Below are 111,741 nucleotides of genomic sequence, written 5' to 3'. Positions count from 1 at the left end.
TCCAGAACCGGGTCGCGGTAACGGAATTCGCTGGCGAGCTCCGCCTCGACCGGCAGCCTCGTCCAGTGCTCGATCGCGTACTTGGCCAGCAGCCCGGAGTGATAGGCGGTGCCGCAGGCGACCACGAAAACCTTGTCGACCTCCCGGAGCTCTTGATCGGACAACCGCTGCTCGTCGAGCACGATGCGGTTGTCGACGAAGTGGCCCAGCAGCGTGTCGGAGACCGCGGCCGGCTGCTCGGCGATCTCCTTGAGCATGAAGTACTCGTAACCGCCCTTTTCGGCCGCCGACATGTCCCAGTCGATATGGAACGACCGCGCGCTCGCGCCGTCGTCCACGCCGTCGAAGTCGGTGATGCGGTACCCGTCGGCCGTCACGACCACCGCCTGGTCCTGGCCGAGCTCCACCGCGTCGCGGGTGTGCTCGATGAACGCGGCCACGTCCGAACCGACGAACATCTCGCCGTCACCGACGCCGACCACCAGGGGCGTGGAGCGCCGCGCCGCGACGATCGTGCCCGGGTCGTCGGCGTTTGCGAACACCAGCGTGAAGTGCCCTTCGAGGCGCCGCAGCACCGCGAGCACGGACGCGGGGAAATCTCCCGCGGTCGGTCCGTGGTGGAACTGCCAGGAGACCAGGTGCACCGCGACCTCGGTATCGGTGTCGCTGGCGAACTCCACGCCGGTCTTCTCCAGTTCGGCCCGCAACGCGGCGTAGTTCTCGATGATCCCGTTGTGGACGACGGCGATCTTGCCCGCGGCGTCGCGGTGCGGATGGGCGTTGCGGTCGGTGGGCCTGCCGTGGGTCGCCCATCGGGTGTGTCCCAGCCCGGTATTACCCGCGAGGCTCGACGCGTCGGTGTCGGCCAGCGCGGCTTCCAGATTGGCCAACCGCCCGGCCCGGCGGCGGACGGTGAGCCCGCCGTGTCCGTCGAGCAGAGCGACGCCCGACGAGTCGTAGCCTCGGTACTCCATCCGGCGCAGCGCGTCGACGACGATGTCGCAGGCAGGACGCTGCCCGACGTAGCCGACGATTCCGCACATAGGCATTCAGGGTAGTGCAAGAACCGCCTGCAACCCCGTGGGCTACCGTCGTCTGGTGGCCAGCACGAAGAAGCTGTTCAAGGCCCTGACCCGCCGCGGCCCCCACCGCGTTCTGCGAGGTGACCTGGCCTTCGCCGGCCTCCCCGGTGTCGTGTTCACGCCCGACTCCGGCTTCAGCCTGCCCGGGGTGGCGTTCGGCCACGACTGGCTTGCCGCTGCGGACCGCTATTCCGGCACGCTCGAACATCTGGCGTCCTGGGGCATCGTCGCGGCGGCACCGGCGACCGAAACGGGATTGGCTCCATCGACGCTCAACTTCGCCTTTGACCTGGGCACGACGCTCGACATCATCACCGGGGTCCGGCTGGGCCCGGGAGAGATCAGCGTTCACCGCAACAAGCTCGGCGTCATCGGCCACGGGTTCGGCGGGTCCGCTGCGGTGTTCGCCGCGGCGGGGATGCCCGTCAAGGCGAAATCCGTCGTTGCGATTTTCCCCACAGTCACCGCGCCGCCCGCCGAGGAGGCCGCGGCGACGCTGCAGGCACCCGGTCTGGTGCTCAGCGGGCCGGGCGACCCGATGACGCTGCGATCCAACGCGGTCGAATTGGCCCGGGTATGGAAGACGGCCACGCTGCGCACGGTGAACAGGGCCAAGCCGGGCGGTCTGATCGAGGGCCGTCGGCTGGCCCGCGTCGTCGGCCTGCCGGGCGCCGACCGCAGCACGCAGAAGGTGGTACGGGCGCTGATCACCGGCTACCTGCTGCACACGCTGACCGGTGACAAGACCTACCGTGACTTCGCCGACCCCGACCTCCCCCTGCCCAAGGCCCCGAACGTCGACCCGTTCGCCGATGACCCGGTGGCCTTGGAGAACAAGGTGGTCGCGCTGCTGAAGCCCTGAGGATGCCCAACCAACCGGTTGGGTGTATAACTCGATGATGCGCACCGGGATCTTCCTCAACTACACCGACGGTTTTCTCGAGGCTGTCGATCAGGTCGTCGAGCTCGAGAAGGTCGGCGTCGATCTCGCCCTGGTCGCCGAGGCGTACTCCTACGACGCGATCAGCCAACTCGGCTTCCTGGCGGCCAGGACGACGCGCATGGAGCTCGGGACGGGCGTCGTGCCCATCTACATCCGCACGCCGACGTTGCTGGGGATGACGGCCGCGGGGCTCGACTACGTCTCCGGTGGTCGCTTCCGGCTCGGCATCGGTACGTCCGGCCCTCAGGTGATGGAGGGATTCCACGGCGTGCCGTTCGACGCGCCGCTGGGACGCACCCGGGAAGTGGTCGAGATCTGCAGGCAGGTGTGGCGCCGCGAGCGCGTGCAGTTCGACGGCAAGCACTATCGGATTCCGCTGCCCGCCGATCGGGGCACGGGACTGGGTAAGGCGTTGCAGTTGATCAATCACCCTGTGCGCGAACGTATTCCGATCACGATTGCGGCTCTGGGACCGAAAAACGTCCAACTCACCGCGGAGATCGCCGAGGGTTGGCAGCCGGTGTTCTTCTATCCGGAGCAGGCCGACGCCGTGTGGGGTGAGGCGCTGCGTGCCGGGTTCGCCAAACGCGACCCCTCGTTGGGCCCACTCGATGTCCTGGTCAGCGCCCCCCTGGCGATCGGCGAGGACGTCGACGACCGGTTGTCGTGGGTGAAGCCGCAGTTGGCGTTGTACATCGGCGGAATGGGCGCGCGCGGCCGCAACTTCTACCACGACCTGGCCACCCGCTACGGGTACGGCGAGGTCGCGAACACGATCCAGGACCTCTACCTTGCGGGCAAGAAGACCGAGGCGATCGCGGCGGTGCCGGATGAACTGGTGCGCAGTGTGTCGCTGGTCGGACCGCGCGGATTTGTCGAGGAGCGAGTGGCCGCGTTCGCCGAAGCCGGTGCGACGACACTTCTGCTGCAGCCACTTTCCGTCGACCGCCGTGAAATCGTCGCATTCGTCGAGGAACTGCACGGCTTGCTGCCCTAGCCGATTACGCCGAACCGCGATGCCCCTGTACTGTGGGGACAGCGGCATCTTCTGTTCTGCCTTTTGCCGCATCGCCGAAGGGCGATAATCGACCCAGTTCGATCGTCACACCGAGCGCCGCGGATCATCCGCGCCGGGCAGGACGACCACCCTGAACTTCGGAGCTTTACTTGTCTGTGCAATCCCCTTGTGGCACAAACGTGCCCACCTTCGCCGACCTCGGCCTGCCGAAGGCTGTCGTCGCCACTCTCGCCGCCGACGGCGTCGAGTCACCCTTTCCGATCCAGGCGGCCACGCTGCCCGACTCGCTGGCCGGCCGCGATGTCCTCGGCCGCGGTCGCACCGGGTCCGGAAAGACATACGCGTTCCTGCTGCCCGTGGTGACGAGACTCACTGCGAGCCCGACGAAACGCACTCCCGGCCGCCCGCGTGCGCTCATCCTCGCGCCGACGCGCGAGCTGGCCGCCCAGATCAGCGCGTCGCTCGCACCGCTGGTGGCGGCCACCGATTTGCGCAGCGTGACGATCATCGGCGGGGTCGGGCCCAACCCCCAGATCCAGGCGCTGCGTCGAGGCGTCGACATCGTCATCGCCTGCCCGGGCAGGCTCGAAGACCACGTCAAGTCGCGCCATGCCGACCTGTCGGGCGTCGAGATCACCGTGCTGGACGAAGCCGACCACATGGCCGACCTCGGTTTCCTGCCCCCGGTGAAACGCTTGCTGGACAAGACCCCCCGCAACGGGCAACGGATGCTGTTCTCCGCCACCCTCGACGGCGGCGTCGACGTGCTCGTGAAGCGGTACCTGACCGATCCGGTTGTGCACAGCGTCGATTCGGAGCAGTCGCCGGTGACCGCGATGGAGCATCACGTGCTGCACGTCGACAAGGCGTCCCGCCTCGGCGTGTTGACGGATCTGGCAGCATCCCCTGGCCGGACCATCGTCTTCGCGCGCACCAAGCACGGCGCCAAGAACCTTGCCCGACAGCTGAACTCGCGTGGTGTGTCGGCAGTGGAATTGCACGGCAACCTGTCCCAGAACGCGCGCACCCGCAACCTCGCCGCGTTCTCCGATGGCTCAGCGACCGTGCTGGTCGCCACCGACATCGCCGCGCGGGGCATCCACGTCGACGACGTGAACCTCGTGGTGCACGCGGACCCGCCCGTCGAGCACAAGGCGTATCTGCACCGGTCGGGCCGGACGGCACGCGCGGGGGCCGACGGCACGGTGGTGACGCTGATGCTCGACGAGCAGGTGTCCGATGTCCGACATCTGGCCCGTAAGGCCGGAGTGAAGCCGACGATCACCCGCTTCAGCGGATCGTCGCACCCTGTGCTCAACGAAATCGCGCCTGGCGAGCGGACTTTCGGGAACCCGATCGTCGCCAGCAGACCCGAACCCACCCGGCCGCGGCAGCCGTCGTCGCCGAGGGGTGGCCACCAACGGCGACGTCGCCCGGCGCGGTCACGGCGTCCGGCGAACGCCTGACGCGGCGAGTTGGTGGCTGCGCTAGGTCCACCGAGTCGGTTGATCACCGCGGAATGTCTCCTGCCGCTGGTGAACGGGCCCGACCGGCCGGACTACAGTTGCTAGCCGTCGCTCATCGCCCTACTTGCGGTAGTTCATCGGCGGCGATCTCGCACGGCGTCCCGGCATCCGCCGGCTTCGGCGGCGGAACAGGGGCCTGTGGATCCGGTGACACCGCCAGCGGTTCGGGCGTCGCCACCGGCGGCTCGGGAGGCACCGTCGCGGCCGGCTCTTCGGGCGGAGCGGCATCGGAATCCGGTGGCGGCTCGGGTTCGCACATCGGCTCGGCGGCGGCGGGGTCGACGGTGTCGTCGGGCTCGGCCGCGGCGTCCTCGCCGTCCTCGCCGTCCTCGGCTGCGTCGGTCACGTCGTCCTCGCCGTCCTCTGTCGTGTCACTGTCGTCGTCCTCGCCGTCCTCTGTCATGTCACTGTCGTCGAACTCGTCGGTATCAGGTTCGGTCAGACCGTCCAGCTCGCCATCGTCGATCGCGGCGTCGGCGGCACCATCGCCCAGCAGGCCGCCGAGCATGTCGCCCAATTGCTGACCGAAGCTCGATAGGCCGCCTCCGAGGTCAGGCAGTCCTCCGCCAAGCGAGGGCGACGACGACGCTGCGGCCGGCTGCGGAACCGGAGCTTCGGTCGGGAGCGGCGGCGCCACCGCGGGCGGCGCCGGAGTGGCGACCGGTGCCGCCGGCGCGGCGAGGGGCCCGGCAGCGGGAAACGGCGAAAGGGGCGGCGAGGCCGCGGATGCACCCCATCCGGCCGGCATGACCGGAGCCGGTGTCGCGCCTGCCGCCGGAGTTGCCGCGACGCTCGGAGCCGCCGATGGCGTCCACGAGGGCCCGAGCTCGCCGGGAATGTCGAACGTCGCTCCCGCCTCGGATGCGAGCTCCGCTGCCGCGGCCTCGTAAGCCGCGTTGATCGCGTCGGTGGCTTCTCGCATGGCCGAAAGCCACTCGCCGGCGATCACGGTGTCCACGAAGGGTTTCACCTCATGGTCCACCAGCTCGCTGGCGACGGCTCGATCTCCGGCGCCCGTGGTGACGGTGTTCGCCGCCGCCAACCAGTCCGCACGCCTGGCCTGCACGCCGTCGCCGATGGCCAGCACCTTGGTGACTTTGTCGTCCACCGCCCGCCACAGTCGCTCGCGCAGATCGGCCAGCGCCGATGCGGCTGTCCGGACGGCCGTCGCAGCGACGGCCGCCGCTTCGCCATGGCGGCGCAGGAATTCCCGAGAGGCGTTCGCGCCCGCTCCCTCCCACGCGGTCGTCAGCGCGCCCAGCTGAGCTTCTTGGCGCGCGAGAGCGTCCTCGGCGGCCGTCGCAGCCGCTTGCAGCGCAGCACAGTCGGCCTCCAGAGCACTCAGGTCCACACCGCTCTCAGCGGTGTACCAGTCGTGTACCTGCCCGGGGTGGGTGGTCAGGTCCGGATGTCGGTAGCCCAGGCTCTGACACGCCTGGACGTACTGCGCGGCATCTCCGACGGCCGCCAGTCCATCGGCCAATCGGGCTGCGGCATCGAAGGTTTGGGCCATGTCAGCCCATTCTCTCGGCAGCGCGTGCGTCGGCTTCGGCGTACCGGTCGACGGAGGCCCGAAGCGCGCCGGCGATCTCCGCCGACGCGCGGGACCATTCCCGCAACTGATTGACCATGTCATCGACTGCCGACCGCACCGCGTCACCACCTGCTACATACGCGCGGCCCGCACCGGCCCCGTCGAACGCCAAGCCGCTCAGATGCGTTCGCACGGCGGCGTCGACGGTGTCGGCCACGGCCTGATACTGCCGCGCGACGCTCGACAATGCGGCGGCGTCGACACGTGATGTGTCCATATGTGAGTTGGACGCGCTGCGACAGCGACCGGTTCCACGGTCAGCGTTGCGCGCTGACCTGCTCGGCGACTCGCACGGCCAATTGCCGCGCGGTGTCTTCGTCGGCCGCCTCCACCATCACACGCACGACTTGCTCGGTTCCCGAGGGGCGCAGCAGTATTCGGCCCGTGTCGCCGAGTTCGGCTTCCACTTCGGCGACCGCGGTGCGGACCGACGGCGCGTCGGCGACGGTCGCTTTGTCCGCGACCTCGACGTTGATCAGGACCTGAGGCAGCGTCCGCATCGGCTCGGCGAGCGCAGCGAGCGGGGTGCGGGTTTGCGCCATACGCGACATCAACCGCAACCCGGTGACGATGCCGTCGCCTGTGGTACCGAACGCCGGCATGACGATGTGCCCGGACTGCTCACCGCCGAGCGAGTAGCCCCCGGCTCGCAGTTCCTCGAGGACGTAACGATCACCCACGCTCGTCGTGCAGACGTTCACCCCGGCCGCTCGCATGGCCAGATGCAGGCCGAGGTTGCTCATCACGGTCGTCACCAAGGTGTTCGACGCCAATTCGCCACTTTCCTGCATGGCGAGGGCGAGAATCACCATGATCGCGTCGCCGTCGATCACGCGCCCGCGCGCGTCGACGGCGAGGCATCGGTCCGCATCGCCGTCGTGTGCGAGGCCCAGGTCGGCGCCGTAGGAGACGACCGCGGACCGCAAGGTCTCCATGTGCGTCGAGCCGCAGCGATCGTTGATGTTCAATCCATCGGGCTGGGCATTGATCGTGATGACGTTGGCGCCGGCCGCGCGGTACGCTCGCGGCGCCGCGGCCCAGGCGGCGCCATTGGCGCAGTCGACGACGACGGTGAGTTGATCCAACCTGGTCGTGACGGCCTTGCTGACATGCCGCAGATACCGGTCAAGGGCGTCCCCGGCGTCCACCACCCGACCGATCTGGGCGCCGGTGGGCCGGTTTCCGGGACCTTGGGTGACCAGTTCTTCGATCCGGTCCTCGGCGGCGTCGTTGAGTTTGTGGCCGCCGGGGCCGAAGATCTTGATGCCGTTGTCGGGCATCGGGTTGTGCGAGGCGCTGATCATCACGCCGAAGTCCGCGTCGTAGGCGCTGGTCAGGTACGCCACGGCCGGGGTCGGCAGTATCCCCACGCCGAGCGCGTCGACGCCTTCGCTGGTCAAGCCGGCGATGACCGCTGCCTCGAGCATTTCACCGCTGGCCCGGGGGTCGCGGCCGACGACGGCCACCCGCCTGGCGTGCCCACCGGCAGTCGCCAACCGGCGCGCTGCCGCCGAACCGAGCGCCAACGCCAGTTCGGCGGTCAGATCCTGGTTGGCGACGCCGCGCACTCCGTCGGTGCCGAACAGTCGAGGCATGCCGACAAATTTCTCACAATCGGGGCTCGATCACCTAAGCGACGAGGTCATCAATGATCGCGCGGCCGAACTGGTACCCGATCGAGACACAGACGACGGCACCGCCCGCACGCGAGTGCGCACGGGCGGTGTCGTCGTTGTCAGTTAGCTACTCGCGAACTCGGAGGTCAACCAAGAGCCCCGAGGATTTGAGTGAGCAAGTTGATGATCTGCTGCAGCCCCGTGGGTAGGGGTGGCGGCTGCGGTCCGCCAGCGACACCGCACAACAGGTCGCCGAGGAGGCCACCGCCCGGAATCGCCGTGATCCTGAGCACCACCTGATTGAGCTGGACCCTCAAGCCCAGCAGGTTCAGATCCAGGGGCCCCAGCGTCAGGTTCAGGACGTTGCACACCGCCTGCTGCAGGCTCTCTCCGGCGCCACCGGTTGTTGGCGCCCCTTCGGTAAAGGTCGCGGCGGCAGGCATCTCCACCTGCTGGTCCACGGCCTTGTCGCCTCGTCCGCGACCTTGGGGATTGCCGGGCTGACCCGTAAGCGTGCCGGTGAGCTGACCGGTTATGAGCAAAGGTAGCTCTGAATTGCCCGGGTTCTCTTTGACGGGCCCGGTCATCGTGAACGTACCCTCGAATACCTGTTGCCCGGTGTTAAGGTCCTTCCCGGTTATCGGGACGGTCTTGCTGGGCGGGGCGGGTTGAGCCGACGCGATTGTGGCCGTGCCGACCGCGCCGACGAGCGCCATTGAAGCGACGCTCACCACGATGGCAAACAGTCGCAACAGGTGACTTCTCATGAATCACTCCTCTTCACTTTCAGGAAGCAGCGACCCGGCCCCCCGACTGCTCTTGACGTCGCGCCGGTGGCGGTATTGGACCGCCCTGCGCGCAGCATCCGTGCTCCCACGACGGTGGTTCCTCCTGGGTAGGGAGCTAAACGGCATTTCAAGAAAAATTTTCGCGCCCGTAAGTAAATGGAATCGGCCTAATTAGCTGTGCAGTCACCATTGCTGCGTCGTCGGTGAACATGCGCAGTTAGGTGATCACACAAAGGTTGACCGGCAAACCAAAAAAATTTCGTGCCCGGATCGCTCCGGATCACGACGGACCGCTTGACGAAACCGGAAGGCCGCGAATCGAGTTAGACCTCAGCTCTGCTTGAATGCAAAACCGCCGGACGTGCGGTGCACATCCGGCGGTTCTGCGGATCGATCAGCGCTTGCTGTACTGAGGCGCCTTACGGGCCTTCTTCAGCCCGTACTTCTTGCGCTCGATGGCCCGCGGATCGCGGGTCAGGAAGCCGGCCTTCTTCAGCGCGGGCCGGTCCTCGGGCTGTACCAGGATCAGGGCACGGGCGATCGCCAGACGCAGCGCGCCCGCCTGACCCGACGGGCCGCCACCGTCGAGATGGGCGTAGATGTCGAAGCTCTCCAGCCGGTCGACGGTGACCAACGGAGCCTTGATGAGCTGCTGGTGGACCTTGTTCGGGAAGTAGTCCTCGAGGCTACGGCCGTCGAGGTGGAACTGGCCCGTTCCAGGAACCAGACGGACCCGGACGACGGCCTCTTTACGGCGGCCGACGGTCTGGATGGGGCGGTCGATGAAGACCGGCTCACGGGGGGTCGCCTCGGCGGCTGCCTCGGTCACGGCATCGGAAGTGTCAACGGTCTCGGTCCCAGTCGCCTCTGTCATTGCGCCACCTGCTTGATCTCGTAGGGAATCGGCTGCTGGGCGGTGTGCGGATGATCCGGCCCGACGTATACGCGCAGCTTCTTCTTTACCTGACGGCCCAGTTTGGTGTGCGGAATCATGCCGAGGATCGCCCTCTCGACGACCCGGTCGGCGTGCTTCTCCATCTCCTCAGCCAGCGAGCGCTTGCGCAGACCACCGGGGTAACCCGAGTGGCGGTAGAAGAATGTGCGTTCCGCCTTGTTACCGGCGATCGAGATCTTCTCGGCGTTGATGACGATGACGAAATCGCCACCGTCGACATTCGGCGTGTATGTCGGCTTGTGCTTGCCGCGCAGCAGATTGGCTGCTGCCACGGCGAGCCGGCCGAGCACCACGTCGGTGGCGTCGATGACGTACCACGAACGTGTGGTGTCACCCGCCTTCGGCGTGTACGTAGGCACAGCGCTACCTCTCCTTTATCGGGTTCGATTCCCGGTGGCCCGGTGCCGGTCAGGCGCATCCGGTGGGGTTGATCTCGGCGACCGACGTTGACCCGAGGACCCGTGCTTACCGCACGCCAACGAGGCAGCTTACCTGGGCGCGTCGCCGCAGGTCAAAACGCTACATCGCCCCCGCGTCGCGGGGTGCCGTCCAAAGCATAGGGAAATCCCGGATTCGTTTTCGGTCCCGTCCCCTTAGCGTCGTCGCGGGGTGGCGGCAAACCGGCCATCTCGCATCCGCAAGTCCAAGATTCCAATGGAGTGAGAATGATTCGTGGCTTGATCGTTGCCGCATTCGTCGTCGCGGCAACCGCCGCCGGGGCCGCCACCGCATCCGCGGACACCTACTACAAGAACTGCTCCGCTGCCCGCGAGGCCGGCGTCACGCCGATCATGCAGGGAGAGGACGGCTACTCGCCGCACCTGGACCGCGACAACGACGGCATCGCCTGCGAGTAGTCGACGGTGATGCGCCACCGTGGCCGCTGTCGTCGGCCACGGTGGCGCGTACCGTGCGGCCCCTTTGGCTCCCCTCCAGTTGGGACCGCACAAGCCTCTTCCCGGTCAGGCACCCCATGCGCCTGCGGCGCTGCGATCGGTCGCGGCCACGTCGTCGGCACCGTCGCGAACCGCGTTGCCGAGGCTGAACAGGATCTCGTTGAGGGCGCCGGCCGCCTGTTCCCACCGCGCCTGCTCGAGCCGGTACGCCTCGGCCGCCTGGCGGGTCCACACCTCCTGCAGCGGCGCGATCTGCGCCCGCAGCTCGTCGAGGGCGCCGTTCAGCCGGGCCGAGGTGGCGTGGATCTCCTGCCGGACGGTGTATTCGATCTCGTCGAAGTTGTACGACAACACGTGGTCCATCGCTGCTCCTCTACAGGTGGTTGGCCACCGCGCCGATGCGGTGTGAGTGGCTTTCGTTGGCTTCCCGAAGGGTCTGCTGGTTGAGCCGGATGGTTTCGGCGATCCGCTGCAATGACGCGTGCAGCTTCAGGGACTCCGCATTCCACCGGTCGACGACGTCGCGGAAGCGGGTCGCCGCGGTGCCTCCCCAGACCGACGGTGGCACGGCGCTCATCCGTCCGATGAAGGACTGCAGCATTGCGCGAATCTCCTCGTTACGCGCGTCGGTCTGGCCGGCGACCGCGGTCATCAGGTCGAAATCGGTGTTGAGCGAACCGCCTTGCGGTGTCGTCATGGGCATCCTCTCTGTTCCTCGCTTCGGTTCTGATTGGTACGACGCATCGGGTATCAATCCGGTTCCACCCGATTCAGGAAATCGCGTGCGCCGATCTGATCGCCTGATCGCAGACCTCGCGCACGGTGGACTCGCGACCCGGCGCGCTCTGGCAGCCGATGGCGATGCGGACACCGTCATCGACGAGCACGGTCCAAGCGACGTGATGGTCCGGGCGCAGTTCCCGATACGTGACGCCGGCCCTCCCCGCCGGTGTGTCGGCTGCGTTGAAGTCGACGAAGACATCACCCGGCTCACCGGCCAGTGCGCTCTGCAACGAGGCCGCAGTCTGGGCGAGGTCCGTGTGTGGCGGGCCCACCGACTGGGTGAGGTGAAGCGCGACGTCGTCGTCTGACGGGGAGGTGATCTGCGCGCGGGCCGAGCCCGGCCCGGACGTGATGTGCTGCACCGGCCACGCCGCAGGCACCGTGACCTGAACTCGTCCCTCCACCAACAGGTTTGACGCAGAGCTCGGCTGCCCCTCACCACCGCCACCCAGGATGAACCCGCCGCACACCACCACGATCGTCGCGGCGACGGCCGCCAGCACAGCCGCTCGTCGCGGCTGGTTCGCGTCGCAGCCGACGATCACGGGCCCAGACGCAGGAGGTCCGGCTCCTGGGCGACGAACGGCGCCCTCATCCGCGAAGCGGACCTCGACCCCGTTGGCACGCAAACGGTTTGCGATCTCCCCGGCCAGCGATCCGCCGATACCGGGCGCATCGATCAGTACCGGCCCCGAGCCGACCGCTGCAACCACTCTGTTCGCCACTTCGTCGTCGACGTTCGCTACGACGACGGCGCGGGCACCCACACGCGTGACCAGGACCATCTCCACGGCGACCTCGACGACGGTCGCGCGTATCTGCCGTTGAAGCGCCGCCGTACGCCCGATCACCTCGACGGTCGCGGCCGCCGTCGCTTCGCGGACGCGGTCGATCCGAGCGCTCGGCCACCACGTCGGGCACACGAGGACGACATCTTCGGCACCGCCCACCGCCGCTCCCATCAGCTCAGACCAGAGTCCGGACACGGACACCGCATCCTCGTCGATGAGCACGAGGTCGTCGTCGATGGCTTCCAGCGCCAATGAGACCAGTTCAGCGTCAACCGGATTGACTCCATGTATCCCGGCGGGTCCTACCTCGACGACGACATGCGTCATGGCGGCTCCACCCACCCGACCTGGATGAGGCGCTCGCCCTCGCCACGAGCGATCAGCACGGCGCGTCCCGCCGGCAGCGACGAGGGACGCACCGAGCCCATCAGCACACCGTCGTCCGCACTTGCACTCATCATCACGCCGAGGCAGCCGATCTCCCGCATTCTGGCCAGAAGCGGGTCGAACATCGCCCGCGCGGCGCCTCCCGATCGGCGGGCGACGATGACATGCAGGCCCAGGTCGGCGGCGTGGGGCAGAAAGTCGGCAAGCGGCGTCAACGGATTACCCGTCGATCCGGCCACCAGGTCGTAATCGTCGACCACGACAAAGATCTCGGGCCCGGACCACCACGATCGGTCGCGTAACTGCTGCTGGGTCACGTCCTCGCCCGGCATGCGCGCTTCGAGCATCGCGAGGAGTTTGGGAATCCGCGCGGTCAGAGCCACCGGTGATGCGGCATATCCGGCCAAGTGCTCGGATTCCACGACGCCGAGCAGTGAGCGCCGGAAATCCACGATCTCCATGCGAACGTGCTCGACGCTGTGGGTCCGGACGATCTCCTGACACACCACGCGCAGCAGAGATGTCTTGCCGCAGCCGCTCTCCCCGAGCACCAACATGTGCGCCTGATCGGCGAAAGCCACAGTTACAGCCCGCAACTCGTGTTCGTCGAGACCGAGCACAATACGCTGCTCGGCTGATTCCACGCCGCGCTCGAACAGCTCGGAATGTCGCACCAGTGTCGGAAGGAGTTCGATGCGTGGGGCGCTGCGGCCACTCCACCGTTGCCTATGCCGCTCGACGGTTGCCGCCAACGCCTCGCCGAGCCCCTCGGTGCTGGTCACGCCGTCCCAGCGCGGCAGCGCGATCACCAGCTCACGGCCGTCGGCGGTGATGCCCCGTCCCGGCGGACCGTCGATCAGCGAGCGGGCTCGGCGGCGGTCCATCTCCGACTCCGCGGGGTCGCCGAGTCGCAGCTCTATGCGCGTCGCGAGCTGATCCTTCAGCCCCGGCCGCAGCTCGGGCCACCGCGAGGCGGTGATCACCACGTGCACGCCGAACGCGAGTCCCTGCGCGGCGATGGCCGTGATCGGCGTCTCCAACTGGTCGAGCTCACGGCGCAGGTGAGACCAGCCGTCGACGACGAGGAACACGTCGCCGTGAGGATCGTCGGCCGCGCCGGGGTCCTGCGCGGCACGGCGGGCGCGGTATTCGGCCATCGATCCGATTCCCATTGTGCGGAACAGGTTTTCCCTCGACCGGATCAGTGCTTCTATCACGGCGACCGTGCGACGGCACAGGTCCGTATCGGCTCGACCGGACACGGCGCCGACGTGGGGGAGTTCGGCTAAGCGGGTGAGCGCACCGCCGCCGAAATCCAGTACGTAAAACGAGATATCGGCCGGGCTGCATGTCTGCGCGAGGGCCAGCATCAGCGTTTGAACTGCCGTCGACTTGCCCGACTGAGGACCACCGACGACGGCGACGTTGCTCGCGGCGACCTGCGCCATGAGTCGATCACGACGTTGTTCGAACGGAACGTCCACCAGACCCATCGGAACACTGAGCGGATCTCGGTCCCCCGTCGGCATGATCTGGTCGAGCGTCGGAGGCGCGGTGAGCGGAGGTAACCAAACGGGGTGTGCGGCCGTCCCGTGACCTTCGATTCGATCCAACACCGCTTCCAGAACACTGGGCGCATGTGCCGTGTGTTCGTCATCGCGGACGGGCGGCGGTGTTGCGGTGAAGATCGTCGGCGCACAGACTTCGTCCCCGTCTTCGGGGTCCGGTTGAGGACAGGGGCCCGAGACGAACGCCGTCTGGAACCGAATCAGGTCGCCGGCGGCGGTTTTCAGCAGGGCCGCGCCCGGGGTGCCGGGCAGCGTGTGTGCGTCGGACACACCCAGTACGGCCCGGGATTCTCCGGCGGAGAACGTCTTGAGGCAGATCCGGTACGACAGGTGGGTGTCCAGACCTCGGAGCCTGCCCTCGTCGAGCCGTTGACTGGCCAACAGCAGATGGATGCCCAGCGACCGGCCCAGCCTGCCGATCGCGACGAACAGCTCAGCGAAGTCGGGATGCTGGGTGAGCAACTCGGAGAACTCGTCGACAACGATGAACAACGCGGGCAGCGGCGGCAGCAGAACGCCGCGCGACCGGGCGCTGGCGTAGTCCGCGACGTTGACGAAATTGCCTGCAGCCCGCAGTAACTCCTGCCTGCGGTGGACCTCTCCGGCCAGCGCGTCGCTCATCCTGGCGACGAGGTGGGCTTCGTCTGCCAGGTTGGTGATCACCGCCGCCACGTGCCGTGACCGCTCCAAACCGAGGAACGTCGCTCCGCCCTTGAAGTCGACGAGGACCAAGTTGAAGACGTCCGGCGGATGGCTCGCGATCATGCCCAGCACCAATGTGCGCAGAAGTTCGGACTTTCCGGAACCCGTAGCGCCGACGCACAGACCATGCGGACCGATGCCGTTGCGTGCAGCCTCGTTGATGTCGATCCAGACCGGGGTGCCGTCGTCACCGACGCCGATGGGCACCGGACGAACCTGTCGGCAAGGCGTCCATAACTTTTCGGGCGTCAACAGGCTCGGTTGTTCGATGCTCATCAGGTCGAGCCAGCCGCGCATCGTCGCCATGCGGTGTCTTTCACCGGGGGCTGCGACTTCGAAGCCGTGAGCCGCCAACTGCCGCGCACACATCGTCGCCTGCGGCAGGGTCAGCGAGTCCGGCTCGCAAGCCGCCTCGGGACGGTCACCGGTGTGCACGGCCAGGTGCTCGCCGTCAAGACGCAGATACGACACGGGCTCGGCCCAGTCGGCTCCGATCGTGACGACCGTGACACCGTTCGTCACTGTCAGTGCCTCGGCACCGACCGGACTTCCCTCCGCGACCACCACGAGGTGCCGGTGAGTGGAACCGCTGTTGGTGTGGGGTGAATGTTGGTAGTGGGGCAGCCATTTGAGCCAATCCCACTCGTGACCGGTCTTCCGGTCGGTGACCGCCGCGATCGCAACCAGTTCGGGCCGGTGATGAGCCGCCAGCTGGCACACCATCGCACGGACCAGCCCGCGCGCACGCTCGCCATCGCCGTGCACCGCGATGACGGAGTGCTGCCGGAGCGCCAGCGTGACCGGCGATCGCCGCACGACCGACCGCTGCCGGATCAGCGCGCGCAGCGCAGATACGGTCACCGGGTCCCGATCGTCGACCGTGCCGAGGTCGGGCTCCATCAAGGGCGTGTCCAGCGGCTGCTCACCGACGCCCACCCGAACGCAACAGAAGTCGTCGTCGTCAGGACCCGGTCGAATCAGTCGCCGGCTACTCACTGACCTCCACAGCGACTCGGGTGCCGGATGGCGCGAATTCTGTTGACGGCGTTGACTGGCCGCCGCCGCCACGACCTCGTCGTCGAGACCGTCGAGATAACGCAGATAACTTCGCCGGTTGCGATCGATCTCGGCGGATCGGTCCGCGCCACCGCGGGCTCCGTACAGCATCGTGCCGAGCGCCGACATGACCATCATCGCCGGAAAGAAGGCGAACATCGGTGTGCGGTTCTCGCCGGCGCCTGAGGTGAAGTACACCGCCATCATGCCGACCGCCGCGACGAGCATGGCCAGCGGCATCAGGCGCGCGAGCGGATTACTCGAGGCTGCTTTCGGCAGCGCCGGCGGCGATTTCACCACAACGCCGCGTGCTGTCGGGGACGACTCCATCGAGAGATGGGACGCGGCAGGGATCGGTTCGGTTCCATCCACAGCCGACCCAACAAGTGCCGGGAACCCGTCGCGGGCGGCGTTACGGTGACCACACGGCGTCAAAGGGGGGATGAGATGCCTGCTTCGGGCTGCCGAGTCACCATCCACGTCGACGGCACACATGCGACCCCGGCTGTAGATCTGGCGCTCCCGCGCCGGGCTTACCTGGCGGACATGCTCCCGTCGATCGTCGAGCTTGTTCATCCGGATCATCGCGGGCGTGACGCCGGGGCGCGGTGGCGGCTTCACCGGATCGACGGATCGTCGCTCGATGAGTCGCTCACATTGCCGGACAACCAGGTTCGCGATGGAGACGTGCTGTGGCTCAGCGCCGACGACGTTCCCGAGCCCGTCTTCACCGACCGGGACAGCAGCCGCACAGTGGCCAGGCTGCGTTCCTCGCCAGGCGGCCTGCCGCGCATGCTGTGCGTCTGCGGCAGCGTGGCCGCGGCCGGACTCGGCGGTACCGCGATCCTGTGGTCTTCGACCGGTTCTACCGGCCGCACGGTTCCGGTGGTCACCGGCGCCGCCTTGACCTGCGCCGCGGCCGTCGCCGCGATCGTCAGTCGACGCGCGGATTCAGAACCGTTGCTCTGCGTCACCGTCAGTGTGATCGCGGTGGTGATGGCGGCGGTGACGGGAGCCGTCGCGGTGCCAGGCGGCCCGCTTGCTGCGCACCTTTTGCTCGCCTCGTCGGCCGCCTTGGCCGCCGCGGTGATTTCCTTGCGCCTCACCGGCCGCGGACTTCGACCGCTGGCAGCGATCGCCACCACATCACTGCTGTGTACCGCGACCTCGACAGCATCGGTCACATGGCAATTCGACGGAATCACGTCGGGCACATTGCTCGCGGTCGTGGCGTTGACGGCGCTGAGTTCGGCTCCGAGGCTGGCTATTGCGCTCACCCGCATCGGCCCCACACCGCCGGTGGGCGACGACACGAGCCGTCCTCCCGATCGCGTCGCGGACAGCGAGGCGACGCGCGCCCACCACCTGTTGACCGCGATGATCACCGGCGCAACGATCGCTGTGGCCATCGCGGCGGTGTTCGTTGCCTGCGGTTCGGTGGCCACGCGCGAGTCCTCCATACCGGCTGCGGCGTTCGACGGCGTCGTCGGTGTTGCACTGTTGCTCCGCACCCGTACTCATGTGTGCACGGCTCGCCGCGCCGCGTTGGCGGTGAGCGGCTTCGTGGCGCTCGCAGCGGCATTCGCAATCCTGGTCGTGGCCCTACGCCAGCACGCCCACTGGCTCGGTGCTTTTGCCGCCGTCGCGGGCGCGGGGCTTCTGGTCCCGCTGCTGTGCATCACACCCGGGCTGGGCGTACGCCGCGCTGCTGAGCTGGTCGAGTACGCGGCATTGGCGGCGGTCATACCCTTGGGATGCTGGATCGCCGGATTGTTCGGCCTCGTCCGGGATCTGGCGCTGACGTGACGCGCTTGCTTCGCGTCATCCTCACCGTCGTTTTCGCAGGGGCGCCGTTGACCGTTTCTCCCGTGGCCTCCGCGATATCGCCTCCGAGGGTGGACGATTCGCTACTCCCCCACCCGCACTCACCGGCGCCGCCGCAACCCACCGAGCAGACCGGCCCGTGCGTAGCCGCTCAGAAGGTCTCACCCGGCGGGGACATCGGCGGCCAACTCCGCGACGTGGATCTGCGGTCGGTGTGGGCGCTCACCCGCGGAGCCGGTCAGACGGTCGCGGTGATCGACACCGGCGTGTCGCGCCATCGCCTGCTGCCTCGACTGGTTCCCGGGGGCGACTACGTGTCGAGCGGTGACGGCACCGAGGATTGTGATGGTCACGGCACGATTGTCGCGGGCATCGTGGGCGCCACACCGGATCCGGACGCCCCGGGTGCGTTCAGCGGTATCGCACCCGACGCCACGACCATCGGTATCCGGCAGTCGAGCATGAGGTTCAGCGCCGAAGACGCCGGCGGCGGATCGGGTTTCGGAGACGTCGACACCCTCGCCCGCGCGGTACGCACCGCGGCGGACATGGGCGCAACCGTGATCAACATCTCCACCGTCGCGTGCGTTTCCGCCGCCACGGAACTGGACGACGGACCTCTGGGCGCAGCATTGGCGTATGCGGTCGACGTGAAGAACGTCGTCGTGGTGGCCGCAGCGGGTAACGCCGGTGCGCCGGGACAGTGTGAGCATCAGAATTCCGCAAGGCCGGGACGACCGGATTGGAACGACGTCGAGGTGGTGGTGAGCCCGGCCTGGTATGACGACTATGTCTTGACGGTCGGGTCGATCGGAACGAATGGAGCGCCTTCGGAGTTCACGCTGGCAGGACCCTGGGTCGACGTCGCCGCCCCGGGCGAGCAGGTGGTGTCGCTGGATCGTGACGGCGACGGGTTCGTCGCCGCGGTGCCCACACCCGCCGGTGAGAAGCCGCTCGCGGGAACCAGTTACGCCGCGCCCGTCGTCACGGGTATCGTCGCGCTGCTGCGGTCTCGCTCGCCGCAACTGACCGCCCGGGAGGTCATGCGTCGCATCGAGGACACGGCGCGACACCCGGCCGGCGGCTGGAATCCGCTTGTCGGTCACGGTGTTGTCGACGTCATGGCCGCGGTGAGCGGTGGCGCCACATCCGCCGCCGATTCCGTCCGTCCGACGACGGTGGCCCTGTCGCGACAGCAACCGACCGACGGAAACGCAACCCGTATCGCCACCCGCGGAGCGGCCGTCTGCTTGGCAATGGCCGGCGGCGTCATCGCAATGACGTTGTCGGTCAGGCGGTTACGTCGTCCCCATTCCGTCCCGCGCAACTGACGCGGCCTCCACACTCAGCTCCGGCCCGTGCGGCAGTCGCGCCAACAGCGGCCACGGTGCGGGCAGCGGATCGCCGGTCAGCCCGAGGCGCTTGGCCGTTTCCTGATCCCGGATGCCGAAGATCACCCCGGCGTCACTCACCAAGAACAGTGTTCCGTTCCGTGCGCCGTCACCAGTCACACCCGCCGCTCGCACGTACGCGGTGCGACCCCCGCTCATCCCGAAGGCGTCGATTCTGCCGCCCGCGGCGTCGGCTTGCGCCAGCCGCACCGGTCGCGATTCACCGAGGATCGCGTCGCCGGTGACCGTTTCCGTGACAACCGACTCGGAGCCCGGCGACCACCGCCACTGTGCGCACACCACCGGATCTGTTGTCGCACGGACATGTTCGGGGAAGTCCCCGACGGGTAGCTCGTCGACCACTGGGACGGCACCGATCGCCCCGGGCTCGACTGTGACGATCTCACGTGCGCCCTGCGGCTGGGTGAATCGGATGAGATCGGCCGCCACCACGCCGATCCGCTGCACTCCCGTCCTCAGCACCACGTAGTGCTGCGGCGACTCGGTGTGCGGCACGCGGATCACGGTTCCAACGCGCAATCCGTGCAACGGCGCTGGTGCGGGTGCACCGGCATCACGAATGGTGGGTGCGGCAATCTCGGGCACCTCCGGGACGGTGCCGAGCAAGGTGTGGGTAACGGTCCTCGGCGCCACGCCGTCGAGCGCGAGCGCACGAACCACGGCCGGGTTGCGCAAGTCAACCTTCGCGCGCCGCCCGTGAAAGAGGAGATACGTCGTCGCCGCGCCTTCACCCGCCGCGCTGACCAGCACGCTGCCCGTCGCGGCACGCTTCTCGCCGACTGGCCCGACCAGCGCTGTGGATACCGAATCATCCTCGCACACAGACCATTCCGACTCGTTCGGTGCGATCGGCGGACCGATCGCGTCAGGTGCGCCCGGAATGCCGAGCGTCACGCCCCGGGCAGCCCGGTCGACGGCCGATGAGCTGACGAGCCGAGGTTGGGCCGCCGAAGCGGTGATCAGCCGGGCCGATGCGAGATTCAAGACCGGGTGCAGGTTCTGGTCGATCCGGACATAGAGGGCACCGGTGTCACGCACCATCACGATCGGGGCGTCGCCGAGTGCCCCTCGCGGCTGGAGAAACGCCAGGACCGCGGCCACCCCGAGCCCGATGACCGCCAGCACCGATCCGGCCGACAACGAAAGTCCCTGCGCGCGCATCGGATCGTCGAGCATCTGCACATCGCCGCGGACGAGGGCATGTTGCATGCGCCGCCGTAAGAAGCGGTGTCCGCTGATCTGTAGTTTGGTGGTCGATCGCCCCGTCATCACTCCCCCGCCGAAAGCCTACGGCCTGTGCGGAGGTACGACCGTCACCGCTTTCGACCGTGGCCCATGGCTCGACGCTCGCGGTACGCCGCCACGTGCTGGCGGTTGCCGCAGTTACCGGTGTCGCAGAACTTCCCCGACCGGTTGCGGGACAGGTCGACCAAGACCGCCTCACAGTCCGGCGCCGCGCACGTTTTGAGGCGGCGCAGCTCCCCGACGCGGATCAGATCGGCCAGTGCCATTGCCATTTCCGCCCCCATCCGTTGCCACAGCGGGTCGTCCACCGACGCAAGGTGCAGGTGCCACTCCGGCATCTCCGGGTGCCGTGTCAGCCACGGCGAGGCGTGCGTGTCGCTGAGCAACGCATTGACCTGAGCGACCGTGCGTTCCTCATCGTCGGCGACCGCCCAGATTCGGCCCAGCCGGTCGCGGAGCCGATGCACGGACGCGAGTTCCTCGGCGTCGAAGTCCCGCCGACCCGTCCATCCGAAGCTGCCGAGGTACGCGTTCAGCGCCGCCATGTCGCCCAGCCGCTCGCCGTCGACGCGGGCGCTGTTGATGAGTTCACACGCGGCTCGCAAAGTGAGCTCGGTGTCATGACTGAAAAGCATTTGACCCATGACGCCTTTCGTCGCTAGTGTCAGCACCGTAGCTTATTTTACTCCTTACATCTCTCGGAGGTGCAGCCATGGCCGTGACGGCGTCCCGCGCGCGGCCCGCTGCCGACCACTTCCGGCTCGGACTGATGCTGGCGATCGGCTCGGCGGTCGCGTTCGGCTCTTCGGGTCCGTTCGCGAAGTCGTTGATGACAGCGGGCTGGAGCCCGACGGCCGCCGTTGTCGCCCGGCTGGCCAGCGGCGCGTTGGTGATGGCGATCTTCGCCACCGTCGTCAGGCGCGGTTGGGTCCACGAGGCGCTGCGCCACCCCGCGACCGTGCTGGCCTACGGGGTGGTCCCGATCGCCGGTGCGCAGTTGTTCTACTACAACGCCGTCGCGCACCTCTCGGTCGGCGTCGCGCTGCTGCTGGAGTACACCGCACCGATCATCGTCGTCGCCTGGGTGTGGGCAACCACACGGCGGCGTCCGACCACGCTGACCCTGGCCGGTGTCGGGCTGGCGATCGCCGGAATCATGCTGGTGCTCGACGTCTTCTCCGGGGCGCACATCAACCTGGTCGGCGTCGGCTGGGGGCTGGCGGCCGCCCTCTGTGCCGCCGGGTATTTCCTGATGTCGGCCAACGCCGGATTCACGGCCGACGACGACGGAATCAGCCCGGTCACGCTCGCCGCGGCGGGGCTGATCGTCGGTTCGGGTGCGGTCACGCTCCTCGGCCTGACCGGGGTCATGCCGTTGAGATTCTCCGCTGCCGACACGGTCGTCGCCGGCCACACCACCTCGTGGGTGGTGCCGGTCGTGGCCCTGGGCGTCGTCGCCACTGCGGTGGCCTACACGCTGGGCATCATGGGCATCGCCTGCCTGCGGCCGCGCTTCGCGTCCCTCGTCGGACTGTCGGAGGTGATGTTCGCGGTGCTGGCGGCCTGGATCCTGCTGGGCGAATCGATCACCCCGATGCAGGCGCTCGGGGGAGCCATCGTCCTGGCTGGCCTGGCGCTGGCGCGTGCGGGTGACCGTTCGGAAGCGGTTGCCGAGGCGACGTGGCCCGACGGCCCGCCCGAGGAGTCGAAGGCGGGCGATCTGTTAGCCCCCAGAGCCCGTGGTATGTGAGTATGTCCGCGTGACGTTGCTGCGCGAGACGGCCCGACTGACGGCCGCGGTCGCCGCGGTCGCCGCACTCGTCGGCGGCGCGGTTCCGCTGGCGGCCGCCCAACCGGGCCCACCACCCGGCCCCGTCGGCCCCGGATACGGATCCGGTCCCACGCCCGGATCGGCGGCGACCAGCCCCGGATACGGCGTGACCAGCCCCGGATATGGCGCGACCTCGTCATCGTGCAGCGACATCGAGGTGATCTTCGCCCGCGGCACCGACGACACCCCGGGCCTCGGCACACCGGGCACCGCGTTCGTCAACGCGCTGCGGAGCCTGAAGAGCGGACGGACGATCAGCACGTACGCGGTCAACTACCCCGCCTCCTACGACTTTCTGGCCGCCGCCGACGGCGCGGCCGACGCCACCAACCGCATCGCGATGCTGTCTCAGCAGTGCCCGAGCACCCGCGTCGTGCTCGGGGGGTACTCGCAGGGGGCCGCGGTGATGGACATGCTGGCGGGGGTGCCGCCGCTCGGCGACAAGATCGGCTCGATCGGGTCGGCTCCGCCGTTGCCCGGAAGCCTAGTGCCCAACATCGCCGCCGTCGCGGTGTTCGGCAACCCGGCGACGAAGTTCAGCAACCCGATCACCAAATCGGTGTTCGCGGGCCGGGCGATCGACCTGTGCAAGGACGGCGACCCGATCTGCTCCAAAGGGCGTAACCCGTTCGCGCACAACGACTATGTGAGCGCCGGACTGGTCCAGGAGGCCGCGAACTTCGTCGCTGGTCTGGTCTGATTCCACGCGGCGATCATCGCGTCCCGGGGTTCGGCTGCGAATCTCGTGGCGCGCCTGGTCTGACGTCACCGCAACCGCCGTGAATAACCTTCGTCGGCGTTGATTAGTTCCTATAGGATCGGCCGAGTGCAAAACGATCTTGTTCGCTGCTGGGGACGCCGGGGGATGCTGCTCATCGGGGCGGTCGTACTCGCCGTGGCGGGCCTTATCGCGCCCGTTCCGCAGGGCACCCCGGGCCTGTTGTCTGTCGCCACCGCGCAGTCGTGCCCGCAAGCGGAGCTCATCTTCGCCCGGGGTCGCACCGAGTCGCCCGGTGCCGGCGTGATCGGCAACGCGCTCATCAGCGCGCTCCGCAGCAAGACCGGGAAAGACATCGACCTCTACACCGTGAACTACCCGGCCGATTACGAAATCGACATCGGTGCCAACGACATGAGTTCACGGATCCAGGACATGGCGGCACGGTGCCCCGACACCCGGCTGGTGCTGGGCGGATACTCGCTGGGCGCCGCGGTGACCGACGTGGTGCTCGCCGCCCCCATCGCCGCGTTCGGCTTCGACAAGCCGCTGCCTCCGGGAATGGACCGCCACATCGCGGCCGTCGCGCTGTTCGGCAACGGCATCGCGTGGGCCGGGCCGATCACGAACTTCAGCCCGCTCTACAGTGAGCGCACCATCGAGTTGTGCCACGGCGCCGATCCGATCTGCAACCCCGCCGAGCCCAAGACCTGGGAGGGCAACTGGCCCGACCATGCAGCGCGTGCGTATGTGAATGCGGGGATGGTCAACCAGGCGGCCGACTTCGTCGCGCCGCGCATCTGACCTGTGATCTCGGTGCACTACGCATCGCCGAGCGATCGGTAGCGCACCGAATCACCGTCGCAGGTCGCGGGTGACCTGGGTCCGTGCTTGGAGTTGATCGTCGGGCGGATAGTCGACGCCGACGAGGGTCAGCCCCTGCGGCGGTGCCGCCGCGAACTCGCTGGACCTTCGATCCGCCGCCAACAGCTCTGCGCACCAATCCGGTTCGCGACGATGCTCGCCGACCGCGAGCAGCGCTCCGACCAGTGACCGGACCATCGACCAGCAGAAGGCGTCGGCGCTGACATGTGCGGTGACCCGCGTGCCCTCCCTCGACCAGTCCAGGCGCTGCAGGTCGCGGATGGTGGTCGCGCCCTCCCGGTGCCGGCAGAAGGCGGCGAAGTCGTGCAGTCCCAACAACTTCCGTGAGGCGTCGGCCATCGCGGCCACGTCGAGCGAGCGGGGCCAGGCGGTCACATAGCGCGCCTCGTGCGGTTCGACACCATAGGGCGCCGTCGACAGTCGATAGACGTAGTGGCGGCGCAGCGCGGAGAATCGGGCGTCGAAACCCGCAGCGGCACGTTCGGCGTTGAGCACGCGGACATCCGAAGGCAGGAAGCGGCCGAGCCGTCGCACCAGCGGCAGGAACTCGCTGTCGCCGGGGCGCACCCGGCGCGGATAGGCATGTGGCAGCGCATCGTCCGGCACGTCGACATGGGCGACCTGACCGGTGGCGTGCACACCGGTATCGGTGCGGCCCGCAGCCCGCAACACCACCGCGGTGCGGAACACCGTCGACAGCGCGTCTTCGAGGACACCGGCCACGGTGCGCTGTCCCATCTGGACCGCCCAGCCCGCGAATTCGGTTCCGTCGTAGGCGATGTCGAGCCGAAGACGAACGAGCCCGCCACCGGATTCGATGGCGGGCTCGATCATTTCGTCCTCAGGACTTGTCGTCATCCTTATCGGCTTCGGCGTCGGCCGGCTTGGCGCGCGGCGCCTCGACGGCCGTGGTGTCCTCGGCCTCGGGGAGCTCGTCGTCCGGGGTCTCGACCGCTTCCTCCTCCGTGGGCCCCTCGGCGGCCTCGGGCACGACCGCGGCCTGCGGCGCCGCCGCGGCAGCGACCGGCTGCTCGGTCTTCGAGCCCGCGGCCCTACGAGCGCGGTTGGCCTCCGAGGTGACCGTCTTCTCCCGCACCAGCTCGATCACGGCCATCGGGGCGTTGTCGCCCTTGCGGTTCTCGACCTTGATGATGCGGGTGTAACCGCCCTCGCGGTCGGCGTAGAACGGGCCGATCTCGGCGAACAGCGTGTGCACGATGTCCTTGTCGCGGATCTTCTTCATCACCTCACGCCGGTTGTGCAGCGTGCCCTTCTTGGCGTGGGTGATGAGCTTCTCCGCATAGGGCCGCAACGCCCGAGCCTTCGGCTCGGTGGTCTTGATGCGGCCGTGCTCGAAGAGCGACGTGGCCAGGTTGGCCAGAAGCGCCTTCTGGTGCGAGGACGACCCGCCGAGGCGAGGGCCCTTGGTGGGCTTAGGCATTTGAAACCTCGGGCATTGCGACTATCTCCTATGTGGGGCCGACCCCCGTATCAGGTAGGGCCGGGACGGACGGGCTTTCTAGAGCTGTTCGGTTTCGGCGTAGTCCTGGTTGTCGTCCAGGTCGTAGCCCGCGTCGCTGTTCCAGGTGCCAGTGGCGACGTCGTAGCCGGCGACCTCGGAAGGATCGAACGAGGCCGGGCTGTCCTTGAGCGACAGACCCAGCTGATGCAGCTTGATCTTCACCTCGTCGATGGACTTCTGGCCGAAGTTGCGGATGTCCAGCAGGTCGGACTCCGTGCGGGCGACCAATTCGCCCACCGTGTGCACACCCTCGCGCTTGAGGCAGTTGTACGACCGCACCGTCAGATCCAGATCGTCGATCGGCAGCGCGAAGCTGGCGATGTGATCGGCCTCGGCCGGGGACGGCCCGATCTCGATGCCTTCGGCTTCGACATTGAGTTCCCGTGCCAGACCGAACAATTCGACCAGCGTCTTGCCCGCTGATGCGAGGGCGTCACGCGGCGTGATCGAGTTCTTGGTCTCGACGTCGAGGATCAGCTTGTCGAAGTCGGTGCGCTGCTCGACGCGGGTGGCCTCCACCTTGTACGTCACCTTGAGCACCGGCGAGTAGATCGAATCGACCGGGATGCGGCCGATTTCGGCGCCCGAGGCCTTGTTCTGGACGGCGGGGACGTACCCGCGACCGCGCTCGACGACGAGCTCGACCTCGAGCTTGCCCTTGTCGTTGAGGGTGGCGATGTGCATCTCGGGGTTGTGCACCGTCACGCCGGCGGGCGGAACGATGTCGCCCGCGGTGACCTCACCAGGACCCTGCTTGCGCAGGTACATGGTGACCGGCTCGTCCTCTTCCGACGAGACGACCAGCCCCTTGAGGTTCAAGATGATGTCGGTGACGTCTTCCTTGACCCCGGGCACCGTGGTGAACTCGTGCAGCACGCCGTCGATGCGGATGCTGGTGACCGCTGCGCCCGGGATGGACGACAGCAGCGTGCGCCGAAGCGAATTGCCAAGGGTGTAACCGAATCCGGGCTCCAATGGCTCGATGACGAACTCGGAGCGGTTCTCGGCCTTGACCTCTTCGGACAGTGTGGGTCGCTGAGAGATCAGCATGTATTTCTTTCCTCCTCTACGGCACCCGCTATTTGATGCCGCATTCCTTCCCCCGCTGAGCGGGGAATTCCACACCGCCATCCGGGCGGCGGGAAGCCTTACTTCGAGTAGAGCTCGACGATCAGCTGCTCGGTGAGCGGGACGTCGATTTGTGCGCGCTCGGGCAACTGGTGCACCAGGATTCGCTGCCGCTCACCGACGACCTGAAGCCAGGACGGAATCGGCCGCTCGCCTGCGGTCTCCCGGGCGATCACGAACGGATCGGTGTTCAGCGACTTTTCCTTCACGTCGATGATGTCGTACTGCGACACCCGGTAGCTGGGAATGTCGACCTTGACACCGTTGACCAGAAAGTGACCGTGGCTGACCAGCTGCCGCGCCATCCGGCGGGTGCGGGCCAGGCCTGCGCGGTAGACGACGTTGTCCAGCCGGCTCTCCAGGATGCGCAGCAGGTTGTCACCGGTCTTGCCCGGCAGCCGGTTGGCCTCCTCGTAGTAGCGACGGAACTGCTTTTCCATCACGCCGTACGAGAAGCGGGCCTTCTGCTTCTCCTGCAGCTGCAGGCGGTATTCGCTTTCCTTGATCCGCGCGCGGCCGTGCTGACCGGGCGGGTAGGGGCGCTTCTCGAACGACTGATCGCCGCCGACCAGGTCGACGCCCAGGCGGCGTGACTTGCGGGTCGCGGGTCCGGTGTAACGAGCCATCTGTTGTTCCTCCTAGACCCTGCGTCGCTTCGGCGGACGGCAGCCGTTGTGCGGCTGTGGCGTGACATCGGCGATCGCGCCGACCTCGAGGCCGGCGGCCTGCAACGACCGGATCGCGGTCTCGCGGCCCGAACCCGGGCCCTTGACGAACACGTCGACCTTCTTCACGCCGTGCTCCTGCGCCTTGCGGGCGGCGTTCTCGGCGGCCAGCTGCGCGGCGAACGGCGTGGACTTACGCGAGCCCTTGAAGCCCACATGTCCCGACGACGCCCAGGCGATGACGTTGCCCTGCGGGTCGGTGATGGTCACGATCGTGTTGTTGAACGTGCTCTTGATGTGCGCGGCACCGTGCGGGACGTTCTTCTTTTCCCGACGACGGGTCTTCTGCCCCTTCTTGGGGCCGGCCGCTGTCTTTTTTGCGGGTGGCATCGTCGATTACCTGGCCTTCTTCTTGCCGGCGATGGTGCGCTTGGGACCCTTGCGGGTACGTGCGTTGGTCTTGGTCCGCTGGCCGCGCACCGGCAGCCCGCGGCGGTGCCGCAGACCCTGGTAACAGCCGATCTCGATCTTGCGGCGGATGTCGGCCTGCACCTCGCGACGCAGATCGCCCTCCACCTTGAGGTTGGCTTCTATGTAGTCGCGCAACTGGGTCACCTGATCGTCGGTCAGGTCCTTCGTGCGCAGGTCCCGGCTGATGCCGGTGGCGTCCAGGATCTCCTGGGAGCGGGTACGGCCGACGCCGTAGATGTAGGTCAGGGCGACCTCCATGCGCTTATCGCGCGGAAGATCAACGCCCACGAGACGTGCCATTGCAGCAGTGTTCCTTCTTCTATACGGAGGTCTTGTCCCAGTCCGTTCCCTGTGCGGGGTCCGGCCTCCGTGCCGGACGTTGGTGAGCGGCGCATCCGCTCAGTGGTACTGGGATTTCGTCATTGAGTTGTGTCGGCAGCTTGCGGGTTCTAGCCCTGCCGCTGCTTGTGGCGTGGATCAGAGCAGATCACCATGACCCGCCCATGCCGGCGGATCACCCTGCATTTATCGCAAATGGGCTTGACGCTCGGGTTCACCTTCACGGCTCGTTCGATCCTGTTCTTCTGGGGTGTCTGTCTTTACTTGTACCGGTAAACGATGCGGCCCCGGGACAGGTCGTAGGGAGACAGCTCCACCACGACGCGGTCCTCGGGCAGGATGCGGATGTAGTGCTGCCGCATCTTGCCGCTGATGTGGGCAAGGACCTTGTGTCCGTTCTCCAGCTCAATGCGGAACATCGCATTGGGCAGGGGCTCGACCACGCGGCCCTCGACCTCTATGGCACCGTCTTTCTTGGCCATTAGCTCTCGGAGATCCTCCGTGTCCGTTGAATCGTTGGCGCCTGCCGGCACGGCAAACGCCTCCGACTACAAACGTGAGCCAGTAGCCAGAAATTCCAGACAGGGCACGCAAGAGCCGGCGCGATCGACGCACCGTTGGTCAATGATACTCGGCCACCGGCGGGGCCCAAAATCGCCACAGAACTGCTCGGTCAACCTGTCACTGTCTCGGGCCAACCCGGTTCCGCGTCGATCCCGCGGACGAGACCCGACTGCACCAGCGCGGCCGTCACGAACCGGTGCACCGGCCGGGACCGGAAGAAGCCGGCGTGGCCGCCGCGGTACCACTCGATCTCGGGGCGCCCCCAGTGTTCCCACAGCCGGTCGATCTGCTCGCGAGGATGGACCACCTGGTCGGCGATGCCCGCGTAGATGAAGCGGCCGGCCCCCGGCACCCGCGGCGACAACGACAGCGGCGAGATCATCCGGCCGAGCGGCGCCGCGAGCCTGATCGTCTCCATCCGCGGATCCTCACTGCCCATGCCGGAGTGCCGTGCCAGCAGGCCGACCAGGTCAGCCACCGGCACTCCCAGCACCGCACACTCCAGGGCGTCGTCGAGGCTGGCCACCAACGCCGCGATGAAGCCGCCCAACGACAGGCCGTACACGCCGATCGGCGCTTCGGGCTGCTCGCGGCGGATCCACGCCAGCAGGCTGCGGACATCCCATACCGCCTGCGCGGTGGCGTGGATGTCGTCGAGGACGTCTTCACCGGGGAAGACCGCCCCCTTCGGGAGCCCCTTCGCCCGTGGGCCGTGCATCGGCAGCACCGGCATCACGACGTTGAGACCCAACTCGTCATGCAGGTACCAGGCCCGGAAGATCGCCAGATCGATCGCCGCGCGGCCCATCTCGGTCCCGTGCACGCACACCAGCCACGGCCGCGGTTCGGGATGACGCAGCAGCAGACCGTAGCCGCGGGACACGGCGTCGTAGCCCTGCCAACGGTCGGCGCCCGGTTCGGCGGCATCCGGGCGGTACCCGCTGGTCCAGCGCAGCCGGTGATAGGAGCGGTTGCGGCGGCGCACCGGCGAGACGACCAGGTCGGCCGGCGGCCCCGGCGCGGTGAAGAACGCCGCCGGATCGTCGAGGTAGCCGCGCTGTCCGTAGAAGTCCAGCGCCGCCACCACTTCACCGTGGATCCGGTCGAACGCCCGGGGATCGCTGAGCGGCCGCCGCGCCCGCAGTCCGAGCAGCACCACCTCGTCGCGGAACGCCTCGGCGGCCAACGCGACCGTCGGCCGCACGGTCGGCGTCTGATCGCGGTCGTCGTAGAGGTAGTCACGCCACGACCGCGCGTAGTAGCCGCCGGTTCTCGTCAGCGGTTGCACCGCATTGCGCAGGGGAGCCGGCGCCGGTATCCGCGGCACGGGAGAGCGGTGCGGTGTCCGTGCGCCGCCGTCGGCGCCGACACCGATGTCGTCTGTTCCCACGCCTCCGACAGTAGCCACGCAGCCGTCGCCCCAGCAGGGCCATAGGTCATCTTCGGTCAACCAACGCCGGGCCAGGTCTGCGCCGCCGCGACCGCCACGGGCGATATCCGCTGGACGATGGGCGCATACTTGTAGCCGATGACCGGCCCCTCCGCCACGCCCCGTAAACCCGTCATTCTGAGCGTCGATGACGATCCGGCCGTCTCGCGCGCCGTCGCACGCGACCTGCGCCGCCACTACGGCGAAGCCTTCCGCATCGTGCGTGCCGAGTCCGGACCCGACGCGTTGGAGACGCTCAACGAGTTGAAGCTGCGCGGCGAAACCGTCGCGGTGTTCGTCGCCGACTACCGGATGCCGCAGATGAGCGGCATCGATTTCCTCGAAGAGGCGATGGACATCTATCCGATGGCCCGCCGGGTGCTGCTCACCGCGTACGCGGACACCCACGCCGCGATCGACGCCATCAACGTCGTCGATCTGGACCACTATCTGCTCAAGCCCTGGGATCCGCCGGAGGAGAAGCTCTACCCGGTGCTCGACGCGCTGATCGAAGCGTGGCGGGAGACGGGCGACCGCGCGATCCCGCACACCAAGGTGATCGGTCACCGCTGGAATGAGCGATCGTGGCAGGTGCGCCAGTTCCTGGCGCGCAATCAGCACTCATTCCGCTCGTTCATGGCCGACGAGCCGAAGGGCAAGCAGCTTCTTGACGCCGCCGGACTGGACGAATTCCAGTTGCCCGTGGTTATCTCCGAGCAGGGCCAGACGCTCGTCGAGCCCACCGATGCCGAGCTCGCCGCGATGCTCGGGCTGTCGACCAACCCAGCCCTCGAGCTGTACGACCTGGCCGTCATCGGTGGCGGACCGGCGGGGCTTGCCGCTGCGGTGTACGGCGCCTCGGAAGGTTTGAAGACCGTTCTGATCGAGGAGACGACGACGGGTGGACAGGCCGGGCGCAGCTCCCGGATCGAGAACTACCTCGGGTTCCCGACGGGCGTCTCGGGTGCCGAGCTGACCACGTCGGCACGCCGGCAGGCCGAGCGATTCGGCGCCGAGGTCATCACGACGCGCAAGGCGGTCCGGTTGCACGCCGACGACAGCGGCTCGGCGCGCACCATCGAATTCGCCGACGGCGGAACCATCGCGGCCCGGGCCGTCATCCTCGCCACCGGCGTCGCCTACCGTCAGTTGCGCGATGTCCCGGGCTGTTGGGACGACCCCGACGAGAGCGGGTGTAACTACATCGGCCGCGGCGTCTACTACGGCGCATCGGTGTCGGACTCCGCCGAATGCGCGGGTGAGGACGTCTACATCGTCGGCGGGGCCAACTCGGCCGGCCAGGCCGCCATCTTCATGTCGCAGAAGGCCAAGTCGGTCACGCTGCTCGTGCGCGGACCGTCGCTGGCGGCGTCGATGTCGCACTATCTGATCGAGCGCATCGAGAAGAATCCGACGATTTCGGTGCGCACATGCACCGAGGTCGTCGACACGATCGGCGAGGACGACCACCTCGTGGGCCTGGTCCTGCTCGACAAGCGGGCGGGCACCAAGGAACGGGTCCACTGCGATCGGATGTGCTGCTTCATCGGCGCCGAACCCCGGACCGACTGGCTCGACCTCGTCGCCAAGGACGACCACGGATTCATCCTGTCCGGCCCGGATGTGACGAAGGTCGCCGGCTGGACGCTGGACCGTCCCCCGCACCACCTGGAAACAAGCGTGCCCGGTGTGTTCGTTGCAGGAGATGTGCGTTCGGAATCCGCCAAACGGGTGGCGGCCGCCGTCGGTGAAGGGTCGATGGCGGTGATGTTGGTGCACCGGTACCTGGCGGAGGCGTGATGGGCGACGAAGAAAGCCGGTGCCTACCCGACGAACTACGGACGTTGTTTTTGTTCGAGGCGCTCGACGAGCGGCAACTCCAGGTCTTGTGCGACAACGGCCACATCACCACGTTCGAACCCGGACCGGTGTGCACCGAAGGCGACCCGGCGACCTGTTTTTATGTACTGCTCGACGGTGAACTGGTGATGTCGAAGCGCTCGGGCGGCGTGGACATCCAGACCAATCGCACGTCCCAGCGCGGGGTGTACTGCGGCGCGTGGTCGGCCTATGTTCCCGGCGAGGAACACCTCTATGAAGCCTCGGTCCGCGTGACGCGCCCGTCTCGCTTCTTCGTGCTCGACGCGCAGGCCTTCGCGAAATTCATGCAGGCGGAGTTCCCGATGGCCGTGCACCTGCTCGAGGGACACCGTGTCGGTGGCCGGCGGCAGAGCCAGATTCTCGGCCAGCGCGAGAAACTGCTGGCACTCGGCACGATCACCGCGGGGCTGACTCATCAGCTCAACAACCCCGCGGCGGCCGCTGCCCGCGCGGTCGCCGACCTGCGCGAGGGCGTAGGGAAGATGCGACACAAGCTGGCGATGCTGGCCGACGGCAAGTTCACCCCCGAAGCGCTGCGGGTGCTGGTACGAATCCAGGACGAAGTGGCCGAGCAGGTTGCCAAGTCCAAGGCTCAAGAGCTCACCGCGCTCGAGCTGTCCGACCGAGAAGAGCAGATCGGCGACTGGCTCGAGAGCCGCGGCATCGCCGGCGCCTGGGACTACGCATCGACGTTCGTGGAGGCAGGCCTGGACCTCGACTGGCTCGAACGCGTGCAGGCCTCGATCGACGATGTCGACTGCTCGGCCACGCTGCAGAGCGCACTGGGTTGGCTCAAGTACACGATCGACGCCGAACTGCGGATGAACGAGATCGCCGACGCCAGCAAGCGGATCTCGGCGCTGCTGGCCGGCGCCAAGCAGTACTCCCAGATGGACCGCAGCGAGTACCAGGCCGCCAACGTCCACGAGCTGATTCACAGCACGATCAAGACGATCTTCGGCGACAAGGTAGGCAAGGACAAACCCGTGCGGCTGGTGTGGGAGAAGGACACCACGCTGCCTCAATTGTTGTGCTACCCAGGCGATTTGAACGAAGTCTGGACCAACATCATCGACAACGCGATCCAGGCGATGAACTGTGAGGGCACGTTGACGATCCGCACCCGGCGAAAGAACGACGAGACGATCCGCGTGGAGATCTGCGACGACGGCCAAGGCATCGCCGAGGAGAACATCGACCGCATCTTCACGCCGTTCTTCACCACCAAGCCGTTCGGCGAGGGCACCGGCCTCGGCCTGGACCTCGCCCGGCGCATCGTCGTCGAAAAGCACCACGGCGACATCCGCGTCAAGTCCTCGCCCGGCGATACCCGGTTCATCGTCGACCTGCCGTTGGTGGCGCCGGCCCCCGAGGCGCCGGCCGCGACGGACCTTCCCGTCACGGCCCGATAACAGGAATAGCCCTTCGGCACCGAGAGGTTGAAGCGACCATGACGAAACCCGATCTCGGTAGGTACGGCGCGTTCGGCCACTACTCGCAGTGGCAGAAACTGAGCCGCCAACAGCTTCGCGACATCGAAGACCTCGGCTACGGTGCGATCTGGGCCGGCGGCTCACCCGCAGCGGAATTGTCTTGGGCCGAAACGATTCTCGAGCCGACCACCAACCTCAAGCTGGCGACCGGCATCGTCAACATCTGGACCGCCGAAGCGGAGCCCGTCAGCGAGTCGTTCCACCGCATCGAAAAGGCCTATCCCGGACGTTTCCTGCTGGGCATCGGCGTCGGCCACCCGGAAGCACACACCGAATACCAGAAACCCTATGACGCGCTCGTCGCATACCTGGACAAGCTCGACGACTACGGGGTGCCCAAGGATCGGCGTGTGGTCGCGGCGCTGGGACCGCGGGTGCTCAAGCTGTCCGCGGAGCGCTCAGCGGGCGCGCATCCGTATCTGACGACGTCGGAACACACCGCCGAGGCGCGCAAGCTGATCGGGTCCGAGGCGTTCCTCGCTCCAGAACACAAGGTCGTGCCGACGACGGATGTCGAGAAGGCCCGCGCGGTCGGCCGCAAGGCGCTGCGCATCTATCTCGATCTGACGAACTATCTGAACAACTGGAAACGGCTCGGCTTCACCGACGACGAGGTCGCGAAGCCGGGTAGCGACCGGCTTGTCGACGCCGTGGTGGCGTATGGCACCGTCGACGCCATAGCCGCACGGCTCAACGAGCATCTGGAAGCGGGCGCCGACCACGTGCCCGTGCAGGTGCTCACCGGACCGGACAAGCTGGTGGACGCGTTGGCCAGTCTGGCGGGTCCGCTCGGCCTGAAGTGACGTCACCACCGAAGGGATCCGCATGACTGAGCTCAAGCCCGACCTCGGCCGTTACGGCGTATGGACGTTCGGCGTTCCTAAGCCCGACCAGGCCGTCGAGATCGAGAAACTCGGCTACGGCGCGGTGTGGATCGGCGGATCGCCTGCCGGCAACCTCGAGTACGTCGAACCCATCCTCGAGCGCACCGAGAATCTTCAGGTCGCGACCGGCATCATCAACGTGTGGACGGCGTCGGCCGACGAGGTGGCCCAGGCGTATCACCGGGTCGAGGACGCGTATCCCGGCCGGTTCCTGCTCGGCATCGGTATCGGTCATCCCGAGCACACCGAGGAGTACCGCAAACCGTACGACGTGCTCGTCGAGTACCTCGACGCGCTGGATGCCAAGAAGGTGCCGACGAGCCGGCGGGTGATCGCCGCGCTGGGTCCTAAAGTGCTCAAGCTGTCCGCGCAACGCAGCGCCGGGGCGCACCCGTACCTGACGACCCCGCAGCACACCGGAGAGGCGCGAAACCTCCTCGGGCCCACGGTGTTCATCGCCCCCGAGCACAAGGTCGTCTTGGCAAGGGACGCCGAGGCGTCGCGCGAGATCGGTAGGCAGACAGTCGATTTCTACCTCAACCTGTCGAACTATCTGAACAACTGGAAGCGGCTGGGCTTCACCGAGGACGACGTTGCCAAGCCCGGAAGCGACCGACTGATCGACGCGCTGGTCGCGCACGGCACACCCGAAGCGATCGCCGCGCGCCTTGACGAGCACCTGGCCGCCGGGGCGGACCACGTCGCGATCCAGGTGCTCGGCGGATGGGACGTCCTGATTCCGACGCTGACCGAGTTGGCCGGCCCGCTCGGTCTGAAGGGCTGACGAAACCGGCTCCGCGACACCCTTGCATCACCCGCCACCGCATTACTAGGATATCCAACTATCTAAGTAAGTGAGGGGCACGCTCATGACCACCCAGGTTCCGCATTTCATCGACGGTAAGCGCACCAACGGCCAGTCAGGCCGCACCGCCGACGTCTTCAATCCCAGCACGGGCCAGGTGCAGGCGCAGGTCGTGATGGCGTCGGCCGCCGATGTCGACGCGGCGGTCACCGGTGCGGCCGAGGCGCAGAAGTCATGGGCGGCATGGAACCCGCAGCGTCGGGCCCGCGTGCTGATGAAGTTCATCGAGCTGGTCAACCAGAACGCCGACGAGCTCGCCCAACTGCTGTCTCTCGAGCACGGCAAGACCCACGCCGACTCACTCGGCGACATCCAGCGCGGCCTCGAGGTCATCGAGTTCAGCGTCGGCATCCCGCATCTGCTCAAGGGTGAGTACACCGAGGGCGCGGGTCCGGGTATCGACGTGTACTCACTGCGTCAGCCGCTCGGTGTCGTTGCGGGCATCACCCCGTTCAACTTCCCGGCGATGATCCCGCTGTGGAAAGCCGGCCCCGCATTGGCGTGCGGCAACGCGTTCGTCCTCAAGCCGTCCGAACGAGACCCGTCGGTGCCGGTCCGGCTGGCCGAACTGTTCCTGGAGGCCGGCCTGCCCCCCGGCGTCTTCCAGGTCGTGCAGGGTGACAAGGAAGCCGTCGACGCCATCCTCGAACACCCGGTGATCCAGGCGGTGGGCTTTGTCGGCAGCTCCGACATCGCGCAGTACATCTACGCGGGCGCGACGGCAAACGGTAAGCGCGCACAGTGCTTCGGCGGCGCGAAGAACCACATGATCGTGATGCCCGATGCCGACCTCGACCAGGCCGTCGACGCGCTCATCGGCGCCGGCTACGGCAGTGCGGGTGAGCGCTGCATGGCGATCAGCGTCGCGGTACCGGTTGGCGACGAGACCGCAGATCGCCTGCGCGCCAGGCTCGTCGAGCGGATCAACAACCTGCGGGTGGGCCACAGCCTGGACCCCAAGGCCGATTACGGGCCGCTGGTGACCGAGGCGGCGCTTCAGCGCGTGCGCGGCTACATCGACGCCGGCGTCGAGGCGGGCGCCGAGATCGTCGTCGACGGCCGCGAACGCGCCAGTGACGAACTGCAATTCGGTGACGACAGCCTGGAGAACGGCTGGTTCATCGGCCCCACCCTGTTCGACCACGTCACCACCGACATGTCGATCTACACCGACGAGATCTTCGGGCCGGTGCTGTGCATCGTGCGCGCGAAAGACTACGACGAGGCACTGGCGCTGCCCTCCGAGCACGAGTACGGCAACGGTGTGGCGATCTTCACCCGCGACGGCGACGCGGCCCGCGACTTCGTGTCACGCGTGCAGGTCGGGATGGTCGGCGTCAACGTGCCGATCCCGGTTCCGGTGGCCTACCACACCTTCGGCGGCTGGAAGCGGTCCGGTTTCGGGGACCTCAACCAGCACGGTCCGCATTCGATCCTGTTCTACACCAGGACGAAGACCGTCACGCAGCGGTGGCCCTCCGGAATCAAGGACGGCGCGGAGTTCGTGCTGCCGACCATGAAGTAGCGCACGAGAACACCGGCAGCATGGACTATTTCGGCCTCGACGACGACGAGCGGGTGATCGCCGACACGGCGGCCGCGTTCGCCGAGAAGCGGCTCGCGCCGTTCGCTTTGGAGTGGGACAAGACGCACCACTTCCCCACCGACGTGCTGCGCGAGGCCGCCGAACTCGGAATGGCCGCGGTGTACTGCAACGAGGACGTCGGTGGCAGCGGGTTGCGCCGGCTCGACGGCGTGCGGATCTTCGAGCAACTCGCGACGGCGGATCCGACGGTCGCGGCGTTCCTGTCCATCCACAACATGTGCACGTGGATGGTCGACACCTACGGCACGCCCGAACAACGCAAGAGCCTGGTGCCGCGGCTGGCGTCGATGGAGCTGATCGCCAGCTACTGCCTGACCGAACCCGGCGCCGGATCCGACGCGAGCGCGTTGCGCACCAAGGCCGTTCGGGAGGGCGACCACTACGTTCTCGACGGGGTCAAGCAGTTCATCTCCGGCGCCGGATCCTCCGACGTGTACGTGGTGATGGCCCGCACCGGCGGCGAGGGGCCACGAGGCATTTCGACCTTCCTTGTCGAAAAGGACGCTCCCGGGCTGACTTTCGGGGCCGACGAAGAGAAGATGGGCTGGCACGCGCAGCCCACCGCCCAGGTGATCTTCGAAGGCGTCCGGGTACCCGCCGACGCGATGCTGGGTGGCGCCGACGGCGAGGGCACCGGCTTCGGGATCGCGATGAACGGACTCAACGGCGGACGCATCAACATCGCGGCGTGTTCGCTCGGCGGTGCGCAGGCCGCCTACGACAAGGCCGCCGCCTACGTCCGTGACCGCGAGGCGTTCGGCGGCCCACTTCTGGACGAGCCCACCATCCGGTTCACCCTGGCCGAGATGGCCACCGCGTTGGAGACGTCACGAAACCTGTTGTGGCGTGCGGCGTCTGCGCTGGACGATAACCACCCGGACAAGGTGGAGCTGTGCGCGATGGCCAAGCTCTACGTCACCGATGCCTGCTACACGGTCGCCGACCAGGCACTGCAGCTACACGGCGGCTACGGCTACCTCAACGAGTACGGGTTGGAGAAGATCGTCCGCGACCTCCGCGTACACCGGATCCTCGAGGGCACCAACGAGATCATGCGCGTGGTCATCGGGCGGTCGCAGGCCGCCAAGGTCCGGGCAACCGCGTAGAAGGGGTCACCAATGACGACGATCGCGTTCTTGGGGCTGGGCAACATGGGTGGCCCGATGGCGGCGAACCTGGTGGCCGCCGGTCAGACGGTGCACGGGTTCGACCCCCAACCCGCGCTGAAATCGGCGGCCGCCGGCAAGGGTGTGTCGGTATTCGACAGCGGCGCTGAGGCGGTCGCCGACGCCGAGGTCGTGATCACCTCGCTGCCCAACGGCGACATCGTGAAAGCGTGTTACGCCGAGGTACTTCCGGCCGCCAAGGACAATGCGCTGTTCATCGACACCTCCACCATCTCCGTCGACGACGCGCGCACCGTCCACCAGCAGGCGCTCCAGCGCGGATTCGCGCAACTCGACGCTCCGGTGTCGGGCGGGGTGAAAGGGGCGACCGCGGGCACTCTGGCGTTCATGGTCGGCGGCGAGGACGCCGCGGTCGAACGCGCCCGGCCCGTGCTGGAGCCGTTGGCCGGCAAGATCATTCACTGCGGCGCCTCCGGTACCGGCCAGGCGGCCAAACTGTGCAACAACATGGTGCTCGCCGTAGAACAGATCGCGATCGGCGAGGCATTCGTGCTCGCCGAGAAACTGGGCCTCTCGGCGCAGGCGTTGTTCGACGTGATCACCGGCGCCACCGGCAACTGCTGGTCCGTGCACACCAATTGCCCTGTGCCGGGGCCGGTTCCGACGTCACCAGCCAACAACGACTTCAAACCCGGCTTTGCCACCGCGTTGATGAACAAGGACCTCGGCCTGGCCATGGCCGCGGTCGAGTCGACCGGTGCGAACGCCCCGCTGGGCAGCCACGCCGCGGAGATCTACAAGAAGTTCGCCGCCGACCACGCCGACAAGGACTTCAGCGCGGTGATCGAGTTGCTGCGGGGCAACTGACGAGGCGTCATCGATCGTCGGCGTCGACCCAGGCGCGCTCGCCGTACTTGTCGAGGTGGGCCACCTGCCCGACCGGCTTGCGGGTCGTCGGCCCGTACCGGCCACGCGGCCAGCCCATGGGCACGACGCAAACGGGTGTCACCGTCAGCGGCAGGCCCAGGGTTCGCCGGGCGGATGTCACGCTCCACAGCGGCAGGGTGATCAGGGACGCACCGAGCCCCATCGCCCGGGCAGCGAGCAGCAGGTTCTGCACGCTGGGGTAGATCGACCCGAAAAACGACGACTCACCCACGAACGGCGACGGCATGTACGGCAACCGCGCACCGCCGCGCAGGCACGGCACGACGAGGACTGGAATTTCACTGAAATGGTCGACCTGCCACTGCACGGCCCGCAAAATCTTCTGCATCGATTCGTCACCGGCGGCGAGACGCCGGCCGATCCCGCCGTAGAGCGACCAGGCCTGCCGATACCGCTTGCCGAGCTGATCTTTGACGGCCTGGTCCTTCACCACGATGAACTCCCAGTTCTGCCCGTTCGACCCGGTGGGAGCCCGCAGCGCCAACTCGATGCACTTCAGCACGACGGCGTCGTCGACAGGGTCGGGAAGGACGCGGCGGACCGCACGTTGGGTCATCATCGCCTCGACCAGCGGCATGTCGAGGCGGGCGAGCGCTTCTTCGGTGGTGGGGATGTCGGCCATCCGTCGAAACTACCGCTGACGCGGACGTCCGGCGGCGGCGAGTCGGCTACGCGGCCGTCTGCTTACGGCTACGCGACCAGTTGGAGTGCAGGCGCTGGCAATCGGCGAGGCGCAGCGGGCTCGCGCCACCGTAGTCGGGCCGCACCGCGACCGCGGCCGGGATGTCGGGGGTGCCCTCCCCCGTGATCACCAGCGTGGGCATTCCAGCGGCGTTGGCCGCCCGCAGTCCGGAGGCCGAACCGGTGATGGCGAACGCGTCCTCGGCGGCCAGGCCGAGCTCCCACAACGCGTGCCGGTGCGCCTCCGGGTCGGGCATCGGCTTGACGACGTCCTCGGCGGCGACCACGACCTCGACCAGGCCCTCACCGGCGAGTTGACGCACCAGCGGCTCGGCCCACCCACGCTGACCGTTCACCACGACGGCGACCTGTACGCCGGCACCGACGGCATCCATCACGAAGTCGACCAGCCCCGGGCGCGGAGACAGGTCGCGTTCGAGGATCAACTCGTCGAACAGCATGGTCTTGGTGGTGTAGATCTCGTCGGCGAGCAGCTTGGTGAGCACGTCGGCCTCGGTGGCCACGCACCGCTTACGAAGCTCGGCGGCGACGCGCTGCCGCTCGTCGGTGAGCGCGAGCAACTGTCGGTAGCGCGGTACCGACCACTGGAAATCCAGCCCGTGCGTCGTGAAGGCCGCGTTGTAGGCGACCCGATGGCCGTCACATTCGATGTCGGTCAGCGCGTCGAGGTCGAACACCAGACCACGCACGGCACCGGAACCCCGCGCGGAATTGGGCGGGGCACTGTCCCACCAGAACCGGCCCGCGCGCCATGTCGTCTCCTGCGTTGTCGGCATACGTAGAGCGTGGTCGCCATCACTCGGGAATTCCTCCCCCAATCGGGGGATCGGCGGTGGCGATTAGCTCCGCCGGGGGCCGCCATCGTCCCTTACCTGGGAAATGGCACCTCTAAGGTAGGTGCATGCCGAGCAGCCCTCCGGTGCGTCTTGTGCTGGTCGACGACCACGAAATGGTCATCGAGGGCCTCAAGGCCATGCTGGCGGCGTTCGCCGACCGGGTGCAGGTCGTCGGGCAAGCCGTCGGCGCCGAGCGCGCGGTCGCCGTCATCGACGATCTCGATCCCGACATCGTGCTGTGCGACGTGCGGATGCAGGGTGCCAGCGGCCTGGACCTGTGCGCCGAACTGCGTGAACGCAACGCCGCCCGCAAGATCGTCATGCTGTCGGTCTACGACGACGAGCAGTACCTGTTCCAGGCCCTCCGCGTCGGGGCGTCCGGATATCTGCTCAAGAGCATCAGCAGCGACGAACTGGTGCGGCAGCTGGAGTTCGTCCATCGCGGCGAGACCGCGATCGACCCCGGCATGGCGGCCAGGGCCGTTGACACCGCGGCGCGCTTGCAGCGTGACGAATTCTGGCCGGGCGCGCGCCAAGGGCTGACCCAGCGCGAGAGCGAGATCTTGTCTCTCGTCGTCAACGGGCTGTCGAACCGGGCGATCGCCGCCAAACTGGTGATCGGCGACGAGACCGTGAAAACACACCTCAGTTCGATCTACCGCAAGCTCGGCGTCAGCGACCGAACGGGCGCTGTCGCCACGGCCCTGCGCGAGGGAATCTTCAAGTGACGACGGGTTCGGGCCCGTCGGACGCGGTGCGTGATCTGAGCCAGTACGCGCTGGCCGCCGACCGCGAATTGGGACTGCTGCGCGAGCTGATCCAGGCGGCCTCCAAGGGTCCCGGCGTCGAACCGCTTGCGGCCGCGGCGGCGCGGATGATCACCGCGGCCACCGCCAGCGACGTGTGCTTCGTACACGTCCTCGACGACAGCGACCGGTCGCTCACGCTGGCGGGCGCCACACCGCCCTTCGACGCCGAGATCGGCAAGATCAGACTGCCACTGGGACAAGGTATCTCGGGTTGGGTGGCGAGCCACCGGGAGCCCGTGGTGATCACGCAGGACAAGGAGTCCGATCCGCGTTACATGCCGTTCCAGTCGCTGCGCGGCTCGGATTTCACGTCGATGGTGTCGGTGCCGATGGAGACGGACCCCGGCGGGCTGGTCGGTGTGCTGAATGTGCACACCGTCGAGCGTCGCGAGTTCACCGAGCGCGACGTCGAACTGCTCGTGGTGATCGGCAGGCTCATCGCAGGCGCGATGCATCAGGCCCGCCTGCACCGACAGCTGGTCGCCCGTGAACGGGCGCACGAGAACTTCGTCGAGCAGGTGATCGAGGCTCAAGAACTCGAACGGCGAAGGCTCGCAGGCGATATCCACGACGGCATCTCCCAGCGGCTGGTGACGTTGTCCTACCGGCTGGACGCCGCGACCCGATCCGACGACCCCACGATCGTCGCCGAACAGCTCGGCAAGGCACGCGAACTCGTCGACCTGACACTGCAGGAGGCCCGCGCGGCGATCAGCGGGCTGCGCCCGCCGGTTCTCGATGACCTCGGCCTGGCAGGGGGGCTGGCCAGCCTCGCCCGGTCGATCCCGCAGATCGGCATCGAGGTCGAGGTGGCCGAGCGCCGCCTGCCCGACCACATCGAGCTCGCGCTGTACCGCATCGCGCAGGAATGCCTGCAGAACGTCGTCAAACACGCCAGGGCCAGCTCGGCTCGGCTGTTGTTCGCCGTCGACCCCGGCGACAGCGGCGATGTCGCTCGTCTCGAGATCGTCGATGACGGAGTCGGTTTCGACACCTTCGAGCACCCGCTGGGCGGTGACGACATGGGCGGCTACGGTCTGCTCTCGATGGCCGAGCGCGCCGAGATCGTCGGCGGTCGGCTCAACATCCGGTCACGCCCCGGCGCGGGGACCGCGGTGACGGCGACCATCCCGCTACCGTCGGTACCGCAGTAGCGTCCGTCGCCGCGGCGAGTGTGTGATTTCATACGCCAAAGCGGCGCGCCGTGTATGAATCCGCACGATCGGCACAGTCTAGAAGTCCCCGGAGTTGCGGCGCAGCGTCTGGATCGACTCCGCCAGCGCTCGTGACTCGGCGGCCGACATTCCGATGTCGGCGAAGACATCTTTGTTCAGTGTGACCGTGGCGTCCTCGACGGTCGAGCGGCCGAGGTCGGTGATCTGCACCAGCGTTGTGCGGCCGTCGGTCGGATGGGGAATCCGCTCGACCAGACCATCGGCCTCCAGTCGCCGGATCGCGTGCGTGACGCTGGTGACGTGCACCTGCAGCCGGTCGGAGGCCTTCGTGATCGGGAGCTCGCCGTTGCGGCTGAACGCCAGCAGCCTCAGCAACTCGAACCGCGAGAAGCTCAGGTCGTAGGGCCGCAGGGCACTTTCCACGCGGGCCAACAGGATCTGGTGGGCCCGCATCACCGACGTGACCGCGACCATGCCGTCGGCCACATCACCCCACCCGCTGCGCTCCCAGTTGGCCCGCGCGAGCGCGATCGGGTCACGGTCGTCGTCCGGCCGCGGCGATTGGAAGGCCACGCCTCTTCATACCGCATCGGCCGACGCGGCCAGCAGATTTCAGCGCATGGCCTCGGCTACCGCCGCCACCACGGCGCGGGTGGATCTGCGGTCACCCACGGTGATGCGCACACCGCCGTCGGCGTACTTACGGACGCGCACTCCGCTCGCCTCGAACACCTGCCCCCAGGCCCGCCCGCAGTCCGGCACGTAAACGAAGTTGGCGTGGCTCTCGGTGCTGTACACCCCCATCGACCGCAACCGCATGCGCAGGTATCGGCGCTCGCTGGTGATCATCCGGATGCGTTGGTAAAGCTCGGCTTCGGCGTCGAAGGACGCCGCCACGGCGACGAGCGCGGTGATCGCGATGCCGAACGGCAATTGCATGGTCCACAGTCGGCGGGCCAGCCGGGGAGCGCAGAATCCGTATCCGATGCGGAGTCCGGCCAGGCCGTACGCTTTCGAAAACGTCCGCACTACCACCACATTGGGGTATCGCGCGACCAGTTCCACGGCGTCGATCCGGCACTCCGGCGCCAAGAACTCGGCGTAGGCCTCGTCGAGAAGGACGACGGTCTGAGGCGACAGACGCCGAATGAACCGCTCGAGCCCGGCGGCGGACTCGATGGTGCCGGTCGGGTTGTGCGGACGGCATACCACCACGACCTTGGCACCGTCTGCGGCCGTCACCATCGCATCGAAATCGTGGTGACCATGTGCGTCCAGTGCGACGGTGACGGTTTCCAGCCGGGCCATCTGCGCGAAGATCGGATATCCGTCGAACGTCGGCGAGGCCATGACGATCCTGTCGCCAGGATCGGTCACCGCCTGCAGGACCTGCATGATCACACCCGTGGCGCCGGCTCCGACGACGACCTGCTCGTCGCACAGACCCTTGTGTGCAGCGATCAACGAGCGCAGCCGCTCGGGCAGATACTCCGGATACCGGTTGGCCGCCTCGATCGCCGCGCCCAGCGCCGAGCGCACCGACGGTAAAGGCGGAAAGGGATTCTCGTTGAGCGACAGCGCTATTGGGTTCATCGCGGGGGGCAACGTACCGAGCGCTTCGACTCCGCTGCGACTCGGTTCCGCCATCAGCCGCGACCGCCCCACCGCACCGCGGCCGCCCCGGCGAAATCACCCGCATGGGCGAACGCCGCCATCAACACAACCTCACCCGGCCTGAGTCGGCCGCTGTCGATCGCGCGATCCAGGTTGACCGGAATGCCCGCGGCGAACAGGTTGCCGCACTCGTCGAAGGTGTCGACGTGACGCTCGGCCGGCAGTTCCAGCGCTTCACGCCAGTTACGCAGGAAAACCCGGTTCGGCTGATTGGTGACGAGCAGGTTCAGATCGGAGGGCTTGACCCCGATGCGGTCGCACACCGCGTACGACACCTCGGGAACCTGCCGGTTACCCCGCGCCAGCACCTTGGTGATCTTGCTTTCGGTGAAGCCGATGTAGCCTTCCCCGGGACCCGGCTGCCACCACTTTCGCGGTGGGTCGGAGGTGACCGTCATGTCGCCGGCGAACTCGCCGTAGGTACGACACTCCACGTCGAGGATCGGCGACTGCTCGGACACCGCCACGAGTCCGACGGCTGCACCGTCGCCGGGCACCGCCGCCTGCGCCTTGCGCCGCACACCCGGTTGGTCGAACGCCTGCCCGGCGGCGTTCTGCGCGACGGCGATCAGCGCTGTGCGGCCCGCGCCGGACGACAACAGTTGCCGGGCCACCTGGAGACCGAACACGAACGCCGCACAGCCGCCGTTGTGCAGATCGAGCACCCAGGTCGGCTTCATGCCGAGTCGGTGCGCCATGGCGCCGCCGCCGCCGTAGAACGGCACGTCGGGCATCTGGGTGTGGGTGATCAGGACGTCCGCGCCGGCGACAGCGTCCTGGCCGTGACGCTCGATCAGGCCGGCGGCGGCACGCTCGACCATGTCGACGGCCGTCTCGTCGGGTGCGACATGATGGCGGAACCGGGGGGCGCGAAACATCAGGTTGTCCCGCAGATCGTCGGATTCGGCGAACTGCGCGTAGTATTCGGCGCCGATCGGTTCACCCGGCAGGTACGTCGAGACATCCACAAGGCTGACGGACATCGGAGCTCACCTCATCCAATCGGGCGTCACGGGAAGGCCGTTGCGGTGCCGGTACTCGGCGATGGCCTTGAGATTGCGCAACTCGAGCAGATGGCCCGGTCCGAACATGTCCCAGAAGTCGCCCACCCATACCGGCCGCTCCGGCGGGGCGGACTCCGGATAGGGGTTGCGGTCGTAGAACGGGTGATGACAGTTGGTCCAAAGCACCACCGAACCGGGCTTGTCGAACACGACCTGTGCGTCGACGACGCGCATCAGGTAGATCATCCACAGGTGTCTGCCCTGATCCCACGCGCAGTGGTAATCCACCGTCATGGCCGCCTCGTTGGCCACCGTGCGGGTGAAGATCTGCGTCTGTGAACCCAGTCGGTCGTAGGCCACCCACAGCCCTTGTTCCTCGGTCGGGGTGAAACCGCGCAGGCTGTAAGTCCATTCCTCCAGACACCTTGTGTCGGACAGGTATTCGAACAACTCGGCGGGCGGACAGTCGATGTAGTCGTTGACCGTGCAGTACTGGCCGTAGACGAAGTCGTGCGGATAGACCGACCGCATCATCTCCATGATGATCGGGGTGGCCTTCTCACGCGGCGACGTCTCGATGCGAATGAGGCCGTCCAACGGGTCGACGGTGCCGCGATGAGCGGTGATGTCGTCAAGGGCGGGCAAGGGCATGGGTCCGGATCTCCTCTGCGGCAGACGGTTTGACGTTGGCTCCGTCGAGAAACGCCGCAAAGGGCGGTACCTCGTCGGCAGAACATTCGACGCCGACGACCGCGGGGCCGTCGGTCTCGAGCGCGGTCGTGAGCGCGGCGGGCAGCGACGCGATGTCCTCGATGTCGGTCGTGGGCAGCCCGGGAAACATCGCACCCAGCCCGGCCCCCAACCGGCTCGGCCCGAACCGGTTGTAGCTGTAGCGGTCGCCGTAGAAGAGTTGCTCGCGAGTGAGGCACATCGCATGCGCGTGGTTGTCGAACAGAAGGAACGTCACCGGCAGGCCGTACTGGCGCGCGGTGTGAATCTCCATGCCGTGCATGTAGAAACTGCCGTCGCCGGCGATCACCAGCGTCCGCCTACCCCGGCCGAAAGCCATTCCGATTCCCGCCCCGAAGCTGTAACCCATGCCCCCCATGCCGAGCGCGACGACGAACCGGCCGTCCCGCCGCACCGGCAGGTGGTGAATCGCCGCCGCGCCGATGTTGCCGGCGTCGACCACGATGTCCACTCCGTCCGGCAACATCGCGTCCAGTACGGCCATCGCGTCGCGGTACCGGACGCCGGGTCCGTGATGGGGCGGCGGCTGCAACACCGAACGTGCCACCGTGTCGGGCACCCGCAGGCGTGCCGGCCTGCCCGCACCCGTCAGGGCGTCGCCGAGCGCCCTCAGCGAGGCGCGAAGATCGTCGGTGTGCACATGAGTGCAGGAGAGATACGGTGGCGCAGAACCGATCGAATACACCGGCACCGCAGCCAGGGCGTCGTCAAGGCCGGCCCGCGCCGTCACCGTCATCCTCGTGCCCACCAGCAGGCACAACGCGCTGTCGGCGATCGCCGAGGCGACGTTCGGATGACCCATCACACCGCTCACGCCCAGCGCGGACGACGAGCCCCGACCCGGCGTGCCCGCCACGTCCTTCGCGTCGGGCACGGTGACCACGCGGGCGCGCAGCAGCCCGCGCAGCGCCTCGAGTTCGGCGCGCGCGTCGTCCCGCGCAACCTGTTCTCCCGCAACGATGGTGACGGGACCTTCCGCACGGCGAAGCGCCCGTGCGATCGCTTGTGGGGAAACCGGCGGCACACCGGCGCGCTCGCCGACCACCACGCCGCCGTTGACCGGTATCTCGGCCTGCTGAATGTCCTTGGGCAACAGCAGGACCGAAGGTCCCCGCCGGGTCCGCGCAGCCTCGATCGCGGCGGGAAGCGCAGTCCGTATGTCGGTGGGCGTGAGGACCCGCTGGCAGTACACCGACACCGCCGAGAACAGCGCGTGTGCGTCGAGGGCGCCGTTGCGGCCGCTGGTGTCCTGGAACGCCCCTCGACCGTCGAGTGCGCTCGGCGACTGCCCGATCAGCGCCAGCACCGGTACCCGGCTGGCGAGGGCCTCACCCAGTGCGGGAACGGTGTTCAGAGCGCCGCCACCGGATGTGGCGGCCACCACGCCGATGCCGCAGCCGCTGCGGCTGTATCCGTCGGCCATGGTGGCCGCGGAGAACTCGTGTTTGGCGAGTACGGCGTCGATGTCGGAACGGCGGTATGCCGCGTCGTAGAGATCTTCGATGTTGGCGCCGTCGACACCGAAGACGAACCGCACGCCGATCACCGCAAGATAGTCGATGATGTGGTCGACGACTCGATGGCCCATCTCTCACCTACTTTCGTGGCTCGATGAGGGACACGGTGGCCGGGCATCTGAAGTTCATCGGTTCAGCACATTCACAGCGAACGTTCGAGGAGCACTTGACCGGAGTCGGGGGAAACCAGTTGTACGGCGGCGATTTCGGTCATCTGCATCGGCGTGGTGGCGCTCGGCAGTGCGGTGGCGCCCGACAGCCCCAGCCACGTCGCCACCTGGTTGCGGCTGCCGTCACGGCCGACGACAACCATCCCCAGGTTCTGCGGCGGCGCATCGCGTCGGCCCCAGTCGCCATAGGTGCATGCCATGTCGATCCGGGTGCCCCAGCCGTACCCTGTCATCGAGATGGTCGCATTGATCGGTGTCTCGGAAACCTTGGTCATCTCCAGTTGCTGACCCGACGCCTGGGGCGGCGTACCGGTCTGCAACCCGAACGTCTCTGGACGGACCAGGATCGCGATGCCGACCGCCAGTACCGCGGCGGCCAAGCCGATGGCGGCCGAGGCCATCCACCGCGACCGCCTGCGTCGGGCACGCACCGTGTGCAACAGCCCGTCCAACAGTTCCGCGGGCGGCTCGGCCTGCACCGGCGCGAGACCGTCGAACTCGGCGGGCTCGACCGTGCTCAGCAGGTCGGGGATGTCGCGCAGTTCGGCCACGGCGGCCGTGCAGCGCGCACACTTGCCGAGATGCGCCTCGTACTCGCGGCGTTCCTGTTCCGACAGCGCACCCAGAACGTAGGCGGCGTCCCATGTCGCGTACCGATCGTCGTCCACTCGGCCGAGGATCGGCTCGAATGCCGTCACCGTGTCACCCCCATCTCCTCCAACCGGAGCTTGAGCGCTCGCACCCCGTAGTGCAGCCGCGATTTCACGGTGCCTTCCGCGATGTGAAGGTCGGCTGCGATCTGGGCGGTGGTCCAGCCCTGGTAGTACGCACGGCTGATGACCGCGCGGTGATCCTCGGACAGTTCACCGATGGCTTCGCCGAGCATGATCCGGTTCAACGCTGCCTCCACCTCGTCGGGCCCGGCCCGATCCGCGGTCGTCTCCATGTCGGCAGTGCCGGACTCGCTGCGGAAGCGGGCGCTGCGCGTCTCGTCGATGATGAGGTTGCGAGCCACGGTGAACAGCCACGCCCGTGCCGACCTCGAGCCGTCGGCCGTCACCTCGGGGTGTCGCCACGCCCGCAGTAGCGTCTCCTGCACGACATCCTCCGCCCGGGCCGTATCGCCCGTCAGCCGAACCGCATAACGCCAGATCGCGCCGGCGTGCTCGGCATAGAGCACCCGCATGACGGTCGCTTCCGGGTCGTCCAATATCAACCTCCGCTCTAGACACGAGGTTGGCGGTCGTCCGGTTCAGTATTCGCGCTGTGTCCTCACAGCGGGACGGAGTTGCGCCGGGCGCCGGCTTGACTGTCGGCGAACCGCTCATGCAGAGTGCGCAGCACCGCCGCGCACGCCGCACGCTCGGCCGGATCGATGTGGTCCAGCACCCGGGCGAGTTCGCGGCGACGACGAGCGGTCACCTGTCGCACCAGTTTGCGCCCCTGGGCCGTCAGTTCCAGGGTGACGACGCTGCGGTTGGACGGATCCGAACCGCGCACCAGGTGACCCGACGCATGGAGTCGGTCGGCCAACCGCGTCACCGTCGACCCGACCACGCCGAGCGCCTTGGCGCATTCCGTCGACGTCGACCGACCATGCTGCTGCAACACCGCCAGCAACCGGAACTGCGGCAGCGAGACGTCGACCTCTTCGACGCTGCGCAGCGCCAGGCCCACGAGGTCCCTGGCCGCGACCTCGAACGCCGTCAGCTCTTCTTTCGGCGTCTTGGTCACATCGGTAGTCCGCGCGTGTGCATGCCGGAAGTATCGCACGCAGCCGCGTCCTATCAGCACAGCTGGCGTCCAGGTATTGCGTTTTACAAGTCTTGCATAATGCAAGTGTTTGGGGCACACTGGATTCTTGACTGGTTCAAGTATCCGGAGGGCCGTATGTCCGTGACTCGCTGGCACGAGGAGCTGCGGGCCGCGGGGCTGCGCGTCACCAAACCGCGACTCGCGGTGCTCGCCGAGGTGCAGAAGCGTCCGCACGCCGACGTCGAAGAGATCGCCGACGGAGCACGCCGGCGCATCGGATCCCTGTCGACACAAGCGGTTTACGACGTGCTCTACGCCCTCACCGGCGCGGGCCTGTTACGCCGCGTCGAGCCGGCCGGCTCACGCGCCCGCTTCGAACTGCAGACCGGCGACAACCATCACCACGTGGTCTGTCGATCCTGCGGCGCCATCGACGACATCGACTGCGCCACCGGGCAAGCCCCGTGCCTACATGCCGACGGCGCCACCGGCTACGTGATCGACGAGGCCGAAGTGACCTTTTGGGGCCTGTGCCCCGACTGCAAAAGCAGCACACAACCACCTGAATGGAGATTCCCATGACCGCTTCGAAATTCGGTTCTACGACCGGCACCGGCGCACCGGCCCCCAGTGACCGCAACACGCTCAGCGTCGGCTCCAACGGACCACTCGTCCTGCACGACGTGCATTTCCTGGAGCAGATGGCGCATTTCAACCGCGAACGGGTGCCCGAACGCAGCCCGCACGCCAAGGGGTCGGGCGCCTTCGGCGTTTTCATGGCCACCGAGGACGTCTCGCAGTTCACGAAGGCCGCGCTGTTCCAGAAGGGCGCGAAAACCGACCTGCTGATCCGGTTTTCGACCGTGGCCGGCGAGCAGGGCAGCCCGGACACGTGGCGCGACGTACGCGGCTACTCGCTGAAGTTCTACACCTCTGAAGGCAACTACGACCTGGTCGGCAACAACACACCGATCTTCTTCGTGCGCGACCCGATGAAGTTTCCCCACTTCATCCGTAGCCAGAAGCGGCTGCCGGACTCCGGTCTGCGGTCGTCGCAGATGCAGTGGGACTTCTGGAGTTTGAACCCCGAGTCCGCCCACCAGGTGACCTACCTGATGGGTGAGCGCGGCCTGCCGCGGACCTGGCGCCACATGAACGGCTACGGCTCGCACACCTACATGTGGGTCAACGCCTCCGGCGAGAAGTTCTGGGTGAAGTACCACTTCCACACCGACCAGGGTCTGGAGTTTCTCACCAACGCCGAGGCCGCTGCCCTGGCCGGTGAGGACAGCGACTTTCACCGCCGGGACCTCTTCGATGCGATCAACCGCGGCGAGCACCCGAGCTGGCGGCTCTCTGTACAGGTGATGCCCTACGCAGAGGCGGCCGACTACCGGTTCAACCCGTTCGACCTGACCAAGGTGTGGCCGCACGCCGACTACCCGCTGATCCCGGTCGGCACCTTCACGCTCAACCGCAACCCGGAGAACTTCTTCGCCCAGATCGAACAGGCGGCGTTCTCCCCGGGCAATACGGTGCCCGGTATCGGGCTGTCGCCGGACAAGATGCTGCTCGGTCGCGCGTTCGCGTACAGCGACGCACAGCGCAACCGCATCGGCACCAACTTCCACCAGTTGCCGGTGAACCAGCCGCGCGACGGCGTTCCGATGAACTCCTACATGTTCGACGGCCAGATGGCCTACCACCACTCGGGCGCGGCACCGGTGTATGCGCCCAACAGCGGTGGCCGGCCGTGGTCGGACACCACCGGCCCGGCCGAGGACGGCTGGGAGGCAGACGCCGAACTGGTGCGCTCGGCCTACTCGTTGCACGCCGAAGACGACGACTTCGGGCAAGCCGGCACGATGGTGCGCAAGGTGTGGAACGACGCGCAACGCACCGCGGCGGTCGAAACCATCGCGGGCAGCCTCGAGGGGGTCACCGGCGAGGTGCTCGACCGGTCGCTAGATTACTGGCGCAATGTCGACGACGACCTCGGGGCCCGCATCGAGAAGGCCGTGCGGGCCGACGCCGTGAGCCAGCCGGTCCAGGGCATGGGTGAGGGGTGAGACTCGGCGGGCGGCTTACTGCGTGAGGATGCGTGGCCCGTCCTCGGTGACGGCCACGGTGTGCTCCCAGTGCGCCGCCCGCGAGCCGTCCGCGGTGACGACGGTCCACTCGTCGTCGAGGACCACCGTTTTGGTGGTGCCCAGCGTCAGCATCGGCTCGATGGCCAACACCGAGCCGACCGCCAGATAGGGTCCGCGGCCAGGAGCGCCCTCGTTGGGCAGGAACGGGTCCATGTGCATCTGCCGTCCGATGCCGTGGCCGCCGTAGCCGTCCACGATGCCGAACTTGCGGTCGTACCGCTTCTCGGCGGCGCGCGTCGCCGTCTCGATGGCGTGGGAAACGTCGGTGAGCCGGTTACCGGGCACCATCGCCGCGGCGCCCGCCTCCATGGCCTCCCTGGTGGCCTGCGATAACGCCTCGTCTACGGAGATGAGCGTCCCGACACCGAACGTGATCGCCGAGTCGCCGTGCCAGCCGTCGACGATCGCGCCGCAGTCGATGGACACCAGGTCGCCGGGCGCGAGCGTCTCTTGTGCGGACGGAATGCCATGCACCACACGGTCATTGACCGAGGAGCAGATGCTCGCCGGATACCCGTGATACCCGAGGAAGGACGGCACACCGCCGCCGTCGCGGATCACCGACTCGGCAACCTCGTCGAGCGCCAGTGTGGAGACACCGGGGGCAGCGGCTCGACGCACCGCGGCCAGTGCCGACGCCACCAGGGCTCCGGCGACCGCCATCGCGTCGAGTTCACCGGGGGTGCGCTGCGGTACGACCTTGCGGCCGCGCAGGCCCATCAGGCCCATATCGGCTTACTTACCGAGGGCCTGCAGCGCCCGCGCGAAGACCTCGTCGAGAGCACCGACCGCGTCGACCTGCTGCAGGTTGTTGCTGCGGTAGTACTCGAGCAGCGGGTAGGTCTCGTCGCGGTAGACCTGCATGCGGTTGCGGATCACGTCTTCGGTGTCGTCGTCGCGGCCGCGGGCCTTGAGCCGCTTGAACAGCTCGTCTTCGGAGACCTTGAATTCCAGCACCGCGTCGAGCTTGGTGTCGTGGCGCGTGAGCATGTCGTCCAGCGCCTTGGCCTGCTCCACCGAACGGGGATAGCCGTCGAGGATGAAACCGTCGGCCGCGTCCGGTTGTTCGATGCGGTCCTCGACCAGTTTGTTCGTCAGCTCCGAGGGCACCAGGTCGCCGGCGTCGAGGTAGCTCTTGGCTTCCAGGCCGAGCGGCGTGCCGTCGCCGATGTTCTGACGGAAGAGGTCCCCCGTCGAGATCTGCGGGATTCCGAGCTTCTCGGAGAGCTTCTGGGCCTGTGTCCCCTTGCCGGCGCCGGGCGGTCCGAGCAGAACGACTCTCACTTCAGGAACCCTTCGTAATTGCGCTGCATCAGCTGGCTCTCGATCTGTTTGACGGTATCCAAGCCGACCCCGACGAGGATCAGTACGCCCACACCACCGAACGGCAGGTTCTGCACCGGGCCAGAGCTCCCGACGGAGAGGAACAGGTTAGGCAGCACGGCGATCAGACCGAGGTAGATGGATCCGGGAAGGGTGATTCGGCTCAGCACGTAGCGCAGGTAGTCGGCGGTGGGCTTGCCGGGCCGGATGCCCGGGATGAAGCCGCCGAACTTCTTCATCTCGTCGGCGCGTTCGTCCGGGTTGAACGTGATCGAGACGTAGAAGTAGGTGAAGAACACGATCAACCCGAAGTAGATCGCGATGTACGCGGGACTACTCGGATCGGTGAGGTAGCTCGCGACGAACCTGTTCCACCAGTTGGTGCTGTTCGGATTGGAGCTGCCGCTCTGGATCAACTGGGTGATGAGCTGGGGGATGTAGATCAGCGACGAGGCGAAGATCACCGGGATGACGCCGGCCTGGTTCACCTTCAACGGCAAATAGGTCGAGGTGCCGCCGTACATCTTGCGGCCGACCATTCGCTTGGCGTACTGAACCGGGATCCGGCGCTGGCCCTGCTCGACGAACACCACGCCGATGATGATGGCCAGCGCTCCGGCGCAGACCAGGGCGAACACCAGGCCGCCGCGGCTCTCGAGGATGGTCTGGCCCTCGCCCGGAATCGCCGAGGCGATGCTCGCGAAGATGATCAGCGACATGCCGTTGCCGATCCCGCGCTCGGTGACCAGCTCGCCCATCCACATCACCAGCGCCGCGCCGGCGGTCATCACCAGCACCATCACGACCAGGGTGAAGATGTTCAGCCCCTCGCTCTGACCCTGGATGATGTCCAGCGAGCAGCCCTGGAGCAGGCCGCCGTTGGCCGCCAGCGCCACGATGCTCGTGCTCTGCAGGATGGCCAGCGCAACGGCCAGATAGCGCGTGTACTGCGTCATCTTGGCCTGGCCGGACTGGCCTTCTTTCCGCAGTTGCTCGAACCGCGGGATCACCACGGTCAACAGCTGCACGATGATGCTCGCGGTGATGTAGGGCATCACACCGACGGCGAACACCGACAGCTGGAGCAGCGCGCCACCGGAGAACAGGTTGATCAGCGAGTAGATCTGTCCGGACTCGCCGCCGGTGACCTCGGCGATGCACTGCTGCACGTTCGGGTAGTTCACCCCGGGAGACGGGATCGACGCCCCGACCCGATAAAGGATCACGATGCCCAAGGTGAACAGGATCTTTCGCCTCAGGTCGACCGTCCTGAGTGAAGAGATGAAAGCCGAAAGCACTCTTCCTCCTGCGCAGCCGGCCTGTTGATAGCGGCGTGCGGATGGGGCTGGATTCGACCAGCGTCTTGGTTAAGTCGTGTGCGGACCCCCGTCAAGCGCGCAGCCTGCAGAGTTACCCGTCAAACAGTCTACGAGAGTAACAGTTGGGGCCCGGTTGGCCCGCATCCCGCTGATGGTCCCGCCCTCACAGCGACTTCTCAGGGCGAGAACATACCGTGGAACCATTCTCGTTAAATCCACTAATCAATGGCGTCAGGAGTCGGAGATGGCACATACGGGCCCACGGTACGAGGGAGACACCTGGGACCTCGCATCGAGCGTCGGCGCGACGGCGACGATGGTCGCGGCCGCGCGGGCGATCGCCAGCACCGGCGAGGACGCGCTGATATCCGATCCGTACGCCGAGCCGTTGGTGCGGGCCGTGGGCGTGGACTTCTTCACTCGCCTCGTCAGCGGCGAACTCAAGCTCGAGGACCTCGACGCGGACGCCTCGGATTCGGGGGCGGCGGTCGGAATGGCGCGGATGACCGACAACATGGCCGTGCGGACGAAGTTCTTCGACGAGTTCTTCGTCGCCGCCACCGGAGGTGGCGATTCAACGGGAGCCGCCGAAAGTGGTGTCCGGCAGGCGGTGATCCTGGCATCGGGACTCGACGCGCGCGCATACCGGTTGGCCTGGCCGGCCGGGACGACGGTCTTCGAGATCGACCAGCCCGACGTCATCGCGTTCAAGAGTCAGGCAATGACCGATCTCGGGGCCGAACCGACCGCCCAGCGCAGGGCCGTGGCGATCGACCTCCGATTCGACTGGCCGGCGGCGCTCGCGGCGGCTGGCTTCGACCCGGCCCTGCCGACCGCATGGAGCGCCGAGGGCCTACTCGGGTATCTACCTCCCCAGGCACAGGACACGTTGCTCGACACGATCACCGCGTTGAGCGCTCCCGGTAGCCGGGTGGCGGTCGAGAGCGGCCCCTCCAGCAGCGACCCCGCCGACCGGGAGAAGATGCTGGCCCGGATGCAGGAATCAGCGCAGCGGTGGCGCCGACACGGCTTCGAACTCGACTTCGCCGAACTCGTCTACATCGGCGACCGCAACGAAGCGGGCGCCTACCTCGAGGAGCGGGGCTGGCGCTTGACCCGCCGCACAATCGGCGATCTGCTGGCCGACAACGGTCTGCCGCCGCTGCCCGAGGACGACGGAGCCGGCAGGTTCGATGAGATGCAGTACATCAGCGGGATACTCGAGAGGTGAGCCGCACCGATTCGGACAGCTGGGACCTCGCATCGAGCGTGGGCACCACGGCCACGATGGTCGCGGCTGCGCGGGCGATCGCCAGCCGCGAGGACGATCCGCTCTTCGACGATCCATACGCCGCACCGCTGGTGCGTGCGGTCGGCATCGACTTCTTCACCAGCCTGGTCGACGGCGGCACCCTAGGCAACGACATCGACGGCGCCGGGGCCGAGTTCATGGCGAGGATGATCGCGGTGCGCACGAGATTCTTCGACGACTTCTTCATCGACGCGACGACCGCAGGCGTTCGGCAGGCGGTGATCGTGGCGTCGGGACTGGACTCGCGGTCCTACCGGCTGCCGTGGCCCGACGGGACCGTCGTCTACGAGATCGATCAGCCGCAGGTGATCGAATTCAAGACCGCGACGATGTCCTCGCTGGGGGTTTCCCCGTCGGCCGAGCTGCGCACCGTCGGTGTCGACCTGCGCGAAGACTGGCCGAAGGCATTGCAGGACAGCGGATTCGATGCCACTCGGCCGACCGCGTGGAGCGCGGAGGGACTGCTCGTCTACCTGCCGCCCGAAGCACAGGACAAGCTGTTCGACGATATCGGCACGCTGAGTCCGCCGGGCAGCAAGCTCGCCACCGAATACCATCCCGACGCCGCAGCGACGATCGGCGAACGCAGCAGGGCGATCAGCAAGCAGTGGGGTGATAACGGCGTCCACCTCGACATCTCGCACCTCTTCTACGAGGGCGAGCGCCGCCACGTCGTCGAATATCTGACCGAACACGGGTGGCAGGTGTCCACCAAGAGCCGGCCCGAGGTGTTCGCCGAATACGGCCGAGAATTCCCCGATACGGAATTGCTTGCGCCGATGCGTGATTCGCTCGCGATCGTCGCGACCCGCAACTGAGGAGCACGAATGGCCCGCACCGACAACGACACCTGGGATCTGGCATCGAGCGTCGGCTCGACGGCGACGATGGTCGCCGCACAGCGCGTATTGAGCCACCGCGAGGGCCTGATCGATGATCCGTACGCCGAACCTCTGGTGCGCGCGGTCGGCCTGGACTTCTTCATCCGGGCGCTCGACGGCGAGATATCGCTGGACGCCATCGACCCTCGCTTCAACACGCGCCGCGCCGCCGAGGGAATGGCCGTGCGCACCCGCCATTTCGATCGGTTGTTCACCGACGCCGCGGCAGCAGGTGTCCGCCAGGCAGTGATTCTGGCGGCGGGGCTCGACGCCCGTGCCTACCGTATGCGGTGGCCGACGGACACCACCGTCTTCGAACTCGACCAGCCGGAGGTGATCGCCTTCAAGAGCGACACCCTGGCGGCACTGAGGGTCGAACCGACCGCCGACCGGCGCGTGGCGGCGATCGATCTACGCGATGACTGGCCAAAAGCGCTGCTGGACAACGGTTTCGATCCGACGAAGCCGACCGCGTGGATCGCCGAGGGTTTGCTGATCTACCTGCCGCCCGAGGCTCAGGACCTCCTGTTCGACCGGATCGACGAGTTCAGCGCGCCGGGTAGCCGGGTGGCGACCGAGCACATCCCCGACGTCAGCATGTTCTCCGACGAGCGCTCCCGCGAGATCGCCGAGAGGCTCCGGGCGTACGGGCAGAACATCGAGATGGGCGAGCTCATATTCCACGGTGAGCGCAATGACGTCGTCGACTATCTGACCGAGCGCGGCTGGGACGTCACGACGCAGAAGATGCCGGAAGCTTACGCCGCCAACGGTTTCACGTTCGACGAGGACAGCACGATCGGCTTGTTCAGCGACATGAGCTACCTGTCGGCGATCAAGCGCTGACTCTCTCGCTAGAACCGGTAATCGCCGAACAACAAGGCGCTAACGCCACTGAGCGACCGCTCCGTCTGGTCGGCCAACTGCGCCACGGACCGCCCGAGCAGGCCGACGACCACGTCCGGCAGCGATGCCGCCGGCTGCGAAGACGGCTTGGGCCGCAGCCGGTCCAGCAGCGAAGAACCGGGATACGAGACGATGCGCACCTCGGCGTCAGCGTCTATCCCTGCCAGAACCTTCGCCCTCGTGATCGCGTCGCGCAGGCCGCCGAGATCGTCGATCAAGCCGCGCTCGTGCGCGTCCGCGCCGGTCCACACCCGACCCCGCGCGACGGCGTCGACGGCCTCGACGTTCATCTTGCGGCCCACGGCGACCCGCTCGATGAAATCCGTGTAGACCAGGTCAGCCTCGGCTTCCACATGCGCGCGTTGTTCGTCGGTGAACGGCTCGTTGAGCGACCACGCGTCGGCATTGCGGTTGGTGCGGACCGTCCCCGAGCCGACACCGAGACGCCCCATGAGCTCGCGGGCCACCATCTTCCCCGCCATCACACCGATCGACCCCGTGATGGTGCCGGGATTGGCGACGATCTCGTCGGCGATCATCGACACGTAATAGCCGCCCGATGCCGCAACCGCACCCATCGACGCGACCACCGGCTTGCCCTTGTCACGAGCCCGCTGTACTTCACGCCAAATGGTCTCCGATCCCGATACTGAACCGCCGGGGCTGTCCACCCGGAGCACGATCGCCGACACTTCATCTGCCGACGCGGCTTCACGAAGCGCCGCGGCGATCGTGTCTCCGCCCACGCTCGAACTGCCCAGCGGCACCGGCTGCGTGCCGCTCCGACCACTGACGATTAGCCCGTGCAGTGTCACCACCGCGATGGTTGCCTTCTTGCGGCCGGGGATGGGTGGTCTGGGCAGGCCCGCGCGATGCGCCGTCGCCCGCGCATACCGCGGCAGGAACAGTCGCGGCGGTGCGTCGTCGGAGTCCGCGTCCGCCCCGGGTGTGAAGTCCGGTGCGCCAACCAGTTCGGCGATGCGCGCGTACGCCTCGTCGCGGAAACCAACTCGGTCGATCAGCCTGCCGGCCAGGGCGTCGTCGCGCAGCAACGGCGCCTTGTCGGCGAGCGCGTCTACTTCTTCGGGCTCGATGTGACGCGACTCCGCGACCGCCTCGACCACCTGGGCGTGCAGGCTCTGAATCAGATGCTCGTCGGCCTCGCGATGGGCCTCGGTGTAACCGTCCTCGGTGAAACGGTTTACGGCGGACTTGTATTCACCCCGTGCGATGTACTGCGGCTCGAGTCCGATCTTGTCGAGGGCCCCGCGCAGGAACAGTGCGTTCGTCGCGAACCCCACCAACCCCACCGTGCCCGCCGGCTGCATCCATACCTCGCGGAACGCCGACGCGAGATAGTACGACAGGGTGCCCGGATAGGTCTCGGCCCATGCCAGTGACGGCTTCACATCGCTGAACGCCGCGATGGCCGAACGCAATTCCTGCACCGGGCCCGGCGATGCAGCCGGCAGCTGCACCCGAGCGATCAAGCCGGCCACCCGGTCGTCCTCGGCTGCCCGGTGGATCGCCGCGACGGCCTCCCCCAGTAGCAACGGGCGCCCGGATCCGGAGATCAACGCGAGCGGGTCGAACCCACCGGTCTCGCTCGGCACCGACGTCAGATCCAGTTCGAGCACGCAACCGTTCGGGACGCCGTTGTGGCGGGCGGTGTCGATGCGCCGAGCCAGCGCACGTGCGTCGTCGAGCCCGGGAAGACCGGAGATGCCGGGCAGAAAAGCGAACATGGTTCGAGCGTACCGACGCCACGGCGCGCCTCGCCCCAGCCGAGGGAACTCGCGACTACCTGAACCGAACACGAAAGCCCCTACCTTCACGGCAGGGGCTCCCGGTCGACGGTGGGGTTACAGCTCGGTCGCCGAACCGCCCGCCGAGGTGATCTTCTCGCGGGCGCTGCCGCTGAACTTGTGCGCGGTGACGTTCACCTTCACGGTGAGCTTGCCGTCGCCGAGCACCTTCACCAGCGTGTTCTTGCGCACCGCGCCCGCGGCCACCAACTCGTTCACTCCGACGTCGCCGCCCTTGGGGAACAGCTTGTCGATGTCGCCGACGTTGACGACCTCGTATTCGGTGCGGAAGCGGTTGCGGAAGCCCTTGAGCTTCGGCAGCCGCATGTGGATCGGCATCTGACCGCCTTCGAACGTCGCCGGAACGTTCTTGCGCGCCTTGGTTCCCTTGGTGCCGCGACCCGCGGTCTTACCCTTCGAACCCTCGCCGCGACCCACACGCGTCTTGGCGGTTTTCGAACCGGGCGCCGGCTTCAGGTCATGCAGTTTGATAGGTGTCATTATGAGGCCTCTACTGCTTCAACTTTGACGAGGTGATGCACGGTCTTGATCAGGCCGCGCGTCTGCGCGTTGTCCTCACGCACGACCGACTGGCGAATCTTGCGCAGCCCCAACGACCGCAGGCTCTCCCGCTGTCTCCAACGCGCACCTATGGTGCTGCGTACCTGGGTGATCCTCAGCTCTGCCATGGTTATGACGACCCTTCACGCGCAGCCGACGCGGCGAGCGCCTCGGCCTCTCGGCGCGCCCGCAGCATGCCCGCAGGCGCCACGTCTTCGATCGGGAGGCCGCGGCGGGCCGCGACCTCTTCGGGACGTTGCAGCAGCTTCAGCGCGGCAACCGTGGCATGCACCACGTTGATCGCGTTGTCGCTACCCAGCGACTTGGCCAGGATGTCGTGCACGCCGGCGCATTCCAGCACCGCGCGGGCCGCACCGCCGGCGATCACGCCGGTACCGGGGCTGGCCGGACGCAGCATCACCACACCGGCGGCGGCCTCCCCCTGCACCGGGTGGGTGATGGTGCCGCCGATCAGCGGAACCCGGAAGAAGTTCTTGCGTGCCTCTTCGACGCCCTTGGCGATGGCCGCCGGAACTTCCTTGGCCTTGCCGTATCCGACGCCGACCATGCCCTTGCCGTCACCGACGATCACCAGCGCGGTGAAGCTGAATCGTCGACCACCCTTGACCACCTTGGAGACGCGGTTGATCGAGACGACGCGCTCGAGGTAGTTGCTCTTGTCACCGCCGTCGCGGCCACGACCGCCACGGTCGTCGCGGCGGCCACGACCGTCGCGGTCGCCCCGCGACCCTCGGCCGTCCTGGGGGCCGCCGGCTGTTGCCTGTTCGGCCATCATGCAGTCCTTCCCATTGTGTTGACCTCAGTCATCAGAATTCCAGCCCGCCTTCGCGTGCCGCATCGGCCAGCGCCGCAATCCGTCCGCCGTAGGTGTAACCACCGCGGTCGAACACGACCTTGTTGATCCCAGCGGCCTTCGCGCGCTCGGCGATCAGCTGACCGACCCGCACGCTGTGGGCTTTCTTGTCGCCGTCGACGGCCCGCACGTCGGCCTCGATGGAGGATGCCGCCGCCAGTGTCGTCCCTTCCAGGTCGTTCACCAGCTGCACGTGGATGTGCCGCGACGAACGGTTGACCACCAGCCGCGGCACCTCGGCCGTACCGGAGATCTTCTTGCGCAACCGCGCATGCCGACGCAGTCGCGCGACCCGCCGGGTCTGCGAGATGTTCTGGCCCACGGGCTTGCGCGTCGGTGCTGCCGATGCCGGATCCTTTGTGGTTGAAGCCATTTCTACTTACCTGTCTTTCCGACCTTGCGGCGGATCTGCTCGCCCTCGTAGCGAATGCCCTTGCCCTTGTAGGGATCGCTCTTGCGCAGGCGGCGGATGTTCGCCGCGACCTGGCCGACCTTCTGCTTGTCGATGCCGGAGATCGAGAACTTCGTCGGTGTCTCCACCGCGAACGTCACACCCTCGGGGGCGGTGATCGTCACCGGGTGGCTGTAGCCCAACGCGAATTCGAGGTTGGAGCCCTTGAGCTGCACGCGGTAACCGACACCGAAGATCTCCATCTTGGTGGTGTAACCCTCGGTGACACCGGTGATCAGGTTCGCCACCAGTGTGCGCGACAGACCGTGCAGGGAACGGCTGCGCCGCTCGTCGTCGGGGCGCGTCACCACGATGGCGCCGTCGTCGTCACGGGCGACCCGGATCGGGTCGGCCACCGCCAGTTCGAGAGTGCCCTTGGGCCCCTTGACCGACACGTTCTGCCCGTCGATCGACACGTCGACCCCGCTGGGCACCGGCACCGGCTGCTTTCCAATACGCGACATTTGAGCTCTACTCCTTCTCGCCTACCACACGTACGCGAGGACTTCGCCGCCCACGCCCTCTTGGGCTGCCTGGCGGTCGGTCCGGAGCCCCGACGACGTGGAGATGATCGCCACGCCGAGGCCGCCGAGAACCCGCGGCAGGTTGGTGGATTTCGCGTACACCCGCAGTCCGGGCTTGGACACGCGGCGCAGACCGGCGATGCTTCGCTCCCGGCTGGGGCCGTACTTCAGTTGCACGACAAGCGACTTGCCGACCCGCGCATCCTCGGTGCGGTAGTCGGCGATGTAGCCCTCTTTCTTCAAGATCTCGGCGATGTTGGCCTTGATCTTGGAGTGGGGCAAGGTCACCTCGTCGTGGTACGCCGAATTGGCGTTGCGCAGACGTGTCAAGAAGTCTGCGATCGGGTCCGTCATAGTCATCGTGCGCTGCTCCTCCTCGTCGCTGCGTCCCCCTCGCAGCTCCGCTGCGGGGGGCGCCCCCACCGCATCGTCGTCATCGCGGTCATGACAGCCGGTTCACCTTTCTCGCGGTGGTTCCCGGGTATTCGGGCCTGCCGCAACCTGTTTGGTTGGACTGGTCGAGCTGGGTTACCAGCTGCTCTTCTGCACGCCGGGCAGTTCGCCGGCGTGTGCCATCTCGCGCAGGCAGATCCGGCACAGGCCGAACTTGCGGAAGACGGCGTGCGGACGCCCGCAGCGCTGGCAGCGGGTGTAGGCGCGCACCTTGAACTTCGGCTTCTTGTTGGCCTTGTTGACCAATGCCTTCTTTGCCATAACTCAGTTCTCCTTGAACGGAAAGCCCAGCGCCCGCAGCAACGCTCGTCCTTCGTCGTCGGTCGTCGCCGAGGTGACGACGGTGATGTCCATGCCACGGGGGCGGTCGATGGAGTCCACATCGATCTCGTGGAACACCGACTGCTCGGTGAGCCCGAAGGTGTAGTTGCCGGTGCCGTCGAACTGCTTGGGCGACAGCCCGCGGAAGTCGCGGATACGCGGCAGTGCGATCGAGATCAACCGGTCGAGGAACTCCCACATCCGGTCGCCGCGCAGCGTGACGCGAGCACCGATCGGCATGCCCTCGCGGAGCTTGAACTGGGCGATGGACTTACGCGCGCGGCGGATCTCCGGCTTTTGGCCGGTGATCAGCGCGAGATCGTTGACCGCGCCGTTGATCAGCTTCGCGTCACGGGCGGCGTCCCCGACGCCCATGTTGACGACGACCTTGACCACGCCGGGGATCTGCATGACGTTCGCGTAGCCGAACTCCTTGGACAGCGCGTCGCGGATCTCTTCGCGGTAACGCTGCTTGAGGCGCGGGAGGGTCTTTGCGGTGTTTTCGACGGTGGTCATGTCAGTTGATGTCCTTGCCGTTGGTCTTGGCGATGCGGACCTTCTTGCCGGTCTCCTCGTCAACCCGGTACGCGATGCGGGTGGGCTTGCCGTCGGAGTCCACGACCATCACGTTGGAGACGTGGATCGGCGCCTCCTGGGTGACGATGCCGCCGGACTGGGCGCCTCGCTCGTTGCTCGACACCGCCGTGTGCTTCTTGATCCGGTTGACGCCCTCGACGAGGACCTTGTTGCGGGCCGGGTAGGCGACCAGCACCTTGCCCTTGGCGCCCTTGTCCTTACCGGAGATGACCAGGACCGTGTCGCCCTTGTGGACCTTCATCTACAACACCTCCGGAGCAAGCGAGACGATCTTCATGAAGCGCTTCTCGCGCAGTTCTCGGCCGACGGGGCCGAAGATGCGGGTGCCGCGCGGGTCGTTGTCGGCCTTGATGATGACCGCGGCGTTCTCGTCGAACTTGATGTAGCTGCCGTCGGCGCGTCGGCGTTCCTTGACGGTCCGCACGACGACGGCCTTCACGATTTCGCCCCGCTTGATGTTGCCGCCGGGAATGGCCTCCTTGACGGTCGCGACGATGACATCGCCGATGCCGGCATAGCGCCGGGACGAGCCGCCGAGCACGCGGATGCACAGGATCTCCCTGGCACCCGTGTTGTCGGCGACCTTCAGCCGCGATTCCTGCTGAATCACTCGATCTCCTCAACCTAGCCCCCGGTCGCTGGCGCTCCTGCCCCACCGGGCGACCTGGTTTGTATGCACGCCAGATACCGACCTGACGTGCGCGGTCTTGCTGTCACCGAAGGGCACGCGGGGTTTTCTCGAAGAGAACCGAGGTCTGCCCAAGGCAACCGCTTGATTCTATGGGAGGACCTGCAGGAAGCCAAATCGCCGCTGATCACGCCCATCCCCAGCACCGCGAGCGAGCGCGTTTGTCGCCGACACGCCGCGGATCTTCGACACTTCATGCACGCTCGCTCGCCCCGAGCGTGCCCATATCCAGAAAGCTCCCACGGGGTCTTCCACATCAGCGCGAACGCAGGCCCGGCGGGGTCCTTCATGAGTCCTCAGTCTTTCGCGAAGGCGCGCGCGAACTCCCTCTCCAGATCCAGGTACGGCTTACCCGAGACGTCGATGTTCACCTGAGCGATGGTGCCCCCTGTGAACGCGAACGGCGGTTTGTACGACCGCGAAACCGGGGATCCGGCGTTCCTGCCGATGCTCAGGCTGGCACCGGCAAGACCGAACGTTCCCGGGTGCACCCGCATCCCGGTGAACGTCGCGACCTGCTGCTCGTCGACATACAAAGCAGCGTCTCCGAGGGGCGTATGACTCCCCTCCGCAGTTCCAGTACGCACGTAGGCGACCCCGAATGTGTGCCGCCCCGAGGGAATCGCATCCGGTGAGGCCATATGTTGCTCCTGTTCACCCAGGAAGTTGTAGACGTAGTGGAGCCGCCCGTCCTGGACGAACATCACGTGACCGCCGTGAGCGCCGCCGTGCTTGAAGATCACGCCTTCCGCGCCTGCCGTGTCGATCGTCATCTCGGCCATGGCCGCGAACGACCGCCCCGATATCTCGACCGCAGCGCCGGTACCGACGTCGGCCGTGCCCGGGTAGTAACGGTACGAGCCACGCTGGCCGGCCAGGCTCGGCCGCCACCGGGATATCGTGTCGAAGATGTTCAGATCGCCAAGCGGCAGCCCGTTGTACCTGTCGGCCTCGGAGAACCACAGCTCCTTGAGTTCTTCGAGCTTGTCCGGGTTTTCGGCGGCCAGATCGTGACATTGGCTGCGGTCGGCTTCGATGTGGAACAACTCCCAGCGGTCGCTGTCGAAATGTGACCAGCCCGCCGGGGACGCGGCGTGAACGGTGTTGGCGAACCAGCCGTCGTGCCAGATCCCCCGAGTTCCGAGCATCGTGTAGAACTGTGTGTGCTTGTCCGTCGTCGCCGACGAATCCCTCAGCACCGCTTCGAAACTCAGGCCGTCCAGCGGCTTCTGCGCCACTCCCCTGACCGTTTCCGGCGGGGTGATACCCAGAAGGTCATAGATCGTCGGCGTGACGTCGCAGACATTGATGTAGCTGTCTCGTACCTCGCCGTGTGCGGCGATCCCTTTGGGCCAGGAGATGATCGCGGGGTCGGCGATGCCTCCTTCGTGTGAGGCGTACCGCTTGAAGAGTTTGTACGGTGCGTTGAAGGCCATCGCCCAACCGGTCGGATAGTGGTTGTAGGTCTCTGGCCCGCCGAGGTTGTCGAGAAGACGCAAACCGTCCTCGACTGTGTCGATGTACCCGTTGAAGAACTTGATTTCGTTGACCGAGCCGTTCGGGCCGCCTTCGCCGCTCGCACCGTTGTCGGAGATGACGACGATGATCGTGTTGTCGAGCTGACCGGACTCCTCCAGGTAATCGAGGATGCGACCGATTTGCGCGTCGGTGTAGGACAGGAATCCGGCGAACACTTCGGCCATGCGCGCAAACAAGCGCTTCTCGTCGTCGCCGAGCTCATCCCACGGCCGCACCGTGTCCTGCGTCGGCCACGGTTCACCGTTGGGTCCCTTGACGTCTTCGTACGGATTCATCGGTGATAGTTCGGTGTCGGCGGGAACGATGCCGAGCTTCTTCTGGTTTTCCAGCACGATCTCGCGGTATCGCTCGTAACCCATGTCGAACTTGCCCGCGTACCGGTCGGCCCACTCCTTGAAGACGTGGTGGGGAGCGTGCCCCGCCCCGGGGCACACATAGGAGAACCACGGCTTGTCGGGGGCGATGACCTTCGCATCGCGGATGAACTCGATGCTCTTGTCCGCCAAGTCCTTTGACAGGTGGTAACCCTCCTCCGGCGCCGCCGGTGGCGCGATCGGATGGTTGTCGTAGACCAGATCCGGATACCACTGGTCGGTCTCGCCGCCCATGAACCCGTAGAACCGCTCGAAGCCGCGCGATAGAGGCCAATGTCGTTTGGTCGATGCGAGATTGGATTCCTCGAGCGGCGTCAGATGCCATTTACCCACGCAGTACGTGTTGTATCCATGTTCGGCCAGCACCTCGGACAGCAGCGCGGTATCGAGAGGGATCCGCCCGTTGCAGCCGGGGAAGCCGTCGGTGAACTCCTCGATGGTCGCCATGCCGACCGTGGTCGGATTGCGGCCGGTCAACAGGGAAGCCCTGGTCGGCGAGCAGAGCGCGGTGGTGTGGAACTGCGAGAGTCGAACGCCGCGTTCGGCGATACGGCTCATGGTGGGCATCTCGACGAGGCCGCCGAAGCAGTCCCATGTGGCGATACCGATGTCATCCCAGACGAGGTAGAGCACGTTTGGGGCGCCTTCGGGAGCCGACGGTGCGGCGTACGGGCCCCAGTCCGGTTCCGAGTCTCGGATGTCGAGTTCGATCTTGCCCTTGAATTCGGTCGCCATGCCCGCCTCGTCCGGTGTCGCGTCGCAGTTGGCCCGGAGATTACACGGGGGACGTGTCGGTTAGCTGACGATTCGACGACGACGCCATCGCCGGTCGCTTGGTCAGCCAGCACCGCGTGATCCCGAGACGAACCGTCCAACCCAGCCATGCGCCCATTCCAGCGGCCAACCATTAGAAGTGGTCGGGCATTCCTGCCAAAAGTGCTGTCCTGCAAGGGATGAAATGACACATGGATGACCGGCGTCCAAGTCCGGTTGGTGATGACCGACAGCGCCAGCACTGCGCCGGCAACGTCCCGTTTGACTTCGGATCCGGGTTGAGTCAACTGCTCGACGGCATCGCCAACAGAATCGCCCAGCCGGTGACGGGACCTCTCACCGAAGGTGCGCCGCGTATTTCGAGCAAAGCCGTGGCAGTTGTGGTGATGCGCTCACGTGTTTCTATCTTCGACTCACACGCGAGGACCAGCCAGTTCGTATACCGTTCGCACCTGTGACTAGGTCGTTTCGGCGCTTCGATGAGTGGCTCAACCGCCGGCTCGAAGAGTGCGCGCGCAATGCGGGCACGGACGTGGACACCTACGTCGCACGTGCTGTCGGCGTACAGATGGTCTGCGACCAGATGCGCACCAAGCTCTCGGCGAAGGAACTGCTCACCCACCTGTCCGAAACAGGGGTGCTCGACAGCGATTCCATGCCGGACGTGTCGGCGGTGACCACCGACCCCGACCGACTGAGCTCTCTTCATTCCACCGGACTGCTCGACTCGCCTCCAGAACCGGTCTACGACCGGATCACCCTCGCTGCGGCAGAAGCGTTGGACACCCCGTTCGCCGCGGTGACCCTGGTCGACGCCGACCGTACGTTCTACAAGAGCACCGCCGGGATGGGAAATCTCTCCATCGAGGAACGGGCGATGCCGTTCGACCAATCCATCTGCCAGTACACCGTTGCCGACGGAGCCGCCCTGGTCATCGAAGACGCACGAACCGACCCCGTGTTCATGAACCACCCGATGGTCCGTGGCGGCGCGCTGGCCGCATACCTCGGCATACCGCTGGTCGATCATGCCGGCCACGCCATCGGCACGCTGTGTGTGTCCGATAGCAAGCCAAGGCAGTGGAGCACCGGACACGTCCAGATCTTGAGCGATCTGGCGCAACTCGTGGTGGAGCGGATATTCGCTCCCCATCCCACTTCAAGCGCGTGAGCGCGAATCTTCGGCTAACCCGAAGTCCGCATGACGCGGAGTGCGCATTTCTCGACCGTCGATACGGCTGCGTGGTTTGGCGTCGGGGTGGGTACAGTGCCTCTAGCATAGTTGCCAGTTCCGTCCGAGAGAGTGATAAATGCAGCTAAAGGCGGATGCCTCGGAGCAGGCGCCTAGTAGCCGTCCGACGGTTCCGCGGTTGAAGGTCGTGTCGGCTCCGACCCCAGAGCCGACGCCGCGCTGGGTCGAAGTCCTCCGCGTCGATCCGTGGTATTCGGTGATCACCGTGGCGATCGACGCCATCCTGGCGGCGGCCGCGGTGGCACTGGCCCACTGGTGGATTCCCGACGACATGGAGGATGCCCGTAACATCGCGTTGTTCTCGTGGCTCTTCGTCCCGATGCTGCTGATAGTGATGGCCACCCGGTCGATGTATCGGCAGAAGCTCAACGAGGGTTTCCTGGACCAGTTCGAGCCGGTGGCGACGTCGATCGCAGTGGCAGCTCTCGCGACGTTGACCCTCATGGTGCTCCTGGTGCCTCGTCTCCCGGTCGGAGAGATCCTCACCGAATACGTCCGCCCGAGCGAGGTCGTCCTGAAGATCGGGGTGTGCGCGGCCATTCTCATACCCACGGTCCGCCTGTCCAGGTCATTGGTGAACCGTTGGCTGCGGCGCAAGCTCCGCATCGGCAGGCCGGCGCTTGTGGTCGGGTCTGACCCGGTTGCCCATCAACTCATCTCCCGCATGCGTGAGATCCGCGACTACGGCATGTGGCCGGTCGGTGTGCTGGACGATATGCGGCCGAAAGACGTGGAGATGTTCGACGTCCCGTACCTGGGCGGCACGAACGACCTCGAGACCGCCGCGCGCGCCACGCGGGCTGAGGAACTCATCATCGCTCCGTCGACGTTGCCTGACGAACAGCTGTCTCGCACTGCGCAGCTGGCGCAGGAACTCGGGCTGCGGGTTCGCGTGGTGCCGCGGCTGATGGACGCGGTGGGCACCGGCACCCGGATCGAGCACATGGGCGGCGTACCGCTCATGGTGCTGAACCGGGTCAACCCGAGAGGCTGGCAATTCGCCGTCAAACATGGCGTCGACCGCGTCGCTGCGCTGATCGGGCTGGTGCTCATTTCGCCGTTGCTGCTCGTACTCGCTCTGGCGGTGAAGTTCAGTTCGCCGGGTCCGATCCTGTTCTCTCAACCGCGGATCGGACGCGACGGAAAGGTCTTCGGCTGTTTGAAGTTCCGCACCATGCGCATCCCCGAGTCCCCCAGCGAGGACTTCGAGTTGGACGAGGGCACAGCACCCGGCGGAGTCGAGGGCGACGATCGACGCACTCGGATAGGCCGCATCATGCGCAAGGTATCGCTCGATGAGCTGCCTCAACTCGTCAACGTGCTACGCGGGGAGATGAGCCTGGTCGGCCCCCGTCCGGAAAGGCCGGAGTTCGTCGAACTGTTCGAGATGCACGTGCGTCGATACGGGCAGCGCCACCGGGTGAAGGCCGGCATGACCGGCTGGGCTCAGGTGCACGGATTCCGGGGCCAGACGTCGATCGCCGACCGGGCCGAATGGGACAACTACTACATCGACAACTGGTCGTTGCTACTCGATCTCAAGATCTTGATCCTGACGGTGCTGGCGGTGCTGCGGCCCGCCGAAGACTGAGCTCCCGACAGAAAAACCCCCGGCATATCGTGTGTTCGGGGGTTTCTCTTGTGGAGGAGCCTATTTGGCCTTTTCGAGGATCTCGACGAGCCGCCAGCGCTTGGTCGCCGACAGCGGACGCGTCTCCATCAGCGACACCCGGTCGCCGATGCCCGCGATGTCGTTCTCATCGTGTGCCTTGACCTTCTTGGTGGTGCGGATGATCTTGCCGTATAGCGGGTGGCTCTTACGATCTTCCAACTCGACCACGATGGTCTTCTGCATCTTGTCCGAAACCACGTACCCGATGGCCGTCTTGCGGCGGCCACGCTGCTCTTCGGTGCGCGGGGTGTACTTGGGTCCCTTTGTCTGCTCTTGTTTTCCAGCCATTACGAATCCTCACCCACGGGTCCGGAGGCCAGACCCAACTCACGTTCGCGCAGCACGGTGTACACGCGCGCGATTTCCTGACGCACCGTGCGAAGCCGGCGGTTGTTCGACAACTGACCGGTCGCCATCTGGAAGCGCAGGTTGAACAATTCTTCCTTGGACTCGCGCAGCCGGTCCTTCAATTCGTCGTCGGTCAGCTCGCGCAGTTCGCCCGGCGTCACTCCCACTGCCATCAGAAGTGCTCCTCTCGGGTAACGATGCGTGCCTTGATCGGCAGCTTGTGGATCGCACGGGTCAGCGCGGCCCGAGCGGTCGCCTCGTCGGGATAGCTCAACTCGAAGAGCACGCGACCCGGCTTGACGTTCGCCACCCACCATTCCGGCGAACCCTTACCGGAACCCATACGGGTCTCGGCCGGCTTCTTGGTCAGCGGGCGGTCCGGAAAGATGTTGATCCACACCTTGCCGCCACGCTTGATGTGCCGGTTGATCGCGATACGAGCGGACTCGATCTGCCGGTTGGTGATGTAGGCGTGCTCGAGCGCCTGGATGCCGTAGTCACCGAAGCTCACCGTCGTGCCGCCGCTGGCGATGCCGCGCTGCCTCGGGTGGTGTTGCTTACGGTGCTTGACCTTGCGGGGAATCAACATGATTCAGCTCTCCGTGTTTTCTGTGGGCGTCTCGACCGCCGCTGCGGCCTGCGAAGCCGCGGCGTTGTCTGCCACGCTGCCGGCCGGAGCCGTACCGCTCTCGGAACCGCCGGTGGCGGCACGGCCGGCTTCGCTGCCGGAGGCAGCTCGACCAGCTTCGGTGCTCGTCGCGGTGGTGCCCGACGCACCGCTACGGCGGGGCCGGGTGCCCGTCGGACGCTCGCGACGCGGACGATCCGCACCCGCGGGCACGGCTGCGGCCAGCTCACGCTTGCCGCCGACGATGTCGCCCTTGTAGATCCACACCTTCACGCCGATCCGGCCGAAGGTGGTCTTGGCCTCGTAGAGGCCGTAGTCGATGTCGGCGCGCAGCGTGTGCAGCGGCACGCGGCCTTCGCGGTAGAACTCCGAGCGGCTCATCTCGGCGCCACCGAGGCGACCCGAACACTGCACGCGGATGCCCTTGACGTTCGGCTGGCGCATCGCGGACTGGATCGCCTTGCGCATGGCGCGGCGGAAGGCCACGCGGTTGGACAGCTGCTCGGCGACGCCCTGCGCCACCAACTGCGCCTGCGACTCGGGATTCTTGACCTCGAGGATGTTCAGCTGCACCTGCTTGCCGGTCAGCTTCTCCAGGTCGGCCCGGATACGGTCAGCTTCCGTGCCGCGACGGCCGATCACGATGCCCGGACGGGCCGTGTGAATGTCGACGCGCACGCGGTCACGGGTGCGCTCGATCTCCACGTCGGCGATGCCGGCGCGTTCGAGCCCGGTCGCCAGCAGCCGCCGGATCGCGACGTCTTCCTTGACGTAATCCTTGTACTGCTTGTCGGCGTACCACCGGGACTTCCAGTCGGTCGTGATACCGAGCCGGAAGCCGTGGGGATTGATTTTCTGGCCCACTACTCCGAGCCCTCCTTCGCATCGGACGCTTCCGCAGTCGATTTCTCAGCCTTGGTGCCGGCTTTCGCCTCGGCCGACTTGTTGGGGGCCGACTTGTTGGGGGCCGACTTCTTGGGCGCCGACTTCTTGGGCGCCGCCTTCTCGGGGGCCTTGTTGGCGGGAGCCTTCTTGGCCGCTTCAGCGCTTTTGGCCTTACTGCCCTGTGCGCGACGCGCCCGGGCCGCGCTGGCGGACTGGCCGCCGCCGCGCTGCTCCTGGCTCACTCGGCTTTCCACGATCACCGTGATGTGGCTGGTGCGCTTGCGGATCCGGAACGCACGGCCCTGCGCGCGTGGCCGGATGCGCTTGGCGGTCGGTCCCTCGTCGGCGTAAACGGTCGCGACCACGAGAGTGGACGGATCCAGACCCTCGTTGTTCTGTGCGTTGGCCGCCGCGCTCGCGATGACCTTGGCGACCGGCTCGCTGGCCGCCTGCGGAGCCCACCGCAGGATGTCCAGCGCTTCGGACACCGACTTGCCGCGCACCAGGTCGATGACGCGGCGCGCCTTCGTCGGCGACACGCGCACGAAGCGCGCCTTCGCCGTCGCGGACGGATATTCAGTCGCTGTAGTCATTAGCGCCTCTTCGCCTTCCGGTCATCCTTGATGTGACCCTTGAAGGTGCGGGTGGGGGCGAACTCGCCGAGCTTGTGCCCGACCATCGCCTCGGTGACGAACACCGGGACATGCTTGCGGCCGTCATGGACCGCGAAGGTGTGCCCGATGAAGTCGGGGATGATGGTCGACCGACGCGACCAGGTCTTGATGACCTGTTTGGTGTTCTTCTCGTTCTGCGCGTCGACCTTCTTCAACAGATGGTCGTCGACGAACGGACCCTTCTTCAGGCTGCGTGGCATATTCCTTGTACCTGCCTACTCTCAGCGCTTCTTGCCGGTGCGCCGGCGACGGACGATGAGCTTGTTGCTCGCTTTGTTCGGCTTGCGGGTGCGGCCCTCGGGCTTGCCCCAGGGGCTCACCGGGTGACGACCACCGGAGGTCTTACCCTCACCACCGCCGTGCGGGTGGTCGACCGGGTTCATCACGACGCCACGGACGGTGGGGCGCTTGCCCTTCCACCGCATGCGGCCGGCCTTGCCCCAGTTGATGTTCGCCTGCTCGGCGTTGCCCACCTCGCCGACGGTGGCCCGGCAGCGCACGTCGACGCGACGGATCTCACCCGACGGCATACGCAGCGACGCGTAGCTGCCTTCCTTGCCCAGCAGCTGAATGCTGGAGCCGGCCGAGCGTGCGAGCTTGGCGCCCCCACCGGGTCGCAGTTCCACCGCATGCACCAACGTGCCGGCGGGGATGTTGCGCAGCGGGAGGTTGTTGCCCGGTTTGATGTCGGCGTTGGGACCCGACTCGATGATGGTGCCCTGCTTGATGCCTTCGGGGGCGATGATGTAGCGCTTCTCCCCGTCGAAGTAGTGCAGCAGTGCGATGTTCGCGGTGCGGTTCGGGTCGTACTCGATGTGCGCGACCTTGGCGTTGACGCCGTCCTTGTCGTTGCGACGGAAGTCGATCACCCGGTAGGCGCGTTTGTGTCCGCCGCCTTTGTGCCGAGTCGTGATGCGGCCGTGCGCGTTTCGGCCACCCTTGCCATGCAGCGGTCGAACGAGCGACTTCTCCGGATGGTCGCGGGTGATCTCAGCGAAGTCGGAGACGCTGGCACCGCGACGACCGGGGGTCGTCGGCTTGTACTTGCGAATTGCCATGATTCTCTAGGTCTTCCTTCGTCGCCGGCCTGACGAGATCAAGCCGGTGCTCCGAACAGGTCGATGGGCTTGCTACCCGCAGCCAACGTGACGATGGCGCGCTTGGTGTTCTTGCGCTTCCCGTATCCGGTGCGGGTGCGCTTGCGCTTGCCCTGCCGGTTGGCCGTGTTCACCGAGTCGACCTTGACGCCGAAGATCTTCTCGATGGCGATCTTGATCTGTGTCTTGTTCGAGTCGGGGTGCACGATGAACGTGTACACGTTGTCCTCGATCAGCCCGTACGACTTCTCGGAGATGACCGGCGACAGGATGATGTCGCGGGGGTCAGTGACGGTCGCCATCAGGCCGACACCTCCTCTTTCGCAGTCTGGTTGGCGCTGATGTAGGCGTTGAGCGCCTCCACGCTGAAGATCACGTCGTCAGCGTTCAGCACGTCGTAGGTGTTGAGCTGGTCGGGCGAAAGCACGTGCACGCCCGGGAGATTGCGCACGCTTCTGGCGCCGACCTCGTCGGCGCGGCCGATCACCACGAGCACCTTGTTCGTCTCGAGCTTGCGGTCGCCGACGAGCGTGGCCAGGAACGCCTTGGCGCTCTTGGTCGACGGAGTCTGGCCCTCGACGAGCTCGGTGACGGCGTGGATCCGGTCATTGCGTGCCCGGTCGGACAGCGCACCTCGCAGAGCGGCCCGGATCATCTTCTTCGGAGTCCGCTCGCTGTAGTCGCGCGGCTTGGGGCCGTGGACGGTGCCACCACCGGTGAACTGCGGCGCCCGGATCGACCCCTGGCGCGCGCGGCCAGTGCCCTTCTGCCGGTACGGCTTCTTGCCGCCGCCGCGGACCTCACCGCGGGTCTTGGTCGAGTGCGTGCCCTGCCGCGCCGCGGCCAGCTGCGCCGTCACCACCTGATGCATCAACGCGATGTTCGCCTCGACGTCGAACAGCTCGGCGGGCAGCTCGACGGAGCCGTCCTTCGCACCCGCCGGGGTGTGGACATCAACTTTGAGAGTCATTACTTCTCGCCTCGCTTGATTGCGCTGCGGACCATCACGAGCCCGCCGTTGCGGCCGGGGATGGCACCCTTGATCAACAGCACGCCGTTTTCGGCATCGACCTTGTGTACCAACAGATTCTGGGTCGTCACGCGGTCGTTGCCCATGCGGCCCGACATGCGCGTGCCCTTGAACACCCGGCCGGGCGTGGCGCAGCCACCGATGGAGCCGGGGCGGCGATGCACAGCCTGTGCGCCGTGGCTGGCGCCCTGACCGCGGAAGCCGTGCCGCTTCATCGTGCCGGCGAAACCCTTGCCCTTGCTGGTGCCGGTCACGTCCACGTAGGTGCCGTCGGCGAAGATCTCGGCGGTCAGCTCCTGCCCGATCTCGTACTCGGCGGCGGCGGACTCATCGTCGAGCCGCAGCTCGGCCAGGTGCCGACGCGGGTTGACCCCAGCCGCCGAATACTGGCCCGTGACAGGCTTGTTGACCTTGCGCGGGCTGATCTCGCCATAGGCCAACTGCACCGCGCTGTAGCCGTCGCGCTCCGGCGTACGGATGCGCGTCACCACATTGGGCCCGGCCTTGACGACCGTCACCGGCACGACCCGGTTGTTCTCGTCGAACACCTGCGTCATGCCCAGCTTGGTGCCCAGAATGCCTCTTCTAGCCATGTTCTGGATGTCTCCTACTGGATGTTGACGTCGACGCTGGCCGGCAGATCGATGCGCATGAGGGCGTCAACGGTCTTCGGCGTCGGGTCGAGGATGTCGATCAGCCGCTTGTGGGTGCGCATCTCGAAGTGCTCCCGCGAGTCCTTGTACTTGTGCGGGGAGCGGATGACGCAGTACACGTTCTTCTCGGTCGGCAGCGGCACAGGACCAACCACGCTGGCGCCGGTTCTGGTGACCGTTTCCACGATCTTGCGCGCCGAGGCGTCAATCGCCTCGTGGTCGTAGGCCTTGAGCCTGATGCGGATCTTCTGTCCCGCCACGCTTCTCCTACCTCACTCATACTGGGCCCCGGATCGGGCCGCGCCTCACCGGCACTTCGCCGGCCGAACCGGCAATACAGCCCGCCGGCGGAGCCGGCGATTCAGCTCTTGCGCTGCTATGCCGCCGCTGTTCTTCTGTCTGTGGTCCACCGGTCCCCGCGGTCGGGTGTGTCGCCCGCACACGCACTCGTCCGCTCCGAAATCTTCGCGATCGAGATTGGCACCGGATGCGCCCGGTTGGGCGCCGGTCGTTTGCCCCGGCCATTCGGTCCAGACAGGCACCGCCCCGGCTCAAGGCAACCCGAACAGTATGCCCTAGAAAACGGCGCGCTCCAAATCCCTGGCCACGGGATACCCGGTTGCCCGGCTCAGGTTCGGAGGCCGGCCCAGAACGCACACTGATGTTTGTGTTCGAAGTCGGTGACGACGCGGTTGCCGTCCGGTTCCAGCCACATCCGCTCACCCGCTGGACCACTGGTCAGCTGCGGCCAGTCGGGACCTGGCGATCCGGTCGCGACGAACCGCGCCCAGTAGTCGACCATTTCGTCGGACAACCGTCGTTGTGCGGGTTGCAGCGGTGGCGCTCCGCCGACGTCGAACAGGTAGCGCAACTCCAAGGAATGCGCCGCCCCGACCGGGAACGGCGCTTCGCGCAACGGTTCGGGTGCCGGCGCGTCGCGGTCCCCGAACTCGTAGGCATAGACCGGCTGGTCGGTGAGCGCGTCGGCCATCCGGTCGGCGACGCAGGCGAAGTCGGCGGACGTCACCGCCGCCGAATACGCCAGCGCGACGCTTCCGCCGTACCGTTCGGGCGGATACCGCGCCGCCACGGCGGCCCCGTGCGGCCCGAACACCTCGGCCAGCAATTCCGGGTAGCCGCCGGCATCGAATGATCGCCCGCGCAACGCCTGCAGCGCCGCGAACAGCGTGAATTCGTCTTGCGTTGTGCCGATCATCACCGGCACTCGGGCAGCCTTGCCGTCGGTGATCGCGGTGAACGAGTCCTCGGGTAGCGACTCGGTGCCGGCAACCGGACCACTCACGCGTTCGGTCCCGAACCGGGCGTACGTCAACGGGGCACGGAACCGGTCGGCGGGCAGAGACCGTAGACAGTCCGCGGCGACGCGTGGATCCGCGCATCCGACATCGGCTGCGTACGAGACACTGGCCTCCCGGGCGGCTCGCAGGTCGTGCTGCGCCCGACATGGCGCGCTCTGGATGATCGCCGCGCTGAACAGACCCCGGGACCCGGGCGCGACGAGGTGGTCGCAGACGGCCATCCCGCCGGCCGATTCTCCTGCGATCGTGACCCTGTCCGGATCCCCGCCGAATCCGGAGATGTTGTCGTGAACCCATCGCAGCGCGGCCTGCTGGTCGGCGAGGCCGTAATTGCCGACGTCGCCACCGGAACCGAGGGCGGGATGGGCGAGGAAGCCGAGCGCCCCGAGGCGGTAGTTGATCGTGACGACGACGACGCCGTGGCCGGCCAGCCGCCGCGCGGGATAGACGTCGCCGCTGCCGTTCAGAAAGCTCCCGCCGTGGATCCACACCATCACCGGCAGCGGCTCGTCCGACGGCGGCGGAGTCCAGACGTTGAGGGTCAGGCAGTCTTCGCTGGGCGGGCGTCGGTCGACGTCGGAGCTGGTGTCCTGGATGCACCGCGCACCGGGGCGGGTCGCGTCGCGGAATCCCGTCCACGGCGCGACCGGTGCGGGCGGTTGCCAGCGCAACGGGCCGAGAGGCGGTGCGGCGTAAGGGATTCCAGCGAAGTAACGGTGATCGTCGGCGACGGTCCCGCGCACCGCGCCTGCTGTGGTTCGGGCAACTCCGGGGTCGGCGGGAAGATCCACCGCGGCGGTCTCGCCCTCGGCGCAGCCGGACAGCATGGCAGCCAGCACTGCGAGTGCGGCCGCCGTGCGACCGACGCCGCGCCGGACTGGCTGTCCGCCGATTGCACTGGCCACCTGGCGAGCGTACTGACGCGGCGCGGATCCGCCGCCGTGCCATCGCTTAGAGTGCGTTCTTGACAGCTGTCAAGAATGACTTTGAGCGAGGCAATCATGAGCACGCCGATCATCGACGACGCCGCCAAGGTGCTGGCCGACCCCAAGGCCTACACCGACGAGGCGAGCCTGCACGCCGCATTGACCCACCTGCGCGCCAACGCCCCGGTGTCCTTCGTCGACGTGCCCGACTATCGGCCTTTCTGGGCGGTCACCAAGCACGCCGACATCATGGCGATCGAGCGTGACAACGAGCTGTGGATCAATGCACCGCGCCCGATGCTCGTCACAGCCGCGACCGACGACCTGTCGCAGGCCAACCTCGCCGCCGGTGGCGGACTGCGCACGTTGATCCACATGGACGATCCGCTGCACCGCGACATCCGCAAGATCGGCGCGGACTGGTTTCGGCCCAAGGCGATGCGCGCGCTGAAGACCCGCGTCGACCAGTTGGCCAGAATCTATGTCGACAAGATGGTCGAAAAAGGTCCCGAATGCGACTTCGTCCAAGAGGTCGCGGTGAACTTCCCGCTCTATGTGATCCTGTCGCTGCTCGGGCTGCCCGAAACCGACTTCGGCCGCATGCTCAAGCTCACCCAGGAGATGTTCGGCGGCGACGACGACGAGTTCACCCGCGGCAAGAGCGCGCAGGAACTTCACGAGGTCATCACCGACTTCTTCCGCTACTTCACCGCCCTGACCGCCGAACGCCGGGCCCACCCCACCGACGACCTCGCCTCGGCGATCGCCAACGCCAAGATCGACGGCGAGTACCTCAACGACGTCGACTGCCTTTCCTATTACGTCATCGTCGCCAGCGCCGGCCACGACACCACGAGCGCGGCGATCTCGGGCGGCCTACTCGCGCTGATCGAGAACCAGGACCAGCTCGCCCGCTTGAAGGCCCGGCCGGAGCTGATGGGCACCGCGGTCGAGGAAATGATCCGGTGGACCACCCCGGTCAAGGAGTTCATGCGCACCGCCACGGCAGACACCGAAGTGCGCGGTGTGCCGATCAAGCAGGGCGAGTCGGTGCTGCTGTCCTACGTCTCGGCCAACCGCGACGAAGACATCTTCGACGACCCGTTCCAATTCGACGTGGGCCGTGACCCGAACAAGCACCTCTCGTTCGGTTACGGCGTGCACTTCTGTCTCGGCGCCGCGCTGGCACGCATGGAAATCAACAGTTTCTTCACCGAGCTGGTGCCACGGCTCGAATCGATCGGGTTGGCCGGCGACCCCGAGTTCGTCGCGACGATTTTCGTCGGCGGGCTCAAGCACCTGCCGATCAGATACGCGCTGCGCTGAAAACCCGCCGCAGTGAGGAGCCCCACCCTCGCGGAATGAAGTGGTGTCGGTCACATAGACTGGTTTGACACCCGTCAAGACAGCCCCAGGAGCCTCCATGAGCACGCCGACGATGGACCAGGAAGCGCAGGAAGCCGCGAAGGTCTTCGCCGATCCGACGGCCTACGCCGACGACGACCGGCTACATGCCGCGATGACCTGGCTGCGCGCCAACAATCCCGTCGCCTATGTAGACCATGCTCCGTACCGGCCGTTCTACGCCATCACCAAGCACGCCGACATCATGGCGATCGAGCGTGACAACGACCTGTGGCTGAGCGAACCGCGGCCGCTCCTCGCGACAGCCGAAGCAGACGACCTTGCCAGGGCCCAGCTGGAAGCCGGCATGGGACTGCGGACACTGATCCACATGGACGACCCGCACCACCGCGATGTCCGCAAGATCGGCGCGGATTGGTTCCGTCCAAAGGCGATGCGCGAGTTGAAGGTTCGGGTGGACGAGCTGGCCAAGCGCTACGTCGACAAGATGCGCGACATCGGCCCCGAATGTGACTTCGTCGAGGACATCGCGGTGCACTACCCGCTCTATGTGATCCTGTCGCTGCTCGGTCTGCCCGAAGAGGACTTCCCGCGCATGCTCAAGCTCACCCAGGAGATCTTCGGCGGCGACGACGAGGAGTACCAGCGCGGCACCACCCCTGAGGAGAAGCTGCAGACGGTGGTCGAGTTCTTCGCCTACTTCAACGAACTGACCGCTTCGCGACGGGCGAACCCGACCGATGACCTCGCATCGGCGATCGCGAACGGAATCATCGACGGTGAGCCGCTATCCGACGTCGACACCGCGTCCTACTACGTGATCGTGGCCACCGCAGGCCACGACACCACCAAGGACGCGATCTCCGGCGGCCTGCGCGCGCTGATCGACAATCCCGACCAACTCGCACGGCTTACTGCACAACCGGAATTGATGGGGACCGCGGTCGAGGAGATGATCCGCTGGAGCACCCCGGTCAAGGAGTTCATGCGCACCGCCGCCGAAGACACCGAGGTTCGTGGTGTACCGATCGCCAAAGGTGAATCCGTCTATCTCGCTTACGCATCCGCCAACCGCGACGAAGAGGTCTTCGACGAACCGTTCAAGTTCGACGTGGGCCGCGATCCCAACAAGCACCTGTCGTTCGGCTACGGGGTGCACTTCTGTCTCGGCGCCGCGTTGGCGCGCATGGAGATGAACAGCCTGTTCACCGAACTGCTGCCGAGGCTGGACTCGATCGAGCTTGCCGGCGAACCCGAACTGGCCGCGACGGTGTTCGTCGGTGGCCTCAAGCATCTCCCGATTCGCTACTCGCTGAGGTGATCTCGTTCGGCTTCCTCGCGTGGGTGGCCAGGAATCCGTCGACGGAGGCCTCCGCACACGCGCGGTAGTCGAAGTCGGCCACGGTCGACAACTTGCCGAGAATCAACGGCCCGATGAGAAGTGCGATCGTCTGGATCCGGTCCACCTCGTCGAGTTCCTCGGCCGCCTGGGGCCCGTCGAGGATCGCGTCGAAGGGCGCCGAATACAGCGCGATGATCCGTGATCTCAGGGTGCCGACCGCATCCGAATCCGACTGCTGCACTTCGGAGTATGTTCCCACATCAGGACCGGACGCCATCCACGTCATGGCGGTGATCATCGCGGACGCCTCGGCGATCGACTCCGCCCACCCGACCACGACGGCGATCAACCGGTCGCGCAGAGTGCCACCGGCGGGCGGCATCGGCGCGGGATTGAGCAGGCTCATGAACGCCGCCGCCATCAAGTCGTTGGCGGTCGGGAAGTGCCGGTACAGCGTGGCCCGCGCGACGTTGGCGGTTCGGGTGACCGCGTCGATCGTGACCGCGCTGGGGCCGCCTGTCCGTAGCAGCGTCGTGGCCGCGTCGAGCAGGCGGGCACGGGACCGCGCCGGCCTCGGGTCGGTACTCGGCCCCCTCATCGTTTAACCCACCTCCTCACCGGGAACAAGACTATCGGTCTTATACCAAGACTGTTAGTCTCGAAAATCTCCGTCGGAAGAGAGCGACGTATGGTCGACACCCTCAGCCGGTCTGAACAGGATATCGGCGCGAGCGTCGCAGATCTGTCCGTCCGTGCGCGCGTCTGGTTACTCACCGTCGCCTGCATGGGCGTCGCGCTGGCGATCAGTTCGATGGTCGCCCTCAACGCCGCGCTGCCCGACATCGCCGTGGAAACCACCGCCACCCAGGCGCAGTTGACGTGGGTGGTCGACGGTTACACCTTGGTGCTGGCGTGCCTGTTGTTGCCTGCCGGCGCGATCGGCGACCGGTACGGTCGCCGCGGCGCTCTGCTCGCCGGTCTCGGAATCTTCACGCTGGCCTCGGCCGCGCCGCTGATCTTCGACGGTCCAGTCGCGTTGATCATCGCTCGCGCCGTGGCCGGCGTCGGTGCGGCGTTCGTCATGCCGGCCACGCTGTCGCTGTTGACGGCCGCGTACCCGAAGGCCGAACGCAACAAGGCCGTCGGCATCTGGGCGGGTGTCGCGGGTTCGAGTGCAGTGGTCGGCTTCCTGGGATCCGGTGTGCTGCTCCACTTCTGGTCGTGGCAGTCGATCTTCTGGGCATTCGCGATCTCGGGTGCGGGGCTGTTCTGCCTCGCGTGCACGGTGGCCTCGTCTCGTGATCAGCAAGCGACACCGCTGGACTGGCCAGGAGCGGTATTGGTTGGCGGGGCCGTCGCGGTTTTCGTCTACGGCGTGCTCGAGGCGCCTGCCCACGGCTGGACGCATCCCCTCGTATACGGGTGTATGGCCGCCGGGGTTGTCTTGGCGGCCGCCTTCGCGGCGTGGGAACTGCGCAGCGCGCACCCATTACTCGACGTCCGCTTGTTCGCCAAGGCCGACTTCACCACCGGTGCCGTCGTGGTGACGTTCTTCTTCCTCGCCAACTTCGGATTCTTCTTCGTCTCGATGCAGTACATGCAGCTGTTGCTCGACTACACGCCGCTGCAGACGGCGTTCGCGTTGGCGCCCCTGGTCGCCCCCCTGTTGGTCCTGAGCCTTACCACACCGTGGTATCTGCCACGACTGGGTCTCCGGATCGTCTTGTCCACCGGCCTGACACTGATCGCGGTCGGGCTGTTCTACATGCAAACCCTAGATGTCGACTCGCCGTACTTGGACCTGGCGCTGCCGCTGCTCATCATGTCGACGGGCATCGGGTTATGCACGGCGCCGGCGACTTCGGCGATCATGGGTGCGGTGCCGGACGAGAAGCAGGGGGTCGCGTCGGCGGTCAACGACACCACCCGCGAGGTGGGGGCCGCCCTGGGCATCGCAGTCGCGGGCTCCGTGCTGGCCGCGCAGTACGGCGATAGCCTGCAGCCTCATCTGAGCGCACTACCCGAATCGCTGCGCACCGCCGCGTCGAATTCGTTGGCCGAGGCACTCGAGGTGGCCGCGCGGCTGGGCCCCCAGGGCGCTCGCCTGTCGGAGGCTGCGCAGTTGGCCTTCTTGGAGGCCATGCACATCTCGCTGATCGCTCTCGGCATCCTTTGCGCTGTAGCGGCGGCATTCATCGCACTATGGGCGCCGGGCCGCGACGGCAGGCAACTCCGCTTCATCGAGCGAATGGTCTCGCGGTCAGACGATGAACTCGGCCGCTCGGTGCCCGATCATGACGATGGTGGCGTGCGGACCCCGGCTCGGGATGACGGGTAGCACCGACCCGTCGACCACCCACAACCCGTCGACTCCGCGCACCCGGCATCGCGGGTCCACGACCGCGACGTTGTCGTCATCGCCACCCATCGGCGCCGTCCCCGAGAGGTGCTGCGACGTCGACCATGATGCCGGGCCGACTTCGGCTGTCCCGCCAACGAGTTCACGGGACAACGCGATTCCGGCACGCAGCGTTTCGACGTCGTCGGGTTCAGTGTCGTAACGGTGCTCGATGACGGGAGGCACATCGGGGTCGGCACTGACCACCGTGACCGCTCCGCGTGACTTGGGCCGCATCAACGTCACGCCGATGTGGGGGTGGTCGGCGGGGTCGTCGCGCCGGCCACTCACCATCGCCCCGAAACCCGCTGTGTACGGCCTGATCTCGAGCCCGTCCGCGGTGGTGAGCACGGCCTCGAGGGGTGGGAGCCCATGTGTTTCCGTCCAATTCACCGGTAGCACCCATTCGGGATGGTCCGACATCACCGCTCCGACCGGGAGATCCGCCGCCACCGGTATTCCCACGCTCTCGAGGGTATGTGCTGTGCCTACGCCGGAGAGCATCAGAAGGTGCGCCGATCCGATTGCACCGGCGCACAACACGATCCGGTCCGCCTCGAGATAGACGGCGCCGTTTTGGTCCGCGCACTCGACGCCGACCGCGCGCCCGGCGACGATTCGGATGCGATGCACGCGGGTGTTGGTCAGCAGGATGAGGTTGGAACGGTCCAAGGCCGGCTGCAGATAGGCCCCACCGGGGCCCACACGGGCACCCTGGTGGATGTTCAGCGGCACCGCCCCCACTCCGGCGGCCACCGGCGCCTCGGCGGTCGAGCCGTTCAGATCGGCTATCCACGGATGGCCGGCTTCGGTGGCTGCATTCACGAAAGATGCTGTACAGCCGTCGAATTCGGATACCCGCTGAATCCTTATCGGCCCTTCCGAGCCATGTACCGCATTGTCGAAGTCGAGGTCGGTTTCGATGGCCCGGAAGTGCGGAAGCACATCCGACCATGCCCAGCCGGGCAGTCGCCAGTCATCGAAGTCCGACGGCAGCCCACGGCAGAAGTATCCTCCGTTGACGGCCCCCGATCCCCCAACCACCTCGCCGCGCATGAGCATTGCGTGACGCAGTGGGTCGACGGTCAACGTGGTCGGGTACCGCCGCACCACCGAACTGGCGGTGCCGATGGGCAGCCGCAATCCGTCGCTGATCTGCGCCGAGACCCGTGGGTCGGACGCTCCAGGACCCGATTCGACGACGGTGACCGTGCATGCCGGGTCGGCGGAGAGCCGCTCGGCCAGAACGGATCCGGCGCTGCCGGCACCGACGATCAGGATGTCACTGCGGACGCGAGGAGCAGATGAGGCACTGCGCACGCGAGGAGCAGATGTTTCACTGCGCACGCGAGGAGCAGATGTTTCACTGCGGACGCGACGAGCAGATGAGGTACTGCGCACGCGGCAGGTTCGTCTCAGGTCCGGATCTGGGGTTTGAGCGCACCGAGATGACGCTCACGAACAACGCCGGTCCACAGGCCTGCACCGTAGGCGATGTCGTCGAGGCGCTTGAGGACGAGGTAGGTGAGCAGGCCGACCCGCGGGGTGTCGTCCTCGGCGTTCCGGCTCCGGGTCAACCAGTCGACGACCCCTTCCACGACCGCGGCCACGAGCACGACCTGCCGGCATCGTCGAGACAGGACCGCTGCGATCAGCGCCAGCGGCCAGTAGTGCCTGCACATTGCCACGGCCAACTGCATGGCCGCCGCCCACAGTCCGTGGGCGGCCACCACCGCGACGTCTTTGGGTTCGGTCTCGACGCTCGACAAGGACTTCGCGATGCGGCGGCCGGTGATGGTCGCGACGACGATCGCGGCCAGGTATCCGATCGATGAGCCCATCGCCGTCAGCATCCAGGCCACGAGCGTCCAGCCCGAGATCACCAACGGGGCGACTTTACCGGGGTGGCGCACCGACAGTGGTGCGGCGGCTTCGCCGTAGAAAGATCTGCGCGAGAACCAGTCTCGCAGTTGTGTGCGATGGTCGTGGGCCACCAGCGCGATGGGCTCGTAACGCAAGCGCGCGCCGCATTCGATGAGTCGCCAGCACAGATCGACATCTTCACCCGACGTCAGCGTCTCGTCGAAGCCGCCGATCTCGTTGAGCATCGATCGGCGGCCGATGATGGCGGCACTGGGTACGTAAGACACCGTGCCGTACGGCACCACCGGGGCCTCCCGCAAGCCCAGATCCAGCGACGAGCGCACGGCCTCGTAGCGGGCGACCACGTTGTCCGGTTCGCGCAGGCCGACGATTCGCGGTGCGACCAGGCCCACGGCGGGATCGCAGAAGTGGCCCGACAGCGCCTCGAGCCATCCGCGCCGCGGGACGACGTCACTGTCGAGGAAGGCCACGAAGTCGGTCGTGCACGCGGCCAGCCCGGTGTTGCGGGCCGCCGCGGGCCCACGGCTGCGCTCGTGTCGCAGCACCCGCACCTCACCGTGGACGTCGGCGAAGTCGGTCTCGTCGATCGGCGTCGCAGAGCCGTCATCGACGATGATCACCCGCAGACCGCGCACGGCGGTGAGCAGCCGGCGCACGCCAGAAGCGTTGTCGCGCACCGGTATCACGACCGTCACGTCCCGATGCGATGGGCCGCTGGCGGGACGCGGGTGTGCGACCGTCGCATCGAGCAGGGTCCGGGCCAACTGGGCGCTGACGGCGTCGTGCACTTCGAGCCTGCCGCTGTTGAGCATGGTCTGCGCCGCCGGCGCCAGGCGGAGGAGGCGGGTGGGGGAACCGCCGAGCAGGGCCGACCCGTCGCCGAGGACCTTGACTCGGCGGTCGACCTGCACGGCGAAGCCGTCTGGCAGTCGCGGTCCGGTCATGTCAGCATCCCGTCGCGGTCGGGTGCCCAGCGCGAGATCCGCCGAACGCATGTTTCGACCATGTCGGGAAATATGCGGGCTCCGTCCTCCATGGTGGCGGTGGTGGGATCGCCGAGGACGCCGACCTCACTCACCGCGGCCACCCCGCCCCGCCGCAGCTCGGGGATCAGCTCGCGAAGCGGCGCGATGTTGCCGGGCACCCGCTCGTCGACACGGACGTGCTGCGACGAAATATGTAGCAATACAGACGTTTCGGTGTGACCGGCGTGCGCATCCGCACCCGCTACGGTGCACGAGCACCAGCCCGCATCCCGACCCTCATAGCGCAGCAAAGCGGTCGCGGCGGCCAGGGCTTCGACGTTGCCACCATGGCCGTTGACGAAGACCAGCCGCGACGCCCACCGAGATGCCGACCGGCCGTACTCCACCAGCAACAGTCTCAAGGCGGAGGTCCCGATCGAAATGGTGCCGCTGAACTCCTCGTGCTCACCGCTCGCGCCGTAGCCGATGGCAGGCGCGACCATCCAATTCACGCCGTCGGTGTCAACGAGCCGGTCAGCAACCGCCCGACAGACGGCCGTCGCGATCCGTGTGTCGGTGTCCAGCGGAAGATGAGGGCCGTGCTGTTCGGTGGATCCGACGGGTACGAGGAGGGCTGACGGCTTGCTCTGCAGCTGCTTCGACGTCGCATTCGCGAGCTCGCTGACAGATGGCACTCGCCGATGGTAGGCCGAATTCACCTGTCGTGCGCCAATTGTTGAAGCATGCGCAGCAATTGATTCATTGAATTTTTCGCCACCCGGGCCGGCGTCGCCCCCTCAGTCCCCTGCGCCCCGTCTGTACCAGGAGGTTCGCACGCGGGGTGGCCGTCAGGTGGTCGAACCTTCAGGCACGCCGAGCGCCCGGATGAACCCGGGAGGGACCAGCACATCGTCGGGCACAAGATCATGGACCGAGGCGCGGCCCAGACCCATCAACGCAGAATCGATGCCGCCGCGCAGAACGTCGAGCACGTTCTCGACACCGGCCTGCCCGTTGGCCGCGAGGCCCCACAGGTACGCCCGCCCGATCATGACCGCGCGGGCACCGAGCGCGACCGCCTTGACCACGTCACTGCCCCGTCGGATGCCGCCGTCGAGCACCACCTCGATGTCGTCCCCGACCGCCTCGACGATCGGCGGCAGAGCGCGGATCGACGCGGGTGTCCCGTCCAGGTTGTTACCGCCGTGGTTGGACACCGAGATCGCTGAGACACCCGCGTCCACAGCACGTTTCGCGTCGTCGACACGCATCACACCCTTGAGCATGAAAGGACCGCCCCACAGTTCGCGCAGCCAGGCGATGTCCTCCCAGGTCGGCGGCGGGGTGGCCATCCACTCGCCGTACGCGGCGAAGAACGGCGGACCCTCCTCGCCGCGGGCCGCCTGATTGGGAACCCGCAGGTTCGGCGGCCGCAGCGTTTTACCCCATTGCCACATCCAGCGCGGCTTGGTCAGCCCCGTCGGGAGCATGCGCACGGTGGTGCGCAGGTCCATCTGCTCGGGGATCTTCGGGCTGCCCCAGTCGCGGCCGTGCGAGAAGCTCCAGTCCGTGGTGACGATCAGCCCGACCGCACCCGCCTGCCGTGCGCGCTCGACCCGGGCCGCGATCGCGTCCCGCCCGCCCAGCCAGTACACCTGGAAAAAGAGCTTGGAGTTGGCCGCGATCACCTCTTCGATCGGCTTGCTGGCGAAAGACGACAGGCCCATCGCGGTACCGCGTGCGGCGGCTGCGCGAGCGACCGCGACCTCGCCGTCCGGGTGAACCGCCTGCACCCCCGTCGGCGAGATCACCACCGGCAGCGAAATCTCTTGTCCCATCACGGTGGTGGCGAGATCGCGCTTCTCCGTCGCGCCGACGACGTGCGGCGCGAAGCCCAGCTCGGCGAACGCGTCGACGTTGTCGGATACCGTCACGCCCTTCTCGCTCGCGGCGATGAGCGCCGAGTAGACCGGCTTGGGGAGTCGTCGCCTCGCCCGCTCCTGAGCGGCGGCGACCGTTTCGAACCAGGTGTCGGCCATGATCACACCGGACTTTCGTTGCAGAGGCGTTTCGGAGGCGCTCCGGCGCCGACCTTCGATCGGGGAGGCGCTCCGGCGCCGACATCGGACCGGGGAGGGGATCCGGCGCCGACCTTCGATCGGGGCGGCGTCGTGAGCAGCTTCAGCATCACCGGACCGGATCGCGAGTGGTCGACGCTGGACTTCGGTTTGACCCGCTCGCGAGCCAAGGCGGGAGCGCCGTAGCCCTCCACGCACTCGGGGTCCGGGCCGTCCAACGGCAACCCGGTGAAGAACTTGGCGGCCATGCAGCCGCCGCGGCAGCTGTCATAGTGCCCACAACTGCCGCACGCGCCGGCCGACTGCGGTTCGCGCAGCTCCCGGAAGAGCGGAGCGTTCTTCCAGACATTCTGAAAACCGCCGTCGGACAGGATGTTTCCGGCGTGGAACCGGTCGTGGATGGCGAACGGGCATGCGTAGACGTCGCCGACGGGATCGATGAGGCAGACGACGCGACCGGCACCGCACAGGTTCAGGCCGGCCAGCGCGCCGGGCTCACCCAACCCGGCGAGATGGAAGAACGAGTCGCCCGTGAGTACCCGCTCACCCTTGGCGACCAGCCAGTTGTAGAGCCGGACCTGCTGGTCGGCGGTCGGGTGCAGGTCGTCCCACACGTCGGCGCCGCGACCTGACGGCCGCAGCCGGGTGATCCGCAGCGTGGCACCGTATTGCGCTGCCAGAGCTGCGAACTCGTCGAGTTGGTCGACGTTGTGGCGAGTGACGACCACCGAGATCTTGGCGTCCTTGAAACCGGCGTCCGCGAGGTTCTGCAGTGCACGGGTCGCCATCGCGAACGACCCCGCCCCACGCACGGCGTCGTTGATCTCCGCGGTCGCGCCGTCGAGGGAGATCTGCACGTCGACGTAGTCGCTGGAGGCCAACCGCGCCGCGACCTCCGGCGTGATGCGCACGCCGTTGGTGGAGAACTTCACGCCGACGTGGTGGGCGGTCGCGTAGTCGACCAGCTCCCAGAAGTCGGAGCGCACCGTCGGCTCACCGCCGCCGATGTTGACGTAGAAGACCTGCATGCGCTCGAGCTCGTCGATGACGTCCTTGCACTGCTGGGTGGTCAGTTCACGGGGGTCGCGCTTACCTGACGAGGACAGGCAGTGCACGCACGCGAGGTTGCACGCGTAGGTCAGTTCCCAGGTCAGGCAGATCGGGGCGTCGAGGCCGTGCTCGAACTGCTCGACCAGCCGCGGCACACGTACGGTTTCCGTTGATGTCATTGCGGCACCAGCATTTTCGATCGAGCAAGCACGCCGAGTGCTTGCAGGTACGGTGCCTGCTGCGTGTCGTCGATGCCGGCGGCACGGCAGGCGGATCGGACGTCGGGATGGTCGGACAACGTGTTGACGACGTCGACGATGGTCCGGTTCTTCAGGAACGACAGCTTGCGCGTTCCGAAGTGGTAGAGCAGCGCCCCGAACGGCTCCGGCCGCACCGCCACCTGGTGGTGCAGCCGCCAGCCGAGCTCCGGGTCGAATGCCGCGTCGTTGTCGGACACGGTGCCTTCCTCGGGCGCCGCGGACGACGAGGTCACGGTCAGTAGACCCCGCACATCCCGTCGATCGACACCTCTTCGACCAGTGTCTCGCCCACCAGCTCGTCGCCGTCCACCTGCTGATTCGGTTCCATTTGAGTCCGCCTTTCAATTCGCCGGTTCTCGACAACTGTGATCGAGGTCGCAATAATATGGCATCGAGTGCCTAAATGGAAAGGGGACCCCAGATGGGGCCGGACCAGCACCGGGTGGGCCGCCGGCGCTCGACGACGTGGGACCACATCAGCAACGTGGCCATCGACCTCTTTGCCACGCACGGATTCGAAGACGTCAGCGTGGACGACATCGCCGAAGCCGCGGGAATCGCCCGGCGCACACTGTTCCGCTATTACCCGTCCAAGAATGCCCTGCCCTGGGGCGATTTCGACGCTCATCTGACCCGCATGCGAGATCTGCTGGCAGACCTCGATCCGAAGGTGCCGATCGGTGATGCGCTGCGCACGGCGTTGCTGGCGTTCAACAGCTTCGATGCCGCCGAGACGGCGCGCCACCGCATGCGCATGCGGGTCATCCTGGAGACCGCCGCACTGCAGGCCTATTCGATGACCATGTACGCCGGGTGGCGCGGCGTGGTCGCGGATTTCGCCGCCAAACGCCTCAACACCACCGCTGGTGACCTCGTGCCACAGACGGTGGCGTGGACGATGCTCGGCGTCGCGCTCTCCGCGTATGAACACTGGCTCGCCGACGAGTCGGTTCCGCTGGCGCAGGCGCTCGGCGCGGCGTTCGACACCGTCGCCGACGGGCTGTGGGCACTGGATCGCTGAAGCCACCACCCCCTTTGCGCTCGCAGAAAAGTTCGGCCAGACCCGTCGGAGTTGGGCGCGCAACGGCGACGATATGTGTGTGAGCGCCGAACCGAGTCGCACCGACGCTCCGCGGGAACTGCTGGCGCTGTACGACGAAGCGTTACCGGTGGTGTACGGATACTTCGTCCGACGCTGTGGTGACCGTGGAACCGCCGAAGACCTGACGTCGGAAACCTTCCTGGCGGCAATGGATACCGCCAGAAGGACCGCTCCGCCGCCGATGACCGTGCCGTGGTTGCTCGGTGTGGCACGCCACAAGCTGGCCGACCACTACCGTCGCCGCCATGACCGGTTCAGCACCCCGGTCGCCGAACTGCCCGAACTCGTCGAGCCGCCCGACGACTGGGATGCCGAGCTCGACCGCATCGTCGCCGAGAGCGTGCTGGCCAAGCTGCCCGAGCACCACCGCACTGTCCTGGCGCTGCGCTACATGGACGACTGCTCGGTGCCCGAGTGCGCCGAGCTCATCGGCCGTACGGTGCATGCCACCGAGGCGCTGCTGGTGCGGGCCCGCAAGGCGTTTCGCGCTCACTACCCGGAACCGGAAGGGAGGAAGTCGTGAACAACAGCCACGATCCGCTGAACGTGCTGCGCGGCGACGAGCTTCCGGTCGCCCCCGACCCGGCATTCGCGACCGGGCTGCGCGCACGGCTGGAGTCGGCTCTTTTGCTACCGAATCGAACCCAGGAGGTTGTCATGAGTGGCACGGATACCGCGATCGCCGAACTGGCCGATCCGACGGTCGAGTCCGCGGGGGCACCGCGCGCCGCGGCTCTTCCGTACTTGACGGTCGGCAATGCGCGCGATGCGATCGCGTGGTACGTCGAGGCGTTCGGCGCCACGGTGGTCGGGAAACCCTTCGAGATGGACGACGGTCGCATCGGCCACGCCGAGTTGGCGATGGGCGACGGTGTGCTCTATCTCGCCGACGAGTATCCCGAGATCGGACTGAAAGCTCCTGCACGGCATTCTGTTTCGGTGAGCTTGATGCTGCATGTCGGCGATACCGACGCAGCGCTCGAACGGGCGCGCAGGCATGGGGCGGAGGTACAGCGCGAGCCGTACGAGAACTACGGCGCCCGCAACGCCGCGATCGTCGATCCGTTCGGCCACCGCTGGATGCTCAGCGGACCGTCGACGGGTACGGCCGTCCCGATTCAGCACGGGGACGTCGGCTACGTGTCGGTGTGGGTGCCCGACGCCGACCGGGCCGCGGCGTTCTACGGTCATGTGCTCGGCTGGGCCTACGACCCCGCGACTCATCAGGTGACCAACACCGACCAGCGCATCGGCATCTTCAGCGTCGAGAGACCGCAGGGCATGCTCTGCTGCTATGCGGTCACCGACCTCGACGGTGCGCGGCAGTCGATCCTCGACGGCGGCGGCACCGTGGGCCAGACCCAGGAGTTCGACTTCGGGACCGTTCTCGACGCCACCGACCCCGCCGGCACGGCGTTCGCGGTCTTCCGGCCGGCCTCCGGCACACCGCGTCCAGCGCTCAATGGCACTGGGCCGGGCGAACTTTCGTACATCACATATCAGGTCCCGGACTCCACCGCGTTCAAGGAGTTCTACAGCAGGTTCTTGTTCTGGACCTTCGAGCCAGGTCGTATCGAGGACGGCTGGGCGGTGCGCGAGACGCATCCGATGTCCGGCGTCGCCGGCGGGAACTCCGAGGTGGTGACCCTGCCGATGTGGAAGGTCACTGACATCGACGCCGCCGTGGCCCGGGTGCGCGAGGCGGGCGGCACCGTCATCGACGAGCCCTCCCAGCAGTCCTACGGAAAGTCGGCGCTGTGCACCGACGACCAGGGCACCCGGTTCTACCTCGGCGAGCACTAGGGGTGATTTCGGTGCACTACCGATCGAGCGGCGATAGGAAGAGCACTCAACCCGCTCAGCGGAGAAGGTCGGCGATGGGTGCGCGCGCGGCGATCTTGGATCGCACCTTCATCACCTTGCCCGGCATACCCCCACCGACGACTCCGGCCACCACGCCATCGCGCTCGTAGTAGGCGAGGAACTTGCGCCCGTCGTCCTCGACGACGTGCACCACGTCTTCGGCCTCCGGTTCGCCGAGGCATTGGATCTTGACGTCGTATTGATCGCTCCAGAAGTACGGCACCGAGACCGCGGTCGGCGGTTCCTGCCCGAGCATCGTCGGCACCAGGACACGGGCTTGGTCGGCGACGTTGCTCCAATGCTCAACGCGCACTTGATGACCGAGACGGTGACGCCACGACGCGACGTCGCCGATAGCCCAGACATGCGGCGCACTGGCGCGGCCGTGGTCGTCGCAGACCACCCCGTTGTCGAGCTTCAGCCCGCTGTCTTCCAGCCAGTCGGTCGCCGGATGCGAGCCGATGCCGACGACCACCAGATCCGCCTCCAGTTCGGTGCCGTCGCTGAGCACCACCTTCTCGACGCGATCCGAACCCCGCACCTCCGAAACGCCGACGCCGCAGCGGACGTCGACACCCTCGGCGCGATGCACCCGGGCGACGAGCTCACCGATCCGCTCGCCGAGCACCGACGCCAGGGGCGCCGGTTGCGGCTCCACCAAGGCGACCTCGACGCCGAGCTTGCGCAGGCTCGCCGCCACCTCGCAGCCGATGAACCCGGCACCGACGACGACGGCGCGGCGGGCCGAGCCGGCCTCCTGGCGAAGGGCCACGCTCTCGTCGTAATTCCGCAACACGTGGATACCCGTGAGGTCGGGGAAGGACGGAATACGCTTGGGCACCAGGCCCGTAGCGATGATGAGTTCGTCGTAGTGCAGCTCGGTGCCGTCGGCGAGGGTCAACGTCTGTGCAGCCGTGTCGACAGACCGCGCACCGTTACCCAGCCGCACGGTGATGTCGTTCTCTTTGTAGAACTCCGCGGGCTTGAGGGTGACGTCGTCGGTCTCGGCGCGCAGCACCTCCTTCGACAGGGGAGGCCGGTCGTATGGCAGGTGGTCTTCGTCGCTGACGATCGTGACCGGACCGGTGTATTCCGACCGGCGCAACTGTTCGGCGGTACGGGCGGCCGCGAGTCCGCCGCCGACGATGACGATGCCCGCTGATGTGGTCATGGGCAGTTCTTACACGATCCCTACGCCCATTTGTCCGCCACCCCGCCCATTGGTGCTCAGCCGCGATCGCGGTCGATGACGTTGGACAGCACGACGATGCTCTCGCTGCGCTCGACGTGGGCGGCCGAGCGGATACGTTCCAACGCCGCCTCCAGGTGCCGCATGTCGCGCGCAACGACGTGCAGGATCGCGTCGGCGGCGCCCGTCACAGTGGCTGCGCTGATGACCTCCGGGATGTCGATCCATGCCGCCCGCAATCGTTCTGGGGCGATGGTTCCGTGACGGAACACCTGTACGTATGACTCGGTGGTCCAGCCGAGGGCGGTCCGGTCGACGACGGTCGTGAAGCCGCGGATGACGCCGTTGTCGAGCATGCGGTCGACCCGGCGTTTCACCGCGGGCGCGGACAGATTGACCAGCTCCCCGATCTCGGCGTAGGTCGCGCGCGCGTCATCGGCCAGCGCGGCCAGAATCTGCTCGTCGGTCGAGTCGAGGCGGTCCACTGTCACCTCCACACAACAATTCACCGTTTCGAGCAACAGTACACAACAAATCGCTGCTCAACACGCAACATCCAACGATTGATTGCAGCAAATGGCGTCTTACCGTTGGTTCATGACGTCTCTCAGTCTCGGCACGGCCGTCCGGTCCGGTCGCCGATCCCGGCGTGAGGCCCGTTTGCGCCACTACGCCATGACGCCGCCGACGTATTTCAACGTCAAGTATTCGATCAATCCGTGGATGGACATCACAGCGCCCGTCGACACCGCGCTGGCCATCGCCCAGTGGGAGAGGTTGAGGCGGACATATCAGGAACTCGGGCACGTCGTCGAACTCGTCGAGCCCGTCTGCGGACTTCCCGACATGGTGTACGCCGCCAACGGCGGCCTGGTGGTCGGCGGTACGGCTGTTGTCGCGAAATTCGCCTACCCGCAGCGCACGGGGGAAGCCGCCGCGTACGCCGAATGGATGGCCCACCGTGGATACGAACCCGTGCGGACCCGCCACACCAACGAAGGCCAGGGTGACGTGCTCGTTGCTGGTTCGATCTTGTTGGCGGGGTATGGATTTCGGACGGAGCGCCGTGCACACGGCGAGATCGCGCAGTTGGTGGGGCGGCCGGCGTACAGCTTCGAACTGGTCGATCCGCGGTTCTACCATCTCGATACCGCCCTCGGTGGCGAGTTCCGACGCCTTCGCGCTCGGCCTCAACGTGGTGTCCGACGGGCGCAACGTCGTGCTGCCGGCCGCGGCCACCGGGTTCGCCGCCCAACTGCGCGACGCCGGATTCAACCCGGTCGGCGTCGACCTCTCCGAGCTGCTCAAGGGCGGCGGATCGATCAAATGCTGCACGCTGGAGGTGCATCCGTGACCACACTGGAAGCGACGGGTCCCGCGATCGCGATCGACGACCACTGCGTGGCGCACAACTATGCACCGCTTCCGATCATCGCCGCCTGCGCCGAGGGGGCGTGGATCACCGATGTGGAGGGCCGTCGCTACCTGGACTGCCTGGCCGCATACTCGGCGGTCAACTTCGGCCACCGCAACCCGGAGATCACCGCGGTCGCGCACGCCCAGCTGGACACCGTGACGTTGGTCAGCCGCGCGTTCCACTCCGACCGGCTCGCCCCCTTCTGCGCCGCGCTGGCCGAGCTGTGCGGCAAGGACATGGTGCTGCCGATGAACAGCGGCGCCGAGGCCGTCGAGAGCGGGATCAAGGTGGCCCGCAAATGGGGCTGTGACGTCAAGGGCATCCCCGAAAACTCGGCGAATATCGTCGTGGCACACAACAACTTTCATGGACGGACCACCACCATCGTCAGCTTCTCCGACGATCAGGCCGCCCGTCGCGGCTTCGGGCCGTACACCCCTGGGTTCCGCGCCGCGCCGTTCGGCGACCCCGACGCCTTCGCCGACGCGATCGACGACAACACGGTCGCGGTGCTGATCGAACCGATCCAGGGTGAGGCGGGGATCATCGTTCCGCCAGACGACTTCCTGCCGCGCCTTCGGTCGCTGTGCTCCCAGCGCAACGTGCTGTTGATCGCCGACGAGATCCAATCCGGCCTGGCCCGCACCGGGAAGACCTTCGCCTGCGAGCACTGGGGGGTTGTTCCCGACGTCTATCTGCTGGGAAAGGCGCTCGGCGGAGGGGTGATGCCTTTGTCGGCGGTGGTGGCCGACTCCGACGTTCTCGGCGTACTACATCCCGGCGAGCACGGCTCGACGTTCGGCGGTAATCCGTTGGCCGCTGCGATCGGCTCGACCGTTGTGGCGATACTGCGGCGTGGCGAATTCCAGTGTCGTTCAGCACAACTCGGTGTACACATGCACCGCCGGCTGCGGGCCTTGATCGGTCGGGGCGTTGTCGCGGTCCGCGGCACGGGTCTGTGGGCCGGTGTCGACATCGATCCTTGCGTGGGCACCGCCAAGCAGGTCAGTCTGCGTCTGGCGCAGCGCGGCGTTCTCGTCAAGGACACCCACGGTTCGACCCTGCGATTGGCCCCTCCCCTCGTGATCACCGAGGACGAGATCGACTGGGCCGTCGGTCAGTTCGCCGCCGTCCTCGCTGACTGAGCCCGCCCCCGGCAGAGGTCAGTGCTTCATCGCGCCGCGGTCGACGGCGATCTGGCTGCCGGATAGGGTCTTGGATCCGTCGCCGGCGAGCCACGCGACGACATCGGCCACTTCCTCGGGCTCCATGAACCCCTGCAGCCCCTTGTTCTCCGCGTCGAGCGGGTGGTATGGCATCGGCGCGAAGCTGTGCAGATAACTGGGATGCTTGGCGAATATCGCCATCATGGCGTCTTTTTCGACCATCGGTGTCTCGATGGAGTAGGGGTGAATCGAGTTCACCCGGATCCCAAACTCGCCGGCCTCGATCGCCAGCGAGTTGGTGAGCGCAGTCAGACCGTGCTTGGACGCCGCGTAATGCGCGTTGCCGGGTGTCGCCTTCAGCCCGGCCGACGAGCTGACGATGATGACCGATCCGCCGTTACCCGCAGCGATCATGGCCGGCAGCGCCGCCCGGATGGTGCGCCACGTCCCGTTCAGGTTGACGTCGATAACGGTGTCCCACTGTTCTTCCGACATTTCCCAGATGCGGCCCCAGCTCAGCACACCAGCGTTGGCGACCAGGATGTCGAGCCTGCCGAACTGCTCGACGCCGTCGCCCACCACCTGCTGCAGCGCGGCCAGGTCCCGGATGTCGACCTCGCGGGCCAGTACTTTGCGACCCGTCGCTTCGACCGCCCGCACCGTCTCGGCCAGTTCCTCGGATGTCGCCATCGGATAGCTGATGGTCTCCGAAATCGGGGCGCAGACGTCGATCGCGATGATGTCGGCGCCCTCGCCGGCCAGTCGGACCGCGTGCGCCCGACCCTGGCCGCGCGCGGCGCCGGTGATGAAGGCCACTCGGCCTTCCAGGGGTCGGTTGATCGCCGTCACCGCTGCTCCTTCCGGAATCCTCCCCCACCGCGAGCGACCGTGTCTGTGCGCGACACGCCGCCCCGGCGCGGACATCCGCGTTCGCTCGCCGGAGGCGAGAGCCTGCGGACAGGCTAACAGCCGAACTGGAACGTGTTCCTGTGCGGTTGGGTGCGGTCAGAGGTCCGCGATTATCTGCTGGCGCTTCGCCGTGTACTCGTCCTCGGAGATCGACCCCATCGCGCGCAGCGTCTCGAGTTCCTGCAGGCGCTGCGCGGTCGACGGGTGCGGCGGAGCGACCGACGGGGCGGCAGTCGATGCCGTGGGAGGTGGCGTCATGCCGGGTGGCACCTGCTGAGCGGCGGCCCGTCGCACCACGTCTTGAACCTGCTGGCGTGCAACGGGATTCGATCTCAGGTCGATCATGTTGTCGAGCCCGATGTTGTTCGCCTTGAGAATCTGGAGAATCTCCATCAGCGGCTCGGTTTGGCCCGTCAGGTCATACGTCCTGTTGTCCTCGGCGATGGTGAAGTTGGCGGGCATCATCCCGCTCACCAAACCGCTGCGCTCCCAATCGATCTGATACTCGCTCGTCATCGGATCCACCAGCGCGACCAGTTTTCGGTTGGTGATCATAGGTAGTCTCGAGATCGAGGCGATCACCCGGTCCTGGCTGGCGAACGGCGCGATACCGGGTCCCGAGATTTGCAAATCGAGCTTCACCAACGGTTGTTCGTTGATCCGCGTTCCGGTTTCGTGAATGCCAGTGACCCGAGCAAGCGCCAGCACTCCCGTCTTCTCGAGCGCGGCGGTCCTGGCGGCCGATCGAGCTCCACCGGCGGTGATCGCCAGCGCGATCAGCACATCCGCGGCGGTGATCAGCAGCCCGGTCCAAAACATCCATTTCAGCGTCGGGTCGCCACCCATGGCGAAGTAGAGCACCAAGAAGATCGGCCCGACAATCCCGCACAGCAGCACGAACGCTTGGACCTTGATGTAACGCCACAACATCGTCTGTCACGCTCCCGTCGTCCGCGTTCTGCGTGTCAGATTAACGCCAATCACCCGTCAGCGAGCCGTATCGTCGTGCGATGGCGTCGGTGGAGAAGTCGCGGTCGGGGTGGACGTTGGCTGCCGTCGCACTGGCGCTGTTCTGTGTGCAGATCGACTACTTCGCGATGAACCTCGCCGTCCCGCGCATGGCAGTCGAGTTCGGCAGCACCACAACCGACCTGCAGTGGGTCGTCAGCGTATACATGCTGGCGTTGGGTTCCTTCATGGTTCCCGCCGGCCGCATCGGCGACATTCTCGGCCGCCGTCGAACACTGCTCGCCGGGGTCGCACTGTTCGGCGTCGCCTCCGCAGCGTGCGCGATCGCGCCGAGCCTCGGCGTGCTGATCGCCTTCCGGGTGGCGCAGGGGTTGGGCGCGGCGCTGATCTTCCCGGTGTCGGTTAGCGTGCTGACCAATGCGTACGGCGCCGCGAGAGCCGGCCGATCGATCGGATTGGCCTACGGCATAGCCGCTTTGGGAAATGCGGCCGGCCCCCTTGTCGGTGGGTTGTTCACCGACACCATCGGCTGGCGCTGGATCTTCTGGTTGAACGTGCCCTTGACCGTCGCGTCGCTCGCCATCGGGGCGCGCGTCGTCCGTGAATCCTTCGACGAGTCGGCGCCTCGGCGCATCGATACGGCGGGGCTGGCGTTGATCAGCATCGGGATCGGGTTGTTCACGTTGACCTTCGATAGGGCGCCCGGCTGGGGTTGGCTGTCGGTGTCGACGCTCGTCGCGTTCACCGGTTCGCTGGTTGCGTTGGCCGCGTTCGTCATCGTGGAGAACAGGGTCCGGTGGCCTCTGGTTGACCTGTCGCTAATCCGCAACGCGAAATTCACGATCCTGGTGGTGGCCGGCGCCGTCGCGAACATCGCCTACGCGGTGACCATCTTCTTGTCGACCATGTTCCTGCAGGAGGTGCGGGGACTCGACCCGTTGACCGCGGGACTGGCGTTCCTCGGCCCATCGGCGGGCGCGGCGATCGGGGGTGTGGTGGCGGGCAGGCTCGGCACTCGACGCTCGCCGGCATTGGTGATGGGTTCGACGACCGTCGTCGCCGCCTTGAGCCTCGGCACCGTCGCGGTATCCCCCGACTGGGTGCTTTACCTCGTTGCGCTCAGCGCGTGCGGACTGACGCTGGGTCTGGTCTATGCATTCACCACCGTGGCGACGCAAGCAGTGGTGCGTCCGGAGCGGGCCGGAGAGGCCGCCGGGGTGACGCTGACGGTGTTGGTGTCGCTGGCCGGGGTCGGCGTAGCGGTCTCGTCGACTGTTCTGGAGATGTTGCAGCGCAACGGGATAACGGCCGCCGACGCGATCGACGGGATCCTGGCGGTGCTGGCGATGGTGCTCCTTGCCGCCGGAGCGGTCGTGCTGTGGACCGCCCGGCGAATGGCTACTCGGCCGGTGCCGTCGTGTCCATCGGTGTCTCCGCGGCCAGCGGGATGACCGGAAGCGCCTCGGGCGCCTGCGAAGTCGCGGGCCCGGGGCCGATGAGTTGATAAAGCGGCTGAGTCCAGCGGTATCCACCGGAAGATTTCGTATAACTGGTGTGAATCACGGTCGAAACCTTCGACACCTCTTCGGCGTCGGGGTCGTAGTCGCAGACCGCATCGCCGAGCTCGCACACGCTGATCGTTCGTGCGCCGATGGCTGGCGGCAACGGCTTCGGTGCGTGGGCGAGAATCGGCCAGTCCTGGGCGACCCCCTTGCCGGCGCCCGGGACGCTGGTGACCGAGCCGATGTTGATGGTCGGGTCCTCGGGCAGGCGGTCACCGTCCGCGATCAGCAACGCGGCAACCACGTTCGGGTTCGTCCCGGCGGTGTGCAGATTGCGGTGCACCACCATCGCGCCCTGCGAATAGCCGGCGAGCACCACCTTCGACTCAGGGCAACGCTGGGTGAACGCCGTGTACTGCGATCCGAGCGCCGCTGCACCGGTGTCGACGCTGCCCATGAACCCGAGCCACTCCCCGACGCCTCCGTCGTCATCGGGCACCGCGATCGCGGGATACTCGACGGCCTCGGCCGTCATCGTCCGCCCGTCGGCGGTCACCAGCTGCTGCACGTCGAGATAGGACTGGTAGATGTCGTCGCCCATCCCGGCGTTCGAGCTCAGGTCGCCGTCACGCTGTCCCGAGCCCGCCGCGCCGAACCAGTGCACGTCGGGGCAAGCAGGTGCGGCGTTAGCCGACGCCGTGGAAAGACCCGCGAATGCGGCGGCCGCGATCGCGGCGGCGCTGGCGACCGTGGTGAGACGACCGAACATGAACCCTTACCCTTCTTCGCCCCGACCAGGGCATACGCGAAGTACATCGTCGTGGCGTCCGTCGGCGTTACCCCCCCACATTCGCGAGATGTACACCAGGGTCGCGGTCGTCGAAGAATCGCAGCCCTCTTGTACGCCTCGCGAAGCACACAGACGAAAGCGGCGCCCACCGAAAAGGTGAGCGCCGCTTCGCGACAGAACTACTTGATGATCTTGGTGACCCGGCCGGCGCCGACGGTACGGCCGCCCTCGCGGATCGCGAAGCGCAGACCCTCGTCCATGGCGACGGGCTGGATGAGCTTGACGGAGATGTCGGTGTTGTCACCGGGCATCACCATCTCGGTGCCCTCCGGCAGCGTCACCACGCCGGTAACGTCCGTGGTACGGAAGTAGAACTGCGGACGGTAGTTGTTGAAGAACGGCGTGTGCCGGCCGCCCTCGTCCTTGGACAGGATGTAGACCTGACCCTCGAACTCGGTGTGCGGCGTGGTGGTGCCGGGCTTCACGACGACCTGACCGCGCTCGACGTCTTCACGCTTGATGCCGCGCAGCAGCAGACCGACGTTGTCACCGGCCTGACCCTGGTCGAGCAGCTTGCGGAACATCTCGACACCGGTGACCGTGGTCTTGGTGGTGTCGGGGCGAATGCCGACGATCTCGACTTCCTCGTTCACGTTGATCACGCCACGCTCGACGCGACCGGTGACCACAGTGCCGCGGCCGGTGATGGTGAAGACATCCTCGACGGGCATCAGGAACGGCTTGTCGGTCTCGCGGACGGGGTCCGGGATCGACTCGTCGACGGCCTCCATGAGCTCCTCGACCGACTTGACCCACTTCTCGTCACCCTCGAGCGCCTTGAGCGCCGACACGCGGATGACCGGGGCGTCCTCGTCGAACTCCTGGGCGGCCAGCAGTTCGCGGACCTCCATCTCGACGAGCTCGATGAGCTCCTCGTCGTCGACCGCGTCGGCCTTGTTCAACGCGACCAGGATGTAGGGCACGCCGACCTGGCGGGCGAGCAGCACGTGCTCACGCGTCTGCGGCATCGGGCCGTCGGTTGCCGCGACCACCAGGATCGCGCCGTCCATCTGGGCGGCGCCGGTGATCATGTTCTTGATGTAGTCGGCGTGACCGGGGGCGTCGACGTGCGCGTAGTGGCGCTTGTCGGTCTGGTACTCCACATGGGAGATGTTGATCGTGATGCCGCGCTGACGCTCCTCAGGCGCATTGTCGATCTGGTCGAATGCGCGCGACTCGTTCAAATCGGGAAACTTGTCGTGCAGCACCTTGGTGATTGCTGCGGTCAGCGTCGTCTTGCCGTGGTCAACGTGACCGATGGTCCCGATGTTGACGTGCGGCTTCGTCCGCTCGAACTTCGCCTTCGCCACTGTGTGGTCCTCCTGGACTGTGTTGGTGCTTGTCTAAAGCAGTGTTGATCTTTGCAGTTGTTTCTCGCCGCTAAGCAACCGGGGCTACTGACCCGTCGCCTTCGCGCCATTCATGGCTCGACTCCGGGCCAGCTCCAATCCTCGGCGCTGGCGCGCCTCGATTCTCACTGACCCGTCGCCTTCGCGATGATCTCCTTCGACACGGCCGCCGGAACTTCGGCGTACGAGTCGAACACCATGGAGTAGTTAGCCCGGCCCTGCGTCTTGGACCGAAGGTCCCCGACGTAACCGAACATCTCCGACAGCGGCACCTGCGCCTTGACGACGCGGGCACCCGATCGCTCCTCCATGGCCTGGATCTGACCACGGCGGGAGTTCAGGTCGCCGATCACGTCACCCATGTAGTCCTCGGGTGTGGTCACTTCGACCGCCATGATCGGCTCGAGGATCACGGGCTGGGCCGCCTGCGCGGCCTTCTTCAGCACCTGTGAACCCGCAACTTTGAACGCCATTTCCGATGAGTCCACCTCGTGGTAGGCACCGTCGAGCAGAGTGACCTTGAGGTTCACCAGCGGGTAGCCGGCCAGCACGCCGTACTGCATCGCGTCCTGGGCGCCCGCATCGACCGACGGAATGTACTCGCGCGGGATGCGGCCACCGGTGACCTTGTTCTCGAACTCGTAGGTCGCACCGTCCTCGCCGGTGAACGGCTCGAGGTTGATGATGACCTTCGCGAACTGACCCGAACCACCCGTCTGCTTCTTGTGGGTGAACTCGACGTTCTGCACGGGACGCTTGATGGTCTCGCGGTAAGCCACCTGCGGCTTGCCGACGTTGGCCTCGACCTTGAACTCGCGACGCATGCGGTCGACGAGGATGTCGAGGTGAAGCTCGCCCATACCGCCGATGACCGTCTGGCCGGTCTCCTGATCCAGGTGAACCTTGAACGTCGGGTCCTCTTCGGCCAGCTTCTGGATCGCCGTGCCGAGCTTCTCCTGGTCGCTCTTGGTCTTGGGCTCGATGGCCACCTCGATGACCGGGTCCGGGAACGTCATCGACTCGAGCACGATCTGCTCGTTCGCGTCCGACAGGGTGTCGCCGGTGGTGGTGTCCTTGAGCCCGATCACCGCGTAGATGTGGCCCGCAGAGGCCCGCTCGACCGGGTTCTCCTTGTTGGCGTGCATCTGGAACAGCTTGCCCAGCCGCTCCTTCTTACCCTTGGTGGAGTTGATCACCTGCGAGCCGGACTCGACCGTGCCTGAGTAGACGCGGACGTAGGTCAGCTTGCCGAAGAACGGGTGCACCGCGATCTTGAAGGCCAACGCCGAGAACGGCTCGTCGACCGACGGCTTGCGGCTGATGACCTCGTCCTCTTTGCCCGGCACGTGACCCTGAACGGACTCGACGTCCAGCGGCGACGGCAGATAGTCGATGACCGCGTCGAGCATGGGCTGCACGCCCTTGTTCTTGAACGCGCTGCCGCACAGCACCGGATACAGCTCGGAGTTGACGGTCAGCTTGCGGATGGCCGCCTTGATCTCGGCGACCGTGAGCTCTTCACCGCCGAGGTACTTCTCCAGCAGCTCCTCGTCGGTCTCGGCGACCGTCTCGAGCAGCGCGGTGCGGTACTCCTCGGCCTTCTCGGCGAGCTCGGCGGGGATGTCCTCGACCTCGTACTTCTCGCCGAGCGCCGTCTCGCCGCGCCACACCTTGGCCCTCATCTCGACCAGGTCGACGATGCCGATGAAGTCGTTCTCCGCGCCGATGGGCAGCTGGATGACCAACGGAGTCGCGCCGAGTCGTTCTTCGATGGTGCGCACGGTGAAGTAGAAGTCCGCGCCCAGCTTGTCCATCTTGTTGACGAAGCAGATGCGCGGGACGTCGTACTTGTCGGCCTGTCGCCACACCTGCTCGGACTGCGGCTCGACACCTTCCTTGCCGTCGAAGACGGCCACGGCGCCATCGAGCACGCGCAGGCTGCGCTCCACCTCGACGGTGAAGTCGACGTGGCCGGGGGTGTCGATGATGTTGATCTGGTGGTCGTTCCAGAAGCACGTCACGGCCGCGGAGGTGATGGTGATCCCCCGCTCCTGCTCCTGCTCCATCCAGTCGGTGGTCGAAGCGCCGTCGTGCGTCTCACCGATCTTGTAGTTGACGCCGGTGTAGTACAGGATGCGCTCGGTCGTCGTCGTCTTGCCGGCATCGATGTGCGCCATGATGCCGATGTTGCGGACCTTGTTCAGGTCGGTAAGCACGTCCTTCTGTGCCACAGCATTCCCTTCGGGAAGTAAACGGTCTAAAGGCTGTCTGGTTTCGCCTGCTCGCTACGCTCGCGCGCCGAAGCGAGCTTCGACGCTCACCAGCGGTAGTGGGCGAACGCGCGGTTTGCCTCGGCCATCTTGTGGGTGTCCTCACGCCGCTTCACGGCGGCACCCAGGCCATTGCTGGCGTCGAGGATCTCGTTCGCCAGGCGCTCGATCATCGTCTTCTCGCGACGGGCCTTGGAGAAGCTGACCAGCCAGCGAAGTGCCAGCGTGACCGAGCGATCCGGACGCACCTCCACCGGAACCTGGTAGGTGGCGCCGCCGACGCGACGGCTGCGAACCTCGAGTGCCGGCTTGACGTTGTCCAGAGCGCGCTTGAGGGTGACCACCGGATCGGTGCCGGTCTTGTCGCGGGCCTGTTCGAGCGCACCATAGACAATGCGTTCGGCCAGCGATTTCTTCCCGTCCAGCAGAACCTTGTTGACCAGCTGGGTCACCAGCTGCGACCCGTACACCGGATCGTTGACCAACGGACGCTTGGGCGCCGGTCCCTTGCGCGGCATCAGCTCTTCTCCTTCTTTGCGCCGTAGCGGCTGCGCGCCTGCTTGCGGTTCTTCACACCCTGGGTGTCCAAAGAACCGCGGATGATCTTGTAGCGCACACCGGGCAGGTCCTTCACACGGCCGCCGCGCACCAACACCATCGAGTGCTCCTGCAGGTTGTGGCCCTCGCCCGGGATGTAGGCGGTGACCTCGACCGCGCTGGTCAGCTTGACGCGCGCGACTTTCCGCAGAGCCGAGTTCGGCTTCTTCGGCGTCGTCGTGTACACGCGCGTGCACACTCCGCGGCGCTGCGGGCTGCCCTTGAGGGCCGCGGTCTTCACCTTGGCGATCTTGTCGCGGCGACCCTTGCGGACCAGCTGCTGGATGGTTGGCATCTACCGGCTTTCTGTGTTGCTGCTTTGAAGTTCTGGTCGAGTCTGTGTACTGCGGTTTTGCCCCGGGCACGTACCCCGCGGCCGGGTGTGTCGCACGCGCCCGCCCGAAGCAATTCGAAGGCAACTTGAAGGCATTGCCTCAATTCTCGGAGCATGGCGACATGCGAATTCGCCCGGCGTGCAGGCACGCTTGCGTTTCGGTCGAGCACGCAAGCGCCTTATCTGCCAGGCACGATCGTCCACAATACCAGTACAGGGGGAGCCCCTCCAAACCCAGCCGACGAGCGCTCGCACAAGGAGCAGACCGTCTCGGCCGAGCCCTAACCGCAGGTCAGATTACCTTCTTCGGATGCGTCCGGCGGTACGGCTAACGACGCTCCATGCCGGAGGCCAACCGCATCACCATGTCGCTGTACACCGCGTCGGTGTCGATGCCGTCCATCGCGCCGGTCATCTCCAACAGGACGAAGCCGTGCATGGCCGACCAGAACTCCAAGGCCGCATAGAACGCGTTCTCACCCTCGAGCCCGTAGGACCCCAGCACCGCGATGACCGGTGCGGCGGCCGCCCGGGTGGCTTCGGTGAACTCCGGGTCGTCGCCGCCCAGCGGCATCCGGGTGAAGGCCGAATAACGTCCCGGATGGTGATGCGCGTAGCTGCGGTAGGCACTGGCCATCGCGGTCACCGCGTCGTCGCGGGTACGCCCCTCCGCGACGTTGGTGAGCATGCCGATGAGATCGCCGACGACGCGCATCCGCACTGTTCTGCGCAGGTCCTCGAGGCTGTCGACGTGGTTGTACAGCGACGGGCCCTTGGTGCCGAGCTGGGTGGCGAGCGCGTTGATCGTCAGCGCATCCCAGCCTTCGCGGTCCAGGAAGGTCAGCGCGGCGTTGACGATCGTCTCGCGGCTGAGCCGAGAGACTCTCCTGGCCGACGTGCTCTGGGGTTGTGCCATGCGCGCTTCGCCCCCTGCCGTCTCGTCTGCCCTGGTTGATTCCGGGAGAAAACTAACACCTCTAGTAACTCCGCAGTCAGTTGACGCGCTCCTGACTGAGCTCGGCGAGTTGTTCGGTTACCGAGCACAGATCGGGCAGCGTCGCGGGGTTCATCGTCTGGATGGACCACGTGATGACATCGCCACCCTTGGCCACATAGAAGCTGCACGCGTTTCCGTCGAACGCCTTGAAGCCCTTGTTGCCGTCGACGGAGAGTTCGGTCAGGGTGCGGCCGGCCTGTTGTTCCAGCGACCGTTCGGTGTCCATGTCACTGCCGCGGTACCACCAGGTCGAGATCCCCATCCCCGCGCCGACGGTGCCGAACATCGTGTTCTCCTGCCAGAAGCACCCCGCGTCGCTGACGACGGCCTTGGTGAACCCCTCCGACCCGGCCGCCGCCGCGATATCGGCGTCGGCGATGCCGTTGCAGTCCACGCTGCGAAACCCGCCGTCCCGCTCCGCAGTCGTGGAAGACGTCGCGGCGTCGTCGGACGTTCCGCACGCCGTAAGCGTTGCGGCACAGGCGGCGAGTGCGATCAGTCGGAGATTCCAGCGGACGGACACGGTCACATCTCCGATTTCAGGGTTGCCGAGATGAGCTCCTGCGCTTCCCGGCACGGGTCACCGACGCGCTGATCGCGAAACTGCACCCACCAACTCAGGACTCCGCTGCCCGCGGCGGCAGTCGCCGAGCAGGCGGCGCCAGTGACGTCGCGGCGTGCGATGAACGCCGGGTGGCGCTCCACAACGGTCTCGGTGATCCTCGCGCCGCGCACGCTGGCCAGCGCGCGTTCGCGATCGAGGCTTCCGGTCTGGAACCAGGAGAACGTCGCGTCGATCGTCACGTCGCCGCGGAACAACACGTATTGGCAGACCGCGCCACTGTAGGGCCGCACGAGGCTCTCGGCGCCCATGATCTCTTGAACGGTGTCGTCGTCGAGCAGGGCGCAGCGGTCGTCGACGTACCCGTAGCTCCGTTCGTGATCCGGTACACCGGGCGTGACCCGCTGCGCGGTTCCGCTGACGGTCTCAGCACACCCCGGAACCGTCACCACCGCCACGACCGCCGCGACAGCAATCAGAAACCGCCCACGCATCGCCGCTCACGCTACCCAGCGTGAGGGTTGATAGCGACTCCGGTGAACGTCTGTGGATCGCACCGGTCGCCGCGTACGCTTCCTCCATGACGTGGACAGCTGTGACTCGGTCAGCTGCGGCATCCGCCGTGGCGCTCCCGCTGATCCTCGCCGCTCCCGTGGCGCAGGCGCAGCCGGTGGTCTGCAACCCGTTGGCGCGGGAGTGCGCCGACAACAGTGTCGTCGGTCGACACCAGGGGACCGACACCACCATCACCGGTATCGGCATCGTCGAGACGATCGACTGCGCCAACTCGACGCTGCTCGTCAACGGCGCGAACAACCAGGTCACCACGTTGGGAACCTGCTGGGGGGTGACGATGCAGGGCAACGGCAATGTCGTCGTCGCCGACAACGTGGTCAACGACATCACGGTCTACGGCTGGGACCAGACCGTGTTGTACAAGAACGGCAACCCGATCGTCTTGGACCGCGGACGGGAACTGGGAATGACCAACCGCATCAACCGGGTGCCCGCGTGAGCATGCGCGCCACATCGATCGCCTATGCCCTCGTCGGTGCCGCCGCGTTGCTGATCGCCGGTTGTGGATCGGAAAGCTCGGACACGCACACCCCCACCGCGACGGCGGGTTCGTCGGGCGCCCAGGTCGAGGTCGGCAACACGATCAACTACGGCTCGTTCGGCACGACCGCTGACATCGACTGCGCCGACGGCAAGTCGCTGAACATCGGCGGGTCGAACAACACGCTTACGGTCAAGGGCACCTGCGCGAACGTGAACATCGGCGGCGCCGACAACAAGATCACCCTCGAGCGGATCGACAAGGAGATCAGCGTCGTCGGCCTCAACAACACGGTGACGTATCGAGACGGTGATCCGAAGGTCCACGACACCGGCAACAACAACAAGGTCACCAAGGGCTGACACCCCTTCTTCTCAGTTCCGCGAGCGTCCGTGTTTGCCGACGACACGCCGCCGTTTGCCGGCACTTTGCGGTCGCTCGCGCCGGTCGACGGTCCACGAGATGCCGCTAAGCGCTCGCGCCGTGCCTGCCCGCGCCGGCCGCGAAACGCGCTGCGCCTTCCAATGATTCGGCGGCGACGCGCGACATGCTGCCGAACTCGAAATCCATCGCCTCGGCCTCCGAGCGGCCCCATTGGTTAAGTGCCGACAGGCGATCGGCGCGCATGCACTGCTGCGGCAGCTGGGCCAGTTCCGCGGCGAGTTCCTCGGCGCGCCGGCGTGCTTCACCGTGGGGCACCACCCGGTTGGCCAGACCCATCGCAAGGGCCTCGGCCGCATCGACGGCGCGGCCGGTGAGGATGAGGTCCATCGCCCGGCTGTGCCCGATCAACCGTGGCAGCCGGACGGTCCCACCGTCGATCAGCGGCACACCCCAGCGCCGGCAGAACACTCCCATGATCGCGTCCTCCTCGACGACGCGCAGATCGCACCACAACGCCAGCTCCAGACCACCGGCGACGGCGTAGCCGCTGACTGCTGCGATCACCGGTTTGGACAACACCATTCGGCTGGGCCCCATCGGGCCGGGACCGGCGCGGTGCACCGGGTTGGCATCGGGAGTCCCGAACGCCTTCAAATCGGCTCCGGCACAGAATGTCCCGTTGTCGCCGCACAACACCGCGACGGCCGCCGAGTCGTCCTTGTCGAACTCGTCGAAAGCGGCGTACAACCCCGCGGCGGCCGGGCCGTTGACGGCGTTGCGCGCCTCCGGACGATTCATGATCACCGTCGTGACGGCGCCGTTCTTCTCGACCCGCACTCCACCCGTCATCTCGCCTCCATCAGTTGGTCACGTCGCGTGAGCGACGATCCTGTACCGTCGCGCCGCGCAGACAATTCCGCGGCGAAGTCGTTGTAGGCCTGTCGCAGCGCGGCGCCCGGCCAGTCGTGGGGCAGCAGTTCCTCCGGCAACACCGGATCGGTGAGCAGGTGCCGCACGATGGCGGCCGCCGCGAGGAAACGACCGGGAACGTCTGGCGCCGAGCCGATTTCGTCGAGCAACATCCGGCCCACCCGCGCCCAGGCCCGCAGATCCCATAGGCGAGACACCAACTCCGCGGGTTCGGCGTCTCGGGTGATCAGCACCCGCACCCGCTGCAGGACTTCCGGCGGCAGCGCCGTGTCGAGGTTGTCCGGTCGCAGCCACACTCCCTCCCGCAGTTCGGCGAATCGGCCGTCCTGCAATGTGATTCGCAGTCCCGCCCGGACACGGGCATCGGTGCCGACGCTGGTGATCACCACCGTGGTCCAGTCTCCCCTCCACGGACGCAGCCGAGGATTGAGGGCGTCGTCCTGTCGTCGCTGCCGCGCCAACAAGCGGTCGGACAACCGGTAGCCGTCCTGGGAACGAACCAGGTCGCCAGCGCCGACCATTCGAGTCAGCGCGACCCGCACCGTCGACTCCCTGATACCGAAATCGGCTGTCAGCCTGATCAGTTCGCTCGCAGTGGCCCATGCCGGGTGCGCGCCGAGCAAGACGCTCAGCACGACGGAGCGGGCCGTCATCCGCGAGACGGACTTCGGCATCAGACCCCGGACGTCCTGCGGCCGTGGTCGCCGAACGGCTCGTCACGCTGGCGGACAGCTTCCCGGAACCCGTGCTCGCGTGACTGCGCGACGAATGCATGTCCCTCGGGAGTGTGGCGGGCGATGCCGTCGAACACCGTGGAAATCATCGCGCTGTTGGCCGTTCCCTGGGAATACAGCGCAGAATTCATCGCGAGCTTGACCATCATCAGCTGGTTGACCGGCACGCGGGCGATGCGCTCCACCAACCGCTCGGTGCGCTCGTCGAGCTCCTCGGGCGAGGGTGCCTCGACCGCCAATCCCCACTCGGCCGCCTGCGCGCCGGTGATCGAATCCCCGGTCAGTAGAAGGCGTTTGGCGCGCTGGTCACCGAGACGGTGCGCCCACATCCCGGCCGCGGGCACACCCCAGACACGAGTCGGCGGGTAACCGATCTTGGCGTCCGACGCGGCAATCACCTGATCGGCGTGCAGCGCGATATCGGTTCCGCCGGCCACGCAGTAGCCGTGGATCTTGACCACCGTCGGCTTGTCGCAGTGCATCAGGCTGGAGAAGCCGCGGACGAACCGGCTCATCATCTGGTAGTCGATCATCGGATCCCACGGCTGATTCGGCAGGTGGTTGACGGCCTGCGTCCTGCCGGACAGCACCGTGTCGCGGTAGGGGCTGCCGCCACCGGCCGACGACGATCCCTCGGCGTAGGCGGACAGATCGAACCCGGCGCAGAACCCCTCGCCCCGGCCGGCAACCAGCATCACGTGCACGTTCGGGTCGAGGTCGGCGCGTTCGACGAGCGCGGACAGTTCCAGCGGCGTGTCGGCGACGATGGCGTTGCCCTTCTCCGGCCGGTTGAACGTGATACGGGCAACGCGGTCCGTTACCTCGTAGGTCATCGTCTTGAGGTTGTCGAAGTCGACCGGTCTGATCGCGTGCGTCATGCCTTGACCAACGCGCGTTCGATGATCGGCGCGAGATCGAGTCCCGTGGGCAGGGTTCCGAACGCACCGCCCCAGGCGCCACCCATCCGGGTCGCCAGGAACGCCTCAGCGACGGCGGGATGCCCGTGGCGCACCAACAGTGAACCCTGCAGAGCGAGGCTGATGTCCTCGGCGACCTTGCGGGCGCGGTACTGGATTGTCTCGAGGTCGCCCAGCGCGGGTCGCAACGCCTCGACGTGCGCATCGAGTCGCGGATCCGCGCCAGCGGTCTGACCGAGCTCGTCGAACAGGACGTCCACGCACTCCGACCGAGTTGCCATGGCGCGCAACGTATCCAACGCGCTGACGTTGCCCGATCCCTCCCAGATGCCCATCAGCGGCGCTTCCCGGTACAGCCGCGGCATGCCCGACTCCTCGACATAGCCGTTGCCGCCCAGGCACTCCATCGCCTCCGCCGCGTGCGGGGTGGCACGCTTGCACACCCAGTACTTACTCGCCGCCAAACCGATGCGGCGCAGCAGGGTTTCGCGGGTGTCACCGCGCACCGCCGCGTCGGTGGCGCCGGCCATGCGCATCGCGACGATCGTGGCCGCCTCGGCCTCGACCGCGAGGTCGGCCAGCACGTTGCGCATCAGCGGCTGATCAATCAGATACTCGCCGAACGCTTTCCGGTGCTGTGCGTGGTGTATCGCGCGGGCCAGGCCGTTGCGCATGCTGGTCGCGCTGCCGAGCGTGCAGTCCAGCCGGGTGAGGTTGACCATCTCGATGATGGTCGGCACGCCGCGGCCCTCCTCGCCGACCAGCCACGCGATGGCGCCGTCGTATTCCACCTCGGACGACGCGTTGGCGTGGTTGCCGAGCTTGTCTTTCAAGCGCTGCAGGAACATCCGGTTGCGGCTACCGTCGGGCAGAATCCGCGGCAACAGAAAACACGAGAGGCCGCCGGGCGCCTGCGCGAGCACCAGGAAGATGTCGCACATCGGCGCCGAGGTGAACCACTTGTGCCCGCGCAGTGAGTAACTCCCGTCGCCGTTGGGGGTCGCCTCAGTGGTTCCCGCGCGCACATCGGACCCACCCTGCTTCTCGGTCATCGACATGCCCGCGGTGACGCCGGCCTTGGCGGTGGGCACCTTCAGTTCGGGGTCGTACTCGCGACTGACCAGCAGCGGCTCGTACACCGCCGCCAGTTCGGGATTGTGCCGCAATGCCGGCACCACGGCGTAGGTCATCGAGATCGGGCAGAGATGTCCGGGCTCGGGAGTCCACACCGAAGTCTTGGCCGCGCGCACGACGTGGGCGCCAGGCCGGTCGTCGGCCCACGGTGCGGCGTGCAGCCCGTGCTTGACGGCGACCGTCATCAACGAGTGGTAGGCGGGGTCGTACTCGACCTCGTCGACGCGGTGGCCGTAGCGGTCGTGGGTGCGCAGGATCGGTCGGTTCCGGTCGGCCAGCTCACCCCAGCGCTGCGCTTGCCGCGAGCCCGACAGCGCGCCCAACTCGGTGACCTCGTCGAGGCCCCATTCGCCGCCCTCGCGGATCAGCGCCTCGGTGAGCACGGGCGAGGTCGCCGGGTTGTACTCCTCCAGCGGGGGGACCTGGTTGGTGACGACATGGGTGTCCGACATGACGCCACTATTACACTTTCTCGACAGCTGCACAAGAGAACGTAACAGCGGCGTCCCCGCCGACGGCTCGTGCCTCGGGGCGGTCAGCGGCTGTCCAATTCGGGGACTCTCTTCAGGTGCGGCTCAGCCATCGAGATGCGTTCGGCAGCGACGTGATCCGGCTCGGTCTCGGCCGGTGCGTCGTCTGGCCGGTCATCGACCGACGCGGCATCGGCCGAATCCTCCGCCGCCCGCGATGCCCTGGTTCGTCGCCGCTTCTCGTACCGTTTGAGAGCGGCGAAGACGACGGCGGCCAGTGCCCAGCCGAGCAGGATGTCCACCACGTAATGCTCGGCGGTGTACACCAGCGTGAAGGCCATCAGGAGCACATAGGCCACGAGCAGCGGACGCCACGCTCCGTGCACGCGGCGCCACAGGAAGGCCGCGATCGCCGCCGTCATGCCCGCATGCAGCGACGGGATCGCTGCCACCAGGTTGACGCTGGCTTGGCCCGCATCGAGCAACGCGGTGGCGGTGTGCATGTTCAAGTTGCCCCAGCCCCGCCCGACAATCCGCTCGATCCACGGATTCGCGCCGTCCTGACTGGATTGCATCGCCCCCAGCACACCGCCGTCGGGCACTCCGCGCGCCGAGCGGAACATGCAGCTCGCGTGGGCCGGGCCGTCTTCGACCTCGGCAGGGGTGCATCGGGCCGCCGCCCACGGCGGCGCGGCGGGCACCAGGGCGTAGATGACCAAGCCCGCGAAGTTCAAGCCGACGAACAAGCGCACGAATGCGTTCCACTCCGCGCGGTCACGGAGCCAAAGCGCTGCGGCCACCGCGTAGGGAAGGATGAAGAACGACATGTACACGCAGCTGAGGACGACTTCCCACCACGGCGGATGACCCTGTTTGAGTTGCTCTTGAAGCCACACGGTCGGCACGGTGCCGAAGAACAGCCAGCGATCGGCCTCAACCGGCCACTCCCACAGCGTCGGTCGCCCGATCATGTCGGCCGCGCCCCTGCTCAGGTCGTAGGCGATCAGTATCAACGCGAACGGCAGCCAATCGCGGATGACGTAGAGCATGCGGCGGACCTGGCCGATGCTGGCCGCCAGTAGTCCGGTCGCGATATAGAGCAGCACCAGTTCGCGGTTGAAGGCGAACCCCGATGTGATGGTCCGGTAGACGACGACGGCCGCCCAGGCCACGACGGCGGTACGTCGGACTATGGTCAGCCGGCGGGCACGCGTGTCGCTCGTCCGTCCCTGCTGGACGGCGTGCTGCACCGCAATAGACTCGTCGACCGCGGCCACTCAGATGAATCTAGTTCACCTCGTCGTCACGAACGGTTAGAGGGCCGTTCGGTTAGCGGATCGTGACCAGACCTAGGGCGTGTCTGACAAATGGGGTAGCCAGAGGGTGATGGCGCGTAGGACTGCTGCGCCGCGGTAGACGATGGCGAG

118 protein-coding genes and 3 pseudogenes (1 of these 121 only partly in view) are annotated in these 111,741 nt (G+C 66.8%); 37 read left to right on the top strand and 84 right to left on the bottom strand.

The window, feature by feature from the left end:
* On the bottom strand, positions 1-1,043 hold the 5' portion of the coding sequence (gene glmS, locus AU193_RS14285; RefSeq protein WP_064423014.1) for a glutamine--fructose-6-phosphate transaminase (isomerizing). The gene continues 826 nt to the left of window position 1, outside the view; the window shows 1,043 of its 1,869 coding nt (coding positions 1-1,043); its start codon is at positions 1,041-1,043; its stop codon lies off the left edge, out of view.
* A 55-nt stretch (positions 1,044-1,098) separates the two neighbouring features.
* Here glmS and AU193_RS14280 point away from each other — a divergent pair, with 55 nt between their 5' ends.
* The 3 genes from AU193_RS14280 (at position 1,099) to AU193_RS14270 (ending at position 4,509) form a co-directional block, all read left to right on the top strand.
* The gene (locus AU193_RS14280; protein WP_064423013.1) at positions 1,099-1,944 is read left to right on the top strand and encodes a dienelactone hydrolase family protein; all 846 of its coding nucleotides are present in this window, start codon (positions 1,099-1,101) and stop codon (positions 1,942-1,944) included.
* Positions 1,945-1,981: 37 nt separating this feature from the next.
* A complete protein-coding gene (locus AU193_RS14275; protein ID WP_064423012.1) occupies positions 1,982-3,022 on the top strand; it encodes an LLM class F420-dependent oxidoreductase in 1,041 nt (346 codons plus the stop codon).
* 200 nt (positions 3,023-3,222) lie between these two features.
* On the top strand, positions 3,223-4,509 hold the full coding sequence (locus AU193_RS14270) for a DEAD/DEAH box helicase (protein WP_064423011.1): 1,287 nt from the start codon (positions 3,223-3,225) through the stop codon (positions 4,507-4,509).
* A 112-nt stretch (positions 4,510-4,621) separates the two neighbouring features.
* On the opposite strand, the gene AU193_RS14265 is transcribed toward AU193_RS14270, so the two are convergent.
* From AU193_RS14265 to rplM, 6 genes are all read right to left on the bottom strand, one after another.
* Positions 4,622-6,082 (bottom strand): hypothetical protein, encoded by a 1,461-nt coding sequence (locus tag AU193_RS14265; RefSeq protein ID WP_064423010.1) that lies wholly within the window; start codon positions 6,080-6,082, stop codon positions 4,622-4,624.
* A gap of 1 nt (position 6,083) precedes the next feature.
* The gene (locus AU193_RS14260) at positions 6,084-6,380 is read right to left on the bottom strand and encodes a type VII secretion target (protein WP_064423009.1); all 297 of its coding nucleotides are present in this window, start codon (positions 6,378-6,380) and stop codon (positions 6,084-6,086) included.
* A 40-nt stretch (positions 6,381-6,420) separates the two neighbouring features.
* On the bottom strand, positions 6,421-7,758 hold the full coding sequence (gene glmM / locus AU193_RS14255) for a phosphoglucosamine mutase (protein ID WP_064423008.1): 1,338 nt from the start codon (positions 7,756-7,758) through the stop codon (positions 6,421-6,423).
* 167 nt (positions 7,759-7,925) lie between these two features.
* On the bottom strand, positions 7,926-8,546 hold the full coding sequence (locus AU193_RS14250) for a hypothetical protein (RefSeq protein WP_064423007.1): 621 nt from the start codon (positions 8,544-8,546) through the stop codon (positions 7,926-7,928).
* Between the two features lie 415 nt (positions 8,547-8,961).
* Positions 8,962-9,441, bottom strand: a complete 480-nt coding sequence (gene rpsI, locus AU193_RS14245) for a 30S ribosomal protein S9 (protein ID WP_082682978.1) — start codon at positions 9,439-9,441, stop codon at positions 8,962-8,964.
* Positions 9,438-9,881: a 50S ribosomal protein L13 gene (rplM, locus tag AU193_RS14240; RefSeq protein WP_064423006.1), complete on the bottom strand. Its 444-nt coding sequence runs from the start codon at positions 9,879-9,881 to the stop codon at positions 9,438-9,440. Before rplM ends, rpsI begins: the two co-directional genes overlap by 4 nt.
* A 387-nt stretch (positions 9,882-10,268) precedes the next feature.
* Between rplM and AU193_RS23595 the strand changes: the two are divergent.
* Positions 10,269-10,379 (top strand): annotated as a pseudogene (locus tag AU193_RS23595) (excalibur calcium-binding domain-containing protein); the annotation flags it as partial.
* Positions 10,380-10,484: 105 nt separating this feature from the next.
* Here AU193_RS23595 and AU193_RS14230 read toward each other — a convergent pair.
* The 4 genes from AU193_RS14230 to eccCa form a co-directional block, all read right to left on the bottom strand.
* Positions 10,485-10,781 (bottom strand): WXG100 family type VII secretion target, encoded by a 297-nt coding sequence (locus AU193_RS14230; RefSeq protein ID WP_064423004.1) that lies wholly within the window; start codon positions 10,779-10,781, stop codon positions 10,485-10,487.
* Between the two features lie 10 nt (positions 10,782-10,791).
* Positions 10,792-11,115 carry a WXG100 family type VII secretion target gene (locus AU193_RS14225; protein ID WP_064423003.1) on the bottom strand — a complete coding sequence of 108 codons (324 nt, stop codon included), beginning with the start codon at positions 11,113-11,115 and terminating at the stop codon, positions 10,792-10,794.
* Between the two features lie 73 nt (positions 11,116-11,188).
* Positions 11,189-12,319: a type VII secretion-associated protein gene (locus AU193_RS14220; RefSeq protein WP_156425209.1), complete on the bottom strand. Its 1,131-nt coding sequence runs from the start codon at positions 12,317-12,319 to the stop codon at positions 11,189-11,191.
* Complete coding sequence (eccCa, locus tag AU193_RS14215; RefSeq protein ID WP_064423151.1) at positions 12,316-16,035, bottom strand: type VII secretion protein EccCa; 3,720 nt, start codon at positions 16,033-16,035, stop codon at positions 12,316-12,318. The genes AU193_RS14220 and eccCa overlap by 4 nt, the downstream gene beginning before the upstream one ends.
* A 117-nt stretch (positions 16,036-16,152) precedes the next feature.
* Here eccCa and eccD point away from each other — a divergent pair, with 117 nt between their 5' ends.
* Together eccD and mycP are read left to right on the top strand one after the other, a co-directional pair.
* Positions 16,153-17,511, top strand: a complete 1,359-nt coding sequence (eccD, locus tag AU193_RS14210; RefSeq protein WP_172798304.1) for a type VII secretion integral membrane protein EccD — start codon at positions 16,153-16,155, stop codon at positions 17,509-17,511.
* On the top strand, positions 17,460-18,860 hold the full coding sequence (gene mycP, locus AU193_RS14205) for a type VII secretion-associated serine protease mycosin (protein WP_082682976.1): 1,401 nt from the start codon (positions 17,460-17,462) through the stop codon (positions 18,858-18,860). Before eccD ends, mycP begins: the two co-directional genes overlap by 52 nt.
* On the opposite strand, the gene eccB is transcribed toward mycP, so the two are convergent.
* Both eccB and AU193_RS14195 read right to left on the bottom strand, forming a co-directional pair.
* Entirely contained in the window at positions 18,828-20,210 is a 1,383-nt protein-coding gene (eccB, locus tag AU193_RS14200; protein ID WP_064423150.1) for a type VII secretion protein EccB, read from the bottom strand. The two genes, mycP and eccB, sit on opposite strands and share 33 nt — an antisense overlap.
* A gap of 44 nt (positions 20,211-20,254) precedes the next feature.
* Positions 20,255-20,821, bottom strand: coding sequence for a CGNR zinc finger domain-containing protein (locus tag AU193_RS14195; protein ID WP_064422999.1), 567 nt, complete (start codon positions 20,819-20,821; stop codon positions 20,255-20,257).
* Positions 20,822-20,898: 77 nt separating this feature from the next.
* On the opposite strand from AU193_RS14195, the gene AU193_RS14190 reads away from it, so the two are divergent.
* The 3 genes from AU193_RS14190 (at position 20,899) to AU193_RS14180 (ending at position 23,539) form a co-directional block, all read left to right on the top strand.
* Positions 20,899-21,936 (top strand): DMT family transporter, encoded by a 1,038-nt coding sequence (locus AU193_RS14190; RefSeq protein ID WP_064422998.1) that lies wholly within the window; start codon positions 20,899-20,901, stop codon positions 21,934-21,936.
* Positions 21,937-21,952: 16 nt separating this feature from the next.
* Positions 21,953-22,717 (top strand): cutinase family protein, encoded by a 765-nt coding sequence (locus tag AU193_RS14185; RefSeq protein WP_216637282.1) that lies wholly within the window; start codon positions 21,953-21,955, stop codon positions 22,715-22,717.
* A gap of 165 nt (positions 22,718-22,882) precedes the next feature.
* Positions 22,883-23,539 carry a cutinase family protein gene (locus tag AU193_RS14180; protein ID WP_082682975.1) on the top strand — a complete coding sequence of 219 codons (657 nt, stop codon included), beginning with the start codon at positions 22,883-22,885 and terminating at the stop codon, positions 23,537-23,539.
* A 51-nt stretch (positions 23,540-23,590) separates the two neighbouring features.
* Here the strand turns inward: AU193_RS14180 and truA are convergent, their stop codons facing one another.
* The 9 genes from truA to AU193_RS14140 form a co-directional block, all read right to left on the bottom strand.
* Positions 23,591-24,478: a tRNA pseudouridine(38-40) synthase TruA gene (gene truA / locus AU193_RS14175; RefSeq protein WP_371259205.1), complete on the bottom strand. Its 888-nt coding sequence runs from the start codon at positions 24,476-24,478 to the stop codon at positions 23,591-23,593.
* Entirely contained in the window at positions 24,462-25,061 is a 600-nt protein-coding gene (gene rplQ / locus AU193_RS14170; RefSeq protein WP_064422996.1) for a 50S ribosomal protein L17, read from the bottom strand. The genes truA and rplQ overlap by 17 nt, the downstream gene beginning before the upstream one ends.
* 78 nt (positions 25,062-25,139) lie before the next feature.
* The gene (locus tag AU193_RS14165) at positions 25,140-26,192 is read right to left on the bottom strand and encodes a DNA-directed RNA polymerase subunit alpha (protein WP_064422995.1); all 1,053 of its coding nucleotides are present in this window, start codon (positions 26,190-26,192) and stop codon (positions 25,140-25,142) included.
* A 98-nt stretch (positions 26,193-26,290) separates the two neighbouring features.
* The gene (gene rpsD / locus AU193_RS14160; protein WP_064400557.1) at positions 26,291-26,896 is read right to left on the bottom strand and encodes a 30S ribosomal protein S4; all 606 of its coding nucleotides are present in this window, start codon (positions 26,894-26,896) and stop codon (positions 26,291-26,293) included.
* Between the two features lie 12 nt (positions 26,897-26,908).
* Positions 26,909-27,325: a 30S ribosomal protein S11 gene (gene rpsK / locus AU193_RS14155; protein WP_064345641.1), complete on the bottom strand. Its 417-nt coding sequence runs from the start codon at positions 27,323-27,325 to the stop codon at positions 26,909-26,911.
* A 6-nt stretch (positions 27,326-27,331) separates the two neighbouring features.
* Complete coding sequence (gene rpsM / locus AU193_RS14150; RefSeq protein ID WP_064422994.1) at positions 27,332-27,706, bottom strand: 30S ribosomal protein S13; 375 nt, start codon at positions 27,704-27,706, stop codon at positions 27,332-27,334.
* A gap of 149 nt (positions 27,707-27,855) precedes the next feature.
* On the bottom strand, positions 27,856-27,969 hold the full coding sequence (gene rpmJ, locus AU193_RS22845) for a 50S ribosomal protein L36 (RefSeq protein WP_003879483.1): 114 nt from the start codon (positions 27,967-27,969) through the stop codon (positions 27,856-27,858).
* A 36-nt stretch (positions 27,970-28,005) separates the two neighbouring features.
* On the bottom strand, positions 28,006-28,227 hold the full coding sequence (infA, locus tag AU193_RS14145) for a translation initiation factor IF-1 (RefSeq protein ID WP_003418601.1): 222 nt from the start codon (positions 28,225-28,227) through the stop codon (positions 28,006-28,008).
* 191 nt (positions 28,228-28,418) lie between these two features.
* A complete protein-coding gene (locus AU193_RS14140; RefSeq protein ID WP_064423147.1) occupies positions 28,419-29,636 on the bottom strand; it encodes a S9 family peptidase in 1,218 nt (405 codons plus the stop codon).
* A gap of 201 nt (positions 29,637-29,837) precedes the next feature.
* On the opposite strand from AU193_RS14140, the gene AU193_RS14135 reads away from it, so the two are divergent.
* The 7 genes from AU193_RS14135 (at position 29,838) to mmsB (ending at position 38,461) form a co-directional block, all read left to right on the top strand.
* Entirely contained in the window at positions 29,838-31,538 is a 1,701-nt protein-coding gene (locus tag AU193_RS14135) for an FAD-dependent oxidoreductase (protein WP_064422993.1), read from the top strand.
* Positions 31,538-33,031: an ATP-binding protein gene (locus tag AU193_RS14130; protein ID WP_064422992.1), complete on the top strand. Its 1,494-nt coding sequence runs from the start codon at positions 31,538-31,540 to the stop codon at positions 33,029-33,031. Before AU193_RS14135 ends, AU193_RS14130 begins: the two co-directional genes overlap by 1 nt.
* Positions 33,032-33,069: 38 nt before the next feature.
* Positions 33,070-33,915 carry an LLM class F420-dependent oxidoreductase gene (locus tag AU193_RS14125; RefSeq protein WP_064422991.1) on the top strand — a complete coding sequence of 282 codons (846 nt, stop codon included), beginning with the start codon at positions 33,070-33,072 and terminating at the stop codon, positions 33,913-33,915.
* Between the two features lie 22 nt (positions 33,916-33,937).
* The gene (locus tag AU193_RS14120; protein WP_064422990.1) at positions 33,938-34,780 is read left to right on the top strand and encodes an LLM class F420-dependent oxidoreductase; all 843 of its coding nucleotides are present in this window, start codon (positions 33,938-33,940) and stop codon (positions 34,778-34,780) included.
* Positions 34,781-34,865: 85 nt separating this feature from the next.
* A complete protein-coding gene (locus AU193_RS14115; protein WP_064422989.1) occupies positions 34,866-36,386 on the top strand; it encodes a CoA-acylating methylmalonate-semialdehyde dehydrogenase in 1,521 nt (506 codons plus the stop codon).
* Between the two features lie 20 nt (positions 36,387-36,406).
* Positions 36,407-37,573, top strand: a complete 1,167-nt coding sequence (locus AU193_RS14110) for an acyl-CoA dehydrogenase family protein (RefSeq protein ID WP_064422988.1) — start codon at positions 36,407-36,409, stop codon at positions 37,571-37,573.
* A 12-nt stretch (positions 37,574-37,585) separates the two neighbouring features.
* On the top strand, positions 37,586-38,461 hold the full coding sequence (mmsB, locus tag AU193_RS14105; RefSeq protein ID WP_064422987.1) for a 3-hydroxyisobutyrate dehydrogenase: 876 nt from the start codon (positions 37,586-37,588) through the stop codon (positions 38,459-38,461).
* Between the two features lie 7 nt (positions 38,462-38,468).
* Here the strand turns inward: mmsB and AU193_RS14100 are convergent, their stop codons facing one another.
* Both AU193_RS14100 and AU193_RS14095 read right to left on the bottom strand, forming a co-directional pair.
* Positions 38,469-39,164 carry a nitroreductase family protein gene (locus tag AU193_RS14100; protein ID WP_064422986.1) on the bottom strand — a complete coding sequence of 232 codons (696 nt, stop codon included), beginning with the start codon at positions 39,162-39,164 and terminating at the stop codon, positions 38,469-38,471.
* A gap of 46 nt (positions 39,165-39,210) precedes the next feature.
* Complete coding sequence (locus AU193_RS14095; RefSeq protein WP_064422985.1) at positions 39,211-40,020, bottom strand: HAD family hydrolase; 810 nt, start codon at positions 40,018-40,020, stop codon at positions 39,211-39,213.
* A gap of 125 nt (positions 40,021-40,145) precedes the next feature.
* Here AU193_RS14095 and AU193_RS14090 point away from each other — a divergent pair, with 125 nt between their 5' ends.
* Positions 40,146-40,808: a response regulator transcription factor gene (locus AU193_RS14090; RefSeq protein WP_064400549.1), complete on the top strand. Its 663-nt coding sequence runs from the start codon at positions 40,146-40,148 to the stop codon at positions 40,806-40,808.
* Complete coding sequence (locus AU193_RS14085; RefSeq protein WP_064422984.1) at positions 40,805-42,043, top strand: GAF domain-containing sensor histidine kinase; 1,239 nt, start codon at positions 40,805-40,807, stop codon at positions 42,041-42,043. The genes AU193_RS14090 and AU193_RS14085 overlap by 4 nt, the downstream gene beginning before the upstream one ends.
* Positions 42,044-42,121: 78 nt before the next feature.
* Here AU193_RS14085 and AU193_RS14080 read toward each other — a convergent pair whose 3' ends face one another.
* From AU193_RS14080 to AU193_RS14045, 8 genes are all read right to left on the bottom strand, one after another.
* Entirely contained in the window at positions 42,122-42,637 is a 516-nt protein-coding gene (locus tag AU193_RS14080; RefSeq protein ID WP_064422983.1) for a MarR family winged helix-turn-helix transcriptional regulator, read from the bottom strand.
* Positions 42,638-42,676: 39 nt separating this feature from the next.
* Positions 42,677-43,711, bottom strand: coding sequence for a histidinol-phosphate transaminase (locus tag AU193_RS14075; RefSeq protein WP_064423146.1), 1,035 nt, complete (start codon positions 43,709-43,711; stop codon positions 42,677-42,679).
* Complete coding sequence (locus tag AU193_RS14070) at positions 43,711-44,721, bottom strand: 3-oxoacyl-ACP synthase III family protein (protein ID WP_064422982.1); 1,011 nt, start codon at positions 44,719-44,721, stop codon at positions 43,711-43,713. Before AU193_RS14070 ends, AU193_RS14075 begins: the two co-directional genes overlap by 1 nt.
* A 6-nt stretch (positions 44,722-44,727) precedes the next feature.
* Entirely contained in the window at positions 44,728-45,393 is a 666-nt protein-coding gene (locus AU193_RS14065; RefSeq protein ID WP_064422981.1) for a hypothetical protein, read from the bottom strand.
* Positions 45,374-47,080: a thiamine pyrophosphate-binding protein gene (locus AU193_RS14060; RefSeq protein ID WP_064422980.1), complete on the bottom strand. Its 1,707-nt coding sequence runs from the start codon at positions 47,078-47,080 to the stop codon at positions 45,374-45,376. Before AU193_RS14060 ends, AU193_RS14065 begins: the two co-directional genes overlap by 20 nt.
* Before the next feature lie 71 nt (positions 47,081-47,151).
* Positions 47,152-47,877, bottom strand: coding sequence for a zf-HC2 domain-containing protein (locus AU193_RS14055; RefSeq protein WP_064422979.1), 726 nt, complete (start codon positions 47,875-47,877; stop codon positions 47,152-47,154).
* Positions 47,874-48,389 (bottom strand): sigma-70 family RNA polymerase sigma factor, encoded by a 516-nt coding sequence (locus AU193_RS14050; protein ID WP_064422978.1) that lies wholly within the window; start codon positions 48,387-48,389, stop codon positions 47,874-47,876. The genes AU193_RS14055 and AU193_RS14050 overlap by 4 nt, the downstream gene beginning before the upstream one ends.
* 62 nt (positions 48,390-48,451) lie before the next feature.
* Positions 48,452-48,913, bottom strand: coding sequence for a MarR family winged helix-turn-helix transcriptional regulator (locus AU193_RS14045; protein WP_064422977.1), 462 nt, complete (start codon positions 48,911-48,913; stop codon positions 48,452-48,454).
* Between the two features lie 156 nt (positions 48,914-49,069).
* Between AU193_RS14045 and AU193_RS14040 the strand changes: the two genes are divergently transcribed.
* Both AU193_RS14040 and AU193_RS14035 read left to right on the top strand, forming a co-directional pair.
* Positions 49,070-49,516, top strand: coding sequence for a Fur family transcriptional regulator (locus AU193_RS14040; protein WP_064422976.1), 447 nt, complete (start codon positions 49,070-49,072; stop codon positions 49,514-49,516).
* The gene (locus tag AU193_RS14035) at positions 49,513-51,003 is read left to right on the top strand and encodes a catalase (protein ID WP_156425208.1); all 1,491 of its coding nucleotides are present in this window, start codon (positions 49,513-49,515) and stop codon (positions 51,001-51,003) included. Before AU193_RS14040 ends, AU193_RS14035 begins: the two co-directional genes overlap by 4 nt.
* Positions 51,004-51,018: 15 nt before the next feature.
* On the opposite strand, the gene map is transcribed toward AU193_RS14035, so the two are convergent.
* The 3 genes from map to secY are packed head-to-tail and all read right to left on the bottom strand — an operon-like array spanning position 51,019 to position 53,705.
* Positions 51,019-51,813 carry a type I methionyl aminopeptidase gene (gene map / locus AU193_RS14030; RefSeq protein ID WP_064422975.1) on the bottom strand — a complete coding sequence of 265 codons (795 nt, stop codon included), beginning with the start codon at positions 51,811-51,813 and terminating at the stop codon, positions 51,019-51,021.
* A gap of 6 nt (positions 51,814-51,819) precedes the next feature.
* The gene (locus AU193_RS14025; RefSeq protein WP_064422974.1) at positions 51,820-52,368 is read right to left on the bottom strand and encodes an adenylate kinase; all 549 of its coding nucleotides are present in this window, start codon (positions 52,366-52,368) and stop codon (positions 51,820-51,822) included.
* Positions 52,365-53,705, bottom strand: coding sequence for a preprotein translocase subunit SecY (secY, locus tag AU193_RS14020; protein ID WP_064422973.1), 1,341 nt, complete (start codon positions 53,703-53,705; stop codon positions 52,365-52,367). The genes AU193_RS14025 and secY overlap by 4 nt, the downstream gene beginning before the upstream one ends.
* Positions 53,706-53,970: 265 nt before the next feature.
* Here secY and AU193_RS14015 point away from each other — a divergent pair, with 265 nt between their 5' ends.
* From AU193_RS14015 to AU193_RS14005, 3 genes are read left to right on the top strand one after another with little or no spacing between them, the layout of a single operon-like run.
* Entirely contained in the window at positions 53,971-54,957 is a 987-nt protein-coding gene (locus AU193_RS14015) for a class I SAM-dependent methyltransferase (protein ID WP_064422972.1), read from the top strand.
* A complete protein-coding gene (locus AU193_RS14010; RefSeq protein ID WP_064422971.1) occupies positions 54,954-55,856 on the top strand; it encodes a class I SAM-dependent methyltransferase in 903 nt (300 codons plus the stop codon). The genes AU193_RS14015 and AU193_RS14010 overlap by 4 nt, the downstream gene beginning before the upstream one ends.
* Before the next feature lie 9 nt (positions 55,857-55,865).
* Positions 55,866-56,765 carry a class I SAM-dependent methyltransferase gene (locus AU193_RS14005; RefSeq protein ID WP_064422970.1) on the top strand — a complete coding sequence of 300 codons (900 nt, stop codon included), beginning with the start codon at positions 55,866-55,868 and terminating at the stop codon, positions 56,763-56,765.
* An 8-nt stretch (positions 56,766-56,773) separates the two neighbouring features.
* On the opposite strand, the gene sppA is transcribed toward AU193_RS14005, so the two are convergent.
* The 12 genes from sppA to AU193_RS13945 all read right to left on the bottom strand — a co-directional run bounded on the left by sppA (position 56,774) and on the right by AU193_RS13945 (position 65,747).
* Complete coding sequence (gene sppA / locus AU193_RS14000; RefSeq protein ID WP_064422969.1) at positions 56,774-58,570, bottom strand: signal peptide peptidase SppA; 1,797 nt, start codon at positions 58,568-58,570, stop codon at positions 56,774-56,776.
* 117 nt (positions 58,571-58,687) lie between these two features.
* Positions 58,688-59,131 (bottom strand): 50S ribosomal protein L15, encoded by a 444-nt coding sequence (rplO, locus tag AU193_RS13995; protein ID WP_064422968.1) that lies wholly within the window; start codon positions 59,129-59,131, stop codon positions 58,688-58,690.
* Complete coding sequence (rpmD, locus tag AU193_RS13990) at positions 59,131-59,319, bottom strand: 50S ribosomal protein L30 (protein WP_064422967.1); 189 nt, start codon at positions 59,317-59,319, stop codon at positions 59,131-59,133. Before rpmD ends, rplO begins: the two co-directional genes overlap by 1 nt.
* 2 nt (positions 59,320-59,321) lie before the next feature.
* The gene (rpsE, locus tag AU193_RS13985; protein ID WP_064423144.1) at positions 59,322-59,984 is read right to left on the bottom strand and encodes a 30S ribosomal protein S5; all 663 of its coding nucleotides are present in this window, start codon (positions 59,982-59,984) and stop codon (positions 59,322-59,324) included.
* A gap of 34 nt (positions 59,985-60,018) precedes the next feature.
* Positions 60,019-60,438 (bottom strand): 50S ribosomal protein L18, encoded by a 420-nt coding sequence (gene rplR, locus AU193_RS13980; RefSeq protein WP_064422966.1) that lies wholly within the window; start codon positions 60,436-60,438, stop codon positions 60,019-60,021.
* A 2-nt stretch (positions 60,439-60,440) separates the two neighbouring features.
* The gene (gene rplF / locus AU193_RS13975; protein ID WP_064422965.1) at positions 60,441-60,980 is read right to left on the bottom strand and encodes a 50S ribosomal protein L6; all 540 of its coding nucleotides are present in this window, start codon (positions 60,978-60,980) and stop codon (positions 60,441-60,443) included.
* Between the two features lie 21 nt (positions 60,981-61,001).
* The gene (gene rpsH, locus AU193_RS13970) at positions 61,002-61,400 is read right to left on the bottom strand and encodes a 30S ribosomal protein S8 (RefSeq protein ID WP_059165153.1); all 399 of its coding nucleotides are present in this window, start codon (positions 61,398-61,400) and stop codon (positions 61,002-61,004) included.
* A gap of 168 nt (positions 61,401-61,568) precedes the next feature.
* Positions 61,569-61,754: a type Z 30S ribosomal protein S14 gene (locus AU193_RS13965; RefSeq protein ID WP_059101363.1), complete on the bottom strand. Its 186-nt coding sequence runs from the start codon at positions 61,752-61,754 to the stop codon at positions 61,569-61,571.
* 3 nt (positions 61,755-61,757) lie between these two features.
* Positions 61,758-62,330 carry a 50S ribosomal protein L5 gene (rplE, locus tag AU193_RS13960; protein WP_064422964.1) on the bottom strand — a complete coding sequence of 191 codons (573 nt, stop codon included), beginning with the start codon at positions 62,328-62,330 and terminating at the stop codon, positions 61,758-61,760.
* Between the two features lies 1 nt (position 62,331).
* A complete protein-coding gene (gene rplX, locus AU193_RS13955; protein ID WP_064422963.1) occupies positions 62,332-62,652 on the bottom strand; it encodes a 50S ribosomal protein L24 in 321 nt (106 codons plus the stop codon).
* A complete protein-coding gene (gene rplN, locus AU193_RS13950; RefSeq protein ID WP_064422962.1) occupies positions 62,653-63,021 on the bottom strand; it encodes a 50S ribosomal protein L14 in 369 nt (122 codons plus the stop codon). It lies immediately after the preceding gene.
* A gap of 374 nt (positions 63,022-63,395) precedes the next feature.
* Entirely contained in the window at positions 63,396-65,747 is a 2,352-nt protein-coding gene (locus AU193_RS13945) for an arylsulfatase (RefSeq protein WP_064422961.1), read from the bottom strand.
* A gap of 493 nt (positions 65,748-66,240) precedes the next feature.
* Here AU193_RS13945 and AU193_RS13940 point away from each other — a divergent pair, with 493 nt between their 5' ends.
* Both AU193_RS13940 and AU193_RS13935 read left to right on the top strand, forming a co-directional pair.
* On the top strand, positions 66,241-66,957 hold the full coding sequence (locus AU193_RS13940) for a GAF domain-containing protein (protein ID WP_064422960.1): 717 nt from the start codon (positions 66,241-66,243) through the stop codon (positions 66,955-66,957).
* Positions 66,958-67,096: 139 nt separating this feature from the next.
* The gene (locus tag AU193_RS13935) at positions 67,097-68,629 is read left to right on the top strand and encodes an exopolysaccharide biosynthesis polyprenyl glycosylphosphotransferase (protein WP_064422959.1); all 1,533 of its coding nucleotides are present in this window, start codon (positions 67,097-67,099) and stop codon (positions 68,627-68,629) included.
* Between the two features lie 60 nt (positions 68,630-68,689).
* On the opposite strand, the gene rpsQ is transcribed toward AU193_RS13935, so the two are convergent.
* The 4 genes from rpsQ to rpsC are packed head-to-tail and all read right to left on the bottom strand — an operon-like array spanning position 68,690 to position 70,550.
* Positions 68,690-68,998: a 30S ribosomal protein S17 gene (rpsQ, locus tag AU193_RS13930; RefSeq protein WP_064422958.1), complete on the bottom strand. Its 309-nt coding sequence runs from the start codon at positions 68,996-68,998 to the stop codon at positions 68,690-68,692.
* Positions 68,998-69,231, bottom strand: coding sequence for a 50S ribosomal protein L29 (gene rpmC / locus AU193_RS13925; RefSeq protein ID WP_059101354.1), 234 nt, complete (start codon positions 69,229-69,231; stop codon positions 68,998-69,000). The genes rpsQ and rpmC overlap by 1 nt, the downstream gene beginning before the upstream one ends.
* Positions 69,231-69,647 carry a 50S ribosomal protein L16 gene (gene rplP, locus AU193_RS13920; RefSeq protein ID WP_059101353.1) on the bottom strand — a complete coding sequence of 139 codons (417 nt, stop codon included), beginning with the start codon at positions 69,645-69,647 and terminating at the stop codon, positions 69,231-69,233. Before rplP ends, rpmC begins: the two co-directional genes overlap by 1 nt.
* Before the next feature lie 3 nt (positions 69,648-69,650).
* Positions 69,651-70,550: a 30S ribosomal protein S3 gene (gene rpsC, locus AU193_RS13915; protein WP_064422957.1), complete on the bottom strand. Its 900-nt coding sequence runs from the start codon at positions 70,548-70,550 to the stop codon at positions 69,651-69,653.
* On the opposite strand from rpsC, the gene AU193_RS23860 reads away from it, so the two are divergent.
* Complete coding sequence (locus AU193_RS23860) at positions 70,527-70,922, top strand: pentapeptide repeat-containing protein (protein WP_371259209.1); 396 nt, start codon at positions 70,527-70,529, stop codon at positions 70,920-70,922. The genes rpsC and AU193_RS23860 overlap by 24 nt on opposite strands.
* Here the strand turns inward: AU193_RS23860 and rplV are convergent.
* From rplV to AU193_RS13875, 8 genes and pseudogenes are all read right to left on the bottom strand, one after another.
* A pseudogene (rplV, locus tag AU193_RS23855) lies at positions 70,832-71,164 on the bottom strand (50S ribosomal protein L22); the annotation flags it as partial. The gene AU193_RS23860 and the pseudogene rplV overlap by 91 nt on opposite strands.
* Positions 71,164-71,445: a 30S ribosomal protein S19 gene (gene rpsS, locus AU193_RS13905; RefSeq protein ID WP_007167837.1), complete on the bottom strand. Its 282-nt coding sequence runs from the start codon at positions 71,443-71,445 to the stop codon at positions 71,164-71,166. The pseudogene rplV and the gene rpsS, both read right to left, overlap by 1 nt.
* A gap of 21 nt (positions 71,446-71,466) precedes the next feature.
* On the bottom strand, positions 71,467-72,303 hold the full coding sequence (gene rplB, locus AU193_RS13900) for a 50S ribosomal protein L2 (RefSeq protein ID WP_064422955.1): 837 nt from the start codon (positions 72,301-72,303) through the stop codon (positions 71,467-71,469).
* Positions 72,304-72,341: 38 nt separating this feature from the next.
* Positions 72,342-72,644 (bottom strand): 50S ribosomal protein L23, encoded by a 303-nt coding sequence (gene rplW / locus AU193_RS13895; RefSeq protein WP_064422954.1) that lies wholly within the window; start codon positions 72,642-72,644, stop codon positions 72,342-72,344.
* Positions 72,644-73,312: a 50S ribosomal protein L4 gene (rplD, locus tag AU193_RS13890; protein WP_064422953.1), complete on the bottom strand. Its 669-nt coding sequence runs from the start codon at positions 73,310-73,312 to the stop codon at positions 72,644-72,646. The genes rplW and rplD overlap by 1 nt, the downstream gene beginning before the upstream one ends.
* Positions 73,312-73,965: a 50S ribosomal protein L3 gene (gene rplC, locus AU193_RS13885; protein ID WP_064422952.1), complete on the bottom strand. Its 654-nt coding sequence runs from the start codon at positions 73,963-73,965 to the stop codon at positions 73,312-73,314. The genes rplD and rplC overlap by 1 nt, the downstream gene beginning before the upstream one ends.
* Before the next feature lie 14 nt (positions 73,966-73,979).
* A complete protein-coding gene (rpsJ, locus tag AU193_RS13880) occupies positions 73,980-74,285 on the bottom strand; it encodes a 30S ribosomal protein S10 (RefSeq protein WP_003883485.1) in 306 nt (101 codons plus the stop codon).
* 368 nt (positions 74,286-74,653) lie between these two features.
* Positions 74,654-76,171, bottom strand: coding sequence for a carboxylesterase/lipase family protein (locus AU193_RS13875; protein ID WP_082682973.1), 1,518 nt, complete (start codon positions 76,169-76,171; stop codon positions 74,654-74,656).
* Positions 76,172-76,345: 174 nt separating this feature from the next.
* Here AU193_RS13875 and AU193_RS13870 point away from each other — a divergent pair, with 174 nt between their 5' ends.
* Positions 76,346-77,596 (top strand): cytochrome P450, encoded by a 1,251-nt coding sequence (locus AU193_RS13870; RefSeq protein WP_064422951.1) that lies wholly within the window; start codon positions 76,346-76,348, stop codon positions 77,594-77,596.
* A 97-nt stretch (positions 77,597-77,693) separates the two neighbouring features.
* Positions 77,694-78,956, top strand: a complete 1,263-nt coding sequence (locus tag AU193_RS13865) for a cytochrome P450 (protein ID WP_064422950.1) — start codon at positions 77,694-77,696, stop codon at positions 78,954-78,956.
* Here the strand turns inward: AU193_RS13865 and AU193_RS13860 are convergent.
* The gene (locus tag AU193_RS13860; protein WP_064422949.1) at positions 78,922-79,575 is read right to left on the bottom strand and encodes a TetR/AcrR family transcriptional regulator; all 654 of its coding nucleotides are present in this window, start codon (positions 79,573-79,575) and stop codon (positions 78,922-78,924) included. The two genes, AU193_RS13865 and AU193_RS13860, sit on opposite strands and share 35 nt — an antisense overlap.
* 90 nt (positions 79,576-79,665) lie before the next feature.
* Between AU193_RS13860 and AU193_RS13855 the strand changes: the two genes are divergently transcribed.
* Complete coding sequence (locus tag AU193_RS13855; RefSeq protein WP_064422948.1) at positions 79,666-81,315, top strand: MFS transporter; 1,650 nt, start codon at positions 79,666-79,668, stop codon at positions 81,313-81,315.
* On the opposite strand, the gene mftG is transcribed toward AU193_RS13855, so the two are convergent.
* From mftG to mftA, 7 genes are all read right to left on the bottom strand, one after another.
* Positions 81,238-82,695: a mycofactocin system GMC family oxidoreductase MftG gene (gene mftG, locus AU193_RS13850; RefSeq protein ID WP_064422947.1), complete on the bottom strand. Its 1,458-nt coding sequence runs from the start codon at positions 82,693-82,695 to the stop codon at positions 81,238-81,240. The two genes, AU193_RS13855 and mftG, sit on opposite strands and share 78 nt — an antisense overlap.
* 95 nt (positions 82,696-82,790) lie before the next feature.
* Entirely contained in the window at positions 82,791-84,203 is a 1,413-nt protein-coding gene (gene mftF, locus AU193_RS13845) for a mycofactocin biosynthesis glycosyltransferase MftF (RefSeq protein WP_064422946.1), read from the bottom strand.
* A complete protein-coding gene (gene mftE, locus AU193_RS13840; protein ID WP_064422945.1) occupies positions 84,200-84,943 on the bottom strand; it encodes a mycofactocin biosynthesis peptidyl-dipeptidase MftE in 744 nt (247 codons plus the stop codon). Before mftE ends, mftF begins: the two co-directional genes overlap by 4 nt.
* A gap of 129 nt (positions 84,944-85,072) precedes the next feature.
* Positions 85,073-86,263 (bottom strand): pre-mycofactocin synthase MftD, encoded by a 1,191-nt coding sequence (gene mftD, locus AU193_RS13835; protein WP_064423142.1) that lies wholly within the window; start codon positions 86,261-86,263, stop codon positions 85,073-85,075.
* Between the two features lie 2 nt (positions 86,264-86,265).
* Positions 86,266-87,531 (bottom strand): mycofactocin radical SAM maturase, encoded by a 1,266-nt coding sequence (mftC, locus tag AU193_RS13830; protein ID WP_064422944.1) that lies wholly within the window; start codon positions 87,529-87,531, stop codon positions 86,266-86,268.
* A complete protein-coding gene (gene mftB, locus AU193_RS13825; RefSeq protein WP_253867823.1) occupies positions 87,528-87,845 on the bottom strand; it encodes a mycofactocin biosynthesis chaperone MftB in 318 nt (105 codons plus the stop codon). The genes mftC and mftB overlap by 4 nt, the downstream gene beginning before the upstream one ends.
* Before the next feature lie 2 nt (positions 87,846-87,847).
* Complete coding sequence (gene mftA, locus AU193_RS22840; protein ID WP_082682971.1) at positions 87,848-87,940, bottom strand: mycofactocin precursor MftA; 93 nt, start codon at positions 87,938-87,940, stop codon at positions 87,848-87,850.
* 93 nt (positions 87,941-88,033) lie between these two features.
* Between mftA and mftR the strand changes: the two genes are divergently transcribed.
* The 3 genes from mftR (at position 88,034) to AU193_RS13805 (ending at position 90,517) form a co-directional block, all read left to right on the top strand.
* Entirely contained in the window at positions 88,034-88,633 is a 600-nt protein-coding gene (mftR, locus tag AU193_RS13815; protein WP_064422943.1) for a mycofactocin system transcriptional regulator, read from the top strand.
* Between the two features lie 73 nt (positions 88,634-88,706).
* Positions 88,707-89,237 carry an RNA polymerase sigma factor gene (locus tag AU193_RS13810; protein WP_371259201.1) on the top strand — a complete coding sequence of 177 codons (531 nt, stop codon included), beginning with the start codon at positions 88,707-88,709 and terminating at the stop codon, positions 89,235-89,237.
* Positions 89,234-90,517: a VOC family protein gene (locus AU193_RS13805; RefSeq protein WP_064422941.1), complete on the top strand. Its 1,284-nt coding sequence runs from the start codon at positions 89,234-89,236 to the stop codon at positions 90,515-90,517. The genes AU193_RS13810 and AU193_RS13805 overlap by 4 nt, the downstream gene beginning before the upstream one ends.
* Positions 90,518-90,572: 55 nt before the next feature.
* Here AU193_RS13805 and AU193_RS13800 read toward each other — a convergent pair whose 3' ends face one another.
* Together AU193_RS13800 and AU193_RS13795 are read right to left on the bottom strand one after the other, a co-directional pair.
* The gene (locus AU193_RS13800) at positions 90,573-91,748 is read right to left on the bottom strand and encodes an NAD(P)/FAD-dependent oxidoreductase (RefSeq protein WP_064422940.1); all 1,176 of its coding nucleotides are present in this window, start codon (positions 91,746-91,748) and stop codon (positions 90,573-90,575) included.
* A 56-nt stretch (positions 91,749-91,804) separates the two neighbouring features.
* Positions 91,805-92,251 (bottom strand): Lrp/AsnC family transcriptional regulator, encoded by a 447-nt coding sequence (locus AU193_RS13795; protein WP_064423140.1) that lies wholly within the window; start codon positions 92,249-92,251, stop codon positions 91,805-91,807.
* Between the two features lie 112 nt (positions 92,252-92,363).
* Here AU193_RS13795 and AU193_RS23140 point away from each other — a divergent pair.
* Positions 92,364-93,120: pseudogene (locus AU193_RS23140) on the top strand (dimethylarginine dimethylaminohydrolase family protein).
* Positions 93,117-94,328 carry an ornithine--oxo-acid transaminase gene (gene rocD, locus AU193_RS13785; protein WP_305728628.1) on the top strand — a complete coding sequence of 404 codons (1,212 nt, stop codon included), beginning with the start codon at positions 93,117-93,119 and terminating at the stop codon, positions 94,326-94,328. The pseudogene AU193_RS23140 and the gene rocD overlap by 4 nt, the downstream one beginning before the upstream one ends.
* An 18-nt stretch (positions 94,329-94,346) precedes the next feature.
* Here rocD and AU193_RS13780 read toward each other — a convergent pair whose 3' ends face one another.
* On the bottom strand, positions 94,347-95,198 hold the full coding sequence (locus AU193_RS13780) for a mycofactocin-coupled SDR family oxidoreductase (protein ID WP_253867821.1): 852 nt from the start codon (positions 95,196-95,198) through the stop codon (positions 94,347-94,349).
* A 156-nt stretch (positions 95,199-95,354) separates the two neighbouring features.
* Complete coding sequence (locus AU193_RS13775) at positions 95,355-96,188, bottom strand: SHOCT domain-containing protein (protein WP_064422938.1); 834 nt, start codon at positions 96,186-96,188, stop codon at positions 95,355-95,357.
* 80 nt (positions 96,189-96,268) lie between these two features.
* On the opposite strand from AU193_RS13775, the gene AU193_RS13770 reads away from it, so the two are divergent.
* The gene (locus tag AU193_RS13770; protein ID WP_064422937.1) at positions 96,269-97,678 is read left to right on the top strand and encodes an MFS transporter; all 1,410 of its coding nucleotides are present in this window, start codon (positions 96,269-96,271) and stop codon (positions 97,676-97,678) included.
* On the opposite strand, the gene AU193_RS13765 is transcribed toward AU193_RS13770, so the two are convergent.
* The 8 genes from AU193_RS13765 to AU193_RS13730 form a co-directional block, all read right to left on the bottom strand.
* A complete protein-coding gene (locus tag AU193_RS13765) occupies positions 97,626-98,498 on the bottom strand; it encodes a cutinase family protein (RefSeq protein WP_064422936.1) in 873 nt (290 codons plus the stop codon). The two genes, AU193_RS13770 and AU193_RS13765, sit on opposite strands and share 53 nt — an antisense overlap.
* 200 nt (positions 98,499-98,698) lie before the next feature.
* On the bottom strand, positions 98,699-99,889 hold the full coding sequence (gene tuf / locus AU193_RS13760; RefSeq protein ID WP_064422935.1) for an elongation factor Tu: 1,191 nt from the start codon (positions 99,887-99,889) through the stop codon (positions 98,699-98,701).
* Between the two features lie 164 nt (positions 99,890-100,053).
* Positions 100,054-102,159, bottom strand: a complete 2,106-nt coding sequence (gene fusA / locus AU193_RS13755) for an elongation factor G (RefSeq protein WP_082682969.1) — start codon at positions 102,157-102,159, stop codon at positions 100,054-100,056.
* An 86-nt stretch (positions 102,160-102,245) separates the two neighbouring features.
* A complete protein-coding gene (gene rpsG, locus AU193_RS13750) occupies positions 102,246-102,716 on the bottom strand; it encodes a 30S ribosomal protein S7 (RefSeq protein WP_014209180.1) in 471 nt (156 codons plus the stop codon).
* On the bottom strand, positions 102,716-103,090 hold the full coding sequence (gene rpsL, locus AU193_RS13745) for a 30S ribosomal protein S12 (protein ID WP_014209181.1): 375 nt from the start codon (positions 103,088-103,090) through the stop codon (positions 102,716-102,718). The genes rpsG and rpsL overlap by 1 nt, the downstream gene beginning before the upstream one ends.
* 367 nt (positions 103,091-103,457) lie before the next feature.
* Positions 103,458-104,045: a TetR/AcrR family transcriptional regulator gene (locus AU193_RS13740; RefSeq protein WP_064422934.1), complete on the bottom strand. Its 588-nt coding sequence runs from the start codon at positions 104,043-104,045 to the stop codon at positions 103,458-103,460.
* 76 nt (positions 104,046-104,121) lie between these two features.
* The gene (locus AU193_RS13735) at positions 104,122-104,655 is read right to left on the bottom strand and encodes a DUF3558 family protein (protein ID WP_253867819.1); all 534 of its coding nucleotides are present in this window, start codon (positions 104,653-104,655) and stop codon (positions 104,122-104,124) included.
* On the bottom strand, positions 104,652-105,182 hold the full coding sequence (locus tag AU193_RS13730) for a DUF3558 domain-containing protein (protein WP_064422933.1): 531 nt from the start codon (positions 105,180-105,182) through the stop codon (positions 104,652-104,654). Before AU193_RS13730 ends, AU193_RS13735 begins: the two co-directional genes overlap by 4 nt.
* Positions 105,183-105,268: 86 nt before the next feature.
* Here AU193_RS13730 and AU193_RS13725 point away from each other — a divergent pair, with 86 nt between their 5' ends.
* Positions 105,269-105,703: a DUF3060 domain-containing protein gene (locus AU193_RS13725; protein WP_064423136.1), complete on the top strand. Its 435-nt coding sequence runs from the start codon at positions 105,269-105,271 to the stop codon at positions 105,701-105,703.
* Positions 105,704-105,705: 2 nt separating this feature from the next.
* Positions 105,706-106,107 (top strand): DUF3060 domain-containing protein, encoded by a 402-nt coding sequence (locus tag AU193_RS13720; protein ID WP_064422932.1) that lies wholly within the window; start codon positions 105,706-105,708, stop codon positions 106,105-106,107.
* Between the two features lie 106 nt (positions 106,108-106,213).
* Here the strand turns inward: AU193_RS13720 and AU193_RS13715 are convergent, their stop codons facing one another.
* The 5 genes from AU193_RS13715 to AU193_RS13695 all read right to left on the bottom strand — a co-directional run bounded on the left by AU193_RS13715 (position 106,214) and on the right by AU193_RS13695 (position 111,591).
* On the bottom strand, positions 106,214-106,978 hold the full coding sequence (locus tag AU193_RS13715; protein ID WP_172798303.1) for a crotonase/enoyl-CoA hydratase family protein: 765 nt from the start codon (positions 106,976-106,978) through the stop codon (positions 106,214-106,216).
* Positions 106,975-107,733, bottom strand: coding sequence for a PaaX family transcriptional regulator C-terminal domain-containing protein (locus AU193_RS13710; protein ID WP_064422931.1), 759 nt, complete (start codon positions 107,731-107,733; stop codon positions 106,975-106,977). Before AU193_RS13710 ends, AU193_RS13715 begins: the two co-directional genes overlap by 4 nt.
* On the bottom strand, positions 107,733-108,671 hold the full coding sequence (locus tag AU193_RS13705; protein WP_064422930.1) for a crotonase/enoyl-CoA hydratase family protein: 939 nt from the start codon (positions 108,669-108,671) through the stop codon (positions 107,733-107,735). The genes AU193_RS13710 and AU193_RS13705 overlap by 1 nt, the downstream gene beginning before the upstream one ends.
* Complete coding sequence (locus tag AU193_RS13700; RefSeq protein ID WP_064422929.1) at positions 108,668-110,296, bottom strand: acyl-CoA dehydrogenase family protein; 1,629 nt, start codon at positions 110,294-110,296, stop codon at positions 108,668-108,670. Before AU193_RS13700 ends, AU193_RS13705 begins: the two co-directional genes overlap by 4 nt.
* A gap of 83 nt (positions 110,297-110,379) precedes the next feature.
* Positions 110,380-111,591: a phosphatase PAP2 family protein gene (locus AU193_RS13695; RefSeq protein ID WP_064422928.1), complete on the bottom strand. Its 1,212-nt coding sequence runs from the start codon at positions 111,589-111,591 to the stop codon at positions 110,380-110,382.
* Between the last annotated feature and the right edge of the window lie 150 nt (positions 111,592-111,741).

The organism is Mycobacterium sp. GA-1285 (assembly GCF_001499905.1).
Taxonomy (GTDB): Bacteria; Actinomycetota; Actinomycetes; order Mycobacteriales; family Mycobacteriaceae; genus Mycobacterium.
Note: the sequence above shows the minus strand (reverse complement) of the source record. Positions and strands in the feature narration are given on the sequence as shown.

Excerpts from the sequence above, each read along its gene's own strand:
- AU193_RS14275 (WP_064423012.1), top strand. The coding sequence starts at position 1,982 with ATGCGCACCGGGATCTTCCTCAACTACACCGACGGTTTTCTCGAGGCT.
- AU193_RS14265 (WP_064423010.1), bottom strand. The coding sequence starts at position 6,082 with ATGGCCCAAACCTTCGATGCCGCAGCCCGATTGGCCGATGGACTGGCG.
- AU193_RS14260 (WP_064423009.1), bottom strand. The coding sequence starts at position 6,380 with ATGGACACATCACGTGTCGACGCCGCCGCATTGTCGAGCGTCGCGCGG.
- glmM (WP_064423008.1), bottom strand. The coding sequence starts at position 7,758 with ATGCCTCGACTGTTCGGCACCGACGGAGTGCGCGGCGTCGCCAACCAG.
- AU193_RS14250 (WP_064423007.1), bottom strand. The coding sequence starts at position 8,546 with ATGAGAAGTCACCTGTTGCGACTGTTTGCCATCGTGGTGAGCGTCGCT.
- rpsI (WP_082682978.1), bottom strand. The coding sequence starts at position 9,441 with ATGACAGAGGCGACTGGGACCGAGACCGTTGACACTTCCGATGCCGTG.
- AU193_RS14230 (WP_064423004.1), bottom strand. The coding sequence starts at position 10,781 with ATGGACCACGTGTTGTCGTACAACTTCGACGAGATCGAATACACCGTC.
- AU193_RS14225 (WP_064423003.1), bottom strand. The coding sequence starts at position 11,115 with ATGACGACACCGCAAGGCGGTTCGCTCAACACCGATTTCGACCTGATG.
- AU193_RS14220 (WP_156425209.1), bottom strand. The coding sequence starts at position 12,319 with ATGACGCATGTCGTCGTCGAGGTAGGACCCGCCGGGATACATGGAGTC.
- eccCa (WP_064423151.1), bottom strand. The coding sequence starts at position 16,035 with ATGGAGTCGTCCCCGACAGCACGCGGCGTTGTGGTGAAATCGCCGCCG.
- eccD (WP_172798304.1), top strand. The coding sequence starts at position 16,153 with ATGCCTGCTTCGGGCTGCCGAGTCACCATCCACGTCGACGGCACACAT.
- mycP (WP_082682976.1), top strand. The coding sequence starts at position 17,460 with ATGCTGGATCGCCGGATTGTTCGGCCTCGTCCGGGATCTGGCGCTGAC.
- eccB (WP_064423150.1), bottom strand. The coding sequence starts at position 20,210 with ATGACGGGGCGATCGACCACCAAACTACAGATCAGCGGACACCGCTTC.
- AU193_RS14195 (WP_064422999.1), bottom strand. The coding sequence starts at position 20,821 with ATGCTTTTCAGTCATGACACCGAGCTCACTTTGCGAGCCGCGTGTGAA.
- AU193_RS14190 (WP_064422998.1), top strand. The coding sequence starts at position 20,899 with ATGGCCGTGACGGCGTCCCGCGCGCGGCCCGCTGCCGACCACTTCCGG.
- AU193_RS14180 (WP_082682975.1), top strand. The coding sequence starts at position 22,883 with ATGCTGCTCATCGGGGCGGTCGTACTCGCCGTGGCGGGCCTTATCGCG.
- truA (WP_371259205.1), bottom strand. The coding sequence starts at position 24,478 with ATGACGACAAGTCCTGAGGACGAAATGATCGAGCCCGCCATCGAATCC.
- rplQ (WP_064422996.1), bottom strand. The coding sequence starts at position 25,061 with ATGCCTAAGCCCACCAAGGGCCCTCGCCTCGGCGGGTCGTCCTCGCAC.
- AU193_RS14165 (WP_064422995.1), bottom strand. The coding sequence starts at position 26,192 with ATGCTGATCTCTCAGCGACCCACACTGTCCGAAGAGGTCAAGGCCGAG.
- rpsD (WP_064400557.1), bottom strand. The coding sequence starts at position 26,896 with ATGGCTCGTTACACCGGACCCGCGACCCGCAAGTCACGCCGCCTGGGC.
- rpsK (WP_064345641.1), bottom strand. The coding sequence starts at position 27,325 with ATGCCACCCGCAAAAAAGACAGCGGCCGGCCCCAAGAAGGGGCAGAAG.
- rpsM (WP_064422994.1), bottom strand. The coding sequence starts at position 27,706 with ATGGCACGTCTCGTGGGCGTTGATCTTCCGCGCGATAAGCGCATGGAG.
- infA (WP_003418601.1), bottom strand. The coding sequence starts at position 28,227 with ATGGCCAAGAAAGACGGTGCCATAGAGGTCGAGGGCCGCGTGGTCGAG.
- AU193_RS14135 (WP_064422993.1), top strand. The coding sequence starts at position 29,838 with ATGACCGGCCCCTCCGCCACGCCCCGTAAACCCGTCATTCTGAGCGTC.
- AU193_RS14130 (WP_064422992.1), top strand. The coding sequence starts at position 31,538 with ATGGGCGACGAAGAAAGCCGGTGCCTACCCGACGAACTACGGACGTTG.
- AU193_RS14125 (WP_064422991.1), top strand. The coding sequence starts at position 33,070 with ATGACGAAACCCGATCTCGGTAGGTACGGCGCGTTCGGCCACTACTCG.
- AU193_RS14120 (WP_064422990.1), top strand. The coding sequence starts at position 33,938 with ATGACTGAGCTCAAGCCCGACCTCGGCCGTTACGGCGTATGGACGTTC.
- AU193_RS14115 (WP_064422989.1), top strand. The coding sequence starts at position 34,866 with ATGACCACCCAGGTTCCGCATTTCATCGACGGTAAGCGCACCAACGGC.
- AU193_RS14110 (WP_064422988.1), top strand. The coding sequence starts at position 36,407 with ATGGACTATTTCGGCCTCGACGACGACGAGCGGGTGATCGCCGACACG.
- mmsB (WP_064422987.1), top strand. The coding sequence starts at position 37,586 with ATGACGACGATCGCGTTCTTGGGGCTGGGCAACATGGGTGGCCCGATG.
- AU193_RS14100 (WP_064422986.1), bottom strand. The coding sequence starts at position 39,164 with ATGGCCGACATCCCCACCACCGAAGAAGCGCTCGCCCGCCTCGACATG.
- AU193_RS14095 (WP_064422985.1), bottom strand. The coding sequence starts at position 40,020 with ATGCCGACAACGCAGGAGACGACATGGCGCGCGGGCCGGTTCTGGTGG.
- AU193_RS14090 (WP_064400549.1), top strand. The coding sequence starts at position 40,146 with ATGCCGAGCAGCCCTCCGGTGCGTCTTGTGCTGGTCGACGACCACGAA.
- AU193_RS14075 (WP_064423146.1), bottom strand. The coding sequence starts at position 43,711 with ATGGCGGAACCGAGTCGCAGCGGAGTCGAAGCGCTCGGTACGTTGCCC.
- AU193_RS14070 (WP_064422982.1), bottom strand. The coding sequence starts at position 44,721 with ATGTCCGTCAGCCTTGTGGATGTCTCGACGTACCTGCCGGGTGAACCG.
- AU193_RS14065 (WP_064422981.1), bottom strand. The coding sequence starts at position 45,393 with ATGCCCTTGCCCGCCCTTGACGACATCACCGCTCATCGCGGCACCGTC.
- AU193_RS14060 (WP_064422980.1), bottom strand. The coding sequence starts at position 47,080 with ATGGGCCATCGAGTCGTCGACCACATCATCGACTATCTTGCGGTGATC.
- AU193_RS14040 (WP_064422976.1), top strand. The coding sequence starts at position 49,070 with ATGTCCGTGACTCGCTGGCACGAGGAGCTGCGGGCCGCGGGGCTGCGC.
- AU193_RS14035 (WP_156425208.1), top strand. The coding sequence starts at position 49,513 with ATGACCGCTTCGAAATTCGGTTCTACGACCGGCACCGGCGCACCGGCC.
- map (WP_064422975.1), bottom strand. The coding sequence starts at position 51,813 with ATGGGCCTGATGGGCCTGCGCGGCCGCAAGGTCGTACCGCAGCGCACC.
- AU193_RS14015 (WP_064422972.1), top strand. The coding sequence starts at position 53,971 with ATGGCACATACGGGCCCACGGTACGAGGGAGACACCTGGGACCTCGCA.
- AU193_RS14005 (WP_064422970.1), top strand. The coding sequence starts at position 55,866 with ATGGCCCGCACCGACAACGACACCTGGGATCTGGCATCGAGCGTCGGC.
- sppA (WP_064422969.1), bottom strand. The coding sequence starts at position 58,570 with ATGTTCGCTTTTCTGCCCGGCATCTCCGGTCTTCCCGGGCTCGACGAC.
- rplO (WP_064422968.1), bottom strand. The coding sequence starts at position 59,131 with ATGACACCTATCAAACTGCATGACCTGAAGCCGGCGCCCGGTTCGAAA.
- rpmD (WP_064422967.1), bottom strand. The coding sequence starts at position 59,319 with ATGGCAGAGCTGAGGATCACCCAGGTACGCAGCACCATAGGTGCGCGT.
- rpsE (WP_064423144.1), bottom strand. The coding sequence starts at position 59,984 with ATGGCCGAACAGGCAACAGCCGGCGGCCCCCAGGACGGCCGAGGGTCG.
- rplR (WP_064422966.1), bottom strand. The coding sequence starts at position 60,438 with ATGGCTTCAACCACAAAGGATCCGGCATCGGCAGCACCGACGCGCAAG.
- rplF (WP_064422965.1), bottom strand. The coding sequence starts at position 60,980 with ATGTCGCGTATTGGAAAGCAGCCGGTGCCGGTGCCCAGCGGGGTCGAC.
- rpsH (WP_059165153.1), bottom strand. The coding sequence starts at position 61,400 with ATGACTATGACGGACCCGATCGCAGACTTCTTGACACGTCTGCGCAAC.
- AU193_RS13965 (WP_059101363.1), bottom strand. The coding sequence starts at position 61,754 with ATGGCAAAGAAGGCATTGGTCAACAAGGCCAACAAGAAGCCGAAGTTC.
- rplE (WP_064422964.1), bottom strand. The coding sequence starts at position 62,330 with ATGACCACCGTCGAAAACACCGCAAAGACCCTCCCGCGCCTCAAGCAG.
- rplX (WP_064422963.1), bottom strand. The coding sequence starts at position 62,652 with ATGAAGGTCCACAAGGGCGACACGGTCCTGGTCATCTCCGGTAAGGAC.
- AU193_RS13945 (WP_064422961.1), bottom strand. The coding sequence starts at position 65,747 with ATGGCGACCGAATTCAAGGGCAAGATCGAACTCGACATCCGAGACTCG.
- AU193_RS13935 (WP_064422959.1), top strand. The coding sequence starts at position 67,097 with ATGCAGCTAAAGGCGGATGCCTCGGAGCAGGCGCCTAGTAGCCGTCCG.
- rpsQ (WP_064422958.1), bottom strand. The coding sequence starts at position 68,998 with ATGGCTGGAAAACAAGAGCAGACAAAGGGACCCAAGTACACCCCGCGC.
- rpmC (WP_059101354.1), bottom strand. The coding sequence starts at position 69,231 with ATGGCAGTGGGAGTGACGCCGGGCGAACTGCGCGAGCTGACCGACGAC.
- rplP (WP_059101353.1), bottom strand. The coding sequence starts at position 69,647 with ATGTTGATTCCCCGCAAGGTCAAGCACCGTAAGCAACACCACCCGAGG.
- rpsS (WP_007167837.1), bottom strand. The coding sequence starts at position 71,445 with ATGCCACGCAGCCTGAAGAAGGGTCCGTTCGTCGACGACCATCTGTTG.
- rplB (WP_064422955.1), bottom strand. The coding sequence starts at position 72,303 with ATGGCAATTCGCAAGTACAAGCCGACGACCCCCGGTCGTCGCGGTGCC.
- rplW (WP_064422954.1), bottom strand. The coding sequence starts at position 72,644 with ATGGCGACCGTCACTGACCCCCGCGACATCATCCTGTCGCCGGTCATC.
- rplD (WP_064422953.1), bottom strand. The coding sequence starts at position 73,312 with ATGACTCTCAAAGTTGATGTCCACACCCCGGCGGGTGCGAAGGACGGC.
- rplC (WP_064422952.1), bottom strand. The coding sequence starts at position 73,965 with ATGGCTAGAAGAGGCATTCTGGGCACCAAGCTGGGCATGACGCAGGTG.
- AU193_RS13875 (WP_082682973.1), bottom strand. The coding sequence starts at position 76,171 with ATGCTGTCCGGCTGCGCCGAGGGCGAGACCGCCGCGGTGGATCTTCCC.
- AU193_RS13870 (WP_064422951.1), top strand. The coding sequence starts at position 76,346 with ATGAGCACGCCGATCATCGACGACGCCGCCAAGGTGCTGGCCGACCCC.
- AU193_RS13865 (WP_064422950.1), top strand. The coding sequence starts at position 77,694 with ATGAGCACGCCGACGATGGACCAGGAAGCGCAGGAAGCCGCGAAGGTC.
- AU193_RS13860 (WP_064422949.1), bottom strand. The coding sequence starts at position 79,575 with ATGAGGGGGCCGAGTACCGACCCGAGGCCGGCGCGGTCCCGTGCCCGC.
- AU193_RS13855 (WP_064422948.1), top strand. The coding sequence starts at position 79,666 with ATGGTCGACACCCTCAGCCGGTCTGAACAGGATATCGGCGCGAGCGTC.
- mftF (WP_064422946.1), bottom strand. The coding sequence starts at position 84,203 with ATGACCGGACCGCGACTGCCAGACGGCTTCGCCGTGCAGGTCGACCGC.
- mftD (WP_064423142.1), bottom strand. The coding sequence starts at position 86,263 with ATGGCCGACACCTGGTTCGAAACGGTCGCCGCCGCTCAGGAGCGGGCG.
- mftC (WP_064422944.1), bottom strand. The coding sequence starts at position 87,531 with ATGACATCAACGGAAACCGTACGTGTGCCGCGGCTGGTCGAGCAGTTC.
- mftA (WP_082682971.1), bottom strand. The coding sequence starts at position 87,940 with ATGGAACCGAATCAGCAGGTGGACGGCGACGAGCTGGTGGGCGAGACA.
- mftR (WP_064422943.1), top strand. The coding sequence starts at position 88,034 with ATGGGGCCGGACCAGCACCGGGTGGGCCGCCGGCGCTCGACGACGTGG.
- AU193_RS13810 (WP_371259201.1), top strand. The coding sequence starts at position 88,707 with ATGTGTGTGAGCGCCGAACCGAGTCGCACCGACGCTCCGCGGGAACTG.
- AU193_RS13800 (WP_064422940.1), bottom strand. The coding sequence starts at position 91,748 with ATGACCACATCAGCGGGCATCGTCATCGTCGGCGGCGGACTCGCGGCC.
- AU193_RS13775 (WP_064422938.1), bottom strand. The coding sequence starts at position 96,188 with ATGTTGTGGCGTTACATCAAGGTCCAAGCGTTCGTGCTGCTGTGCGGG.
- AU193_RS13770 (WP_064422937.1), top strand. The coding sequence starts at position 96,269 with ATGGCGTCGGTGGAGAAGTCGCGGTCGGGGTGGACGTTGGCTGCCGTC.
- AU193_RS13765 (WP_064422936.1), bottom strand. The coding sequence starts at position 98,498 with ATGTTCGGTCGTCTCACCACGGTCGCCAGCGCCGCCGCGATCGCGGCC.
- rpsG (WP_014209180.1), bottom strand. The coding sequence starts at position 102,716 with ATGCCGCGCAAGGGACCGGCGCCCAAGCGTCCGTTGGTCAACGATCCG.
- rpsL (WP_014209181.1), bottom strand. The coding sequence starts at position 103,090 with ATGCCAACCATCCAGCAGCTGGTCCGCAAGGGTCGCCGCGACAAGATC.
- AU193_RS13740 (WP_064422934.1), bottom strand. The coding sequence starts at position 104,045 with ATGGCACAACCCCAGAGCACGTCGGCCAGGAGAGTCTCTCGGCTCAGC.
- AU193_RS13730 (WP_064422933.1), bottom strand. The coding sequence starts at position 105,182 with ATGCGTGGGCGGTTTCTGATTGCTGTCGCGGCGGTCGTGGCGGTGGTG.
- AU193_RS13725 (WP_064423136.1), top strand. The coding sequence starts at position 105,269 with ATGACGTGGACAGCTGTGACTCGGTCAGCTGCGGCATCCGCCGTGGCG.
- AU193_RS13720 (WP_064422932.1), top strand. The coding sequence starts at position 105,706 with ATGCGCGCCACATCGATCGCCTATGCCCTCGTCGGTGCCGCCGCGTTG.
- AU193_RS13715 (WP_172798303.1), bottom strand. The coding sequence starts at position 106,978 with ATGACGGGTGGAGTGCGGGTCGAGAAGAACGGCGCCGTCACGACGGTG.
- AU193_RS13710 (WP_064422931.1), bottom strand. The coding sequence starts at position 107,733 with ATGCCGAAGTCCGTCTCGCGGATGACGGCCCGCTCCGTCGTGCTGAGC.
- AU193_RS13705 (WP_064422930.1), bottom strand. The coding sequence starts at position 108,671 with ATGACGCACGCGATCAGACCGGTCGACTTCGACAACCTCAAGACGATG.
- AU193_RS13700 (WP_064422929.1), bottom strand. The coding sequence starts at position 110,296 with ATGTCGGACACCCATGTCGTCACCAACCAGGTCCCCCCGCTGGAGGAG.